The organism is Streptomyces sp. AMJ-169 (genome assembly GCF_055597585.1).
In genome coordinates, this window is sequence record NZ_JBVLTJ010000001.1 from 402,976 (window position 1) to 516,408 (window position 113,433).

Sequence of the window (113,433 nt, forward strand, 5' to 3'; positions counted from 1 at the left end):
GCCACATCCCGGAGCGCGCGAACACCTCACGCTCGTGCGCGAAGTAGATCTCCGGCAGCTCGATGCCCTCCCGGGCGATGTACTGCCAGACGTCCAGCTCGGTCCAGTTGCTCAGCGGGAACACGCGTACGTGCTCACCCGGCGCGTGCCGGCCGTTGTACAGGTTCCACAACTCGGGCCGCTGCCTGCGCGGGTCCCACTGCGAGAACTCGTCGCGCAGCGAGAACACCCGCTCCTTCGCCCGCGCCTTCTCCTCGTCCCGGCGCCCGCCGCCGAAGACCGCGTCGAACTTCTCCGCCTGGATCCTCTCGGTCAGCGGCAGCGTCTGGAGCGGGTTGCGGGTGCCGTCGGGGCGTTCGCGCAGCACTCCCCGGTCGATGTAGTCCTGCACGGACGCGACATGCAGCCGCAGCCCGTGCTTCTCGACCGTCCGGTCGCGGTACTCGATGACCTCGGGGAAGTTGTGCCCGGTGTCCACATGCAGCAGCGTGAACGGCACGGCCGCCGGCGCGAACGCCTTCAGCGCGAGGTGCAGCATGACGATGGAGTCCTTGCCGCCGGAGAAGAGGATCACCGGCTTCTCGAACTCCCCCGCCACCTCACGGAAGATGTGCACCGCCTCCGACTCCAGCGCGTCCAGGTGCGACAGCGCGTACGGGCTGCCGGTGCCCTCCGCGACCTCGGCGATGGCCGTCATACCAGTCCCCTTTCGCTGAGCAGGGCGTACACGGACGCGGCGGACTCCGGGACGCTCTGGTGCTGCGACTCGATCCGCAGATCCGGCGCCTCGGGCGTCTCGTACGGGTCGTCGACACCGGTCAGACCGCTCAGCTCACCGGCCGCCTGCTTGGCGTACAGGCCCTTCACGTCACGCACCGAGCACACGTCGACCGGAGTCGCCACGTGCACCTCCACGTACGTGGTCCCGCCCGCCTGGTGGCGCTTGCGGACGGCGTCCCGGCTGTCCGCGTACGGCGCGATCACCGGGACCAGCGCCAGCACGCCGTTGCGGGCGAGGAGTTCGGCGAGGAAGCCGATGCGCCGCACGTTGGTGTGCCGGTCCTCGCGGCTGAAGCCGAGGCCCGCGGAGATGAACTCCCGGATCTCGTCGCCGTCGAGCACCTCGACGAGGTGGCCCTCCGCCCGCAGCCGGCCCGCCAGCTCGTACGCGATGGTGGTCTTGCCGGCACTCGGCAGACCCGTGAGCCAGACGGTGGCTCCGGTCGTCACGTCGGTCTCCTGATTCGTCTGATGCGGCGTCATCCGTGCAGCCCGCACTCGGTCTTGGCGCGGCCCGCCCAGCGGCCGGCGCGCGCGTCCTCGCCCGCCAGGACCCGGCGGGTGCAGGGGGCGCAGCCGACGGAGGCGTAGCCGTCCATCAGCAACGGGTTGGTGAGGACGCCGTGTTCGACGACGTACGCGTCCACGTCGTCCTGCGTCCAGCGGGCGATGGGGGAGATCTTCACCTTGCGGCGCCTGTCGTCCCAGCCCACCACCGGGGTGTCCGCCCGGGTCGGCGACTCGTCGCGGCGCAGGCCCGTCGCCCACGCCTGATACTTCGTCAGACCGGCTTCCAGCGGCTGGACTTTGCGCAGCTTGCAGCACAAGTCGGGGTCCCGGTCGTGCAGTTGGGGGCCGAACTCGGCGTCCTGCTCGGCCACCGTCTGACGGGGCGTCAAAGTGATGACGTTGACGTCCATCACCGCCTCCACCGCGTCCCGGGTGCCGATCGTCTCGGGGAAGTGGTAGCCGGTGTCGAGGAACACCACGTCCACGCCCTTGCGGACGCGGGAGGCGAGGTGGGCGACCACGGCGTCCTCCATGGAGGAGGTCACGCAGAAGCCCTTGCCGAACGTGTCCACCGCCCACCGGAGGATCTCCAGCGCGGAGGCGTCCTCCAGGTCACGGCCCGCCTGCTCGGCGAGCCGCCGCAACTCCTCGTCGGTGCGCGGTTCCTGAGCCGTCGTCATATCCGGTCCCCTCCGTCGTCGGCCCGCTTCAGCCCCCGGGCGAGCAGCCCGCGGAACTTCAGCTGGAATGCGCGATTGCAGGCCGCGCATTCCCAAGTGCCGTGACCTTCCTCGCCGGGACGCAGGTCCTCGTCACCGCAGTAGGGGCAGTAGAAAGGCGCGGCACGCTCACTCACGACAGCGCCTCCTCCGAAGCCCGCCCCGCCCACGTCGCGAACCGCTCCCCGTCCTCCCGCTCGTCCTGGTAGCGCCGCAGCACCCGCTCGACGTAGTCGGGGAGTTCGTCGGAGGTGACCTTCAGCCCGCGCACCTTGCGGCCGAAGCCGGCCGTCAGGCCCAGCGCCCCGCCGAGGTGCACCTGGAATCCCTCGACCTGCTCGCCCGCCTCGTTCAGCACCAGCTGGCCCTTGAGACCGATGTCCGCGACCTGGATACGGGCGCAGGCGTTGGGGCAGCCGTTGAGGTTGATGGTGACCGGCTCGTCGAACTCCGGGAGCCTGCGCTCCAGTTCGTCGATCAGCGCGGAGCCGCGCGCCTTCGTCTCGACGATCGCGAGCTTGCAGTACTCGATGCCGGTGCACGCCATCGTGCCGCGCCGGAACGGGGACGGCTCGGCGGTCAGGTCGAGCGCGGCCAACGCGGCGACCAGCGAGGCGACTTGGGCCTCCTCGATGTCCAGGACGACCATCTTCTGCTCGACGGTGGTCCGTACCCGCCCCGAGCCGTGCGCCTCGGCGAGGTCGGCGATCTTCGCGAGCGTGGCGCCGTCCACGCGGCCGACGCGCGGGGCGAAACCGACGTAGAACAGGCCGTCCTTCTGCCGGTGCACCCCGACGTGGTCGCGCCAGCGCTGTACGGGCTCGGCGGGCGCGGGGCCGTCGACGAGAGGCCGCTTCAGGTACTCGTCCTCAAGGATCTGCCGGAACTTCTCCGCGCCCCAGTCGGCGACCAGGAACTTCAGCCGGGCCCGGGTGCGCAGCCGGCGGTAGCCGTAGTCGCGGAAGATGCCGATCACGCCGGCCCAGACGTCCGGGACCTCCTCCAGCGGCACCCACGCGCCGAGCCGGACGCCGATCTTGGGGTTCGTGGAGAGGCCGCCGCCGACCCACAGGTCGAAGCCGGGGCCGTGCTCGGGGTGCTCGACGCCGACGAACGCGATGTCGTTGATCTCGTGCACCACGTCGAGCAGCGGCGATCCGGAGACCGCGGACTTGAACTTGCGCGGCAGGTTCGAGAACTCCTTGTTCCCGATGTAGCGGCGCTGGATCTCGTCGATCGCCCAGGTGCCGTCGATGATCTCGTCCTCGGCGATGCCCGCGACGGGCGAGCCGATCACGACCCGGGGGCAGTCGCCGCACGCCTCGGTGGTCGACAGGCCGACCGCCTCCAGGCGGTTCCAGATCTCGGGGACGTCCTCGATGCGGATCCAGTGCAGCTGGATGTTCTGCCGGTCGGTGATGTCGGCGCTGCCGCGCGCGAACTCCTGCGAGATCTCGCCGATCACCCGCAGCTGCTGGGTGCTGAGCCGGCCGCCGTCGACGCGGACGCGCAGCATGAAGTACTTGTCGTCCAGCTCCTCCGGCTCCAGGACGGCCGTCTTGCCGCCGTCGATCCCGGGCTTGCGCTGGGTGTACAGGCCCCACCAGCGCATCCGGCCGCGCAGGTCGTTGGGGTCGATCGAGTCGAAGCCGCGTTTGGAGTAGATCGTCTCGATACGTGTCCGTACGTTGAGACCGTCGTCGTCCTTCTTGAACTGCTCGTTCCCGTTGAGCGGGGTGTGGTGGCCCATCGCCCACTGACCCTCGCCGCGGTGACGGCTCACCTTGCGACGGGGCGCGGCAGGGTTTTGCGGAGGAGTCGTGGCCATGGTGAATAACGTCCTTCAAGACAGAAATCAGGAGGGGCCGGCGCGTAGCGGCGTCGTTGAGGGGCGGTGGTCGGGTGGCGGGCGGGAGGCTCTGACCTCGCGCGTAGCAGCGCATATAAGGAGGGCGCGCCGAAGGGCGGGCGGGAAGTCGGCGGAGGCTGCGGCTCGTCAGCTCGCCGGACAGATGGCGCTGGACATGCGGCAGAGATCGACGTGCCGCCGACTCACCAGGGCAACTCCAGTTCCGGACATGATGAAAGCGTGGCACGGCGTTCTGGACACAGTCCAGCTTCATCCGTCATGCGGACACTCGTGTCTCGCTTCATGAGACAGGGGTGTCGTCGGTCACATGTCCGGCACGGGGCTTGTCCGTGCAGGTCAGGCCGGAACGTCAGGCCGGATGGGCCCCCGGCCAGGGCCCGCCGGCGGCCCCCACCGGCTGCTCCTCGACCTTGGTGTCGAAGAGCTTGAAACCCCGGCGCAGATAGTTGTCCATCGCGTGCTCCCCGTCCAGGCTGCACGTGTGCAGCCACACCCGCCCGGTCGGCTTCACCCCCGGCCACCGCCCCGCCAGATCCCAGGCCCGCGCCACGCCGTACGACAGCAGGTGCCCGCCGATCCGCCGCCCCCGGAACGCCGGCAGCAGCCCGAAGTAGACGATCTCGACGACGCCGCCGTCCTGTGCCTCCAGCTCCAGGTACCCGGCCGGGGTGCCGCGGTCGTACGCGACCCACGTCTCCACGCCCGGCCGCTCCAGATGCGCGCGCCAGCGGTCGTACGGCCAGCCCAGCCGGTCGGTCCAGCGGATGTCGCCGCCGACCGACGCGTACAGGAACCGGCTCAGCTCCGGCGAGGGCACCTCGGCGCGCACCACCCGCACGTCGCCCTCCGGGGCGGCGGCCGGCAGCAGGTCGGTGGGCGAGGTCTGCTCCAGGGACCAGGTGGTCACGGGGATGTTGCTCATGGCGGCCAGGGAATCATCCGGGCGGGGGATCTGTCGATCAGGGGGTGCCGGCAGCGGGCCCCCGCCTGCCGGCAGCGGCCCCCCACCTCATCGCGCGAGGCCCGCTTTCAGGAGGCCGGCGCCCGCCTCGTCACGCCCGCCCGCCTCACCACGCCCGCTTCGCCCCCCGGTCCACCTCCGCCAGCGGCAGCGAGAACAGCACCTGGCCCGACTGGGACCAGACCTCGCCGGTCGCCGACCAGTACGACAGCGACCGGGCGTCCGCGCTCCAGCAGTGGTGGCTGTCGGAGTCCTCGCAGCGGGACGCGGAGGTGCCGTCGGGGTCCTGGCGCCAGAGGGTGCCGTGGGTGTCGTCGGGGCCCGCGGGCTGGGTGAGGTACCAGGCGCCGTCGCGGGAGAGGACGCCGCTCAGTCCGGAGACGCCGGTGCGGTAGGCCTCGGTCGCGGCGACCCGGCCGGCGGTGTCGGCGGCGAGCAGACCGGTGCGGCCGGGCAGCGAGCTGTACGCGTACCGCCACAGCCGCGCCGAACCGCCGTGCAGCCGCCATTCACCGGCGACGAGGCTGTCCGGGGCGGTGCTGCGGTCCAGGGAGATGGCGGCGGGGCGCGGCGAACCGGCGCCCAGCACGTAGGAGCCGACGGCCGGCAGCACGAACCGGGCGCCGTGCGCCGACCAGCCGCTCGCCACCTTGCCGACCGCGTCACCGTCGACGCCGGCCCGCTGGATGCGGTTCAGATCGAAGACGTAGAGCCCGGCCCGGTCCCCGGAACCGGCCGTGACCAGGAGTTTGTCGTGGTACCAGACCATGCCGGTGAGCCGCGAGGAGAGGCCGCGGAAGTCGTTGCCGCCGTCGACGGGGACGGCCAGCAGGACCCAGCTGTACGTCATCCGCTCCGGGTTGTTCGCGTCGACGAACGCGACCCGGGCGAGCCCGCCGTCGTCCGCCGCGCTCCCCGCGCGCGACCAGCCGGACAGCAGGACCTTGTTGGTGCCCCAGATGCCGTCCTCGTCCGCCTCGCCGGAGCCGGTCACGGCGCCGGGGCGCCAGCCGCGGGTGTCGTCGGTGTCCCAGCAGTAGGAGGCCGTCGCGGCGGGCTCGGCCGGGAGCTGCGCGCGCTCGGCCGCCGTGCAGGACGGGCCGTCGCGCAGGGCGCGGTCGCCGCTCGCGAGGACGTCGCTCACTCCGACCGGGCGGCCCATCCCGGCGGCGAGCCGGTTCAGCGTGGCGGCGGGCACGAGCTCCTCCCGCATCCGCAGCGCGGTCGTGACCTCCTGCTGCCGCAGCCCCCCGGGTACGTCGGTGACGGTCGCCTGCGAGGCGCTGACGATGGTGGCGGTGGCGGTGAGGGCGAGAGCGGTACCGGCGAGGAACCCGCGCAGCGCTCTTCCCCGCCTGCGTCGGCGATGACGGCCACGATGCTGCATAACGTCCTCCCGGAGCCGGGCCAACTGCGCCTGTTGGTCCGTACGTTGACCGAGGAGCAGGTGGGGTGACCCGAAGGGGATGCTACGTCAGCGAGGCCGACTTGGGGATGAAGACCCCGCAGCTGAGCGGAAGATGCTCCATCGGAGGCGCAGCAAAAGGGACTTGACGGACTTTTAGGTCACCCTCGACTCCCCGCCCCTTCAAGCCTCCCGGGCCCCCGCCACAGCCGGCGCCACCGAATGCGGCAACAACTCCCGAGGCTCCCGCGGCAGCTGGACGACGACCTCGACGCCCTCCCTGAAGCGGTAGGGCCGGTGCTCCAGGAACCCGCCCAGATACCGCCGTATCCGCGACAGTTCGGCCCGTACGGTCACCGTGCGGCCGGGGTCGCCGAAGACGTCACCGGCGAGCGCGGCGGCGCCCCGGCCGGCCGGGTGCACGGCGAGGAGGTACAGCAACTCCGCGTGCCGCGGGCTCAGTTCGTGCGACCAGGTGCCCGCGTCCGTGCACACGGTCACCGACCAGCGGCGCGGCCGGGCCAGATCCAGCGTGACCCGCGCCGGACCGTCCGCGCAGTCCGCCGCCCCGTCCTCCGGCGCCCGCACCAGCCACCCCCCGGCCAGCGGCTCCAGCACGCACACCCCCAGCGCCGGCAGCCAACTGCTGCCCGCCGAGGCCGACTTGGGCAGCCCGATCCGCTCCTGGTACGGCATCCCGGTGACCGCCGCCGTCCAGCCGTCCCGGTCCACGACCGCCGCCCGCCCGCCGATCCGGGCCAGCACCGGCGCCGCCACCGCGCGCAGCCGCTCCAGCGAACGCGTGTGCGCCTCCCGCAGCCCCGCCTCCGCGAGCTTCGCCACCGACCCCACCCAGGCCGGCGTCGCCGGGTGCAGCGTCTCCACCGGCCCGCTGATGTCGACGACCCCGAGCAGCCGCCCGGTGCGCGGATCGCTGATCGGCGCGCCCGCGCAGGCCAGCGGCGTCAGCGAGCGCACGAAGTGCTCGGCGGCCGACACCTGCACGGGCCGGCGCAGCACGGCCGCCGTCCCCACCCCGTTGGTGCCCGCCACCTTCTCCCGCAGATCGGTCCCGACCCCGAGCCCGAGCCCGTCCACCTTGCGCAGCACCGGCGCCGAGCCCTCCTGCCACAGCACCCGGCCCTCCGCGTCGGCGACGACCATGACGTACCGGGCGGTGTCGGCGACGGTCAGCAGCCCCGTCCGCAGCACCGGCAGCACCTCGCGCAGCGGCGACAGCGCCCGCCGCCGCCGTACCTCGTCCTCGGCCAGCACATCGGCGGACAGGGCGCGTTCGGGGTTGACACCGTCGCGCCTGGCCCGCTGCCAGGACTGCTCGATCACCGCGCGCGGCGCCGCGCCGCCGGGCCGGCCGGCGCGCGTCTCGTTCAGCGGCGGGTTCGCCACGGGGTGCCTCCGGAGGACGACATGAGGAGAAGGAAGAAATGCGGACCGCCGGATGTCAAGCCCCGCCGCAGCGCGGACCCACCCCGTTGCAACCCTCTGCAACCCTGGTGAACACCCCTGCGTTGGTTGAAACTTGAGCCACGCCGCAGCGAAACGGCCTGACCGGCCGCACAGGGCCGCAGGCCGCGGGGGTGGTGCCGTGTCGGCGCGGCATCACCCCCGTGAAAGCGGTTTCTACGATGATGGCACCGGCCGCGCCCGCGTCACCACCGAGCCCAGGTCCAACGTGTGCGGAAGCGTCCCGAACCCGCCGCCCGCCTCCCCGCCCAGCCGCCCCGCACAGAACGCGTCCGCGACCACCTCCGGCGCGAACCGCACCAGCAGCGCCCCCTGGAGCACCAGCGCGAACCGCTCCGCGATCCGCCGCGCCCGCGCCTGCACGCCCCCCAGATCCGCCAGCTCCGTCAGCAGCCCCTTGATCGCCGCGTCCAGCCGGTGATCCACCCCCCGCGCCGCCCCCACCTCCCTCAAGTAGGCGTCCAGCGCCGCCGGATCACTCCGCAGCACCCGTACGACCTCCAGCGCCGCCGCGTTCCCCCCGCCCGCCAGCACCCCGTACAGCGGCGCCGCCCGCACCAGCCGGGGCAGCCCCGACTCCTCGACGTACCCGTTCCCGCCCAGACACCCCGCCGCCTCGGCCACTGCCGCCGGACACCGCGTGGTCACCCGGTACGAGGCCGCCGGCACCGCGATCCGCAGCAGCGCCCGCTCCCGCTCGCCCCCGTCGTCGTACGCCGCCGCCAGCCGCAGCGCGAGCGCCGTCGCCGCCTCCGACTCCAGGGCCAGGTCCGCCAGTACGTTGCGCATCAGCGGCTGGTCGAGCAGCTTTCTCCCGGCCACCGACCGGTACGCGCAGTGATGCACCGCCTGCGCCACCGCCTGCCGCAGCAGCCCCGCCGAGACCGTCACCCCGTCCAGCCGCGCCGCCGCCAGCGTCCCCGCCACCGTGTCCGCCCCGCGCCCCTCGGCGCCGACCCGCACCGCCCACGTCCCGTCGAACTCCACCTCCGCCGTGGCGCCCGAGCGGTCGCCCTGCTTGTCCTTGAGGCGCTGGAGCAGGAAGGGGTTGCGGGAGCCGTCGGGCAGGACGCGGGGGACGAGGAGGCAGGTCAGGCCGTCGGGGGCCTGGGCGAGGGTCAGGAAGGCGTCGGACATCGGGGCGGAGCAGAACCATTTGTGGCCGGTGAGGGTGTAAGTGCCGTGCTGGGGGAGGGGGTCGGCGGTGGTGGTGAGGGCGGGGAGGTCGGTGCCGGCTTGTTTTTCGGTGAAGGCGGTGCCGAGGAGGGCGCCCGGCTTGTGCGGTTGCAACTCCCGTTCGTAGACGGTGGAGGTGAGCCTCGGCTCCCACGCGGCGGCGAGCGCCGGGTCCGTGCGCAGGGCGGGGACGGCCGCGTGGGTCGTCGACACCGGGGCGCAGGAGCCGGCGTCGGCCTGCGCCCACACCAGCAGCCCCGCCGCCCGCCGCACATGCCCGCCGTCCGGCCGCGCCCAGGCCGCCGTCAGCCCGGCGCCGACCGCCTTGCCGAGCAGGCGGTGCCAGGCCGGGTGGAAGACGACCTCGTCGACACGGGTGCCGTACCGGTCAAATGTGCGGAGCACCGGCGGATGGCCGTCCGCCTGCGCTGCCCACTCCCGCACCTGCGCCGATCCGGCGGCCCGGCCCAGCTCGGAGAGTTCGGCGTGCGCGCGTTCGCGGACCGCCGGGGGGAGCTGCCGGGTGACGGCTTCCGTGAGGGCCTGGTCGGTGGCGTACACGTCGTGGCCGGTGAGGGGCGGGGGCTGGTTGGTGACGGTGTGGGTGGTGCCTGGCATGGGGCGAAACTTATCCCTTCGGGGGCGCCGGGAGGTGTTGTGCGGTGTCTCTCCGGGCGGGGCGGGGACGTCGTACCGGAGGGTCGGTCGCGTTTCGCGGGGCTGCCGGGGATGAGCGCAGCCGCTGTCGGCGGATACCTTTAGGGCGTGCAGCCAGCAAGTCAGTCCCCCGAACAGCCCGGGAGCCCGTCGGGGCGTCTCCACCGGGCGCGTGTCCTCTACCGCAACGTCTCCAAGCGCAGGACCGCCTGGCTGCTCCTGAAAGACACCGTCAACTCCTGCGTCGAGTACCGCATTCTGGGCCTCGCCGCCGAAGCGGCCTTCTTCTCGCTGCTGTCCGTGCCGCCGCTGCTGCTCAGCCTCATCGGCCTGCTCGGCTACGTCGACGACTGGACCGGCACCGACACCATCACCAGCCTGGAGACCAACATCCTCGACGCGGCCCGCACGGTGCTGTCGGAGAAGGGTGTCCAGCAGATCGCCCAGCCGATCCTCGACGACGTCATGAAGGGCGGCCGGCCCGACGTCATCTCCATCGGCTTCCTGTTCGCCCTGTGGTCGGGCTCGCGCGCGGTCAACGTCTTCATCGACACCATCACCGTCATGTACGGACTCGACGGGGTGCGCGGCATCGTCAAGACGCGGCTGGTCGCGTTCGCGCTGTTCATCGCGGCGCTGCTGATCGGGTCGGTGGCGCTGCCGCTGATGGTGGCCGGCCCCGACGCGGTCGTCCGCGTCGTCCCCTGGTCGGCGACGCTGGTGCAGGTCCTGTACTGGCCGGTGGTGACCCTCCTGTCGATCGCCTTCCTCACCACCCTGTACCACGTGTCAGTGCCCGTCCGCTCCCCGTGGATCGAGGACGTCCCCGGCGCGCTGGTCGCTCTCGGCATGTGGGTCCTGGGCAGCTTCCTGCTGCGGATCTACCTCCAGCACACCATCGAGGGCGCCACCATCTACGGCTCCCTCGCCGCCGCCGTCGCCGTCCTGCTGTGGATCGGGGTCGCGGCCTTCGCGGTGCTGGTCGGCGCGGCCGTCAACGCCGCGATCGACCGCGTCTGGCCGGCCGCCGCCACCGCCGCCGCCCGCGCGGCGAACGAGCGGTTGCGGCGGGAGGAGGCGGCGGAGTATGTGGCGCGGACGGGGGAGGTGGGGCGGGGGGACGATGATCCTGACGATCCGGATATGCCGTCGGAGTTTCCTGAGCGGTGGTCGAGGTTTTTGCCGCCGGAGGATGTGGGGGGGAGGTTGCGGGGGCAGGGGAAGGGGGGTGGTTCGGGGCCGGGTTCTGGTTCGGGGTCGGGGTCGGGCTCTGGGTTTGGCTCGGGGGAGGGGCCGGGGGCCGGGTCTTCTGGGGGGTCGACCGGGGGTTCGACGTCGTCGGCGTTTTGGGGGACGGGGTCGGCGGGGGATCGGTGAGGTGGGGGGCGGTGTTTTTTAGGGGCGGGGCTGTAGCTGATGTGCTGCACCCGGACGACGGCCCGCCGCGTCCCCTTCGTCGGCGCGCGCGTAAGCGGGGGCTCGCCTTTAGGGGCGCGGGGCTGTAGCTGATGTGCGGCTGCCGCCGCGTGGGCGCGACCAGCCACGACGGCGCCGCACCCGGACGACGACACATCGCAGCCTCCGGCAAACCCGCTTAGCCTGACCCCGTGTACAAGGAACGCCCCTCCCGTCTGCCCGGCGCCTGGGTGTGGACGAGCACCCCGTCCGCGCCGGGTGCCGGCGGCGTCGGGAGTTCCGAGCTGGTCCTGCCCGACGGCTGTATGGACCTCCTCTGGAACGAGGGCCGCCTGTTGGTGGCCGGCCCCGACACCCACGCGTACACCCCCACCGGCCCACCCACCCCCTGGACCGGCATCCGCCTGTACCCCGGCACCGCCCCCGCCCTCCTGGGCGTACCGGCACACGAACTACGAGACCGCAGAGTCGAGTTGGCGGACCTGTGGCCGGCGTCGGAGGTGCGGCGGCTGAGCGCACGCATCGCCGCCGCCCCGAACCCGGCAGCAGCCCTGGAGAACTTGGCCCTGGACCGGGCCCCCACTCCCGACCCCCTGCTCCTGCACCTGGTCACCGCCCTGAACGAGGGCCGCCCGGTATCCCACACGGCCGACGAACTAGGCCTGGGCGCCCGCCAGTTGCACCGCCGCTCCCTGAACGCCTTCGGATACGGCCCCAAAACACTGTCCCGCATCCTGCGACTGCAACGAGCACTGCGGCTGCTGCGCGAGTCGACCCCTCTGGCGACGGCGGCGTCGGAGACGGGTTACGCGGACCAGGCTCATCTCTCCAGAGAGGTAAGGGAGTTGACGGGCTCGACACCGACAGAGCTGCTGCCTCGGCGGGCGTAGAACAGCCCGCTATTCCCCCAACCCCGCGAACAGATCGACCCCGTTCCCATCAGGATCGTGCACCACCGCATACCGCTGCCCCCAGAACGCGTCCCACGGCTTCAGCTCCCCATGACACCCGGCCCCCACCAACTCCTCGTACACGGCATCGACTTCAGCGGCCGTCTCACAACGCAGAGCGATCGAGACCCGCCCACCCCGCTCCGGCGCACTCCAGCCGGGGAAAAAGCCCCGCACACACTCCTCGGTGTCCAACATCAACCGCAGCCCGCCCGGCAACAGGGCTTCGGCATGCGGCTCTTCCTCGACACCCGGAGAAAACCCGAACCCGAGACGGCGATAAAAAGCGACAGCGGCCCGCATGTCACGAACGACCAGGCCGACGGCGTCGAATTGTGGAGTCATGGGGGGAGCGTAGGGAGGGAAAGGGGCGGAGGTCTTGAAGAAAACGGACAGGCGTCGCTGGGCGGGGGAACGGACACGGGGCACCGGGACAGGGCGTCTGAAACCGCTGCGGGACTTCGCCGCCGCCGTGGCAGGGTGACCGGATGCGCTCCGGACGGCTCGACCTCCTCCGCCGGCAGTCTGATCTGACCTGGTCCCTCTTCTCGTACCACCTGGACCGCCTCAAGCCGGACGACTTCCTCTGGGAACCCGCGGCCCGCTGCTGGACCCTCCATCCGGGCGGCGCCGGCGGCTGGAGACCCGACTGGGCGGAGACGGAACCCGATCCGGTGCCCGTCCCCACGATCGGCTGGCTGAGCCGGCATCTCGGCTGGTGGCTAGGGACCGCCACCGACCACCTCCTGGGCCACTCGCCCCGCGACCGCGTCGACGTCCGCTGGCCGGGCCCGGGTGAGGCGGCGGTCGAATGGCTACAGGGGCTGTACGAAGAGTGGACGCGGGCCACAACTTCCCTTACGGAGACTGACCTTGACCGACCCGCGTCCTACCCCTGGCCGGACGGCCCCGACCACACCGTCGCCCACCTCATCGCCTGGGCCAACGCCGAACTCATGAAGAACGTCGCCGAGATCGTCCAACTCCGGCTCATCCGCGCCACTTGACGAAGTCTCAGGAAAAAGTCACCGGCCCATTAGGCGTATCCAACGTGAACGAAAACCCCAACGCCCCCTCGCTGAGGCTGAGTTCGGTGTCCAGGGCGGAGAGGAGCGGCCGGACCGACTCCGGATGCGGGACCGTCGCCGAGAAGGACAGCAGGGGGGTGACCGGTAGACCCGGGGTGGTCGTGGGATGCGGTGAGGTGCCCCAGTCGATGAGGAAGGGGACCAGGCCGGAGCGCTCGGGGGAGCCGTCCGTCAGCTGCCAGGAGAGGAGGGTGCCGTCGGGATGGCGACGGCTCATGAGGCGTACGTCGCCGGGATCGTACCCACGCTCCCGCGCGGAACCGACCGCAGCGTCCAGATCGGCGGCCCCGATCGCCCAGGTCAACGTACGCGCGCCGGCCAGCCGGTCCACCCCGCACGGCCGAGCGCCCAGCGGCTCGGACTGCTCCGGATCCGGCCCAAGAATCTCCAGATAGGCACCCCCGCCCAGCCCGACCAGATAATTACGCGTACCAAGCCCGACATGCACCCCACCCGCCACCGGCGAAATCCCGGTAAGACGGGCGAACTCAGCGACGGTACAACCGAGTTGAGGCGTACCAAAAACAATGTGATCAAGCCGCGAGGGAATGAGATTCATCGCCCCAGAGCGTACGCCCCACCCACCCGACGCCACCGCCCTAACGCAACACCACCCCCACACACGCAACACCCCCGGACGAAACCGGTCACGGAAACCCGCCGCGACCCGAACCGCCCCCCGCCCTGCCCGCCCGGTACGCCTGCACACCGAACCTCCGCCCGCCCACATGCCCATACTCGCCCGCCAGCCCGCCAGCCCGCCAGCCCGCCAGCCCGCCAGCCCGCCAGCCCGCCAGCCCGCCAGCCCGCTCCTCGGCCGCCTGCCGCCCGCCCTCAGTGACCTGCGCAGCCTGACCGCCTCCCCCAGCCGCTGCCGCCGCATGCTCGACCTCGGCGCAGACCCAGTCGCTTGCCGCCCGCCCGCTCACCCCCTCCCCGCACCCCGCACCCCCTCCAGCCCAGCCCCCCACCTCACCCCACCTCCCCCAACACCTCCCCCACAACCCTCCTCCCCAACTCCGCCATAGCCGGATTGCTCGCCCGGTAATAATCGATCCCGCTCACGAACGTCAGCGCCCACCCCCGCCCCCGCGCCCAAGTCGCCTCGTCGGTGAAGCCCGCCGCCTCCCGGAACACCCCCCGCGTCCCGGCGCTCAGCAAGGTCCACGCCGGGACGGCGTCGCAGGCCGGATCCCCGACCCCCGCCGTGCCGAAGTCGATGACGGCCCGCAGCCCCCCACCGGCGACAAGAACGTTGCCCGGGATGAGATCGCCGTGTGCCCACACCGGCGCCCCCTCCCACTCGGGCAGCGCCAGCGCCTCCTCCCAGGCGGCCAGCGCGGCGGGCGCGTCGATGTCGGCGGCGGCCAGGGAGATCCACTCCCGCATGGCGACGTCCCGCGTCCGCAGCGGCACCCCCCGGTGACCGACGGGCGCCCCGGCCGGATCCACCGCCCGCAGCGCCGCCACGAACTCCCCCAACTCCCGTGCGAACCGGCGCCCTTCGGCCCCGGAAGGATGCGCCCCCGCGATCCACCGGCACACCGCCCACGGATACGGATACCCCAGCGCCGGCGCCCCCACGGCCACCGGCTCCGGCACCGCCGCCGGCAGCAGCGGCGCCAGCCTCGGCAGCCAGTCCGCCTCGAACCCGACCTGCCCGGCGGCGGACTCCAGCAGCGGCAGCCGTACGGCCAGCTCCCCGCCCAGCCGGAAGATCGCGTTCTCGGTCCCGGCCGACCGCACCCGTGTCAGCGGCAGCCCCGCCCACTGAGGGAAACCGGTCCCGCAGCAGCCGTCGTACCAGCGCCGCGTCGACCGGGAACTCGTTCTCGTGCATCGTCACCGTCGGACCGTAATCCGCCAGGGCAGGACACGGCACCCGAATTGCCGCGCCCCGCGCAACAACCGGTTACCGCGAAAGTTTCGCCACCCCCCGATCCCGCCGGAAACCCGCATAAGCTCGCCCCCATGGCCCCACGTCTCCTCGTCTACACCCGCACCACCGGCTTCCGGCACGACTCCATCCCGCACTCCGCCGCCGCCCTGCGCACCCTCATGGACGACTGGACGGTCGACCACACCGAGGACCCGGCCGCCCTGGAAACCCCGCCCGGCAGATACGCGGCGATCCTCTTCCTCTCCACCAGCGGTGAAGTCCTGACCCCCAAGGGGCGTGAACTCCTCACCGAACACGTCGAGTCGGGCGGCGCCTTCATCGGGGTGCACGCGGCGGCCACCACCGAGTACGACTGGCCCTACTACGGCGACCTCCTCGGCGCCCGCTTCGCCAGACACCCCGACTTCCAGCCGGGCAAGGCAGTTGTGGAGGACCCGGACCACCCGGCGACCCAACACCTCCCGGCCGTCTGGGACTTCACAGACGAGTGGTACGACTTCCGCACCAACCCCCGAGGATCGGTACGGGTGTTGCTGCGCGCCGACGAGTCGTCGTACGCCGGCGGCGGCATGGGCGAGGACCACCCGCTGGCCTGGACCCGGCAACAGGGCGAGGGCCGCGTCTTCTACACGGCCCTCGGACACGCGGCGGAAGCCTTCGACGACCCCGCCTTCCGCGCCCACCTGCGCGGCGGCATCACCTGGGCCGCACAAGCGAACTGACGCTCAGTCAGCTAAAAAGCCCCCCGAACCAGTCAGACCCTCGCCCGCACCCTCGGCACCCCCGTACTCGCCCGCCGCACCAACCGCGTCGACAACTCCGTACGCGTCCCCTCCGGCTGCTCCCCGTCCATCATCCGCACCAGCAGCCGCAGCGCCGTCGCCGCCATCTCGCCGAGCGGCTGGCGTACGGTCGTCAGGCCGGGGCTGGCCCAGCGGGACTCGGGGAGGTCGTCGAAGCCGACCACGCTGATATCGCCGGGGACGCTCAACTCCCGCTGCGCCAGGGCCTCGTAGACACCCAGCGCCATCCGGTCGGAGCAGACGAACACCGCCGTCGGCGGCTCGGGGAGGTCGAGGAGTTCGGTCATCCGCTGCCGCGCCACGGCCTCCTCGAAGGCGCCGTAGCGCAGATACTCCGGACGCACCGGCAGCCCCGCCGCCGTGAGCGCGGAACGGTAGCCCGCGACGCGGGCGTTGCTGCACAACTTCCGCCGCCTGCCTGCGATCACGGCGATCCGCTCATGCCCCAGCGACAGCAGATGCTCGGTCGCCGTCACCCCGCCCTGCCAGTTCGCCGCGCCCACCGACACCACCCCGGGCGGCGGCTCATGGACGGGGTCGATCATGACGAACGGGATGCGGTGCTGCTCCAGCCACGCGTACTGAGAGTCCGTCAACTCGGCCAGATTGAACAGGACTCCGGCCGAACCGCGGACGGTGAGCTTGTCCAGCCAGCCCCGCTGCGGACGGTCGCCCCGGGCCCGGCCGAGGCCCGCCGAGACGACGACGTCCAAGCCTGCCTCGTGCGCCGCCGCCTCCACCCCGTGCAGCACCGCCCCCGACCAGGAGCTGTCCAGCGAGTGCACCACCAGGTCGACCAGCCGGGGCGGCTTCGAGGCGTCGAAGCGCGGCCGGCGCACATACCCCAGCCGCTCCAGCGCCTCGGTGACCCGCCGCCGGGTCTCGGGGGCCACGTCCTCGCGGCCGTTGACGACCTTGGAGGCGGTCGGCACCGACACCCCCGCCTCGCGCGCCACCACCGCCAGCGTCGGCCCGGCCGGCACGCCCGGACTGCCCGTACGGACCATCGGCTCTTCCCACCTCTCTCCGGCCCGCCATTGGACCGGCGAAAGCTCGACCAGCGCTGTTTCGGGCCGTTTTCGTACGCCACACCCGAACAGAAAGCGCTTGCTATCCTAAAGCCGCCGCAGCGTGCCGTGAAGACACCGGTCACAGCGGTTTCAGCGGCACCCGGAGCTTTCGAAACCCCGAACGGTCCCTACGGCCGCCGCCCGCACGTCAGCCGGAAGTCCCGGAAATCCGCCGTGAACGCCGCGTCCACCAGGTCCCGGGCGTGGATCCCGGCCAGGGTCCCGGTGAAGCGGAGCCGGCCGCCATGATCGTCGGAGAGCTTGCCCACGTCCAGAGCCGGGCCGAGGTACGTCCGTGCCGATTCCCGCAGGTACCAGAACCGCGCCTGCGTCCCGGCGACCGTCACCCCCAGCGTGATCGGCTCCTGTGCGTCGACGTCCACGGTCGCCATGGCGCGCGTCCCCTCGTCGTCGCGCTCGACCAGGCTCAGCACGGTCCGGCCGGCGCCGGTCCACTGCTGGCCGCGCTGTCCCTCGCCCGGCGGCTCGGCCCACGTCAGGTCGAGGCTGACGTACGCCGTCGCGTCGTAGCGCAGCAGGAGGCCGGCCGCCTGGGTGAACGTCGTCGGGCGGGCGGCCACCGTGACCTCCGCCTCGGCGTGGTGTTCCGTGAGGCGCTGCGCCAACAGGCTCTGGGACCAGCGGGATTCGGGGCCCTGGCGGCCTCGGAGTCTGATCCAGCCGGGGCGGGATTCTGTGTCCGCCCAGGAGGGGGAGGGGGGTTCGCGGAGGGTGCTCCAGGGCCAGGAGAGGGGGTTTTGTGCCGGTCGGGGGTCTGTTTCGAGTAGGGGAGTCGGGCTCGGTACCGCCACCTTCTCCGCCGGGTGCCAGCCGCCCTCGCGCAGTCTCGGCCAGCCCTCCTCGTCCCAAGTCAGCGCCTGGATCGCCGTCTCGCGGCCCAGGGTGCAGCGCGGGCCGTGCGGGGTGGGCAGCGGGCGGGCCGTCAGGTGGCTCAAGTACCAGTCGCCGCCCGGGGTTTGTACGAACTCCGCGTGTCCCGCCTTCTGGAGGGGGAGCGCGGGGTCGTCGCGGGAGGTCAGCAGCGGGCGGTCCGACAGCTCGTACGGGCCGGTGAGTTCGCGGCTGCGGGCGGTCAGGACGCCGTGCTCGAAACCGGTGCCGCCCTCCGCGAGGACCAGGTGGTACCAGCCGCCGTGCCGGACCAACTTCGGTCCCTCGACGAGGCGTTCGTGCTGGAGGAGGAGGCGGGGCGCGGCAACTGGCTTGAGGGTGACGGGACTCAGCTCCGTCAGGACTATCCCCGCGAAGCGGTTCCCGTCCGGGCGGGGGTCGTTCTGGAGGTTCAGCAGCCACAGGCGGCCGTCCTCGTGGAACAGCGCCGGGTCGAAACCGTGGCTGGGCACGCGGTGCGGTTCCGACCAGGGGCCGGTGATCTGTGGGGCGGTGGTGACGTACGTGTCCAGGTCGAAGTACGGGGTGCCCACCGAGCGTACGACCGCGTAGACCACCCAGAAGCGTTCCCCGTCCCAGCTCAGTGACGGGGCCCAGATGCCGCCCGAATCGGGTACGCCCGCAAGGGAGTTGCCCGGGGCGGCGGTGGTCACGTGGCCCGCGTACTCCCAGTGCGCCAGGTCCCGGGAGCGGTGGATCGGGATCGTCGGGAACCATTCGAAGGAACTGGTCGCCAGGTAGTACCAGTCGCCGGCGCGGATCAGGGAGGGGTCGGGGGCGAAGCCTCGGATCACCGGGTTGTGGGCGGTCAACTCCACTTCGGGAGCGGCCGGTTCGCGCGCCGCCAACTCCTCGGCGCCAGAGGGCAGTTCCTCGGCACCCAACTCCTTTGCGGCACGCCTCACTTGAGCGCCCCCAGCGTCACACCCGACCGCCAGTACCGCCGCATCGCCACCATCATGATCGCCATCGGGACGATCGACAGCAGCGCCCCCGTCAGGACCAGGCTCGTCAGGTCGACGCCCGACTCCAGCCGTTTTCCTGACCAGTTGTAGAGGCCGATGTTGAGCGTCCAGTTGTTCTCGCCGCGCAGCACGGTCAGCGGGAGGAAGAAGGAGTTCCAGGTGTTGACGAAGGCGAGGAGGAAGACGGTCGCGCCGCCCGTCGTCATCATGCGCAGCACGATGCTGAAGAAGATGCGCAGCTCCCCGGCGCCGTCGAGGCGGGCCGCCTCCAGGAGTTCGAAGGGGACCGTCGACTCGGTGTACACCTTGGCGAGATAGACGCTGAACGGGTTGATCAGGCAGGGGATCAGCATCGCCCAGGGGGTGTCGACCAGGCCGATCTCGGAGAACAGCAGGTACAGCGGGAGCGTCAGCAGCGCGATCGGGATCAGGAAGGAGCCGACGACGCAGGCGAACACCAGGCCGCGGCCCGGGAATTCGAAGCGGGCGAGGCCGTAGCCGGTCGCGAGGGCGACGAGGGTGCCGCCGAGCGAGCCGACGCCCGCGTACAGCAGGGAGTTGGCGGTCCAGCGCAGGAAGATGCCGCCGTCGTAGGTGAACAGCTGATGCAGGTTGTCCCACAGGTGCCAGCCGGAGAACCAGAGGCCGCTCGACTGGTAGAGGCCCGTGCGGTCCTTCGTCGCGGCGACCAGCAGCCACCACACCGGGAACAGGCTGTAGACGCTCGCGAGGACGAGGCCGGTCAGCAGGAAGCGCTGGCCACCGCGCGAACGCGCCCTCGGATCAGGCCTGTTGAGGCGGACCGCCGGTTTCGGGGCGCGGTCTTCGGTCAGGGTCATCAGTCGGCCTCCCTCGATGTCAGCCGGTAGAAGACGAAGGAGGCGAGGCCCAGGAGCAGCGCGAGGAGCACCGAAAGGGCCGCGGCGTAGTGGTAGTTGCCGGCGTTGAACGCCTGGTTGTAGATCACCATGATCGGGGTGAAGCTGTCGTCCACCGTCTGCGGGGTGACGTTCCTGAACAGCGCGGGCTCGTTGAAGATCTGGAGCATCTGGATGATGGACAGCAGCCCGGTCAGCACCAACGCCCCCCGGACGTACGGCACTTTGACGCTGCGGGCGATCCGCAGCTCCGAGGCGCCGTCCAGCCGGGCCGCCTCGAACAGCTCGCGGGGGACCGCTTGCAGCGCCGAGTAGATGATGACCATGTTGTAGCCGATGCCGTGCCAGGTCAGCAGGTTGCCGATGGACGGCCACACCATGGCCGGCGCGAAGAAGTTCCAGTGCAGCCCGAGCGCGTCGCCGAGCGAGGTCAGCGGGCCGACCTCGGGGCTGTAGAGGTTGATCCACACGATCGCCGCGACCACGCCGGGGATCATGTACGGCACCAGCAGCAGGATGCGGAAGCGGCTCGCGGCGCGCGAAGCGAGCGCGTCCAGGAGCAGTGCGAGGACCAGGCTGACCAGCAGCATCAGCGGGATCTGCACGCACGCGAACAGCACGACCCGCAGCACCGAGTCCAGGAACGCCGGATCGGTCAGCCCCTGGCGGTAGTTGGCGAGTCCGGCGAACTCCTCCGTCGAACCGCCGAGGCCGAGCCCCGACTGCCGCTGTCTGTACAGGGATTGGTAGACGGCGTACCCGATGGGCAGCACGTAGAGGAAGACGAAGCCGAGCTGGAAGGGCACCGTGAAGGCGGCGCCCTTCCAGCGCTGGGAGCGGATCATCGGTGCCTCAGCCCTTCACGCTGATGCCGCGCGACTTCAGGTCGTTCACGGTCCACTGCTGCATGTGCGCCAGCAGGTCGGTGACCTTCTGCTCCTTGCTGACGACCTTCGCCCAGCCCGCCTGGAGCTCGGTGAACATGGCCGTCCAGTCCGGGCCGAAGGTCCAGTCGGTGGTGACCGTGCCCAGGCTGTCCGTCACGACCTTCTTGGCCGGCTCGTAGTTCGCCCCCAGCAGCTTCTGCGAAATCGCCTCCGCCGCATAGGAGTTGCTGTCGGCGAGGGCCGGCATCACGCCGTTGCCGGTCTCCGGGCTCGCCATCGTCTTCACCGCGCCCGCGTCCGTCGACATCCACAACGCGGCCTCGGCGGCCTGCTGTTGGTGCTTGCAGCCCCTGGTGACGAGGGTGACGCTGCCGGTGAGGTTGGTGCCCGCCGGGGTCTTGGCGGCCTCGCCGGTGAACGTCGGCCAGGGCGAAAGGGCCCATTTCCCGAAGGACTTGGTGAAGTTCTGCACCATCCCGGCCATCTGCCAGGTGGAGATCTGCCGGGTGGCGGTGCCGCCGTTGTCGTAGTTGCGCTGCACGGCCGCGTAATCGGCGAACGACAGCGTCGAGTTGAGGTCGTCGTCGATGATCGCCTGGATCACCTTCGCCGCCTTCAGCGTGCCCGCGTCCTGGAAGTCGACCTTCCAGGAGTCGCCGTCGATGGCGTACCAGTGCGCGCCCGCCTGCATCGCCAGCACCTCCAGCGTGCTGGGGTCCTCACCGGCGTAGTTGGTGATCTTCACGCCGTGCTTCTTCAGCTCCTTGCCGGCGGCGACGAAGTCGTCCCAGGTCGCGGGCGCCTCGATGCCGTACTTCGCGAAGAGGTCGGCGCGCAGGATCGTGAAGTTGGGCGCCGAACTCGTGGGCACGCCATAGAACTTGCCCTGCACCTGCGCGCTCGCCCAGGAACCGGCGTTGAACTTGCCCCGGCTCGCCTTCACGTACCGCGTGATGTCGGCGAGGGCGCCCTGCGACACCCACGTCGTGACGTACTCCGCCGTGTTCTGCACCAGACAGGGCGCGTTGCCCGCCTTCACCGCGTTCGTCAGCTGCTTCTGCATCGTCAGCTGGTCGGTGACCTTCGTGTACTTCAACTGCACGTCTTTATGGGCGGAGTTGAACGCCTTGACGACCGACTCCTGGCCGTTGGCCCAGCCCCAGTAGGGCAGCGTGACCGGGCCGGACGCCGAGGAGCTGTCGTCCCCGGAGCCGCCGCAGGCGGTGAGCAGACCAGTCAGGGCGAGTCCCGCCACGGCGGTACGGGCGAACCTTCTCCGGGGGCTGATGGCATTCATCTGACCGTGATCCTTCGGGAAGTAGGCGTCTCGAACGAGGAAACGGCGGCTCGGTACTCGGCCGGGAACGGCCCGGGGACCGGCACAAGGCGGCCTGGTCTGCGCGGACGTCGTAGTAACCGGTTGCTGTGTGACCGTAGGCGGCCTGGAACCGCTAATCAAGAGGCGGGCGGGAAAATGTTGCGACGGTCCGGGGGCCGGACGGGGAAACCGTTTCTATGTATTTTTCTACGGGGTCACGCGCTGAGCGGCCCTCACGCCACCCGCGTCAGATCCGCGTACCGCACCTCGTGCAGCAACGGCAGCCCGCCCGCGAGCCGTTCGAGCTCGTCCACCACCACCGCGCCCAGCCGCTCCAGCTCGTTGCCGAGGGAGCCCGCGATGTGCGGGGTGAGGATCACGTTGGGCAGCGAATACAGCGGGGAGCCGACGGGCAGCGGCTCGGGCTCGGTGACGTCGAGCACCGCCTGGAGCCGGCCCGACACCAACTCGTCGGTCAGCGCCCCGTGTTCGACCAGCGCGCCACGCGAGGTGTTGATCAGCGTCCCGCCGTCCCGGATCAGCGCGAGCCGCTCGCGGTCCAGCATGTTCCGGGTCTCGGGGATGTCCGGCGCGTGCAGACTCACGATGTCGCTGCGGCTCAACAGCCCTTCCAGGGACACGAGTTCGGCGCCGAGACCGGCCGCTTCGGCGGGCGTGACGTACGGGTCGTGCAGCAGGACCTCCAGGTCGAAGGGGCGCAGCAGCTCCAGGAGGCGGCGGCCGACGCGGGAGGCGCCGATCACGCCGACACGGCGGCCGAGATTGCCGATCGGGGCCGTCTCGGCGTGCGTCGGGTAGGCGTGGGTGCGGCGGTAGCGCTCGCGCTGGCCGAACGTGTCCTTCCCGGTGAGCAGGATCATCGCGAGCGTGTACTCGGCGACGGGCACCGCGTTCCCGGTGACCGCGCTGGACACGCTCACCCCGCGCTCCCACAGGGCCGCGCCGATCAGCGAGCGGACCGAACCGGCCGCGTGCAGCACCGCGCGCAGCTTCGGGACGACGGCGAGGGCGTCCGCGTCGAGCGGCGGGCAGCCCCAGCCGGTGATCAGTACGTCCGCCCCGGCCAGCGCGTCCTTCGCGGCCGGGTCGGCGAGGTCCGCCACGACCAGCGCGGGGTCGATCTCGGCCGTCCGCCGCAGCCGCGCCAGCAGGGGGTCGGGGAACAACAGGGGGAGGTGCACCGGGTTCATGGCGAACACGGCCCTGGGCAGCTCGGCGCTGGGCATGACTCTCCTAAGGGCGCGGGGGGATGGAAAACGTTTACCGAAAACGTCGTCCACCGTAGATCTGCCGCTGAAGAGAGGTCAATCGGTCGGAGCGGAATCGGTGGGCGGGGTGAGGGTGGCCGGTTCGGTCAATAGCCCATGTCAGAAGGGGGTTTGAGGCCTGGGCGGAGGATTCTGCCGCAGGGCAGGACCGGTGCGGTGGCGGCCGGGAAACCGCCGGCAACCGGTTGTGCGGATCGCGTCGGCGAGGAGCTGCCCGCGCATCCTGTCCGATCTGCAACTACGTTGATTTGATGGGGATTTCGGACCACCCTGGAACGGGTGCAGTCTTTTCGAAAGTCTGCGCATCCCCTTGACGCGCTCCGCCGCTCGGCAGAAGCTCTGGCCACCCGGTCGTAGCAACCGGTTGCTATCCCTCGGTCCGGGCGAGCCGCCCTTGTGCCCAGTCGTGAAAGCGAGGCCGTCATGCCCTCCTTGCCGTCCAGCCGCCGCCGTTTCCTCGCGCTGTCGGCCGGCGGGGCCGCCGCGCTGAGCGGGTGCGCGCTGCGGGTGTCGAACGCGGTCGGCGGCGGAGGCGAGAGCGTGACGATGATGGTCAGCCCCGGTGACATCACCTCCGAGCAGGTGCGGCGGGCCAGGAGCGAGCTGGGCATCTCGATCGAGCTGGTCAAGTTCGACATCACCAAGCTGATCGCCATGCTGACCAGCGGCAGCCCGCCGGACCTGGTGCGCGGCGTGGGCGCCGTGGACGCGGCCTACTTCGCCGCCCGGGACATCGCCGAGAACCTCGACCCGTACTTCGCCCGCAGCACGGTCCTGAAGGCCGCCGACCTCGACCCGGTCAACGACCTGTGGCGCTTCGACGGCCGCACCCAGGGCAAGGGCCCGCGCTACGGCATGGCGAAGGACTTCTCCCAGGACTCCATGTACTGGTACGACACCGCCGCCTTCGACGCGGCGGGCGTCGCCTACCCCTCCGACACCGAACCGGTCACCTACGAGGGCTGGTTGGCGAACGCGCGGCGGCTGGTCCGGCGCAGACAGGGCCAGACGACGGTCTTCGGCGGGAGCTTCAACGGCCTCACCCGGGCGACCCTGCTCGCGACGATGACGGCGGCGGCCGGCGGCAGCCTCTTCACCGACGATTTCGCCCGCGTCGACTTCACCACCCCCGAGGCCCGCAAAGCCCTTGCCTGGTACGTCGATTACGCGCGCGCCAAGGTCGGCCCGAGCCTGGTCCAGCCCGACCCCAACGGCTGGGACGGGCCCACCTACCAGGCCGGGCGGATGGCGATGAGCAACTCCGGCTACTGGCTGGGCGGGATGGTCAACGCCGACGCGAAGCTCGCCCAAGTCTCCCGGCTGGCGCCCGCCCCGGTCTTCGCCGGCGGCCCGCGCGTCAGCGCCTGCCAGGCCGGCACCGGTCTGTGGATGCCGAAGAAGGCGCGCGACAAGGACGCCGCCTGGCGGGTCTTCGAATGGTTCCTCGGCGAGGGCCCGGCCAGGGAACGCGCCGCGAGCGGCTGGGGCATCCCCGCGCTGAAGTCCCTGAGATCCCTGATGCCCCATCAAGAGAACTACCAGCAAAAGGTGTTGAGAGTGCAGGAGACCGAGCTGAAGCGGTTCTCGGTGATCTCCTTCACCCCCTACACCCGCGCGGACGCCATCGACGCCCTCTTCAACCAGGCAGCACCCGCCGCGATGGCCGGCGCTGTCTCCGTCGACACCCTCGCCGGGCAGCTCAACACCGTCATCAACGAACAGCTCAAACGTGGTAAGGAGCAAGTCGGATGACGGTCGGTCAGCTCACGCCCCGGCCCACGCGGACCGAGGCGCCGCCGCCCGTACGCGGCCGGCGGACCTCCGTCGTCGCCCGCCGGCACCGGGCGTTCTACCTCTTCACCGCGCCCTGGATCATCGGCTTCCTGCTGCTGACCGTCGTACCCATGGGGTACGCGCTGTGGCTGAGCCTCACCACCTTCGACGGGCTCTCGCCGCACTGGCGGTTCATCGGGCTCGGCAACTACCGCGAGCTGATGGGCGATCCGGTCACCTGGGACGCGCTCGGGCGGGCCGGGCTGTTCGCGGTGACGTCCGTGCCGCTGTCCATCGCCGCCGGGCTCGGGCTCGCCGTCCTGCTCAACAGGCCGGTCAGGGCACGGGGGTTGTTCCGGACGCTGATCTATCTCCCGGCCGTCGTACCGCCGGTGGGCGCCGGGCTCGCCTTCAAGACGCTGTTCGACCAGAACTTCGGTGCCGCGAACGGGGTGTTGACGTTCTTCGGCGTCGACGCCATCGGCTGGCTCGCCGACCCCTACGCCCGGTACGTGCTGCTGATGACGGTGCTGTGGGCCGCCGGGAACGTCATGATCATCTCGCTGGCGGGGCTCCAGGACGTCCCCCGCGAACTCCATGAGGCCGCCCGCCTCGACGGGGCGGGTGCCTGGCGGACCTTCCGCAGCGTCACCGTCCCGCTGCTCTCGCCCGTCCTGCTCTTCCAGACCGTCACCGGGATGATCGCCTCGGTGCAGACCGTCATGCCGCTGCTGCTGGCGCCGCTCGGCGACACCAGCGGTGTCACCACGGTCCCGCAGTCCAACTACCTGTACATGATGCACGTGTTCGCGCAGTACTTCGCGCTCGGCCGGTACGGCTACGCCTCCGCGCTGCTGTGGGTGCTCTTCGTCCTCATCCTCGCCGTGACGGGACTGCTGTTCAAGGTCACCTCCGGCGCGGTCTTCTACAACGTCGACCCGGAGGCGAAGAAATGACGACGCCGACCGCGCTCGGCGCGCCCCGCCCGCACGCCCGCCGACTCGTCCTCTACAGCGTCCTCGTCGCCCTCACCGGCCTGTTCCTCGGCCCGTTCGGCTGGCTGGTCCTCACCTCCCTGAAAACACAAGGGGAGTTGGCGGCCTCGCCGGTGCACTGGCTGCCCGAGCACTTCCAGTGGCACAACTTCACCGACGCCCTCACCCGCGTCGACTTCCTCGGCTACGCCCGCAACTCCCTTGTCATCTCCCTCATTTACGCCACCCTCGTCACCCTCAGCTCCGCCTGGGTCGGCTTCGGGTTCGCCCGGCTGACCGCGCCGGGGAAGAAGACGCTGTTCGGTGTCCTCATCGGCTCGATGATGCTGCCGCAGATGATCACCCTGCTGCCGACGTACCTCATCTTCGCCAAGACCGGCCTGGTGAACACCTATTGGCCGTGGGTGCTGTGGGGCCTTTCGGGGGCTCCCTATCTCGTCTTCCTCTTCCGGCAGTTCTTCGCCGGGCTGCCCCGCGAGCTGGAGGAGGCGGCGATCGTCGACGGCTGCGGCTACCCCGGCGTCTTCTGGCGGATCTTCCTGCCGCAGTCCTGGCCCGTGCTCTCCGCCAGCTTCATCATCGCGTTCACCTGGACCTGGGGCGACTACATCGCGCCGCAGCTGCTGCTGTCCACCGACCGCACCACGCTGGCCGTCGCCGTGATGACGGCGTACGTCAACGAGGCCGGCACCCCCGTGCCCGAACTCCAGGCCGCCGCCTCGGTGATGTACGTCGTGCCGGTGCTGCTGGTCTTCCTCGTCGCCCAACGGGGGTTCGTGGCGGGGGTGTCGACGTCCGGACTCAAGTGACTCCGCGTTTCTGAAGGCAAGTTGAGCGTCGAAGGCAAGTTCTCGAAGGCAAGTTCTCGCGAGCAAGCTCTCGAAAGCAAGCCGAGCTTTGAAAGCAAGCCCGCCCCACCCGAGCCGCCGCCCCTCACAAGGAGCCCGCATGACCACCCCCCTCTCCCGCCGCACCGCCCTCCAGGCGGCCGGCGCCGCCACCCTCGCCGCCGGCCTGTCCGGAGTCGCGCCCGCAGCGGCGCACGCCTCCGAACCCCCCAAGTCCGCCCCGGAACTGGTCACTTACCCTCGCCCCACGGCCATGCCGACCAACACCAGCTTCAAGGTCCGCGTCCGCACCGCCCCCGACGGCGACTGGCGGACCCTCGACATCTGGCGCCCCCAGCTCGGCGAGATCAACGCGGCGACCGGCTCCGGCAAGGTCTACAACTCCTCCCTGGCCTCCTTCGACTTCCACGGCACGGCCGAGATCGAGGTGACCTACCTCAAGGGCGGCACCACCAAGGCCCGCGTGCGACCGGACTCCTACGGCATCACGCCCCAACTCCTCGGCGACACCCTCCGGTTCACCCTCGACGAACCCCGCAATGTGATCGTCCAGATCAACGACGACGTCTTCGACTGCCTCCACCTCCTCACCGGCCGGGTGAACCCCCACCCGCCCAAGTCCGGTGACCCGAACGTCCTTTACTTCGGCCCCGGCGTGCACACCACCCCCGACGGCACCCTGAAAGTCGCCGAAGGCCAGACCGTCCACCTCGACGGCGGCGCCGTCCTCACCGCCACCGTCCTCTTCCAGAACGTGAGGAACGCCCGCCTGACCGGCCGGGGATTCATCAACTCGACCACCGGGGGAGGGGCGTTGGTCGAGAACAGCGAGAACATCCGCATCGAGGGCGTCACCATGCTGAACCCGAACGGGTACGCGACCCAGCTCGGCAACAGCAGGAACGTCCACATCGACGGCCTGCGCTCGTTCAGCTCCAAGGGCTGGGGCGACGGCATCGACGTCTTCTGTAGCGAGAACGTCGTCATCGACGGCGTCTTCATGCGCAACTCCGATGACTGCATAGCGATTTACGCCCACCGCTGGAACTACTACGGCGACACCCGCAACGTCACCGTCCGCAACTCCACGCTCTGGGCCGACGTCGCCCACCCCATCAACGTCGGCACGCACGGCAACACCGACAGCCCCGAGACGATCGAGAACCTGCTCTTCCAGAACCTCGACATCTGCGACCACCGCGAACCGCAGATGAACTACCAGGGCTGCATCGCCCTCAACCCCGGTGACTCCAACCTGATCCGCAACGTCCGCGCCGAGGACATCCGGATCGAGGACTTCCGCTGGGGCCAGGTCATCTACATGAAGGTCATGTACAACACCAAGTACAACACCTCCGTCGGCCGGGGCATCGAGAACGTCTACATCAAGAACCTCACCTACACCGGCACCCACGCCAAGCCCTCCCTGCTGCTCGGCTACGACGCCGAACACGCCATCAGGAACGTCACGTTCGAGAACCTCGTCATCAACGGGCAGCCCATCGCGGACTCCATGAAGAAGCCGGGCTGGTACTACACCACCGACGTCATGCAGTGGTTCGCCAACGAGCACGTCATCAACCTGAAGTTCCTCACGACCGCCGAAGCGCAGGCGGCCCGGTGAGCCCCATCAGCCGCCGCGGACTGCTCACTTCGTCCGCCGCCCTGTTCCTCGCCACCGGTACGAGCACCCTGACCGCACCACCGGCGAGCGCCAACTCCCGCACACCGCAAGCGGATCAGACGTTCACCCACCCCGGCCTCCTGCACACCGCGGCTGACCTCACCCGTATGCGCACCGCCGTCGAGACGAAGCAATCCCCGCTGTACGAGGGCTACTTGGCCCTGGCCGCCCACCCCCGCTCCCAGAGCACCTACCCGATCCAGAACACCGGCCAGATCACCTCCTGGGGCCGCGGCCCCGCCAACTTCCAGGGCCAGGCCGTCGCCGACTCGGCCGCCGCCTACCAGAACGCCCTCCTCTGGGCCGTCACCGGCGACCGCGCGCACGCCGACAAGGCCCGCGACCTCCTCAACGCCTGGTCCGCCTCGCTCACCACGGTCACGGGAGCCGACGGCCCGCTCGGCGCCGGCCTCCAGGGCTTCAAGTTCGCCAACGCGGCCGAACTCCTGCGCCACACCGGCTACGACGGCTGGACCGCCGCCGACATCGCCCGCTGCGAACGCTCGTTCCTCGACGTCTGGTACCCGGCGGTCTCCGGCTACATGCTGTACGCCAACGGCAACTGGGACCTGACGGCCGCTCAGACCATCCTGGCCATCGGGGTGTTCTGCGAGGAACCCGCCCTCGTCGAGGACGCCCTGCGCTACACGGCGGCAGGCGCCGGCAACGGCAGCGTCGCCCACCGCGTCGTCACGGCGGCCGGCCAGGGCCAGGAGTCCGGCCGCGACCAGGGCCACGAACAGCTCGCCGTCGGCCTCATGGGCGACATCGCCCAAGTCGCCTGGAACCAGGGCGTGGACCTCTGGTCCTTCGACGACGGCCGCATCCTCGCGAACGCCGAGTACGCCGCCCGCTACAACCTCGGCGCCGACGTCCCCTTCACCCCCGACCTCGACCGCACCGGCAAGTACATCAAGCGGACGGTCTCGGCGATCAGCCGAGGCGCCCTGCCCCCGGTCTACGAGATGTACCTCGCGCACCACCCGACTTCCCCCGACCTCAAGGCCGCTGTCCTCAGAAACGGCACCCGTCTCGTCGAGGGCGGCAACGACGACCTCCCTGGCTGGGGCACCTTCACCTACGCCGGTACGACACCCCCCGCCCCGAAACCCCCGGCACCCCCGGCGGGCCTCACGGCGGCGGGGGAGCCCCGAGCGGTCCAACTCGCCTGGCTCCCCTCGGCGTTCGCGACCCGCTACACCGTCCACCGCGCGACCCACCCCGCCGGCCCCTACACCCCGCTCGCGACGGACGTCACCCAACCGTCGTACACCGACACGGCAGTTCGTCCCGGACGCGCGTACCACTACACCGTCACCGCAGCCAACAGCCTGGGAACCAGCGGAAGTTCGGCGGCCGTGAGTGTCAACGCCGGGCTACCGCAGCCTTGGTCGAGCGGGGACGTCGGGGACGTGAAGATCCCGGGAGGCGCCGGGTACGACGGGGAGCGGTTCGTGCTGGAGGCGTCCGGGACGGACGGTACCTTCCACCTCGCCCATGTCCCGCTGCACGGCGACGGATCGGTCACCGCGCGGATCGTGTGGCCGCTCAGCTCCCAGTACTCCAAGATCGGCGTCACCCTGCGCGACTCCGCCCAACTCGGCGCCGCGCACGCCTCGATGCTGATCCAGGGGCTGCCGCTGCACACCTGGAGCGGGGTGTGGACGGTCCGGGCACGGGCGGAAGGAACCGTCTCCGCGACCGGCTCCACCCACGTCCCGCCCACCCAGCAGGAGGCGATCACCACCAAAGCCGCCTTCCCGATCTCCAGCCTCGGCGCGCTCCCCGAGTCGGCGACCCCGCTCGAAGCGCCGTACGTCGAAGGCGCGGGCGACGGCTACCGGCTGCGGGCGCCCTACTGGGTCCGCGTCACCCGCAAGGGCCGCCGCTGCACCGGGGAGATCTCCTCGGACGGCGTCCGCTGGACCCAAGTCGGCGCCACTGACGTCGAGTTGGGCCGGACGATCCGCGCGGGCCTCACCCTCACCTCCTGCCTGGGCGTCGCCGAGGCGTACGCCGAGACCGGCACCGGCGCCTTCGACGACGTCACCGTCACCGACGGCAACGGAACCGTCTGGCGCACCCCGCGCCCCACCCGCACCGCGCTCGACCTCAAGTCCGGTCCACAAGGCCTGACTTGGACGGACCCCGACCTCTCCGCCCGCTACACCGTCCTGCGCGCCCCGCGCCCCCAGGGCCCCTTCAAGGAGATCGCGGCCGGCGTCGGCCCGGTCGGCTTCGGCGCCCGCGTCCGGTACGCCGATCCGACGGCGGCGCCCGGGGCGACGTACCACTACGCCGTCGTCAAGACCAACTCCGGTGGCTGCGGGCCGCGTTCGGAGGCGGTGGCCGCCGTGATGCCGGCCGTGCCCGGAGCAACCGCCCTGCCGGTGAGCCGGGTTCCGGATCCCTGGAGCGCCGGTGACCTCGGGGACGTCGTCGTCGACCCCGCCGCCTACGGCACCCTCGGGGTCGTCGCCGTCCTCACGCCCGGCAGCACCTCGCATGAGAACGGGACGTTCACCGTGCGCGGCGCCGGGACTGACCTCAGTGTCAACAACCAAGGGATGACAGGGCAGTTCGTGCGGCGGACGGTCAGCGGGGACTGTACGGTCACCGCTCGGCTGCTGTCCCGGGAGGGCGCGGGCGCCGACCGGGTCGGGCTGCTCATGGCCAAGTCCCTGAACCCCTTCGACCTCGCCGCCGCACTCGTCGTCACCGGCGGCGCCACCGCGCAGCTCATGCTGCGCCCGACGGTCGCCGGAGCCTCCGCGTTCACCGGTACCCAGACCGTCCGACCCCCCACCCTGCTGCGGCTGAAGCGGACGGGAACCGCCTTCGCCGCGGCCCTCTCCACCGACGACGGCGTCACCTGGACCACCCTCGCCGAGGGCACGGTCCCGCTCTTCGGTGACGCGCCTTACCACGTGGGTCTGGTGGTCTGCTCACGCAGCCAACTCGCCCTCGCCACCGCACGGTTCGCCGAGGTGACCATCACCTCCGAGTAGAGGGAGCCCCACCCCCAATGAGCCGCACACCTTTGAGCCGCACATCTCCGAGCGCCGCGCACCCCCAACAGCCCAGCCGCCGAACCCTGTTGAAGACAGCGGGCGGTCTCACCGCCGCCCTGGCCCTGGGCGGCACCGCCTCCACCGCCACCGCCGCCCCCACCGCCTTCACCCACCCCGGCATGCTCCACAACGCCGGAGACATCAACCGCGCCAAGGTCCGCGTCGCCGCCGGCACCGACCCCTGGCTGGCCGGCTGGAACCGGCTCACCGCCAACTCCCACTCCGCGTCCACCTGGACCAACCGCGCGACGGCGACGATCGTCCGGGGCGGCAGCGGCGAGAACTACGGCCAGCTCTACAACGACATCGCCGCCGCCTACCAGAACGCCCTGCGCTGGAAGGTCGCCGGCACCGAGGCCAACGCCGTGTGCGCCGCGAACATCCTCAACGCCTGGTCGAGGACGCTGACTTCGGTCACCGGCAACGCCGACCGCTTCCTCGCCGCCGGCATCTACGGCTGGGAGTTCGCCAACGCCTGTGAACTCATGCGCGACTACGCGGAGTTCGACCTCGCCGCCGCCCAGCAGATGCTCGCGAACGTGTTCTACCCCCTCAACAACCAGTTCCTGACCGGCCACAACGACGCCTGCATCACCAACTACTGGGCCAACTGGGACCTTTGCGCCATGGGCTCCATCATGGCCATCGGCATCCTCAACGACGACGCCGCCAAGTACGACCAGGCCGTCACCTACTTCAAGTCCGGCGCGGGCAACGGCGCCATCAAGAACGCCGTCCCCTACCTCTACACCGACTCCGACGGCTACGCGCTCGGCCAGTGGCAGGAGTCCGGCCGCGACCAGGGCCACACCGTCATGGGCATGGGCCAGATGGGCGCGATCTGCGAGATGGCCTGGAACCAGGGCGACGACCTGTACTCCTACGACGACCGCCGCTTCTTCAAGGCAGCCCAGTACGTCGCGAAGTACAACCTCGGCCTCGACGTCCCCTTCACCACCTACACCTGGGGCAGCGGCCAGAACTGCGCCCAGCAGACCCAGACGGCCGTCTCCGACAACTCCCGCGGCCAGGCCCGCCCGGTCTGGGCCCAGCTGCACTTCCACTACAACCGCAGGATCGGCCTCGACGACAAGTACATCGCCGCGATCTACGCCGCCGTCGCCCCCGAGGGCGGCGGCGGGGACTACGGCACCACCAGCGGCGGCTTCGACCAGCTGGGCTTCGGCACCCTGATGTACGCCAAATAAGCCCCTGCCGCCCGCCGTACCCCGAACAGCCCCCTAGGGGGCCCGTGCGCCGGAATACCTGGCCGCTTCGTGCTGCTCTGGTATAGACAGGCGCGCGAGCGGCGAAGGGCTGGTGGGCAGATGACGGCTGACCGGACGCAACCCATGGGCACGGACCCGGGGGCCACGCCCCCTAAGGGCACCGACCCCGTGGTCACCACCCCCTACGGCAAGGTACGCGGCCGGCAGGAACGCGGCGTGGCCGTCTTCCGGGGCATCCCCTACGGGGCACCCCCCTTCGGCCCCCGCCGCTTCCGCCCGCCGGCCCCGCCCGACCCCTGGGACGGCGTCCGCGACGCCGGCGCCTTCGGCCCGACGGCCCCGAAACCCCCGTACTCCGAAGCCTTCGCGCACTACCTCAGCGACCCCGACATCCCCGGCGAGGACTGTCTCAACCTCAACGTCTGGACACCCGAGCCGGGGCCGGGGGCGCGGCTGCCGGTCGTCGTGTGGTTCCACGGCGGCGCCCTGACCAGGGGTTCCTCGGCCGTGCCGGTCTACGACGGGCACGCCTTCGCCCGCGACGGGGTCGTCTTCGTCTCCGTCAACCACCGGCTCGGCATCGAGGGCTACGGACTGTTCCCCGACGCTCCCGCCAACCCCGGACTGCGCGACCAGCTCGCCGCCCTGGAGTGGGTGCACCGCGCGGTGGCCGCGTTCGGCGGCGACCCTGACAGGGTCACCCTGATGGGACAGTCCGCCGGCGCCATCAGCATCGGCGCCCTGATCGCCGCCCCGCACGCCCAGGGCCTGTTCCGCCGCGCGATCCTCCAGAGCGGCCCGCCCGAGGCCTTCGAACGCGACAAGGTACGGCGCATGGTGCGCCGCATGGCGACCCGGCTGAGGATCCCCGCCACCGCCGAGGCCTTCGCCGCCGTCGACCGCGACCTGCTGCTGCGCACCCAGGCCGACGTCGGCCGGCTCTCCAGCCCCGTCCTCGGCGGCCCCACCTTCGGCATCGTCGTCGACGGCGACCTCGTCCCCCGCGACCCGCTCGCCGCCCTCACCGAAGGCGCCGCCGCCCCCGGCGCCGAACTCCTGCTCGGCTGGACCCGCGACGAGTACCGCCTCTGGCTCGTCCCCGGCGGTCTCCTCGAACGCGTCGACCGGCTCGGCCCCGTCGCCCTCGCCGGCGCCATGGCCCGCTGCCACTGCGGCAGCGAGGTCCCGCGCGGCTACCGCGCCCTGCACCCCGGCGCCGGGCCCGCCGAGATCGTCGGCCAGATGGTCACCGACCACCTGCTGCGCCGCCCCCTGCACCGCCTCGCCGACGCCCGCCCCGGCACGTCGTACGTGTACGAGTTCGCCTGGCCCTCCGGACGCCCCGGGCTCGGCGCCTGCCACGCCCTCGAACTCGGGTTCGTCTTCGACTCCGGGGACTCGCCGGACGCGGCGCGCCTCGCGGGGGAGGACCCGCCGAGGCAGCTCGCCGCCGAGATGCACGGCGCCTGGACCCGTTTCGTGAAGAGCGGCGACCCCGGCTGGCGGGCCTGGGACGACAGCCACCCCGTACGCGTCTTCGGCGAGGGCCCGACCCGTACCGAACTCGGGCCGCGCGACCAGGAGTTGGCCCTCTGGGACCGGGACCCGGCGGTCCCGCACCAGACCGAGGCACCCCCGGACCCGCTCCCGGCCCGCTCGGTCCGCACGGCCGAACTCCGGTCGGTGGTACGGCGGTTGCGGCGGGCCGGGGGAGTGCGGCGGGAGGGGGACGTCCGGGAGCGGTGAACGCCCGGTAACCGGTTACCGGACACCCGCTGGAGAAACCGGTTACCGGATGCCCCTTGCGGAACCCTTCGGCCCCTTCACCGAGTCCCGCACCACCACATGCGTCCCCAGCAGCAGATGCTCGTTCGGCGACTCCGCCGAGCGCCCCAGCGCGGTCCGCACGGCGACGCGGCCCAGCTCCTCGTACGGGACGTGGACGGTCGTCAGCGCCGGGAACAGGTCGCGGGAGTAGGGGATGTCGTCGTAGCCGGCCAGCGAGATGTCGCCCGGGACGTCCAGGCCCGCCTCGTGCAGCGCGGTCAGGGCGCCCGCCGCGACCATGTCGGTGGCCGCCACGACCGCCGTGAAGTCCAGGCCGCCCGCCAGGGCCTCGCGCATCAGGCGGTGGCCGGAGTCGCGGGTGAAGTCGCCGTGCAGGACCAGCGCCGGGTCGGCCTCCAGGCCCCGCGACTCGTGCGCCGCGAAGAAGCCGCGCTCACGGCCCTGCGCGGTCGTGTGGTCGGGCCGCCCGCCGAGGAACAGCACCCGGCGGTGCCCCTGCGACAGCACATGCGCGACCAGGGCGTGCGCGCCGCTCTCGTTGTCGTACTCGATCACCGTCACCGGCGCCCCCGAGCCCAGCGGCGGCCGGCCGCACAGGACCAGGCGGGAGCCCGCCGAGGCCAGCGCGTCGGCCATCCTGCGGGTGCGCTCGCGGTACTCCGGGGTGTCCGCCGTACCGCCCACGAGGATCACCGCCGCCGCCCGCTGCGCCCGCATCATCTCGACGAACTCGGTCTCCTGCCGTACGTCGCCCTCGGTGCCGCACACCAGGCAGAGGTGCCCGTGCCGGGCCGCCTCGCGCTCCACGCCGTACGCCATCAGCGCGAACGACGGGCCCGTGATGTCCTCCAGCACGAACGCCAGCGTCGGCGTGCCCGCCCCGGCCACCGCCTTGGCGCGCGCGTCGGCGACGTAGTCGAGGTCGCGCACCGCCCGCAGCACCCGCGCCCGGGTCTCCTGGCTCACCGGGTACACCCCGCCGAGCACCCGCGACACCGTCGCCGCCGACACCCCGGCGCGCGCCGCGACGTCCCGGATCGTGCTGCGCGTGGCGTCCCCGCTCTTCCTGGTCATCTTCCGCCCCTCCTCCACCCCGTGAGAACCATGGAAACGCTTTAGGAACCGGTTCCTGCCGGGAGGCTAGCAGCGCGGGGAGGGGGTGAGCAGGGGTCTTCCGTAACGGATTCGGGCGGGGTGGGGGCGCGGGGCGGGGAAATGGGGCGGGGCGTCGGGCGCGGGGCGTGCCCCGGACCGGCCCGCCCGGCGCCTACGACCGCTCCGCCCGGCGCCTACGACGCCCGCGCAAGCGTCCGCATGATCGAGTCGATCGCCTGGGGACCCACCCGGCAGCAGCCCCCGATCAGCCGCGCCCCGGCCGCCCGCCAGCCCTCCACCTGTTCCGGCGCGAACGACGAACTCCCCTTCCAGGAACGGGAGTTAGCGTCCCAGCCCTCGCCGCTGTTGGGGTACACCACCACCGGCTTCCCCGTCACCCGCACCGCCGTCTCCACCGCGCCCGCGACATCTTCCGGCGCGCAGCAGTTCACCCCGACCGCGATCACCTCGTCCACGCCGGCGGCCAGCGCGAACGCCTCCTCCAACGGCTGCCCGGCCCGCGTCCGCCCGCCCTCGACGCTGTACGACAGCCAGGCCGGCACCCCGAGCCCGGGCAGGCAGCCGAGCAGCGCCTCCGCCTCGTCGGTGTCCGGGACCGTCTCCAGGGCCAGCACGTCGGGTCCGGCGGCGGCCAGCACCTCAAGGCGCGGCCGGTGGAACTCCGCCAGCTCGGCGACGCTCAGCCCGTACCGGCCCCGGTACTCGGAGCCGTCCGCGAGCATCGCGCCGTACGGGCCCACCGAGGCGGCCGTGTACAGCGGGTTCACGAACCCGAGGTCCCGCGCCTGCTCGATCGCCTCGCGGGCCAACTCCACGCTCAGCGCGATGAGTTCGGCCGCCCGCTCGCGGCCGATGCCGCGCTTGGCGAACCCCTCGAACGTGGCCTGGTAACTCGCGGTGATCGCCACGTCGGCGCCCGCGAGGAAGTAGGCGAGATGGGCCTGGACGATCGCCTCCGGCGCCTGCGCCAGCAGCCGCGCCGACCACAGCTCGTCGCTCAAGTCGTGCCCGGCGGACTCCAGTTGGTTCGACATCCCGCCGTCCAGGACGACGGCGGAGGCGGCCAGAGCCTCGGCGAGCGGGGGGAACGTGTCGCTGGTCATGCCTTGACGCTAGTCGAAGCACCTGTAGACGGCCGAATGTGTCCGGCGTGTGAACGAATCGCCCACGATGTGGGATGCGGGGATACGATCACGCCCTCCCCGCCGCTCACCCCAACGGAAGCCCACGAGCCGATGACATCCGCCGACACCCCCGAAGCTCCCGCCAAGGCTGCCGCCCCCGCTCCGCCCGCCCGGCGCCGCACCTTCGGCCTGGCCGCCGCCACCGCCCTCGTGATGGGCAACATCATCGGCGGCGGCATCTTCGCGCTGCCCTCCGCCGTCGCCCCCTACGGCACGGTCAGCCTCCTCGCCTTCGTGGTCCTGTCCGTCGCCGCCGTCCTGCTCGCCCTCCTCTTCGGCCGGCTCGCCCGCCGCAGCCCGGTCACCGGCGGCCTCTACGTCTACCCCCGCGACGCCTTCGGCCCGTTCGCCGGGTTCCTGTCGGCGTGGTCGTACTGGACGATGTGCTGGGTCAGCATCGCCGCGCTCGCCGTCGCCGTCGTCGGCTACGTCGACGTACTGATCCCCCTGCACGGCGACCACGCCCTCGAAGGGCTCGTCGCCGTCGCCGCGCTCTGGCTGCCGGCCGCCGCGAACTTCGCGGGCACGCGGTGGGTCGGGACGGTCCAGATCGTGTCCACGGTCCTCAAATTCGTGCCGCTCCTGCTGGTCGCCACCGTCGGTCTGTTCTTCATCGACACCGACAACTTCGGTCCCTTCAACGCCACCGGCGACAGCGTCCCCGGGGCGCTCGCCGCCTCCGCCGCGCTGCTGCTGTACAGCTTCCTCGGGGTGGAGTCGGCGGCCGTCAGCGCGGGCGAGGTCGAGGACCCGGAGCGCAACGTCGGCCGCGCGAGCGTCCTCGGCACGCTGGCCTCCGCGCTCGTCTACCTCCTCGGCACGGTCGCCGTCTTCGGACTCGTCCCGCACGATCAACTCGTCACGTCCGGGGCGCCGTTCGCCGACGCGGTGAACGCGGTCACCGGCGGCCACTGGGGCGGCACCGCCATCGCGCTGGTCGCCGTCGCCTCCATCGTCGGCTGCCTCAACGGCTGGATCCTGCTCGCCGCGCAGATGCCGTACGCCGCCGCGCTCGACGGGCTGTTCCCGAAGCCGTTCGCGAAGGTCGGCAAGGGCGGGGTGCCCGGGTTCGGGGTGTGGGCGGTCGCCGTCCTCGGCACGGCGCTCATCGGCCTCAACTACACGGCGGGGCCCGACACCACGTTCCGAGTCCTCGTCCTCATCACGACGTTCACCGGCTGCGTGCCCTATCTCCTGTCCGCCGCCGCCCAGTTGTACTGGCTGGCACGCGGGACGAGTGAACGGGTCCGCCCCGCCGGGCTGATCCGCGATCTCCTGGTCGCCGCCCTGTCGTTCGCCTTCTCGTTCTGGCTGATCGCCGGCGCCGGCTACGCGGCCGTGTACCAGGGCGTGCTGTTCCTGTTCGCGGGCATCCCGGTGTACGTGTGGCTGCGGGGCCGCCAGGAGGGACCGGAGGCCACGCCGGTTTCCCCGAAGGCCCCCGAGCCCGAGGCCCGCCCCGCCTAGCCTGACCTGGTGACTGACAGCGCTGTCATCGAAGAAGAGGCCCGCGATGTCCTCGGCCGGGGGCGGCTCGCCGTCGAACCCCTTGTCCATAACCCCGGCAACGGCGTCACCGCCGGGGTCTGGCGGGTCGAGCGCGGCGACCGTTCGGCCGTGCTCAAGCTCCTCACCCGCACCAAGCGCACGGACGGCCGCCGGCCCGCCTCGGACGACCCCCGGCACTGGAACTACTGGCGCCGCGAGGCCCATGTGTACGACTCCGGGCTCGCCGCCGTCTGGACGCCGTACGGCATCCGCGCACCCCGCCTGCTGGCCCGCGTCGAGCGCGCGGACGGTGACACCGCGCTCTGGCTGGAGGACGTCCCCGGCGACCCCGCCACCTCCTGGCCGCTCGACCGGCACATCGCGCACGCCCGCCGGCTCGGCCGCGCCCAGGCAGCGGTGGCGCCGGTCGACGAACCCTGGCTCAGCCACCGTTTCCTGCGCCACCACATCTCCGGCGACCTTCCGGGACAGGAACTCCTCGACGACTCCGAAGCCTGGCAACAGCCCCTCGTCCGCGACCACTTCCCGCCCCGGCTGCGCCCCGCCATGCTCCGGCTGCACCACGACCGCGAGTGGTTCCTCGACGTCATGGAGCAACTCCCGCGCGCCTTCTGCCATCTCGACATGTGGCCCGCCAACGTCCGTGCCCACGAACGGGATTCGGTCGTCCTCGACTGGGCGTTCGCCGGGGACGGCGCGCTCGGCGAGGACCTCGGTAACTACCTCCCTGAAGCGGTCTTCGACCTCTTCTTCCCCGCCGCCCGCCTCCCCGTCCTCGCCGCCACCGCCTACGACGCCTACCTCCGCGGCTTACGCGAGAGCGGCTGGCACGGCGACGAACGCCTCGTACGGCTCGGGGTGTGCGCGTCGGCCGTCAAGTACGACTGGCTGACCGGGGCGATGCTGGCGCGGGCGGGGGAGCGGCAGCTGGACTACGGGGGGAGCCGGACGGTGTCGGCGGAACTCCGATACCGGGAGCGGGGGTTGGCGCTGGCGTTCCTGGCGGACTGGGCGCAGGAGGCGCGGGGGCTGGCGGTGGAGGTGGGGTTTTCGGGGGCGCCTAGTGGGGGGTGAGGGGGCCTCCGGCGGGGGGTGCGGGGGCCTCCGGCGGGGGTTGCGGGGGCTCCGGCGCTGTGGCGGGCTTCGCGGCTTAGTGGGGCTGCGGCGGGTTCTCGGCTCGGTCGGCTCGGCGGGGCTGCGGCGGGTTCTCGGCTCGGCGGGGAGCTGCGGCGGGCCCGGTCGGCGCAGCTGGGCCAAGTCGGTGCTGAGCGCCAAGTCGGGGCTGAGCGGCTTAATGTGACGGCGCGTCAATCTGCTTCCGTCGTCCGCTGCTTGCCCCTCCCCGCCGCGTGCCGCCCGCCCCCGCGAGGTCCCCGGCCGGCCTCGCTCTCCCTGCGCCGCAGCGTCGCCGGGACCACAAGTCCGCCCAGCAGGCCGAGCGCCAGGACGTACGGCCACCATCCGAACGCCCCGCTCTCGGCGGCGGTCATGCGGGGGGCTTCGGCGGACGTGCCGCCGTGTGCCTGCGGGGTCTGTCCGGCCGCCGCCGAGGGGGCGTTCTTCGTCTCGGTGAGGACGACGTCGTTGCCGTCGCCGCCCCGGTAGCTGATCCGGTAGACGGTCTCGCCGAGCCGCACGGCGGTGCCCTCGGGGAGATCGTCGAAGGTGCCGGCGACGGGGGTGCGGCCGGTGTTGTCGAGGAGGGTGATCTCGCGGGCGGCGGCGGACAGGGTGGAGCCGGAGCCGGCGGTGGGCCGGTCGCCGGGGTCGATGCTCGCGCCGGAGCCTGCGGTGGGCCGGCCGCCGGGGTTGATGCCCGCGCCGGACCCGGCACCCTTGCTGCCGCTGCCGCTGCCGCTGCCGCTGTCCCCGAGCCCCGACAGATCCAGGCCCCCCGCCAGCCGCACCCGCCCCCCGACCCGCAACGGCCCTTCCCCCGCGACCAGTTGCGCCCGCACCCCCTGCGTATAGTCCCCGCTCACCACCAACTCCCCCGCCACAACCCCCTCGTTGGCCACAGCCCCCCGCACGGCCCCCGCCCCGTCCAGCGTCCCCGCCACCCGCAGCGCCTTCCCCCCGGTGTTGAGCCGCGCCCCCGAACTCACGCTGATCACCCGGCTGTTGGCGAGCGAGGCCCCGTCCGCGAGGGCGAGGGTGCCCTTGGTGACCGTCGTCGTTCCGGTGTACGTCACGAAGGGGCCCGTAAGCGTCGTCGTCGCGGTGCCCGACTGGACGAGGGAGCCGCTGCCGCCGAGCCGGGACAGGGAGATCGGCGTCTTGGTGTTGCGGACGATCAGGGTGCCGTCGTTCAGGACGCGCCGCCGGTCGGTGCCGGTGAGGAGGGAGCCGTCGGCGCTGCCCGAGCCCAGCCGCAGGACGGCGCCGGTGCCGATGGTCGTGGAGCCGTCGTAGTACTGGGCGGCGGCGAAGGTGACGTCGTTGCCGCGCCGCCCGGCGATCACCACGTCACCGGCGCCCGGCGCCGCCAGCGTGTCGTGGTAACGGCCGCCGCCGATCGGGGCGCCCAGGGTGACCGGGCCCGCGTAGTCGAAGGTGAGCCGGGACCGGCGCCCGCTCGCCTCATGGAGGTTGATGTACACGGTGTCCTTGGTCCCCGGCAGGAAGACGCGGCGCGTGGTGCCGTCGCCCCAATGGACGTCCGCGCCCTCGATGTTGGTGCCGCGCTTGTTCAACTGGTGCGGAATCGCCCGCCAGTTGAGACCGGGGTCGCTGAGGGACGGGTCCGTGTCGCCGCCCTGGTCGGTGTAGCCGTACTGGCCGGTGAGGACGACCGAACTGCCGGGCCGGGTATGGACGTTGACGTCGCTGCCGTAGGCCCGTTCGTAGAAGTCCTGGCGCAGGGTGACGGTCTGGTTCAGCGGGGTGTCGATGATCCAGGAGCCCTGGTTGAGAATGGCCCGCGCGTTCGGCAGGGCGACGGGGAACTCGGGGCGGCCGGCGGCCATGCCGGTGCCGTTGTCGATGACGCCGGAGAAGGGGTGGGTGCCCGCGAGATCGAGGGTGCCCCACATCCCGCGCGGCTGCGTGACCAGGCCGGACCCGCTGATCGTACCGATGTTGAAGACCCGGGTCAGCGAGAGCCGCAGGGTGCCGTCGACGCGGACGTTGAGCTGGTTGAGCCGGTAGCCGGGGGTGTCGTAGGGGAAGTGGCCGATCAGGCCGGTGGCGCCGCCGGTGCCGTACTGGAGGGTCGCGCCGCGGGCGACGGTGATCGCGGGCGGGTCGGGGTGGGTGACCGTCGTGTACGGGTGGTTGCCGCCCTGCGTGCGCACCGACTGGCGCTGCCGGTCCGGCGGGAGCGTGAAGTCGCTGTCCCTGGTGAGGACGAGCGTCCCGGCGCCGCGCACGGTGAGCGTGCCCGTGCCGGTGAGGACGCCGTCGTACGTCGTCGTCCCCGCCGGGACGGTGAGCACGCTGTCGCCGGCCAGGGTGACGTCCCGGTCCGTGAGGACCTCGGCGGTGATGTCCCGGGGGCCCGCGGCCGTGGCCGGGGGAGCGGAGACGGCGAGGACGGCCAGGGCGAGGGCGGTCGCGGCTGCGGTGGGGAGGGGGCTGCGCACGCGGGGGAGACGGGGGCGGGCGGCCGGCGATAACAGAAAACCGGGCCGGCCCTCCAGCCCCGGCCCGCCCTCCAACCGGCCCTGTCTCACGGGGTGTTCAAAAGACCCCTTTCCTAAGCGTTTGAGAAAGGGTTTCACCAGTGTCACGTCAGACCCGTTGACCTGCCGGTAACACGCCCTTACCTTTTCGGCGTTCGGAATGTCATGTTCTGTTCGCACCGTCGAACGCGGCAAGGAGATTGCGTGAGATGAGACGTGTATACGCGGTCCTGATAGCCCTCTGTACGGCCCTCGCCGGCGCCCTGGTCACGGCCGGACCCGCGGCGGCGGCCCCCCAGACGCTCGCCAACGGCGTCCAGTTCACCGACACTTCGGGCAATGTGGTCCATGCCCACGGCGGCGGTGTCATCAAAGTCGGCTCCTACTACTACTGGTTCGGCGAGGACCGCAACTCCGACAACACCTTCAAGTCCGTAGACGCCTACCGCTCAACGGACTTGAAGACCTGGGAGTTCAGGAACCGCGTCCTGACCCAGTCGAGCGCGACGGAGCTGGGCACCGCCTTCATCGAGCGCCCGAAGGTCATCTACAACGCCTCCACCGGCAAGTTCGTGATGTGGATGCACAAGGAGAACGGCGTCGACTACGGCGAGGCCCGCGCGGCGGTCGCCGTCTCCGACACGGTCGACGGCGACTACAGCTACCAGGGCAGCTTCCGCCCCCTCGGCCAGTACATGTCCCGTGACATCACGGCGTTCGTGGACACCGACGGCACCGGCTACATGGTGTCGGCGGCCAACGAGAACTACGACCTCCAGATCTACCGGCTGACGGCCGACTACACCGGGATCGACAGCCTCGTCGCCAACCCCTGGGCGGGCGGCCACCGCGAGGCGCCGGCCCTCTTCAAGCGGGGCGGCGTCTATTTCATGCTGACTTCGGGCGCCACCGGCTGGAGCGCCAACCAGCAGCAGTACGCCACCGCCACCAGCCTGGCCGGCCCCTGGTCGGCGATGACCAACGTCGGCGACTCCACCGCGTACGGCTCCCAGACCGCGTACGTCCTTCCCGTGCAAGGGACTTCGGGGACCTCGTACCTCTACATGGGCGACCGCTGGGGCAACTCCTTCGGCGGGACCGTCAACGACTCCCGTTACGTGTGGCTGCCGTTGACCTTCCCCAGCAGCACCTCGATGTCGATGTCCTGGTACCCGGAGATCACGGTCGACGCGGCGGCCGGGACCGTCAGCGGGACCAGCGCCACCTACAACACCCTTGTGGCGCGGCACAGTTCGAAGTGCGCGGACGTCCCCAACCAGTCCCTCCTGACCGGCGTCGCGATCAGCCAGTACACCTGCAACAGCGGCGGCAACCAGAAGTGGTGGTTCAAGGACCTCGGCACCGGCTACTACCAACTCGTCGGCCGCCAGAGCTCGTTGTGCCTCCAGGAGAACGCGAGCAGCGTCACGCAGGAGAACTGCGGCAGCGCGACGACCCAGCAGTGGAGCGTCACCGCCTCCGGCAGCTACTCGCTTATCAAGTCCCGGGCCAGCGGGGAGTGCCTGGACGTGAACGGGGCCTCCGCGGACAACTCGGCGGCGGTCATCACGTACACGTGCAACGGCGGGACCAACCAGCAGTGGACACGCGGCAGTTGAGCCAGCGTCAGCTGAAGGACACTTCATGAGGAGGGGGCCGGTCCGGGAGCGTACCCCCGGCCCGGCCCCCTCCTCATACGCTCACGCCAGCAGGTCGATCGCGTCGATCGCGGTCCCCGCGCTGAGGAACCCGGTCGTCCCCGACCCGCTCACGATGTTGATCCTGAGCGTGTTGTACTGGCTGGTGTCGGTCAGCCACGCGCTCGCCGGGACGCTGTACGTGAACGTGTAATTGTTGCCCCGGTACGAGCCGTTGGTGAGCGACCGGGTGCTCGGCTGGGTCGGCGGCGACGGGATCGCCGACGTCCAGGAGTCGTTGACGACGACCTGCGGCCGGCCGTTCGCGTAAGCCGTCGTCACCCCGATGCGCAGCGTGTGCGCGGCGGCGGCCTGCGCGGCCGTCAGCTTGAAGTACACGATGATCCCGCTGTTGACGTCCTTCCACAGATAGCAGGGGAAGGCGGACGTCTCGCTGCCGCCGCCGATCACCACATTGCCCGTCCAGGCGGCGGCCCGCACGTCCGAGGGGTGCGCGTACGTCATCAGGTCGGCGTTCTTGAACCCAGTCGGCGCCCCGTTCCAGTCCCCGATCCGCCAGATCGCACCGGCATTTGACGGATCGTTGGACGACGGGAGGGCGATGCTGTTGAGGGTGGTCGTCCCGCCCGCGCTCACCGCCACCGACGAGGTGTAGACGGCGAGTTCACCCTTGTACACGGTCAACGTGTACGTCCCCGGCAGGACTCCGGTGATGGAGAAGTAGCCGTCCGAGGAGCGGGCCGAACCCCAGTACTGCGCCGCCGAGTTGGCGAGCCCGACGGTGTACGGGAACGCCGTGTTGCGGCCGGTGATGCCGACGCCCGCGACCCGGCCCCGGCCGCCCGCCGCGACGTACCCGGAGATGCCGAGCGAATCCGCCCACGCCGTCGTGAGGTTGGCGGAGTACAGCGAGGAGGAGGGCGCGCCGCCGTCGGTGAGCGCGATGACGTACGGGCCCTGGAGGCCGTACCGCTCGCTCTCCGTCTGGTTCTGGCCGTAGTACAGGATCTCGTACAGGCCGCCGCCGTCCGCGCTCTGGTGGCGCAGCAGCGAGCGGTAGAACGGGCCGCCGGACGCCTTCTCGTGGTTGCTGCGCACGACCCACAGGCCGACGCCGCCGGCCGTCCAGCCGATGTAGTCGTAGTCGCAGACCCGCAGCTTCGAGTAGTGCTTCGAGCGGGTCTGCCCGTCGGACTTCTGGAACACGTCCGACGCCTCGATGGTGGTCGGCGCGTAAGTGTAGGAATCCGGCTCGTCGTTGAGGAACAGGCCCGCCTTGACGCGCACGATGTAGCGGGTCGCGGAGACCGAGCTGTCGGCCTTGTTGGTCCACAGGTAGACGTTGTTCTCGCCGCTGCGGGCCGCGTAGTAGTGCTTCAGCGTGCCGTACGTGACGGAGATCAGAATCGTCGAACCGGACTGGCCGATCGTCACCGTCGAGGTGCCGAGGCCCGATTCGACGTGCGAGTTCTTGCCGCCGTAGCCCTGGTACTCGGTGCCCTTGTAGACCAGGGACGTCAGGTCGCCGTTGGTCTTGCTGACCTTGAAGACCAGATTCGCGCCGGTGTCGACGACGTAGTTGGAGCCGTCGTCGCTCCAGCCGAACCCCGCGGCCGCCGCCGGGGCGGCGAGCGGTCCGGCGAGTGCGGCGGTACCGGCCGCCGCGGCGGCGCCGAGGACGAACGCGCGGCGGCCGACGGGGAGTTGGGCGGACTCGGACATGGGGGGCCTCCTTCGGGAGGTGCTTACGGGTGCGGGTGCGGGTGCTGCGTGGGCAGAGTGACAGTTGAATCGATTTCGCGAAAGGGCTTTCGTCTCCCTGGAATTGGTAGTCGTAGGAAATGGGAACGGGGTCTAGAAAGCGCTTGCCCGAGGGGGTACGGTCCTGCCGCCGGACCTTGTCATGTGACGGAGGAGCAGCGAGTGAGACGTTTCAACATCGCCCTGCTGGCGGCGGTGACGATGAGCGGCGTACTGGCCGCCGGACCTGCCCAAGCACACGGCGGGCGCGGGCAGTTGGCCCACTGCACCGCGACCGCCTGCCACTTCGACGTCCCGCCGGGCACGTACGACGTGAAGCTCCTCCTCGGCGGCGACGCGGCCTCCGCCACCAGCGTCTCCGGGGAGACCCGGCGTGCCCTGCTCCCGGAGACGCTCGTCGCGGCCGGTGAGCGGGCGGTCCGCAGCTTCACCGTCAACGTCCGTACCCCGGAAGGCGAACCGACCGGACCCGATGGAACCCCCGGACTCGACCTCGCCCTCGGCGGCGCGGCCCCCGCCCTCGCCGGCATCTCGGTGACCCCGGCCCGGCATGCCCGCCAGCTCCTCCTCATCGGTGACTCCACAGTCTGCGACCAGCCCGGCGACCCCTACTCCGGCTGGGGCCAACAGCTGCCCCAGTACCTGCGGAAGGGGATCTCCGTCGCCAACTACGCGGATTCCGGGGAGAGTACGGTCACCTATCTGAGCAACCCTCAACTCTGGGCCACCGTCCAGCCGTTGATCCGCCCCGGCGATCTGGTCCTGATCCAGCTCGCGCACAACGACAAGACGACCGACGAGGCGACGTACCGGGCGAACCTGGAGACCCTCGTGGCGGGCGTACGGGCCCGGCACGGCGAACCGGTCCTCGTCACGCCGATCGTACGGCGCTGGTTCAACGCGGACGGCACGCTGAACAACGGAACCGCCTTGCTGGTCAACGGACTTGGCGTCGACCATCCGGCCGTGATCCGCTCGGTCGCCGCCGCCGAGGGCGTCCCGCTGATCGACCTCACGGCCAAGACCAAGGCGCTGGTGGAGGAGTTGGGGCCGGAGGGGTCCAAGGCGATCTATCTGTACAACGAGAAGCGGGACAACACGCATACGTCGGTGCATGGGGCGACGGTGTATGCGGGGCTGGTGCGGGAGGAGTTGAGGGGGCAGGGGTTGGTGCCGGCGGGGGTGGTGAGGGCGGGGTGAGGGCGTACAGGGTTGACTCGTAAGGGAGTTGCCGCGTACGAGCCGCCCTGCCTCCGTGAACCCAGTTGCCGTCACCCGAAGGACCCCCGCCGATGCACCTCCCCCCGCCCGACCGCACCCTCAGCCCGCTGACCGGATACACCCGCGCCCACTGGGAGGCGGCGGCCGACGCGCTGCTCGCCGCGACGGAGCCGTACGCCAGCGAGGACCGCGCGCTGTACCACTTCCCCGGCGACCGCGAGAGCTGGTCGGGCCGGCTCTCCGACGGTCTTGAAGGGTACGCGCGCACCCTGCTGCTGGCCGCGTTCCGTCGCGACGAGAGCGCGCTCGGGCGGTACGCCGACGGCCTCGCGGCCGGCACGGCGGGGGTGTGGCCGCGTATCGAGGACCGCAGCCAGCCCCTCGTCGAGGCGGCGTCGATCGCCCTCGCCCTGCGCCTGACCCGCCCCCTCCTGTGGGACCGCCTCGACGACAAGGTCCGACAGCGCGCGGCGGCCTGGCTCTCGGACGCCCTGACGGCCCAACCCTGGCCCTGCAACTGGGAGTTGTTCCCGGTCACGGTCGGCGGCTTCCTGGAGTCGGTCGGCCACGAGCCGCGGGCCGCCCGCGCGGCGGTCGAACGGGGCCTCGCGAACATCGAGAAGTGGTACGTCGCCGACGGCTGGTACACCGACGGCGACGGCCGCAAGTTCGACTACTACAACGGCTGGGCCATGCACCTCTACCCGGTCCTGCACGCGTGGCTGGCGGAGGACACCCGCCTTCTGGAGGTCTACGGCACCCGCCTGGAACGCCATCTCGCCGACTACGCCCGCCTGTTCGGCGCCGACGGCGCCCCCCTGCATCAAGGCCGCTCCCTGACCTACCGGTTCGCGACGACGGCCCCCCTCTGGCTCGGCGCCCTCACCGGCCGCACCCCGCTCCCGCCCGGCGAGACCCGCCGCCTAGCCTCGGGCGCCCTCAAGTACTTCCTGGACCGGGGCGCGGTGAACGCCGAAGGCCTCCTGACCCTCGGCTGGCACGGACCCAACTCTCAAGTCCTGCAAGGCTATTCGGGCCCGGCGTCGCCCTACTGGGCCAGCAAGGCATTCCTCGGCCTCCTCCTCCCGCCCGACCACGAGGTCTGGACGGCACCGGAGTCGCCGTCCCCCGCGGAACGCGAAGACGCGACGACCCCGCTGTCCGCCCCCAACTGGCTCCTCCAGTCGACGAGTTCGGACGGCATCGTCCGCCTCCACAACCACGGCAGCGAGGACACCCGCTACGACCCGTACTACACGCGCCTCGCGTACTCCACGGCGACGACCCCGTCCGCCGACGTACCCGACAACAGCATCCTCATCTCCACCGACGCCACCCGCACCGGCATCGAACCCCTGGGCGTGGGCAAGGACTGGGCGGCCTCCCGCCACACCACACCCTCCGGCCTCCGCGTCACGAGCGTCGTCCTGGCCCAAGGGGCGGCGGAGGTAAGGGCGTTCCACATCGACTCACCCCCAGAGAACGCCGAGATCGACATCACGGCCTGGCCCCACCCGCCAGGCCTCCACTCATCCCTCACCCTGCTGCCCCCGACCCCCACCCTCCACATAGCCCTCTCCCGCCTCACCGCCGACCCGAATCCCCCCGAACTGACCGACTTGGTGGCGGTGGAGATCCTCGGCGAGCGGGAGTTCACGGTCCGCTGGACGGGGGGCGCCGAACGGACGGTACGGATCGGGGCGGACGGGGTCGTGGTCGAACCGACCGCGTAGAAACGACCCTTGACCCCGGACGGCCCCCCGATGACAGGGGGCCGAGCCGTCATCTCACGGCTTCAACCGACCCACCCGCAAAGTAGTAGCAGTCGGCGACCCCCCGTTCAGCGGCGTCGAATACGACGGCGTCACCGGAGCGTACGCCCAGGTCAGAGTCCCGTCCTTCAGGACAGCCACGTCGCCCGTCACCCGGGTCGGGACCACCTTGTCCGACCCCTGCGGCTTGCCCGTCCAGTCGATGAGGCGGAAGTGGGTGCCGGTGAAGGTGCCGGTGCAGGTGCCGGAGGCGCACTTGGGGGTGGAGAGGGACTCCCAGGAGACGAGGAGGCGGTCCTTGCCGTAGGGGGCGAGGTGGACGTTGACGTTCTCGGTGCCCGGGGACGTCGTCAGGTAAGTCGCCTTGCCGGGGGCCGAGTTGCGGGTGTTCATGAAGGCCACGGCCACCTGGTGGGTGCTGGTCTTCGGGGTGACCGTCCAGCCCCGGCCGCTGCTGTCGGCCGGGTTCTTCTTCGCGGACGCCGCGCCCCGGGAGGCGAAGGCCGTCGCGTAGCGGCCGGTCGCGGACTTCACCAAGTCCCCCGTGCGGCCGGGGAAGGTGCCGCCGCAGTAGCCCGCCCAGCACTGCTCGCGCTGCACGACCGGAGCGGTGTCGGGGGCGCCGATGCCGGTGGACACGAACAGGCCCGAACGCCAGTCGTCGAAGCAGAGGGAGGTGAAGTCGCCGGTGGGCTCGGCGTGCAGGGCGATGCCCTCGTTGTGGCTGCATCCCCAGCCCCAACCCCCGGCCAGTTTCGCCCCCTTGGGGCTGACGTACGCCAACTTGTCGCCGAAATGGCCGTCCGCGAAACCGCCCGCGCCGTGGACGACGAAATAGGCGCCGTACTTGCTGCCGTTCCACGTGAGTTGGCCGTCCAGCAGCGGGGCGGTGTCATGGCTCGCGGTGCCGGTGAGCTTCGTCGACCAGGTCTGTCTGCCGCCGGTGAAGCGGACGATCGCCGCCGCCGTCTCCTTCCACTTGTTGGTGTCGGCGACCCGGGTCAGCAGCGCGAACCCGTCGTCGTGCGCGACCAGTCCGCCGACCTCCTTCGCCCCCTTGACGACCGTGTCCGCGCCCGAACGCGCCCCGGCCGCCGTCAGCGGGGTCACGTGGACGCCGTCCGCCGCCGGCCAGGCGACCCGCAGCGTGCCGTTCGGGGCCACCGCGGTCGACGTCCGCGTCCACTCCCGCATGTTGTTGTAACCGGCCGACAGATAAGGGAACTTGGCGGACAGGGTGACCGCCGTGCTGGTGGGCGTCAGGTTCGGGGCGACCGTCGCCGCGCCGGCGGTGGCGTACCAGGCCCCGGCCAGGACACCCGCCGCCGCGAGCCCGCCGATCAAGGGCTTGCGGGCGGCGCGGACACGGCGGTGCCGGGCGGGAGGGGTGGTGTGTGGTGCGGTTGTCATGCCGTGTGGTCGCCGCCGACGGGAAAAGGGTTGCCGCCTGATTCCCCCGGTGCCCCACAATCCCTGTATGACCTCACTGATCCGGCACACCACGATCGACTCCCGCGACCCCTACACCCTCGCCACCTTCTGGTCCCAGGTCCTCGACCAGCCCCTGGCCGACGACGACCACCCGGGCCACCCCGAAGCCCTCATCGAGTCCGCCGGCCTGCTCTTCCTCCTCGTCCCCGAGGGCAAGACCGCCAAGAACCGCGTCCACTTCGACCTCCAGCCCCAGGACCGCACCCGCGACGAGGAGATCACCCGCGTCCTCGCCCTCGGCGCCACCCTCATCGCCGACCACCGCAACCCCGACGGCACCGGCTGGGCCGTCCTGACCGACCCCGAGGGCAACGAGTTCTGCGTCGAACGCAGCGCCGCCGAACGCCGGGACTGAGCCGGCCTCCTACGACGCCCCCGGCCAGTTGACCAACGCCACGTGCAGCGCGTCCACCGCCCGCTCCCACGACTCCTGGACATCCCGCGCCGCCCCGAACGCCCCGGCCGCCTCCAGGACGCAGTAACCGTGGAAGGTGCTGCGCAACAGGCGTACGGCGTCGGTGAGATCGGGCTCCTGGAGGCCGTACGCGCGGAGCAGGCCGTAGGTGATCTCGGTGGTGCGGTGGAAGGCGGGGGAGTTCGCGGCCAGGGTCTGGTCGATCCGGATCTGCGTCGCCGCGTACCGGCCGGGGTGGCGCAGGGCGTACGCGCGGTACGCGCCGGCGAACGCCCGCAGCGCGTCCTGGCCCGAGCGGCCCGCGACCGCCGCCGCGATCAGGTCGGTCTGCTCGGCGCCCGCCCGGAACGCGAGCCGGGTGCGCAGCTCCTGGAGGTTCCTGACGTGCGAGTACAGGCTCGCGTCCCGCACGCCGAAGCGCCGGGCCAGCGCGGACAGGGTGACGTTCTCGAAGCCCGCCTCGTCCGCGAGTTCGGCCGCCGCCGCGACCAGCCGCTCCACCGTCACTCCGGCCCGCGCCACCACACCACCTCGTCCCCGGGGAAAAACCCTAGGCTATCCAGGCCGTACGGCGAGAACCGGTCACCGGGGGGAAAGAGCACGCCATGGCGTATGAGACACGGCGCGACAGACACGTACCGGACCCCACCCCCCAACCCCTCTGGCGCCAACGCGACTTCAGCACCTTCTGGCTCGCCCAGACCCTCTCCGTCCTCGGCGACTCCTTCGCCCTCGTCGCCCTCCCCCTCCTCGTCCTCCAACTCACCGGATCCGTCGCGCAGATGGGCCTGCTGACGGCGGTCGGCGGCGCCGCCTCGGTCGTCGCGGCCGTCTTCGCGGGCGCCGTCGTCGACCGCGTCGACCGGCGCAAGCTGCTCATCGGCTGCGACCTCGCCCGCATGGCGCTGTACGGACTCATCCCGCTGGTCTGGCTGGCCGGCCCCCAACTCTGGCTGCTGTACGTGGTGTTGCCGGTCGGCGAGGCCATCGGGATGCTGTTCGCGGTGGGGTACGTCACCGTCGTGCGCGGACTCGTCGGCACCGGACAGCTCACCGAGGCCAACGGGCGGCTCAACGCGACGGCCGCGGCGGCGGGGGTGCTCGGGCCGCTGGGCGCGGGGGTGGTCGCCGCCTGGACGGGGCCCGCGGCGGCGGTCGGCGTCGACGCCGCCAGCTTCGGTGTCTCCGCCGCCTGCCTGGCCGTCGTACGGCTGCGGCCGGTCGGCCAAAGCCACGGCGACAGCCGAGGTGAGCCCGGAGCCGTCCCCCGCACCCCTGCCCGGGCGAACCTCTGGCAGGACCTCCGTACCGGCGTCGGCTTCCTCTGCCGCCACCCCGTCCTGCGCACCCTCACCGCCCTCCTCTTCCTCTTCAGCTTCCTCACCCTCGGCCTCACCGACCTGGTCATCTACCACCTCAAGCACGACCTCGGCCAGGACGACGGCACCGTCGGGACGGTCCTGGCGGCCGGCGGGCTCGGTACGGTCGCCGGGTCGCTGCTCGTCGCCCGGCTGCGCCGCCGGCTGGGGTTCGGTCCGGTGTGGACGGTGTCCGTCGCGGCGGCCGGGGTCGCCGTCGCCGGGCTCGGCTGGGCCCGGCCGGTCCCGCTCGTCGCCGCGCTCGCCGCCCTCTTCCTCGCCTCCGTCGCGATCGCCGGCACCTGCTCGATGTCCCTGCGCCAGGAGGTCACCCCCGAACACCTCCTCGGCCGCGTCACCTCCGCGTTCTGGACCCTCCACTACGCCGCCGCCCCGCTCGGCGCCGCCCTCCTCACCTGGGCCGCCGAACACCACGGCACCACCCCCGTCGGCCTCCTCGCCGGCGCGGCCTGCACCCTCCTCGCCGTGATCGCCCTCGCCACCCCGATCAGGGGACGCCGATAACCAACAGCCGGTAGCCAACAGCCAATGGCCCCAACGCCCCCCGCCCCCACCTCAGTTCACCCGTTCACCCCCATGTAGTGCCGCAGGCTCCACTTCCACACCCCCCGCGCCCCCGCATACGCGGCCACCCCCACCAGCGGCGACACCGCCGCCAGCCAGTACGGCACGATCGTCCCGTGCCCGTGCCCGGTCAGCACCGCCGCCGGGAGATAGGCGACGAACGCGAGCGGCAGCCCGAACGTGAGGAAGCCGCCGACCGTGCGGGGCAGGACGTTCAGGGGGTAGCTGGCGAACGTACCCAGGAGTTCCTCCAGCCAGCGCCCCCAGTAGTCGGCCGCCGGGAAGCGCAGCGCCGCGCTCGCGACCAGCGTGAACAGGGCCGCCTCCCACAGCATCCCGCCCAGCAGGGCCGCGACGAGATAGCCGATACGGCCCGCGTCCCAGTCCAGCCGGCTGCGGCTGAGCGCGCCCGCCATCAGCGCCACCGCGACGGTGAGGTCGCCGATCGCGTTGGTCGGGAAGTACTCCAGCTGCACCTGCCGGTGCACCGGCATCGGACGCAGCAGGTACGCCTCGATCTTCCCCTCCTGCACGAACTGGCCCATGCCGTGCATCCGGCCGAGGAACAGGACGAACAGGCCGTGCGCCAGCATCCGCAGGGCCGGGATCATCAGCACGTCCCGGCTGTCCCAGCCGCCCATCCCGCTGAACCGGGTCAGCAGCACCGTCGCGAACACGATGACCGCCATCTGCCAGATCGCGCCGACCGCGACCATCAGCAGGAACTCGGCCCGATACTCCATCTGCGCACGGAAGTTGAGCCGCGTGATGCGCCATACGATCCGTGCCGCCCGCAATGCGGAGCCCATACCGTCAGCCTCCTTGGGCGACGACCCTGCGGGCGGCACGCGCCCACAGCAGCCGGGTGAACAGGGCCAGGGCGACGACCCAGCCGGCCTGCACGGCGAGCTGGAAGCCGGCGTCGGCGAGCGGGATACGGCCGATGTACAAGGAGAGCGGCACGCTCAGCGTCGCCTGGAACGGCAGATAGGAGCTGAGCGTCACGAACCAGTCGGGGAAGAACCACAGCGGCGCGTACACCCCGGACAGCAGATTCTGCGCGAACACCAGGATCAGCACGGCCGCCCCGTTGCGCAGCGCCCAGAAGCACCACTGGTCGATGACCAGCATGACGTAGTACAGCACCCACTGCCCGAGCAGCATGCTGACCACGAACACCCCTGCCACGGCAGCGGACTTGGGCGGTTCCACCACCCCGGCCGCGAGACAGACCGCGTAGCCCAGCAACGCCCAGGAGAAACCGTACAGTTGCTCCCCGATCGCCCGCAGCGCGTAGTAGCGGCGCGGCGGCATCGGCCGCAGCCACCAGTACACGATCGTCCCGTAGTGCACATGCTGCTGCACGGTGTCGCGGCCCGAGTGCTGGTCCAACTCCCGGATCCGGGAACTGAGCACGGCCAGCACCGCGTACGTCACCGCCTGCGCCCTGTCGAGCCCCGCCGTGCTCCCGGACTGCGCGTACAGGCCCCGCCACAGCGCCGCCACCAGCACGATCTGCACGGCCAGCCGCAGCAGCGCCCCCGTCATGCGCGGCGGGGTGTACAGCTCCCCGAGCGGGGTGACCCGCGCGGCCCGCCACGCGTACGTCACGCCGCTCACCGCCCGTCCCCCGCGTGGACGTAGGCGGCCCGCATGACGTCCTCCAACTCGGCCTCCTCCAGGGCGACATCGGTCACCTCGTACCGCTCGATGACGGCCTTGAGCGCCTGGTGCACGGTCGGGGCGGCCACGCCGTCGGGGCCGAACACCACCTGGGGGCCCTGGTGTTGGACAACCGCTATGCCCGGCAGGGGAGTTATCTCCGTGTGCGGGTCGGACAGGGTGACCTTCACCTGCCATGTCGAGCCGAACGTACGGCGGATCTCGTCCAGCGTGCCGTCCAGGACCAGCCGCCCGTGGTTGATCAGCACCACCCGCTCCGCCAGCCGCTCGACCTCGTTCATGTCGTGGGTCGTCAACAGCACGCTGCGGCCCCGCTGTTCGACCTGGTGCCGCAGGAACTCGCGGACCTGTTCCTTGACGACGACGTCCATGCCGATCGTCGGCTCGTCCAGGAACACCACCGGCGGATCGTGCAGCAGCGCCGCCGCCAGATCGCAGCGCACCCGCTGGCCCAGGGAGAGATGGCGCACCCGGGTGTCCCAGAACGCCGACAGCTCCAGCAGCCGGTCGAACTCCGCGAGCCGCGCCGCGTGTTCGGCCCTGGGCACCTCGAAGATGTCCCGCAGGATCGCGAACGACTCGCGCACCGGCAGGTCCCACCACAGCTGGGTGCGCTGGCCGAAGACCGCGCCGATGTTACGGGCGTTGCGCTCGCGCTCCCGGTAGGGGACCACGCCCGCCACCCGGGCCTCGCCCGAGGTCGGCGTGAGGATGCCGGTCAGCATCTTGATGGTCGTCGACTTGCCCGCGCCGTTCGGGCCCAGCAGCGCGAGGAGTTCGCCCTCGGCGACGTCGAAGGAGACGTCGGTCACCGCGTGTTTCACGGCCCGCTCCGGGTTGACCAGCGAACGCAGCGCGCCCGCGAAGCCCGGCCGTCTGACGGTGGTCTGGAAGGTGCGCGTCAGACCGCGCACTTCGATACTGACGCTCACGCGATGAGCCTCCATACAGAAGACGGACATGAAGGAGGTGGGGGGTGAAGGGGAGAAGGCGGGCGGATGAGGAGATTCCGCATCCGGGAAAGAGCAGCGCCGATCATCGCGCCCCGAGGGCCCTCCCGTCGAAGGGATTTCGAGGGCGCACGCGTGCGGCCGGCCCGGCAGACGCCGGACCGGCCGCGCGGTTCAGGACACCTCGTGGATCAGACGGCCTGCGAGAACACGAACGAGAACTCCGCCGGCACCGCCCGCAGTTCGTACCGCGGCAGCGGACGCGGACCGCACGACTGCGTGCCCAGCCCGTTCATCGCGTGGTCGAGGTGGACCCACACCGTCTCCCCGGGCACCAGGTCGGTCCGGTGCCGGGCCGCGTCCAGCTGCTCGGTCGTCCAGCGCCGCGCGGTGAACCAGAACTCCGGGTCGCCCTCGACGACCAGCCCGCCCACCTCGGCCCGGCGCACGTCCGCCCGCGAGCCGTTCTCCTGCGGGCGCACGTACGGCGTCTGGAGCCCCTCCACCGTCGACTCCCACAGGCCGAGCGCCGATGCCTCGCGGCTGTCGGGGTACGCCTCCAGCGGGCCGCCGCCGAACCAGCGCACGGCGTCCGCCGCGCCCGGCAGTCCGAGGCGCACGCCGAGCCGGGGCAGCGGCACCTTCCACTCGCCCTCGGGCGTCACCGACACCGCCAGCTTCAGCCGCTCCCCGTCCGACGTCCAGCGGAAGACGGTGGCGAGGCCGACCTCGGCGGCGGCCGGCGCGACCCGGGTCCGCACGGTCAGCGCGTCCCCCTCCAGCTCCACGCCGTCGACGCGGTGCCGCATCCGGTGCAGGCCCAACGCCCGCCACCGCTCGCTGTAGTTGACGTCCGAACGCCACTCGGTGCCGTTGTCGTTGTCGGTCGTCGCCCGCCACACGTCGAGCCGAAGTCCCGTCACGGGCACAGAACCGATCGAAGTCAGCTCACCGGTACGGGAGTTGAAGACGGCCGGGCCGAGCGTGATACCGGCCGCCCCGACAGCGGGCGCGGCACTCGCCTTCAGCACAGGCAACTCCCGTGCGGTGACCGGCACTTGTCCCCACGCCACGACATGCCCGCGCGGCGCCCACGTGGTGTCGGCCGCGAGCACCGCCCGTACCGTCCACGCCGTCTCCGCGCCCGCGGGGGCCTCCACCGGCGGCTGCGGCAGCTTCACGTCAGCTGAGGCGCCGGCCGCCAGCGCGGGTACGGAGAGGGAGCCAGACGCGACCTCCTCGCCGTCCACCTGGAACGCCCAGGTGAACTCCAGCGCCGAAAGGTCCGCGAAATCCTGCTTGTTGGTGACGGTGACCGTGCCCGCGTCGCCCGCCAGCGACACCGGCTCGATGACCTTCTTGAACTCCAGGAGGCCGGGGGAGGGGGTGCGGTCGGGGAAGACCAGGCCGTCGCAGACGAAGTTGCCGTCGTGCAGCTCCTCGCCGAAGTCGCCGCCGTAGGCGTAGCCGTACTCCTCGTGGAGGATGCCGTGGTCGATCCACTCCCAGACGAAGCCGCCCTGGAGGCGTTCGTGGGCCTCGAACAGGCGCTGGTAGTCGGCGAGTCCGCCGGGGCCGTTGCCCATCGCGTGGGCGTACTCGCACTGGATGAAGGGGAGTTCGCGGCGCTGGTGCGGGCCGCCGTCGAGGTGTTCGCCGATCTGCTCGGTCTCGCCGTGGAAGGCGTACATGCGGGAGTAGACGTCCGTGTCGCGGCAGGACCAGTCGCCCTCGTAGTGCACGAGCCGGGAGGTGTCGTGGGCGTGGATCCACTCGGCCATCGCGGTCAGGCCGCGGCCGGTGCCGGCCTCGTTGCCCAGGGACCACAGGACGATCGAGGGGTGGTTGCGGTCGCGTTCGACCATGCGGGCGGCGCGGTCGAGGAGGGCCGGGGTCCAGCGGTCGTCGTCGACGGGGTTGTCGCGCCACCGCTGGTCGACGAAGCCGTGCGTCTCCAGGTCGCACTCGTCGATCACCCACAGGCCCAGCTCGTCGCAGAGGTCGAGGAAGGCCGGGTGCGGCGGGTAGTGGGAGGTGCGCACGGCGTTGAGGTTGTGCCGCTTCATCAGCAGCACGTCCTCGCGCATGGTCTCCAGGTCCAGCGCGCGGCCCGTCTCGGGGTGCCACTCGTGCCGGTTGACGCCCTTGAAGAGGATCGCCTTCCCGTTGACCTTGATCAGGCCGTCCTCCAGGGCGACCGTACGGAAGCCGATCCGCAGCGGTACGCGCTCACCGGCGGTCGCGAGGACGGCGTCGTACAGGCGCGGGGTCTCGGCCGTCCACGGTTCGGCCGGCGACGAGGCGGACTCGCCGGTGGCCAGGTCCAGGCCCAGTTCCGGGACCGTCACCCGGCCCGGGACCTCGGAGTCGACGCGCAGGGTGCCCGTGCCGTCGGCGTAGGAGGCGTGGACCGTGAAGTGGCCCACCGCGCCCTCGGGGCGGTGCAGGAGGGTGACGTCGCGGAAGATGCCCGGGAGCCACCACTGGTCCTGGTCCTCCAGGTAGGAGCCGGACGACCACTGGTGGACGCGGACCGCGAGGACGTTCCCGCCCGCCTTCAGCAGCCGGCCCACGGAGAACTCGTGCGCGAGCCGGGAGCCCTTGAAGTCGCCGAGTTCGGTGCCGTTCAGCCAGACGCGGGCGCAGGACTCGACGCCGTCGAAGCGCAGATAGGTGTCGCCGTCGGCCGGCCAGTCGGCGGGGAGGGTGAACAGGCGCAGGTGGTCGCCGGTCGGGTTCTCCGTCGGGACGTGCGGCGGGTCGACCGGGAACGGGTACTGGACGTTCGTGTAGATGGGCGCGCCATGGCCTTGGAGCACCCAGTGGCCGGGGACCGTGACCTCCGCCCACCCCCCGGCGTCGTAACCGGGCGCGGCGAACGTGTCGTCCTCGGCGCCGGCGTCCGGCGCGAGCCGGAAGCGCCAGCTGCCGTTCAGCGACAGGGAGGCGGCGTCCGAGGACGCGTACCAGGCCCGCGGCGGCAGCGCGCCGTGGCCGGGCGAGACATCCTCGACGTAGGCGGAGGTGGTGCGGAAGGACATCGGTCTCCTAGTTCAGCCCTTGATGCCGGTCTGCGCGATCCCCTGCACCAGCCAGCGCTGGAGGAACAGGAAGACGAACACCAGAGGGAGGATCGACACGGCGGTCGCCATGAAGATCAGGTGGTAGTTCACGGTCTGGTTGGTCATGTACGAGGACAGCGCGACCTGCACCGTCCATGAACTGGGATCCTGTCCGATGACCAGGGGCCAGAGGAAGGCGTTCCAGCCGTTGATGAACGTGATGGTGGCCATGGCGGCGAAGAAGTTCAGCGAGTTGGGCACCACGACCCGCCAGTAGGCGCCCCAGTACCCGAGCCCGTCCACCCGCGCCGCCTCCTCCAGCTCCTTGGGGAATCCCAGGAAGTACTGCCGGAACAGGAAACACGTGAAACCGCTGAACAGGCCAGGGATGATCAGCCCCCGGTAGGAGTCCACCCAGCCGAGGGACGAGACCAGGACGAAACTGGGCACGAACGTGACGGCTGTGGGCACCATCAGGGTCGCCAGGACCAGGTAGAACACCTTGTTCGCGTGCTTGAACGGGATCCGGGCGAGGCCGTACCCGGCGAGCGAGCACACCAGCAGGATGCCGGCCGTCGACAGGACCGCGACGACCATGGAGTTCCACAGGGAGCGCGCGAAGTCGACGGTCGTGTCGTCGAACAGCTCGCTGACGTTCCCCCACTGGATGCTGGAGGGGAACCACTTCCAGTTCTCGCCCGTGATCTCCTGGTCCGTCATCAGCGCGTTGCGCACGATCAGGTAGAAGGGGATCAGGAAGAGCAGCGCGGCGATCGAAGTCGCCACGTACAGACCGGTGTTGCCGAGGACGGAGCCCCGCTTCCTGCCGTTCACCTGGCCTCCTCCCCCCGGCCGAAGCCCATGATCTTGCCCTGGACCAGCGTGACGGCGCAGATGAGCAGGGTCAGGACGACCGCCCCGGCGCTGCCCACGCCGTAGTTCTGGTTCTCGCCCAGCGCCATCTTGTACAGCTCCACCAGCGGCGGCTGCCCCCAGGTCGCCTTGGACAGCAGGTTGAAGAACTCGTCGAACGCCTGGTAGGCGGCGATCAGCAGCAGCAGGATCACGGCCGTCGAGGTGGCCCGCAGCTGCGGCAGCGTGATGTACCGGAACGTCTGCCAGCCGGGCTTCGCCCCGTCGATCGCGGCGGCCTCGTACAGCTCCTTGGGGATGTTCTGGAGCGCCGCGATGAACAGGATCATGTAGAAGCCGGACTGGAGCCACAGCCGTACGGTGACGATGACCAGCCAGTACCAGGGCGGGTCGGGGCTCGCGAGCCAGGCGATGTTGTCGACGCCGAACCAGCCGACGACCGTGTTGGCGAGGCCGAAGCGCACGCCGTTGAACAGGGACATCTTCCAGATCAGCGAGGCGGCGACATAGCTGACGGCGGTCGGCAGGAAGAACGCCGAGCGGAAGAACGCCCGCATGAACCGCAGCCGGTTCACCATCAGCGCGAGCCCGAGCGAGACCGCCCAGGTGAGCGGCACGATGAACGCGGCGAACACGGTGAACGTGACCAGCGAGTTACGGAAGTCGACGTCCGTGAGGATCTGCCGGTAGTTGTCGAAGCCGACGAAGTCGCTCGGCGTGACCGTGAACCGTGCCTCGAAGAAGCTGAGCCAGACGCTCCAGCCGATCGGCACGAACACGAAGACGACCAGGCCGATGAGGAACGGACCGGTGAAGAGCCAGAAGTTGGCGGTGGGGCTCGCCGCGAAGCTCCGCCGGACCCGGCGGCCCGCGGGGGCCTTGGCCGGGACGGCGGCTTCGCGCGTGGTGGTGGTCGACATGTGGTGCTCCCGCCGGCCTATCCGAACAGCTTCGTCAGCTCGGCGTCGACCTTCTTCTCGGCGGCGGCCAGCTGCGCCTTCGGGTCGTCGTTCTTGCGGACGGAGTTGGCCATCACGTCGTTGACGGCGGAGATCATCGCCTGCGTCCAGCCGATGTTGTCGAAGTGCCCGAACTCGTTGAAGAGCTTGACGCCCTCGGCCGGCAGCCCCGACTTCAGCTTGGTGGCGCTCTGCGCGAGCGAGGTGCGCGGGGGGATGTGGAAGCCGTAGGAGGTCGCGAAGTCCTCCTGGTACTGCTTCTGGTCGATCCACAGCCACTTGACGTATTCCTTGGCGGCCTCAACGTGTCTGCCCTTGGCGTTGACGAACATCGACCAGCCGCCGTTGTACACGGCCTGCTTGCCGGCCGCGCCGACCTTCGGGAACGGGAAGATGCCGATGTCGTCGCCGAGCGCCTGCTGCATCGCCGGCATCGCCCACATGCCGCACCACTGGATCGCGGTCAGCCCCTGCGTGAACGCCGACGGGTCCCACCAGTCGGCCGGGGCGCCCAGCAGCAGGTCACCGCTGGTGAACAGGCCTCTCAGCTGGGTCAGTCCGGCCGCGACGGCGTCGGTGTTGAACGCGGGCTTGTTGCCGGCCGTCAGCGTGTCCGAGCCCGCCGCCCAGATCAGCGGGGACTGCACCGGCGTCAGGTCGTTGCCGAGGTAGGCGCCCTTGACCTTGCTCGTGGTCAGCTTCTTCGCGACCTCGATGAACTCGTCGAGCGTGGTGGGGACTTCGACCTTCGCCTGCTCGAACAGGGACGGGCGGTAGAAGAAGAACTGCGGGTCGTCGATCATGCGGATGCCGTAGATCTTGCCGTCGACCGTGTGCGAGGTGATGTCGGCCTGGTTGAAGTCGCTCTTCACCGAGCCGATGACATCGGTCAGATCAGCCACCTGACCGCTCTTGACCAGCTGTATCTGCGGGTGGAACTCGAAGACGTCCGGGGCGTTGTCGGTGAGCAGCGCGGCGAACAGCTTCTGCTCGAAGTTGGAGCCGGTGATCCACTGCGTGGAGACGTTCGCCTTGTCGTACGCCTTCGCGTACCGCTTCACGGCGGCCTCGACGCCGTTCTCGCCGTAGGCGTGGAAGTACTGGACGAGGTTCTTGCCCGAACCCGAACCCGAGCCGCCGCCGCGGCCGTTGTTCCCGCCGCACGCGGCCAGCCCCCCGGCCGCGGCCAGCCCCAGCGCGGCCCGCAGGGCGGAGCGGCGGTTGAAGTTGCTCATGCTCGATGCCGACATACGTGACGTCCTTGTCTTCAATGTCTTCAATACGGCTCTGAGGAGCGGGACGCTAACCTTCGGCTAAGCCTTCGGCAAGGGGTTGGACAAAGGCTGTTCGAAGAGTTGTCGATGTTCGGCATCACGAACAAGCGGGAGGGGTAGGGGAGTTGTACGGTCAGCGGGTTTTCAGGGGGGCGCCGCGCTTCGTGCTCTTCTGCCCCACCGACCGCAACGCCCCCTCCAGCGCCAGCGTCGCCGCGCCCAGGCACACCGGGTCGGTCGGGATCGGCGACAGCACGAACCGGGTCGCCGCCAGCGGCCGTTTCAGCGCGTGCCGCGCGACCGCCTCCCGCACCTCCACCAGCAACGGCTCCCCGAGCCGCGCCGCGACCCAGCTGCCGAGGACGACGACCTCGGGGTTGAGGACGTTCACGAGGTCCGCGAGGCCCGCGCCGAGGTAACGGGCCATCTCCCGCACGACCTTGACGGCCTCGGGGTCCCCCGCGGCCAGCGCCCGGCCCAGCGCGTCGATCGTCGCCGACTGGTCGCCGGGGTGCAACAGCGCGCTGTGCGGGATCGACTCCCTGATGTTCCGCATGATTCCGGGCGCGCCGACATACGTCTCCACGCAGCCGTGGTTGCCGCAGTGGCACGGCCGGCCGTCCAGCACGAGCGTGCTGTGCCCCCACTCCCCGGCGCTGCTGCTGACCCCCCGGTGCACGGCCCCGCCCAGGATCAGCCCGGCCCCCACGCCGGTGCCGAGGATGACGACGACGGCGTCCCCGTACCCGCGCGCCGCCCCGAACCACAGCTCGGCGACCGCGCAGGCGCGCAGCGGATTGTCCAAGTACAGCGGATACGCGATGTGTTCGGAGAGCAGCCCGAGCAACGGGACGTCGTGCCAGTCCCAGTTGGGCGCGTACTCGGAGATCCCGGTGGCCCGGTCGACCTGCCCCGGCATGCTCACCCCGACGCCCAGCACCCGGGCCGCGTCCACCCCGGCCTGCGCGACCACCGAACCGGTGGCGGCGGCGATGTGCGCGACCACCTCCTCCGGCCGGCTGCGGCCGGGCCTGATGTCCTCCTCGGCCCGCGCCAGCACGTTCAGCGCCAGGTCGAACAGCTCGACCCGGACGTACGTCTCCGCGATGTCGACGCCGATCAGCGCGCCGCCCTGGGCGTGCACGGCGACCAGGCCGCGCGGCCGGCCGCCGGCCGAGTCCTCGAAGCCGACCTCCGTGATCATCCCCAAGTCGAGGAGTTCACCGACCAGCGTCGCGACCGTGGCCAGGCTCAGCCCGGTCTCGGCGGCCAGCTCCTGCCGGGAGGTGGGGGAGCGGGCGATGATCTGACGCAGCACCTCGTAGCGGTTCGCGGTACGGATGTCGCGTGATGTGCGTTTCACCGGCGGGTGGCCCCCATCCCTCAGCGTCAGCCGCCGGGCGGCGTCGACCGGCGCCGCGCCAGGCTATGGCGGGCCTCCACCATTCGACAAGGGTTTCGAAAGGGGGTTGAGGAAGTCGCCGGGACCACTGGCCGGAAAGCGACCCCCGCCGGCCTCACGCACCGACGACGTCACGGACGAAAACGTTGCGGAACTTCCCCGCCGGGTCCAACTCGCGTGCCAGCGCCCCGAATTCACCGATCCGGGGATAGCGCCCGCGAAGCACCTCCGGCGCGGTCGTGAAGACCTTCCCCCAGTGCGGCCGGGCCCCGAACCCGTCGAGCGCGCTCTCCACGGCGCGCACGGCGGGCAGCGCCGCGTCCGTGTCGGCGGTCCAGGTGAAGTGCGCGGCGACCGCGTCACGGCCGTACGCCGGGGACAGCCACTGCGCGTCGGCGGCCACGGCGCGGATCTCGCAGATCTGGAGCACCGGCGCGACCGTCTCCCGGATGCCGTCCAGCGCGTGCAGCGCGGCGAGGGCGTGCTCCCGGGGAAGCAGGTACTCCGACTGGAGCTCGTCCCCGCTGCTCGGTGTGAACTCCGCCCGGAAATGCGGCAGTCGCTCGTGCCAGGGCCCCGGTACCCCTTGCTGCTCGGTGCAGTTGACGGCCGGCATCCCGGGCACCGGATGCAGCTTCTCCGTGGCGGGCGCGGCCCAGGGGAAACCGCCGTACGGCTGGTCGGTGCGCCGCTTCACCCAGACCTGGCGGAAACCCGGCGCCCGCCAGTCCGTGAAGAGACTCACGCTGTAGGCGGCGCCCGCGACGGCCTCGAAGTCCAGCCCGTCCAGCGGGAGTTCGGTGTACAGGTGCTGCTCGACCTCGTACGCCGGCTCCAGGTCCAGGGTGAGCGCGGTGACGACGCCGAGCGCGCCGAGCGAGGTCACGGCGCCCGGGAAGCGGGGGTCGTCCCGGCCGACGGCGACCGTCTCACCGTCCGCCGTCAGAATCTCCACCTCGCGGACCGCGCACGCGAGCGGGCCGTTGCCGACGCCCGAGCCGTGCGTGCCGGTCGCCACCGAGCCGGCCACCGAAATGTGCGGCAGGGACGCCATGTTGGGCAGCGCGAGGCCGAACGTGTGGATCTCGCGGGCGAGTTCGGCGTAGCGGACACCGCCGCCGACCCGGACGGTCCGGTTCGCGGTGTCGACGTCGATCACGGGCGGCAGCGCGTCCAGCGAGAGCAGGACGCCGTCGGCGCCGGGCTCCGCGACGCGGTTGAAGGAGTGGCCGCTGCCGAGCACCCGTACCTTCTCGCTCGCGGTCACCACCGCGCGCAGCGCCTCCGGCGTCGGCGGCCGGTGCACCTCCTTCGCCGCGAAGGTGATGTTGCCGGCCCAGTTGGTCACGGTCGCTGTCATGCGGGTCCTTCCAGGGTGCGGTCGCCGGAACGCACGGAATGTACCTCGCGGGGGTGACCGGCATGATCACGGGGGAGCCTGTGGGTGTGACGCCGGTTACCCGGACCCGGCCCAGCGGCACCCCGGCACCCCGTCCGCCCGCCTGGGGGCATACCGTGAGGAGTCGTACGTCCGAACCGGGAGGAGAGACGGGATGGGCAGCCGTACCGCGCTGGTCGAGGATCTGATGGAGCGGTTTCCGCACGTTCCGCGGGAAGCCGTCTTCAAAGAGGACCTGTTGCGCGGGGGAGTGGCCTTCGACCCCTCGGCGCTGAGCGACAACGAGGGCGGGGAGGTCAAGCCGAAGTCGTACTTCATCTTCTCGTTCGACCACGGCACCCTGCCCGAGCTGGGCGAGGCCGCGCTGCGCCGGCCGCCGGAGGAGATCATCCTGACCGGGGGGCCCTACGGCCTGCGGCGCACGGTCGTCTCGGTGCGGGTGAACCCCGCCTCGCCCTACCGGGTCGCCGCCGACGAGCACGGGCAGCTCGGGCTGTACCTCGACGGGAAGCGGGTCGCCGACGTCGGCGTGCCGCCGATGCCGGAGTACTACAAGCACAAGCTGTCCAACGGGAAGTCCGTCATGGAGGTCGCCCCGACCATCCAGTGGGGCTACCTGATCTACCTCACGGTCTTCCGGGTCTGCCAGTACTTCGGCGCCAAGGAGGAGTGCCAGTACTGCGACATCAACCACAACTGGCGCCAGCACAAGGCGGCGGGCCGCCCCTACACCGGCGTCAAGGACGTCGAGGAGGTCCTGGAGGCCCTGGAGATCATCGACCGGTACGACACGGCGAAGGCGTCCACCGCCTACACGCTGACCGGCGGCGCGATCACCAAGACCGTCTCCGGCCGCGACGAGGCCGACTTCTACGGCCACTACGCCAAGGCCATCGAGGAGCGCTTCCCCGGCCGCTGGATCGGCAAGGTCGTCGCCCAGGCGCTGCCCAAGGACGACGTCCAGCGGTTCAAGGACTACGGCGTGCAGATCTACCACCCCAACTACGAGGTGTGGGACGAGTACCTGTTCAAGATGTACTGCCCCGGCAAGGAGCGGTACGTCGGCCGTGACGAGTGGCACCGCCGCATCCTGGACTCCGCGGAGGTCTTCGGCGCGCGCAACGTGATCCCCAACTTCGTCGCGGGCGTCGAGATGGCCGAGCCGTTCGGCTTCAAGACGGTCGACGAGGCCATCGAGTCCACCACCGAGGGCCTGCGCTTCTTCATGTCGCACGGCATCACCCCGCGCTTCACCACGTGGTGCCCCGAGCCGACGACCCCGCTCGGCAAGGCCAACCCGGCCGGCGCGCCGCTGGAGTACCACATCCGGCTGCTCCAGGCCTACCGCCAGACGATGGAGGACTACGGCCTGTCCTCGCCGCCCGGCTACGGGGAGCCCGGCGCCGGACGCGCGGTGTTCTCGGTCAGCTCCTTCATGGACAGCCTGCCGGCCCGCGAGGAGCAGGGGGCCGCGAAGACCGTGTGACGGATGGGGCAGGGGTTTGAGTCGACCGGCGGCCGGAGCCGTATGAGAGGCAGCAGTGAAAGCCTCCCGTACGGGTCCGGCCGCTTCGCATGTCACCGACCGCCCGCACGTGTGCTGACCGCCGGTAACCGCTTCGCATACCGCGCTTGTCAGTTGTGTCGATGACGTGAAAAGCTCTGGCCCTGCCGCGAGGTTCCCCCCAACTCCACTGCCGCTATGGTGAGTTGACCTCGCATTCGAATGCAGGAGACCCATGCCCGACCTGCCGACCCCGAAGGACGCCGCGGAGGCCGCGCTGTTCTCCGAGTGCTGGGACGCCGTCCTGTCGTACGCCGACCTGTGCACGGCCGGCTCGACCGCCGCCCATCAGCTGGCCCGCGAGGCGTTCGCGCTCGGGATACGCGAGGCCCGCGCCGCCGAGGACGGCTCCCGCATCGTCGGCCGCCGCTTCGCCCGGCTGCCCCGGATTCCCCTGCTGCTGACCGCCGTGCGCATCACGGCGGCGGGCTGGGAAGCCGCGGGACAGGGCCACAAACTCGACCCCGACCTGCGCCTGTGGCTCAACTCCGACAAGGCCGCCCGCTACACCGGACCGCCGCTGAGCCGCCCCATCGCCCTGCGCGGACTGCGCGACATGCAGGAACCGGACGCCGCCCTGCTGTGGCTCGCCGAGGTGGAGGCGCTCCCGCTGCGCGCCGTCGCCCGCCGCCTCGGCCTCGACCCGCAGGACGCCGCCGAGCAACTCGGCCAGGTCCGGGGCCTGTTCAGGGACCGCTGCCACCGCAACCACCTCGACACCCCGATGGACGCGGAGTGCCGCTCCTACGTCCGCCTCCTCGACGCCGTCAGCCGCTCACCCGTGGCCGACACCCCCGAGGACCTCTCCCGCCACCTCGCGACCTGCGTCGCGTGCGCCGAGGCCGCGGCCTGCCTGCGGATGCACGGCGGCGGACTGCCCGCCGCGCTCGCCGGCGGCGTCATCGGCTGGGGCGGCCTCGCCTACCTGGAGCGCCGCCGCCGCGCCGCCGAGGTACGGCTCGGCGCCGGCCGGCCCGACGCCGACCCGGAGAGCGACGCCGCGAAGGCCGCCGCCGCCAAGGCGCGCGCCCTGCGCGGCGGGCTCCTCGTCGCCGCCGTCCTGGTGTCCGCGCTCGCCCTCGGCGTCTCCCTGATGCCGTTCGGCGGCGACGGCCGCGACGAGAACGCCTCCAGCGGCACGCCCACCGACAGCACGCCCGTCGCGGGATCGCCCGGCTTCCCGAGCCCCGCCGCGTCGGCCCCCGGGGCCCTGGACCCCGGCTCGGCCGCTCCCTCGACGACTTCCGGCGACCCGGCTTCGGACGGCCCCTCCTCCGGCGACCCTTCCGACAAGGAGCCGCAGGGCACCTCGTCGGGCACCGCGAGCACCCCGCCCGCGCCCGGCACGGGTGACGACGACAAGGCGCTGTGCACGGCCACCTACGACCTGGTCAACCAGTGGCCCGACGGCTTCCAGGCCGCGATCACCGTCACGACCGTCGAGAAGCTCACCGACTGGCACGTCTCCTGGTCCTTCCGCGACGGCCAGAAGGTCGACCAGATGTGGGACGCGAGCGTGGCCCAGATGGGTTCGCGGGTCATCGCGACCGCCGCCGACTACAACAAGGCGGTCGCCGCCGGGGGGAGGCTGTCCTTCGGCTTCCTCGCGTCCTGGGAGGGGAAGAACTCGGCGCCGTACGGGTTCACGCTGAACGGGCACTCCTGCGACTGAGGCGGTTGCTTCGGGGGCGCTTTCGCGAGCGGTGCGCGCCGGGGTGTGAGCGGGGGCGTGAGCGGGAGCGTGAGCCGGGGCGTGCCGGGGGTGTGCCGGGGGCAAATTCAGTTACCGGTCGGTATATGTGACGATACCTTCCGTAGCCCTTGAGAACTCAATCACCGGTTCCGCGCTCACCGTTCGCAGCGCAGCGAAGGACACAGGACATGACCACCCCTGTCTCCGCCCGCCTCCTCGTCGCCGACGCCGAGGAGGGCGTACGCGGGATGCTCGCCATGGCCCTGGAGTTCGCCGGATTCCGGGTGACGACCGCGGCCACCGGCCGGCAGGCCCTGGAGCTGATCGCGCGCGGAAGCCCCGACCTGGTCCTCCTCGACGTCCGCCTCCCCGACATCGACGGCTTCCAGGTCTGCCGCATCCTGCGCGCCCGCGGGATGGGCGTCCCCGTCCTCTTCCTCGCCGGCCGCGCGGGCGTCGACGACCTGGTGCGCGGACTCGACCTGGGCGGCGACGACTTCGTCGCGAAACCCTTCGAGCTGCGCGAAGTCGCCGCCCGCGTACGGGCGTTGCTGCGCCGCAGCGGGGTCGGCGAGCGGGCCGGGGCCACCCGGCTGAGCGCGGGTACGGTCGAGATGGACCTGGAGGCGCACGAAGTCCACGTCGCAGGGCGCCCGTTGGACCTCACCGGCACGGAGTTCGCCCTTCTGCGCTGCCTGTTGGAGAACCCCGGCCGGGTCGTCACGCGCGAGCAGATCCAGGAGCGGGTGTGGCATCAGCGGCCGGAGGGCGGGGGGAGCGTGGAGACGTACGTCTACTATCTGCGGCGCAAACTCGGGGATCCTGGACGGACGTTGATCAGGACGGTGCGGGGGGTGGGGTATCGGCTGTGCGCGGAGTGAGTGTGGTGTTTCATCCTCGCGCGTACAGCGCCGGGTTTTATCCCCGTGCGTACAGCGCCGCCACCTCCCCCGCGAAGTCCTCCAGCACCCGCCCCCGCCGCACCGCCCCCGTCGGCGTCAGCTGCCCCGAGGTCTCGGTCAAGTCACCGGGCAGCACGGCGAATCGCCCCACCGCGATCCCCGCCCCGTCCAGCGCCTGCCGCAGCGTCTTGCGCAACTCCCCGTCGTCCAGCAGGAGTTCGTAAGGGGTGCCGGCCCGCCCGTGCTCGCGCCGCCAGTGCGTCAGGGCCTGCGAGTCGAGGGTGAGCAGCGCGCCCGCGTACGGCCGGCCCGCGCCGACGAGGACGGCCTGGGAGATCAACGGGTGCGCGCGCAGCCGCAGTTCGGTGGCCGCCGGGTCGATACGGGTGCCGTCGGCGAGGACGAACGCGTCGCCGCGCCGCCCGGTGACGACCAGCTGACCGTCGTCCTCAAGCCGCCCCAGATCCCCGGTCGCCAGCCACTCCGCCCGCGCCGGCAGCAGCCGCCCGGAGTTCAAGTCCCAGTGCCCGTACAGGACATGGGGCCCGGAGAGCAGGATCTCCCCGTCGCCCGCGATACGTACGGCCGTCCCCGGCAGCGGGGTGCCGGCCGCGCCGAGCCGGGGTCCGGCCGGCGGGGCGAGGGTCGCGATCCCGGTGGACTCGGTGAGGCCGTACGTCTCGTGCACGGGGATGCCGGCGCCCGCGCAGAACGCGGCGAGGCCCCGGCGCAGCACCCCGCCGCCGGTGACGACGTGTCCGACCCGGCCGCCGAGTGCGCTGCGCAGCCGCCGGTACACGCCGGGGTCGTAGAAGGCGCGGGCCGCCTTCAGCGTCGTACCGGGGCCGTCGCCGGTGCCGAGGCGGCGGCGCTGTTCGGCCTCGGCGAAGCGGGCCGCGATGCGTGCCGCGCGGTCGAAGGCGGTGAGGCGTCCGGACTCCCGTTCGCGGGCGTGGGTGAAGAGGGTCTCCAGGAGGGACGGCAGGGCGAAGACGGCGGTGGGGCGGAAGCTCTCCAGGACCGGGAGCAGTTCTTCGGGCGTGAGGCCGGGCGCGTGCGCGGCGGGGACGCGGGCCCGTACGCAGGCGAGCGCCGCGACCTGCCCGAAGACGTGGGCCATCGGCGCGCAGAGCAGCACCGAAGTGTCCTTGCCCGCAGCTGACTTGAGCGCCGGGAAGAGCAGCTCGACAAGGTTGTCGATCTGTGCGAAGAAGTTGCCGTGGGTCAGCGCGCACGCCGTGGGCCGGCCGGCCGTCCCCGAGGTGTGCACCAGCGAGGCCAGCGTCCCGGGCCCGAGCATCCCGCGCCGCACCCGCACCTCCGAGTCGGCGACCCCCGCCCCGAGTTCGGCCAGCCGTTCCAGGTGCCCGCGCCCGGTCACCCACACCCTCACGTCCGCGCCGACGGCGGTGGCCTGCGGCACGGTCTCGGTCACCAGCGCCGCCGCCCCCGAGTCCCGCAGCAGCTCCCGCACCCGCCGGGGCGAGGAGGTCGGATACACCGGCACGGTCACCAACCCCGCCGCCCACGCGGCGAAGTCCAGCAGCGTCCACTCGTACGACGTCCGCGCCAGCACCGCGATCCGGTCGCCCGGCGCCAGCCCCTCCGCGATCAGCCCCTTGGCGAGCGCGGTCACCTCGTCGGCGAACGCGGCGGCCGTGACGTCCCCCCAACTCCCGTCCGCCGTACGCCGCTTGAACACCACGTCGGCCGGCGCGCGGGCCGCGTTGTCGAACGGCAGATCGGCCAGCGAGCCGTACCCCAGCACCGGCACCAGCTCCGCCACCGACACCTCGCGCACCGCCCCGCCGCCGTCCCGCACGATCCTCGGCGCCACGACCGGCGGCTCCAGACCGTCGATGTGCGTGGACGCGAGCGGGTACAGGGAGGACACGGGCGGCTCCGGGGGCGGGTGAAGCGGAGGGAAACGGGGGAAGGGGATCGTACGGGCGCGGTGTGGGGAACTCGTGTGGTTACTCGGGGTATTGGGGGGTGACCGACGCGTCACTTCCATCGGCCGCCGAAACTCCGAGGCGGCTTTGAGGTGGCTTTGATGCGACTCCGATAAACGGGTTCGGCGGGGTGCGCGAAAAGGGGAGAAGCGGGCGCGGAAAAAACCGGTGGAGAACTTTTTCCCGCTCGCTCTACCCTGAGCACGTTCCGTACCGGCGACGAAGGAAACAGGAGGTGGGCCCCGATGACTGTCTCTGTGACGGGTGTGTCCCGCGGCCATCAGGACGTTTGTTCCACCTCTGCGGTCCCCGGCTGACCGAACAGCATCGCCCGCCGTCGCGCGGGTGCCCGGGGCCGCCCTTGTGAAGGGTTTCCCTTGAGTTTCTCGTTCTCCGAAAAGTCTTCCGCCGCCGAGAAGGCTTCCTTCTCCGAGGCGCCCTCCGCCGCCGAGAAGGCTTCGTTCCTTGAGGCGCCCGCCGCCTCCGCGCACCCCCTCGCCCCCTACGGCTGGGACGCCGGCTGGGAAGAGGCCTTCGCGGCGCACGGCCGTGCCGGGCTGCTGCTCGGGCGGGTGCTCCGCGTCGACCGGGGGCAGTGCGACGTCGTCACGGCCGCCGGAGTCGTCCGCGCGGACACCGAGTTCGTCGTGCCCCGCGACCCCATGAAGGTCGTGTGCACCGGCGACTGGGCCGCCGTCGACCCCGAGGGCAGCGACCCCCGCTACGTACGCGCCCTGCTCCCGCGCCGCACCGCGTTCGTACGGTCCACCTCCTCCAAGCGCTCCGAGGGCCAGGTCCTCGCCGCCAACGTCGACCATGCCGTCGTCGCCGTCCCCCTCACGGGTGAACTCGACCTCGGCCGCGTCGAACGCTTCCTCGCGCTGGCCTGGGAGTCCGGGGCGCAACCCGTCGTCGTCCTCACCAAGGCCGACCTCGTGCCCGACCCGGTGACCCTCGCCCACCTCGTGCGCGACGTCGAGGCCGGGGCGCCCGGCGTGCCCGTCCTCGCGCTCAGCGCGCACACCGGCGAGGGCGTGGACACGCTCACCGCGCTGCTCCGCGACGGCACCTCCGTGCTGCTCGGCGGCTCCGGCGCGGGCAAGTCGACGCTGGCCAACTCCCTTGCGGGCGCCGACCTGATGGAGGTCCAGGCCGTGCGTGACGTCGACGGCAAGGGCCGGCACACCACGACCACCCGCAACCTCCTCACCCTCCCCGCCGGCGGCGTCCTCATCGACACCCCGGGCCTGCGCGGCGTCGGCCTCTGGGACGCGGGCGACGGGGTCGGGCAGGTCTTCGCCGAGATCGAGGAACTGGCCCGCGACTGCCGCTTCCACGACTGCGCGCACACCGCCGAACCCGGCTGCGCCGTCATCGCCGCCGTCGACGCCGGACAGCTCCCGCAGCGCCGCCTGGAGAGCTTCCGCAAGCTGGTCCGCGAGAACCAGTGGATCGTCGCCAAGACCGACGCCCGGGCGCGCGCCGAGATCCGCCGCGAGTGGAAGGTGAAGAACACCGCGGGGCGCGCAGCGGCCGCCGCCAAGCGGGGGTGGCGGCACGAGTGAGGGGCGCTTAAGGCATGGGTGAGGGGCGCTGAAGGGGTGCCGTGGCCGAGCGTCTGACGTGAACCCGCCGCACCCCTCCCGGCGCACACCCCCTCCCCATGCAACCCCATGTCCGATTCCCGCCAGCCCCCGCCCGCACCACCGCCCACACTGGACGGTGTGATGGACGAGGACACCAGGTACGAGGCCGTACGCAGCAGGGACGCCCGGTTCGACGGCGTGTTCTTCTTCGCCGTCGAGACGACCGGCATCTACTGCCGCCCCAGCTGCCCGGCCGTACCTCCCAAACGCGGCAACACCCGCTTCTTCCGCACGGCCGCCGCCGCGCAGGGCTCGGGGTTCAGAGCCTGCCGGCGGTGCCGCCCGGACACCGTGCCGGGCTCCGCCGAGTGGGACAACCGCGCGGACGTCGTCGGCCGCGCCATGCGGCTCATCGGCGACGGCGTCGTCGACCGCGAAGGCGTCGCCGGACTCGCCGTACGCCTCGGCTACAGCGCCCGCCAGCTCCAGCGGCAGCTCACCGCCGAACTCGGCGCCGGACCGATCGCCCTGGCCCGCGCCCAGCGCGCCCACACCGCGCGCGTGCTGCTGCGCACCACCGCGCTGCCGGTCACCGAGGTCGCGTTCGCGGCCGGGTTTCCGGAGGCGCGTGAACGACAGTTCTATCATGTCCAACGTGTCCGGGTCGGTCCGTTTCCCAGGAAAGATGCCGTGCGCGCAAGCCTGTTCCTGCCCCCTGATGTGCGTAGCGTGGACGTTACAAACCCAGCGGGATTGACGGGAGTCATCATGCCTAAGAACGTCCGCCGGCTTCCGTGGACCGGACCGAACGGCGAGCCGGAGTACGCGGAACCCGGAGAGGTGGATAACTTCGCCGACCGGGAAGAAGTTCACATGATCAACACGGCGCGCAATGATGCCCGGTACGCGTTGGCCATGGTCGACCGCCCGGACGTTTCACAAGATGATCTCCGCAAGATTGTGCGCAGCTTGGTTGACCACGTGGTGTGTGTTGCGCGAGTGGCAGACTTGCGTGAAGAGCGCTTGAAGGACCCTTCTTACGGTCCGGCGGTTCGAGCTATTGAAGGGGCGTTGCGAAAGGCGCTCCCGACTCGTTGATACAAGGAAGCCCCGCCCATGCGCCACGGGGGCGACGCACGGACGGGGCTGATCTTGCACCCCGCTCTTAGTGCTTACGGGGGTGGGTCTGGGACCGGGTGGCGGCGTTGCGCCACCACCACAGCCCCTTGCAGACGGGCGCTGAGAGGTTGAAGAAGGCCCCGCACTGGGCACACCAGGGCAACCCGTTCTCCGGGTCCGTGGGGCTCTGGGCGGAACAGCGGGGGCACTTCTCCATGGCTTCTACCTCAGGCGCTCAGGTCGAACTCTCCGGCTTTCACGGCGTTCGTGAGGGTGACCCACGAGTCTGCCGTCATGGTGACGATGGTGTCGGGATGCGCGGTGTCCCGCAACGCCACGACGCCGGGAACATTGGTCGCCACCTCCGGGCAGTTGCCCACCTTCTTGTCACGGCAGGCGGCCGTACTGACGAAGTCAAATTCCGGGATCGTGCTCATGGATGGCTATCCCTTCCTTGTCCCGCTGCGGAGATGCGGTCCCCGCGCCGTCTTGCCATCCGTCCCGTTGATATCGGAACGGAAGTTCCGTGAGAGGCCCCGCCCGCGCGGCCCAGCTATGTCGGTTCCTGGAAGTAATGAGAGAACAGCCGCCGTGCTTCTCGCTCCGCTTCCCTTTCGCCGGGGGTGAAGATCTCCCAAGAGTGCTCACGCGGGTGGTCTTTAAGCAGGAAGCACACTTGCCGGCGCGCCGGGTCGGGGTCGTCCGACTCCACCTCGCACGCCGGGCCCACGTAGTACCCGATCGGTCCGCCGGTCGGCCAGCGCACCCACCGATGCAATTCCAGCGCCAGATCAGTCACCCATGCGTAGTGGTCGCCGTCGTGCCACGCCGCCAGCTCGCAGACGGTGAAGCCTTCATGCAGCGGGGGGACTTCGGGCATGGCCGCCCAACATATCCGCATCTTCACAGGTTTTTCCTTTGAAGGGAGAAAGGCCCCGTCCGCCCCGCCTCGGGGGAATGACGCAGCGGACGGGGTCGTCTATGGGGGTTAGCGGCACACCTTGCAGTTCGCCAGGTGTCGGCTGATTGATACTGCTCGCCGTCGGCTCAGGGTTGCCTCCGCGTCGGGACCCAGTTCGATGATTCGGCTGGCCGCATTCATCTTCGTGAGTTTGTAAGCCGCCTGATCCCACCTGGTAGAGAGTCTCTGGAACCGGGGGCAGCGGAAAGGCTTCACGGAGCACCGCCCGCCAGCACGCGCGCCGCCAACAGGACGACGGCGACGACCAGGCACCCGTAACCGAAGCCGATCAACAATCCACGTAACAGCCTCATACGAGCTCCAGCTCCGACGGGTCTGCTTCCCACTCGATCGGGCTGCCAGCCGGTCTGACGAACGCCGTCGTCGTCCTGTGGCGGTACCCGGGGAACGGTCCCCAGAAATTCCAGAGGTCGTCCCACGTCTCGATCACATCCACGAGGACACCCGTGCGCCGGCCGTCCGTGACCGTCTGGCCGATGTGCTCATCGGTCACCATCGAACGCCTCCAGACAGCAGTCAACGCACCCTTTGCCCTTGTGGGGGCACGGGGGCACCGGAGCCGGCGGGAGTTCGAGTTTCCCCGTCACGGGGTCGACGACGCCGCCGTACTCCAGCTTCCAAGCGTCCAGCGACCGGGCCTGTAGGGGCTTCTCGGAGCCGTCGAGGAGCTGGACCAGCACGGGCTCAGCCAGGATGCGCACGCGGACGCCGAAGGGCTTCTTCACGCCGCCCCCACGTGCGCCAGGGTCCGGTGCCGCTTCCACAGAACGGCGACGTCGCTGGCGGCGGACGGGTCGTACCTCGGGTTAGGCTCCCCGATCGTCGTGCGCTTGGCCATACGCGTGCTCCACGAGATCACGTGGCGCTCACATACCTTGCAGCTGTCGATCACCGTCGGCGTCGTGAACTCGCCGGTGGGGTAGGGCTGTTGGGGTCGGGCGCTTGTACTGTTGCCCATCGTCGTCAACCTCCTATCGGGTTGCTGGCCATGCCCCCGGACGTTCCCGCGTCGCGGGGGTTCTCCGTGTTGGCGGTCCCACAGGGCCGTGATGTGGGGTGCCGCTGCGACGGGTGGTCAGTTCTCGCTCTAGGCAACTGTCTTGCTACGCGGAGCGGTACCGTTGTGGTGGGAGGCATTTTTAAGAGCTTTAAGTGCCCGACCCGCCGGACGAACCGATACAGGTGACGACGTTGCAACCAAACGTAGGACTAGAGCGGCTGTACCGTGAGACTGGCTGGACGCTGCGCCAGTTCGCCCAAGAGGTAAACCGCGTCGGGACCGAACGCGGGACACCCACTAAGTACCGGGAACCATCGGTGCATCAGTGGCTCAAGGGCCACATGCCCAGGGAGGCCACGCAACCGCTGATCCTGGAAGCTTTGTCCCGCAGGCTCCGCCGGCCGATCACATACAGCGACGCGGGGTGGACTTCACCGCTGGTGCAGTCGAACGGCCGTCCAAGTACTGTCGAAGGGCTGGTTGACCTAGGGAAAGCAGACATGGACCCGTCACGCCGTAGCGTGATAGGGGCTGGTCTATTTTCCGCTGCGCTTGCTGTCCCTAATTGGCGAGATATCGTGGGGCGCATGGAGGCTGTCCAGACCGGAAAAGCACAGCGAATCGGTATGCCGGAAGTCGACTCTGTTGCCGCCATGACCGACCGGCTGTCAGACTTGGATGATGAATTTGGAGGCCGCTATGCGCGCCCTATGGCTGCTGCTTTCTTAGTCAACATTGTTGCCCCATACTTGAAGGCGGAAGCGTCAAGCGAAGTGCGCAGAGAAATGATTTCTTCTGCGTCGTTCTTGTGTTACCTCACCGGCTGGATGGCCGTAGATGAGGGGCTGCACGGTACCGCTCAGCAGTACTACGTAAAGGGTCTAGAACTTGCTGGCGCAAGTGACGATCACTTGACTTACTGTCATATCCTTCGGGGTATGTCAGTTCAGTCTGTCGATTTGGGACATGGGCCGACAGCAGTGAAGTGGGCTGACGCCGCAAGTGAGGCTTCTCCCACAGCGGCCCCCAGGATGAAAGCCTTCATGGCAGGACAGCAGGCGCACGCTTACGCGCTTGCCGGCGACCGAAACGGTGCGTTTAAAAGGCTTCGGGAAACAGAAAGCGCTATGAGTAAGGCTGAAAGTCGTCACCAAACATTCGGTGGGTACAGTTCGGCCACGCTGGAGTATCACACGGCGCAAGTCAGGTATGCACTGGGAGATGTATCGGGCAGTGTGGACCATCTTGAGCTTCATTTCCGTTTGCGTGATCCGGCTAACGAATCGACGCGAAGCGGGCTGCGATTTGCGTCAATGCTCGCTGAGCGGCAACTGATGCTAGGGCATTTGGATGAAGCTTGCGTCACTTGGGGAAAAGTGGTGGACGGCTACCCTGCCATTCAGTCCGGACAGGTAGATACACACATTGCGGATATGTTCAGGCTCCTTCGTCCGCACCTTAGAAATCACGGAGCGCGGGATCTCTACGACCGTGCGCGGCTAGTCGCCCCTCGCGCCCTCACCGCCTAAAACGCGGAAAGCCCCGTACGAAGCCTCATTGGGCTTCGTACGGGGTGCGTCTCCTACTTGCAGAAGGTTTCCTTGACCGCCGCTACGATCTGCGCGCCCTGGTCGTCGGTGAGCTGGCCGGCCGTGCCGCCGCTGTACCGGGCGTTGGCGTTCTTGGCCATGGTCGCTGCGTCCTTGCCGTCTTGGACGTCGTTGCAGACGCTTCGGGCACGGCTGACGGCCCGCTCTTCCTTGAGGACGAGTTCCGGCTTGATGGCCCGGAGCTTGTCCAAGAGCGCGGTCGTCTGCGCGGCGTCGGGTGAGGGCACGGAAGTTGTCGGTCCCGGTGCGGCCGGCGCGGAGCTGGACGGCGTGCTGTCTGCCTTCGTGCTGCCGTCGTTTCCTCCGCAACCCGCGAGTCCCAGCACGGCGAAGGCCGTGACGGAGACGAAGGCGGACGTGGTGAAGCGGCTACGCATGGTTCCCCCCATGTGTTTGCAATGTATAGGAAAAGTGAGGGTAACTCATGGGTATGACAGAGCCCCCGTCGGCGCCGGCTTCCCAGCGGTCACGGGGGCTCAAGGCGGGGCTACACGTCGGTGCGGTCCACCCAGTTGGGAATGTCCGGCCGCTCCCCGACCGTCACGGCGTATTCCAGAACGGCCGTGAGCTTCCGGGCTTCTTCGTACTCGCCCTGGTCTTCTACCTTGTTGATCAAGAGGTCAAGGGCAGGGAACGTGTCTTCACTGATGCTTCCCGTCTCGAACAGCCGGCTGATCGCCCCGCCGTCCTGATGGGCCCGTAAGACCGTCCGAACCCTGTTGTCTGTCGTCTCAGCCATGGGCTCAGTGTAAGGGGGCGATCACATTCGGCACATGCGAAAAGCCCCGTACCAGCCGCCGGTGAGGCAGTCGGTACGGGGCTTCGGTCAGATGGTCAGAGCCGCGTCCAGTTCCTTGTACTTGCGGCGGACCGTGGCCGGGTGGCGTCCGGCAGCAGCGGCGACCTGTACGGGGTCGACGTGGTGGCGCCACCCCTTCTCAATGATCTCGTCGGCTTCCTTGTTGTTCAGTCGCTCCGGCTCGTGCTCCGGCTGCGGAAGCTCTTCCTGCGTCGGCTCCGGCTCCAGCTCCGGGCTGTCTGCCGAGGAGACGGCGGGCATGGGTGCAGGGGGCGTTCCGGCTTCGGTCAAAGGCATCGGCTTGGGCTCGTTCAGCGCTGCTGCCTCAGCTTCCGCGAGCGCCGCCATGTAGACCGGGCCGACTTCGGCGAGCAGCATGACCAGCGCGGGGGCGATCAGGTGGACGGCGACGCCGACCGGATCCCGCCGCTCGATGCTGAGCCATACGTTCAGGAAGACGGAGGACAGACCGGTTGCCCAGCGGAACGCGGTTGCCCACGACCCCAGTTGTACGACTCCGTGCTTCGCGAGCGTGCTTTCTGCGCTGAGCGCCATGATGAACGCGGCGTCGACAATCAGGCCCAGGACCCAGCCGGACCATGCCCATTCGCTGTGTCTGCCGACGAATGGTGTCGTCGTCATGAGCGAGTAGAAGACCAGGCCGGTGATCAAGAACCACTGTCCGCCTACGAGTACGCGGCGGGTCCGCTGGATCGCTTTCGTGTCCAACTCCAAAGCCCCTTCGGTGAGTTCAGGTATCTCCGAAGACCGGTAAGGGAGTCGGTGACTAGGGGCCCGCGTCGGCCAGGGGTTCGGCCCACGCGTCGGTGTCTTCGTAGAGCGCCGGCGTGTCGGGTACGTCATCGGGGATTTCGTCCATGTTCCCGTTCGAAGGAGACGGGAGCCCTTCGCTGCCGGTCGGGTCCGGGAAGGGCATGTAGATGCTCGGAATCTCGATGCCGGTAAGGACGTTGGCGATGTCGTCCAGTACCTTGCCGTCCCCGCCTGCGTCCGTGAGGGGGCCCTTCGACCCGGGTTCGGGCGTCGTGGCTTGCGGTCCGCTTGGCTGAGTGGCGGTCGGGTTCGGAGCGGCGTGTTTGGGCGTCGTGGATGTCGCCGGCGCCGTCTCGGGGGTGCTGGCCGGCTTCCTGTGCTTTCCGGTGCCCGGGGTCGGTGGAGCCTGTTCGGGCGCCGGGCTGGACGTGGCGTCGTTGTGGGGCTCCGTCGGCGGAGTTGTGGTGTCCGGGGCGGTCACGGTGGGTGTTGTCGGCGTGGGTGCCGTGGCAGGGCTGTGGCTGAACTTCAGGGAGCCAAGTCCGAAGGCAGCAGCGGCAGTTGCCACAAGTGATGTCGGAAAGATAAGTCTGCTGTGCATTGTTGCTTGATGATCCTTTTTTGCGTTCCGCCGTCCGGACACCTTAGGCGGCAATATTTGCTAGCGCTACTTCTTCTTGATGTTCAGCCCCGAAGCCGTAGTTGTCGGGGTGCACCCATTCGCACGCGGTGAACAGGTCTCCGTGCTGGACGAACTGACACGTCTCACCCGACCGTGCCCACTCGACTTGAGTGACGAGAATTCCCGTGTCTTTGCGGCGACCGATGATCCGAAAGCCGTCGTGCGCGGGTGCCTTCGCCGCACTCATGATGCGCGCCACGAGCCGGCCGTGGGCGCCCAGTACGGCGTGCAGCTCCGAGCATGCCTTGACCAGTTCCTCGGTCATGCTCGTTCCCAGAAGGGAACAGGGAATCCATGTGCGGAGAGGGGTGGCGGGTACCCAGACGGTGAGCGCGAGCGTGAACGGTGCGGTGTGCAAATTGAACCCCCGATAGGCGGATCGGCCATTCCATGATGCGTTTTCGGCCGATCACGATCCGTCATGCGTAAGACTCAGGTAAGACCCCTCCCTGAGTCGTACAACCTTGTGAACGTCCCATGCGTCAGGTGTGAACGTTGCAGGTCACAGGCGTGTTCGAACGTCCGTGCGAGTCTGTAACCCTACTCCCTGCGTCTGGCATATGCCAGAGGGTAAGGAAATCTCAATGTTGTTTAGCGCAACAAAAAGAAACCCCTCTCTACTTTGCCAAGTGGAGAGGGGTTGCCTTGTGCTGCCGTTATCGGGGGTTGCTGGCGCAGATCAGATCGACTTCACTCCGGTGCCACCTCATGCCGCGAGGCGCCTTGCCTTCCTCAGTAGGGCCCGGAGCGTCTCGTTGTCGGCGGCGCCCACGTTCTCAACGAGGGGTTCCCCGTACGGGTCTGTGTCACCGTAGATCCGGATCGTCGGAACCGCTGTGACGCCGTTGGCGCGGGCGTCGTACGACGTGGCATCCACGTACTCAGGCTCAGCGTCTGCCGCCCAGCACAGCGGATCGAATCGACGGTACGTGTCGACCGTGGCGGCACTTCCCTGAAGGCCGATCAGGACGGGCAGGATCACGGCGCGATCAACTTCCTTTCTCCGCAAGCGGGTTTCTCGTCGCACCCGGTCAGCGCAAGGCCGGCGAGTACGGCGAACCCCGACGTGGTGGCGAGACGCCTCACGGTGCCGTCTCCTCAACGTCCCGGAAGTTCACGCGCGCCCTCCATGCGTCACGAAGCTGACGGGCGATCAGAGAGAGTGCGGCGCTCTTCTTCGGCCCGTACCCCAGTTGCCCATGCCGGTCAAGATCGTTCCATTCGTCGGCCATGTCGTCCAACACGTCGATAACGGCAGGGTCCATCAGCATGAACTGATTGTCGCTCAACAGGGCTCCATGGGATCTTCGAACCCACTCACGGTGAGTGGGTTCATGATGCGGGGGTCGGTCAGAAGTGGGGGAGTCGTGCACGGCCGGCGTCAAGGGCCGAACGGATCGCATCGCGGCGTTCCTGTTCGGCGCGTCGCCAACCCGCATCCGTTCGACTAGCGGAACCCGCACGATCCGCCCGTGAAGCTTCCTCGGTGAGCCATGCGGCGAGCTGGCGTGCCTGATTCGGGGCCATCACGGCACGGTCCGCCGGAACGGCAAGGCTGATCTTCCCGGGCTCCGACGACTGCACGAAGCCGACGACGCGCCCCCGCTCCGCCTTGAGTTCCGCCTTCGTCTCGGTGGTGACGCGGATCATCTCGTGTTACTCCTTCGGTGTGAGGCCATTCATCGCGCATGTCTGCCACGGTGGTAGACCCATGCCGATGAGGAATTCGTCCAGTGCGTTCACGCGGAGAGCGCCGGTTGCAGGTAGGTGAAATCGTGGGAGTCGACCTGTACGGCAGAAGTGGCCCGGAAGACGACTTGCCCGTATCTGCCGACCCGTGCGTCCCTGTCGGGAACGTGGTACGTCCAGACCCTGAACCTGCATTCGTTCAGGGCCTGTAGCCAGCCGTCGAACCACTGATTGAGTGCGCCCACGGAGTTGAACCCGCAGCGCTCGTACGCGGATATCCCCCGAAGGTACGGATCGGCTCCGGGGCTGGGATGGGTCTCATTGCTGTGATCGGATGCCATGTGCCAGAGCCGCGAAACTGTCGCGTGGTCCAAGCCGGCGCACGTGTACGGGCCGGCCGGGAATCCGTCGTCCAGCGCGTCAGCGTGCCCAACCCGCCAAACCTTCACGCGGTCTTCCCCTTCGTTGTGGGCTTGTAGTGCTGCGTGCTCCGGGCCGGATTCGAACCGGCGTCATTCCGGGCAAGGTCCCAGTGCTCTATCCGCTGAGCTACCGGAGCCGTGTCGTCAGCGGCTGAAGCACCGCATGCGCTTGATGAGCGGCACCGATTCGGCGAAGGAGTGGCGCACGGTGCTGATCACGTCGCCCGCGCGGTTGCGGGTCGTGAACTCGATCTCGTGGGAACCGTGCACGCGCTGAGTGGTGACCGCGTGACCGGTGGGAAGGGTGAAGGTCTGCATGGTGAAGCTCCGTTCTCACGTCTCTGTCTTGCGGTAAGTGAGTCGGTGACCCGGGGCGGAACCGGTCAGTTCCGCCCCGGGGCGAAGGGGGTTACTTGCGTCCGCCGTGGGTGTTGTTCGTGGCGGCGGCGGCTTCCAGAGCCTTCGCGAACGCGGGACGCTCAAGGGCCACGGACGCCACGTAACGCTTCGCGAACGCCTTCCGGCCCTTCGACCGGTGCGCGCGGACGTTGACCGGCGTCATACCCAGGAAGGCGCACAGACCCTCAAGGTCGCCGGAGTCGCCCCAACCGAAGTCGGCAGCGCCCTTGATGCCGAAGGAGTGGACGAGAACAGTGCGCTGAGCCTCGCCCATGGAATCCAGTACGGCGTGCACGCGGACGTGCTTGTCGGCAGATTCCGCGCGTCGGTCGTCGTTCACGTCGCGAAGATCGTCGGCAAGGGCGCCTTCCGTGGCTGTGGAGGCAGCGGCAGCGAGCACACCCATGGCGTCCAGTACGAAGCGGCGAGTCTCCGGGTTACGGGGGAGTGTCACCGTGTCCTCAAGCGACGCAACGAGCGCGGGCAGGGTGGAGGCGAAAGCGGCCGGAGTCATGCGCTGGACGACGACGCCCGCGTACCGCTCAAGCACCCTCAGTGCCTCAAGCGCGGCCCCGTGACCCACCTTGGGCTGAACATCCGCCGGAACGTCGTGGACGGTAAGCGTGTTGGCAAGCGAGCCTTCTGAGTCGTCGTTGACCGTCACCTTGTCCAGCGAGACGGCACCCAGCCACGCCATGTGGGCAGCACGCGCACGGTCCGCGCTGAGCCGGCGACCGACCGGGGGGATCGTCTGGGACAGCTTCTCGGCTTCGTGAGTGTCCCCGTCAGCGGCTTCGACCATGGCTGCGAAGATCTTGACGGCGTCGGGGTCGATTCCGCCGTTGCGCTCTTCCCGGACGGTGTCCTTGAGGGTGTTTTCCATCGTGACGAACATGAAGCGCTCGAACTCTTCGACGCTGTCACCTTCGTAGCGTCCGAGCGCTTCCCACGCGGAGACTCGGGCGACCTGGGTGAACTCGTCGCGGTAGGTGGCGAAGTGGTGTCCGCCGTGGGGCGCCATGCGGCGAGCGGCCTTGCCGGAGAGGTGAGCTATTCGGCTCTCAAGGTGGTTGACGACGTCAGCCACGGCTCCCAGGTCGTTGTTCTGGGCAGCGCAAATGGTGTCGACGGACAGCACTGATTGACTCCCTAAGTCGGTGTGATTCCGGGTGAGGGAGTCGGTGACTTAGGGAGCGACGGAGCGCGTCACGGCCTGTTTCACGGCAAGGTTCGCCCCCGTTTGGGCAGGCGAAGGCGACTAAGTCACCGACTCTTGCCGACGGGGGCTGATCAGGTCCGGTCCGTCGTGCTCCACGAACATAACTTCAACCTACTCACGGTGAGTAGGTTGGAATCCGTGGCGTGGACACACGATGCACACGTGACGCATGCAAGCGGAACTGATGATTCAAAGGCGTGACCGGGGGCCCTCCTTGGGTAGGAGGGGTCGGACAGTTCTGGGCGGCGCCGTTACCTTCGGTTCATAGGGGCGGAGCGCCGGGAGATTCAAGGTACTCACGGTGAGTGGGTTAAATCATTGTTATGCGTGCGTGATTATTTGGGTTAACGGCGTCAGACGTCGGAGCCGTACAGCGAGCCCCACGAGCGACCGCCAACGTCCGCCGTGGCTACGACCGGCACGCCGAAGAGGTCCATGGTCATGCACTTCTCGAACTCGCGCGCCACATCCTGAGCGTCCGACTTCGGGGCGCTGAACACGATCTCGTCGTGGATGGGGAGTTTCATGAACTCCAGAAGCCCCGCGTCCCGCATGTTCAGCATGGCTTGGCCCAGCACGTCACGCGCCGCGCTCTGGCACTGATAGTTCACGACCGCGTACATGCGGTGACGGTCCAGTGGTAGCCGGCGACCCGTGACCGACACGGTAACGAGACCTGTCGACCGTGCTTCCCGCTGCCAACGCGACGACGCACGCTTGATCTCAGGGAACACGCGGTCGTACTCCGCGACAGCCCGCGCAATCTCCGCTTCAGCCGCACCGGTCTGGCGCGCAATCGTCGCGACGCCGCCGCCGTACACCTTGCCGAATCCCGCCGCCTTGAAGACTTTTCGATCACCCTTCGTTGCGCCTTCGCCCTTGATGAGCTGCGCCGTGAACATGTGAATATCGAAGTCGTCCCCGCCGTTGACGAAGCCTGCCGTCATGCGCTTGACGCCAGCCAACGCGGCCAACACGCGCATCTCGATCGCTTGGAAGTCGACGGAGCCGACCACATGCGACGGAGCGTCGCCCACTACAGCGCGCCGGATCATCCAGTCAGAGGACGGGAGATTCTGCGCTGAGAAGTCGCCCGATATGGACATGCGGCCCGTGCGCGCCTGAAGGGTGTTGATACTCGGGTGGATGCGGCCGGCCGGGTCGACGTTCTCGGCGAACTTGTCGGCGTAGGTGCCGCCCCACTTGAGCGCGCGCTTGGCCCGAAGTACAGCCTCGGCCAGGGGATTTGGTGTGCGCGCACCGATACGTTCCCAGTCTCGGTCAAGGTCCGCCAACGACAGCAATACGTTCTTGTCGACCTTGAGCGCGCCGGTATTCGTCCGCTCGGTCAACGTCTCGCCCATGCCCAACAGGGCTTCGGAAACCTGGGCGCCGGAGTTGACCGACCCCACGCCGTACATGGCCGCCAGCGCTTCGTACTTCGCGGCTTCCTCGTGCAGCATCGTGCGAAGCGTCGCCACGTAGTCGAGATCGAGCATGAGCCCTGTACGCTGCATGTACGCGCACATGTACGCAATCTCATGCTCGTACGCCACGAGCCGGCCGCGCACCCCAAGCCGCGCGTGTTCCGCGTCAAGCTTTGGATTCAGCCGCGCCGTGTAGATCCCGTCAAGACCGGCGTACAGGTTGTAAGTGGGGTGCCGAAGGCTGATGCCGGCCCACCCGGTCGCCTTCGTGAACCCCAGCGAGTTGAAGACTGCCGTCAAGTCGCCTTGTGTGTCGGGCGCGTTGGGGTCGACGTAGAACGCGCTGAGCGGCTTCAGCGCGGTACCCGTGCCGCCTTCCTCAGGCTGACGCGGATCAACCAGAATGGCCTTGATCCGGGTATCTGTCGTGCGGGGCGCAAGCGACTCCATGGACACGGACGTATGCGCGTCCAGTACGAGCCAATCGAAGGGCGCATTGTGGATCAGGAAGCGCGGGCAGTGCTTCAGCACCCATTCCGCTGCCTCTTGGAACCTGCCGCCGCGCTCCCAGTGGATCACCCAAGCTTCGTGCTCGGTGCCGAACTGGACGGTCCGAAGGCGGAAGTTCGCCCGGTAGACATCAAGCCCGGTCGTCTCGGTGTCAAGGGCAAGTTCGGGTTTGCTGCGTGCCCAGTGCATGAACTCGCGAAGGTCCGCTTCCGTCTCTGGAACGCGGATCGTGACGACGTCTCCGGCGACGCCGTGTCGGTAGATGATCAATGGGGACTCCCTTCCCAGCTCGTTTGCCAGGAAGGGAGTCGGTGACCTACTCGCCCAGGTCTGCCCGCCGGTCGTCCAACCGCGCCTTCAGCTCGCGGAACGCCACGAACGCCTGATGAGGCACGACCCCGTTGCCAATCCGCTCAAGTTGCTCTTTGTGTGTCAGTCCAGGGACAGCCGTGACCCAACCGGGCTCCAGACCCATAAGCCATTCCGCGAACTCCGGACTGAGCTTCACGCCGCCACGTGGGCCGCGTACAACGGGAACCGGAGCGGCACGGCCACGGATGCACTCCCAGCGGTACACAGCCGGCGCGAACTCGTTCCACCACTCGGCGGGGGAGTGTGGTCCGTCGTCGGGCAAGGCGTCTTCCGGCGTGACGTTCAGCAGGAAGCAGACTTCGTCCTCAAGGGTCGGTCCATGCCCGCCTGCCCGCCGCTTGTCCGGGTGCTGCGCGCTGCCGTTGCTCCCGAGGTTCGCCGTGGGTGTCTTGAACAGCACGTCGGCCCGGTCGCGCGGGAACAAGCGGGCAACAGCCGTGACTAGGTCATCGCCCCCAGCTCCGGCACGCTCACGCTTCGCGAAGTCCGGCCCACGGCTAGCGTCCGACGCCATGGGAGTCGGAAGGAGTGGCAACGCAGAACCATCGACGCCGTACGTGCGGGGCTCCGATATCGGAAGCTCGTATAGCCGTCCACGCTGCGTCATACCCGATTTCGTGAAGCGATGTGAGCACAGCCGACTGTCCCCGATTTCGGATCGCTCCCACGTTCTCCAAGTACACGTATCGCGGTCGAAGAAGCCGTATGCCTTCGGCGATGTCGAACCACACTCCGCTTCGCTCACCCTTGATCCCCTCACGCTTTCCCGCATCGCTGATGTCCTGACAGGGGAACCCTGCCGTGATCGTGTCGACTTCACCTTTGAGGTCTTCCCAGCGTGCGTAGCGCACGTCACCGATGTTCGGCGCGTCCGGGAACCTGTAGGCCATCACCTCGCACGCGGCCCTGTGTACTTCAGCGGCCATGACCACCTTGTCGCCGGTCAGTGCTTCGACCGCCAGACCTAGCCCGCCGTAGCCCGCGCACAATTCCAGAATCGGCATTGCGTGTCTCCCTTGTCGGTCACCCGTAAGGGAGTCGGTGACCAGTCGTCTGGCCTAGGGGGAAACGCAAAAGCCCCGGAACCTACTCATCGTGAGTGGGTTCCGGGGCCCGCGTACTCAGTCTTGGGAGAAGATGCCCGATCCTGAAGGTGGCGCGTCGGCCATTCGGACACCCACGAGTGCGATTCCGCTGCGCGTCTTCTTCTTCGTTACGTTGCGCTCTTCCATGGCGCCGTAGAACGCCTTACGCGACCACACTTCCGATGACTTCAGCCCTTCGGCTTCACACCAGTCGCGGTAAGTGTTGTATGCGTCGGCGCCCGGAAGTACGTGTGTGTCGTCCGCCTCTTCGAGCACGCCGGGAAAGAAGCCGGCGAGCGCATCGGACGTCGCCCTGTATTCCCGCGTCGCACTCGTGATGGACTCGGGGTCACCCAACCCGCTCGCGTACCACTCCACAGCGCCGCGCACGGCCCAAGTCACGATGCCCGCTGCTTCCATGCGAAGCTTCCGGTCAAGGCTGTAATCCCGCTCGTGCGGTGCGAAGTACCGTGTGAAAGGGATCAGTTTGACCCTTCGCCACAGCCCCTCATCCTGAGACTTGAACTTGGGTTTGTGGTTCGTCGCCAACATGATCAAGAACGTCGGCGCGAACGTGAAGAACTCTTGCCGCAGGAATCGCGCGGTGACCCGATCCTTGCCCGTTACGCGCTTCAGGACGGCTTCCGACATGGGCTTGCCCGACTCGCCTTCGGACGCCATGACGAGACGCGAACCCCGTAGTGCCGCAAGATCGTTCGGAATACCCCCGCCGTTGCCCTTATCCTCAAACGTCGCGAAGGGTGTCGTCTTCGTGATCCTGCCGAACACGTCTGCCAGCGTCTCCGTGAACACCGACTTGCCGTTGGCGCCCTTCCCCCACAGCACGGCAAAGCACTGTTCAGACGTGCTTCCGGTGATGCCATAGCCGACCAGCCGGCGGACGTAGTCGACGAGATCTACGTTGCTCGGAAAGATCTCGGTGAGGAACTGTTCCCAGCGGAGCGCTTGAGCGTTCGGGTTGTAGTCGACCGGTAGGGAAACGGTAAGCATGTCTGCGGAGTCGTGCGCGCGAAGGGCTCCCGTGCGAAGGTCGACGACGCCGTTGCGGAAGCTCAGGAGGTGGGGTTTTGCGTCGAGCTCTTCTGCGTCCACGTGGACCGACGGAACTGACCGCAGCTCTTCCAACAGGTTGTTGATCTTGGACGTCATGGTGAAGCCCTTCGCTTCCTTGACGTAGCCGGCCAGCACGAGCGCTGCACCCATGGCATGGATCTCTTGACGCACCCGGATCGCGCTCTTCACCCAGGTCACGCCGTCCCACACGAAGAACCCGAGACCCTGGGCATACTTGATCCGGCCGTTGGTCCACGCCACAAGGGCATAGGCGTTCATGGCGTCCGCGTCTTCGCCGTATGTGCCGACGAGTTCGCCCAGAATGCGCGCCGCTTCCGTGCCTTGGTCGCTGGACACCTGAACGGCGCCGGTCCGGGTCGCCACCTCTGCCTTCCGGTGCTGCGCCTCAACGACTGCACGGTCGACGACGGGCTTCGCGGCCTTCACGGCGGCGTGAAACGCGCCGGCGAAGTGCGTAGCGGTCGACGTCTCTACCGTGTGCTCACGCCAACGTGTCACGTCCGTCTTCGGCCCCAGATCCGGAATCGGCAGCGCGAAGACCTCAACGCCGAACGGCCGTAGCCCCTCAGCCAACGCCCGGTTGAACCGCTGACCTGCGTCGTCGTTGTCTCCGGCTGCAACCACCTGATAGCCCTTCAGCTTTACGGCAAGCTCCGCCAACAGCTCCGGGCTTCCAGCAAGGGCGGCACCCCGTATACATACGGCGTCGTAGCCCAGGGCGGCGGCGGTGAGCCCATCTCCCGGACCTTCGCTGACGACGATCACGCCGTATCCGGCTTCGCCCCGGAACGTGCCGTACTGCGCCCAGCGCTCACCCTCGGGGTTGCTCAAGCTCACCCAGCGCCCCGTGCAGTCGCCGGACAAGTCGCGCCCTTGCGCACCCCGGGCCACACCGTCGAAGTCGTACAGCGGCACCACGAGCCGGGGGAATCGAGCGAACGACTGGGACACGAACGAGGGTGGGAACTGGGCAGGCGCCGCGTAGCGGAGTCCGAGACGTTCCGCGTCGTCAGCGCTGACCCCGAAACGATCCATAGCGTACGCGTTGCACGCCGGATCGGTGCCCGTGGAAAGCAAGGTGCTCAGCCACGTACTCAGCGCTGCGACCGGGGCGGCACCCACCATCTTCGGCTTCTCCTTCGAGACGGTCATGCCTTCCCCGGTCGCGTTGAACAGGTCGGGCCATCCCAGACCAGCGGCCTTCACGACGTCTTCCGTGCCGCAGCCTGCACGGCACGTCATCCGTACCTTCAGGTCGTCGCCACGCCAGATACGCAGTGAGGGATCAGTGTCTCCATGAGCCGGACACAGTGCGAGATACCCCCCGTCGTCTCGTGCCGACACGCGCCGAAACCGGCTCAACAGCTCTCGGAACTCCACAACGGCCCCTTTCAGTGGTGCTTCAGGAACCCGTTAGGGAGTCGGTGACTAGACCTCTTCTCGAAGTCTCCAGGTCCGCGCTTCCCGCCTCCGCAGAACCTTGCGCCACAGTCGTGTGTCACGTTTCGCGTCGAAACAGCCCCTACAGCGGGGACACGTACGGTGGCCGGCCAAGCGGCTGTTGCGCAGCATTCCCGGCATCAGAACGTCTCCGCCCACTGGGCAAGAGTCTTCGCGCCCTTGCTGAGATTGCAGCCGGCACACGCGGGCAGCATGTTCGACATCTTGTCGGCTCCGCCCTTGCTCAGTGGCTGCACATGGTCAAGGTGCGTCGCCCGCGCGTTGCAGTAGGCGCACCGGTACCCCCAGCGGCGCATGATCTCCGTGCGGCTGTACGGCTCGTGCTCCACGCCGTACGACGTCGCCCGACGCTTCTGGCTCAGTTCGTGCCGCTTGTCCACGGGAAGCCGCCGGTAGTATTTCTGGATGTGGCGACGTCTCCGCTTGTCCCGGCACGGCTTGCATGAGCACTTCGGTTCATGCGCCACGGCGCACCCACTGAACGTCAGCGCCACGCCCAACGGCATGCCGTACTGCGTCCACGTAGCGGCACCACTCGGGACGCTCACGTATGGGCCGTTCGATCAAGAGACGGTCGCCGTCGCCTGCCTGCCGCACGTCCCCCGGAGCCGGAGCGCTCCCCGACGTAATGGTCAAGTCCATACCGAACCTACTCACTGTGAGTACCTTGAAATGAAAGAAGCCCCGGCGCGAAGCTCGTTGCTCCGCCCGGGGCGTCTTCACGTCTACCTGTCGTCTTCGTTCTGTTCGCCGGTTACGTTGCTGCGCAGCAACCGCACATGGGTGGCCGCGACATGCTCAGCGCGCAGAGTCTTGCGGGGCTCGAACCCGGAGTCTGTACCCGTAGGCTGAACCTTCAGCATGGGGAACTTGCGCCCCTCAACTCGGACGAAGTAGATCCGGCGAACGATCGCGTCCGACACCCGTACGCCGTTCTCGCGCCGCGCCGCATAGCTGATCAGGTCACCTCGGTACAGCGCTTCGCCGGCATAATCGGTGACCGTGTTGCGTTTAGCCACTCGACCCCCTAGCGGTACACGGGGTCGAAGTCGTCTGCCGAAGGCACACCGAACCGTACACGGCGTTCGCGGAGTACAGCACGGCGTGCTTCCGGAGGGAAAACCCAAAGGGGAGTCCTCACCGTGTCGTCATCCTTGTTGCTCAGCGCGCGCGCCCAGTCGTACGGGGCCGGCTGATCGAGCTTGGTCACTCGGTGCCCGTAGTGTCGGCGTACGCCTTCACGACCTTGATGACCGGCTTCGTGTACGACACGAGCTTGCCGCGCATCGCCCCCTTCTTCGGGGTGTACTCCACAAGCTCAAGCTCAAGGAAGGCGAAGACCGCCCCGCCCTTGCCGATCCGCTCCACGTCGTCTTCGGCTTCGTGGAGCACCTTGAACAGCGTCCATGAACCGGTTTGGAACTTGAACTTTCCAAGCTCCGGGTCGTGTGCCAGGGAGAAGGTGACCGTGATGGACGGATTCGGTGCGTCGAAGTCGTTCGCGGCGGACTTCCGCTCATCGAACAGGCGCGGGCAGCCGCACGGGGTGCCGATCAGCGACTCGTCCTTGTCGTTGGACAGGAAGTCGAATCCGTCGCAGTGATGCTTGAGCTTGCCATTGATCCACTGCTTCATATCCCAATGGATGCCGTCCGGCTCGAGGATCACAGGCACCTTCGCCGCGTCGGTGAAGACGTCGATGAAGTTTTCCGAAGGGGATTCCTCGTTCTCGACCGGGGCCCCGCCGAAGAGCTGGGCCACGACGTCCGCGACGGTCTGTTCCCCCGTGGAGAACCGCCACTCCGACAGTGCCACGGGGACGTTCTGACCCTTCTCGTTCTTCTCGGAGAAGCCGGAGTGCAGCCGGCCAACGGAGTCGTCCGCGTACGTCTCGCGCTTCTTCGGCTTGTTGTCTTCGTCGCCGGCCCAGATCGAACGCTTCGCCATACTCGCTCCCAAGTTCCGGGGGCTTGCTGCCCTCTTCACTTGTGGGTAAGGGAGTCGGTGACCTGGGAAAACGAGAAAGCCCCCCAACGCCGATTAGGGCGCTGAGGGGCTGTCAATCACTTGCTCATGAGGCAGCGTGCGGGTAAGTCCGTGACCTTGTGGAACCTGTACATGGAACAGGGCGCGGCAAAGTGCATCCAAGCGCTACCGAGCAACAGCGTGAGCACGAGCGCGGCGCCAATAACGGCCTTCATGCGCGGGTCTGCTCCTTGCGGCCCAACAGGGCGTTCAGCTTCGTGTGAATCGCAGCGAGCGACGGCATATCGAGCCCCGCGATGTAGGCGGCATTCACCGCATCTGCGCACTCGTTGATCACGTCCACAACCTCATCGGCCTTCAGGTGAAGGCTGTACGGGTGCGTACGCTTCGTGTGTGTGGCGCGCATACTCAGACCCCCTTCGCAGGACTGTCCCCGAACGTGGCGCGAACGTCAGCCTTGCGGCGTTGCCTGTCCACGATGTTCTGCTTCAACGCATCCACGGTTCGGACCACGTCGACACCTGACCTGTCCACACCCGCACACATCTCGTCCACGACGAACGACCCGATACGCATACGCTCGCGGAGCTGCACGCGCACATCCGAATCGTGAAACGGATACCGCCCCGGAGACACGCGCCAGAACCGTTCGCCGCGACTCAACGAGCCCGCCGCTGCGTACCGGTCACGAGCCGCGAAGTCGATTTCCGGGCTATCGGCTTCCCGATCACCTTCCGACTCAGGTCACGGTCCCAGTCGAACGTGTCGCGAAGGTGAAGGAACTGGGCGAACACAGCGTCCCCGGTGTCGACCGGCTTGAACGCCCAGGTCTCATCCGTGATGTGGAGCACCGCAGCGCCGTCGAACTCCGGCATCGGCTCGATCTCGCCCGTCTCGCCGTTCATCACGAAGTCGGCGCGCTCGTACGCCGCAAGCTGAAGAGCGACGTCCGGGTAAGTGTTCTTCCCCGTCTTCCAGTCGCCCATGATCAGGTGCCGCTTACCGGATCGGTCCGGGGTCGGCTTTCCGTCGGCGTCCAGCCACACGTACAGCCACACGTCGAATGATCCCGCGTAGCCGTGGGTGTCGCTCCACGCGACGTCTTCGGCGCGTACGAACTCCGGGTTGACCGCCTCAAGGAATTCGCGGAAGTGGTCCACGTACGGCTGAAGGTCGCTGCGGACACGGCCCACGTACTCACCGCGCATGATCCGTTCGAACAGATCGTGCGCTTCGGAGCCGACGTCAGCACGGACCTTCGTGTACCGGCGGGCTGCGCCGCTGAGGTACTGGACGGCGCCGGCCTTGTCACGATGGGCCATGTCTTGAATGAACTCGATGCTGTCGACGGCGAGTTCAGCCGTCATCTTCGCGTTCCACGGCCCCAAGAAGTTCTGCTTGGGCAGCATGCCGATGATGGACGTTACCCCCGGGTGGATGACGTCCCTGTTCTCGGGGTGCACGTAAAAGCGGCTACCGCCCCGGTAGACCGTTCGGACCTTTCCCATGGTCGCTCCCTTCCTCACTTCTCAGGAAGGGAGTCGGTGACTGTGACGCAGCGACGAAGAGACGCGGAGCCCGGATTACCTATAGAGCCTCTTATGTGAATCCTGAAAGTAAGTCACTCCGTCACACCGTCACCCGTCCCAGGCCAGCGCTGTGTTCCACTGTCCGGACGTGACGAAGCCCCGCCGGCCGCAGTGACCAACGGGGCTGGTGTGGGGTGTTCAGCAGACGGGGGGCCGGTTGCTGTCGCTGCAAATCTTGCCGTCTGGATAGTGCACCCAGACAAGAGGCCAACCGCGAATCATCTTGACGGGCGTCAGCTCGTGGCACCCGGAGCACTCGCGCCGTTCCCGTCTGCCACGCATCACCACAGCGTGGCTACTCCTCAGGCTTCGCGAGCGCGGACACGTCAAGGTCGAACGCCTCTACGGCTTCCCGGATCATCTCGTACAGTTCCGCCTTCACCTTGCGTTGCTGCGCCGTACCCTTGACCTTCGCGAACCGCTTGCCCGCAAGCTCAATGTCCTTGCGGATCTTGGCGACGGCTTCGGTCGTGCGCTCCACGTCAGTCTTGCCCTGCAAGGCCGCGTCCAGCGAGTCAAGTTCGCCTTCGGGAATCTCTTCCTTCGTGGCGTTGATCGCTTCCGTCAGCTCTTCGACGCGCGCCGTGTCACCCAGGTCTTCGGCGGTCTCTAGTTCCTTCGTGAGCTTCAGAACCTTCGCTACACGACGGTTGATGTACATCTGTTCCGAGCGTCCGCGCACAGGGAGTTCCACACCCTTCGCGGCGTACAGATCACGGATCGCCTGTTCCGTCGACAGCTCCGGGTCCGCCTCGACAGCGTCAGCGGCAGCAGGGAAGATCTCCCGCAGAAGCACCATGTCGTGTTCGCTGTCACGGTCGTACCCGCGCAGCCACTCCACGAGAACATCAGATGCCTTGTTCTGCGTCGCCTTGATCAGCGAGGCGTGCGACGCGCGACGGTCAACGTCGTCTTCGTCAATCTCCTTCAAGACGTCCGCGTATACCTTGCTCGCGGCATTACGAGTCGGCTTCATGCGCCAAGTGAGGTCCGGAAGACCTGTCTGAGGGTCCACCATGACCTGACGGATCGTCAGAAGAACCCTTGCCACCTGTTCCCCGGCGGACGTGAGCTTGAGCCCCGCGTCTACACCCTTGCGCATTTCCGTGACGCCGTGTGTGATCAGCGCGGGAACGCCCTCCCACACCATCGGGTCGTCATTCAGGGCAGCTTCCGTGGACGGCTCCGGCTTCGTGGTTGCGGCCTTGAACGCGGCGTCGCGAGCGGAACGCAGCACCGTACGCTTGCCGGCGGGCAGCGCGATGATCAAGGTTTCCGCGTCATCCTTCAGCTTTACGGCCCCCGCGTCGTCGCTACCCGGAGGAATGGCCTTGATATGGTCCACAATGTCGTGAACCTGGGACGTTACGGCGTCCACGTCGACCGGCCCGGACGCGGCGGTCTTCTTCGCTGTCGTCTTCTTTGCTGCGCTCTTCTTCGCGGCAGGGGGCATGGAAGCCTCTCCTTCGGTGCGCGGGTAGGCGTAACTTTCGCCTGTGTCCCGGTTCATGATCGTGATGGCTACGGCTGAGCTGTTCGTGTACGCGGTGGAAACCAAGCCGTCAGCGGCACGCTCCGCCTCTTCCTGCGAGTAGTGAGCCCTACTCGAAGACTTCTCCTGGGTGGCGTACTGGAAGGTCAGTCGCCACGGAAGGCGCGTCCCCCTCTTGGGCATGCTGCCCACCCTTTCTTTCCCTATGCATGTCATGCAGGTGACCGGCTTGCCCGTGAAGCGGAACTTCAGCAAGGCCATGGCCGGCGTGCTGTACTTCGGGAACGGGTGGTCAACCGTCGCGTCCCTGAAGTGCACCTTCCCGCTGTTCACGCTGACGACGTTCATGGTCCCTACCTCACTCTAGGCTGAGCCTAGCGGACGATCGTGCGACATGTGGCCCTTTCACGCGAATAAGTACGGACGCCGCCCGTGGTGCCAGTGGGGCGACTGAACCTACTCACGGTGAGTGGGTTCATTAACCTACTCACGTGAGTAGGTTGAAAGCAACCGGGAACGCAAAAGGCCCCACCCGAACCGGCCCGGAGGTCAGTCGGGTGGGGCTTTGCTCAGCCACGCAGAAGCATCAAGTTGTCGACGATGCGGGCAAGGTCTGTCACCGTGTCACTGTTGGAAACGGTGAGGTCGGTGCGGAACTCGTCCAACTCCGTCTCGCTGTCGTGCGTGCCGGCCTCACCGGCCAGTCCGCCCCCGGGGCGCGTGATCCGGATCAGCTTGAATCCCTTCCGGTGAAGATGCTCGGCTTCGTTCAGGTATCGCACATCGGTCACGACGACGGGGAGGTCAAGGCGCCGTACCGCATCCATGGCCGGCTGCGTGGCCCGAACCCAGAACTCCGGATCGATCTGACGAACCGCCTGTCCGTAGTGCTGAAGGATTCTGCGGGTCTCGGGGAATGTCACCTTCGTGTACTCCCATCCGAAGCGCCGAACGACGTCCGCGAGACGGATCGGGATGCTGCCCGCGTGCCCGATGATCGGATTGACCGCCAGCGCCGCAGCCTTCAGTCGATCTGCGAACGCTACCCTTTGGTATCCGTGCCGGCCGGTCATGATCCCGGCCATGGTGTCCTTGCCTACCTGGGCGTGGCCGATCAGCCCGACATCTCGGTACCGTGCCATTTGTGTGTCCCTTCGCTGCTGTCGGTCAGGAAGGGAGTCGGTGACTAGACCCCGAGAAGCGCGTGAATCGCCCCCATGACTGCTGCCCCGGGGAAGTCGGGCTTGATCGCTGTAGCCGCCGCTACCACACCCGCAGCGAAACCGATGATGGCTTTCCGGTGCGTCTTCGCGAACGCGGTCATGCTGCCCGCGCGTGAAGGCTTGCTGTGCTCACCCATGCCCACCCCCTCTACGCCGTCGCCGTGAAGCCGTACTTCGCCGCGAGCTTCCGCAGCGACTCAAGCCCGACTGATCCGGTCGCCTCGCTGCCCGTGTACCCGACACGTCGGCGGAACGCCGCGTACGCGTCATCAGTGAGCGTGCCCCAAGAGCCGTCTACGTACTTCTTCGGAAGGAGCCCCTCAGCTACCAGGGCATTTTCCACTATCAGGACTTCGTCCCGGTAGGTGGTGTGCCCGGTAGCCGCCGGGATGTCCGCAGCGCGGGCTTTGTTCAGGTGCGCCACGCTCACAGTCGGCTTCGTCGCCGGCGTCGTCTCCGCTACAAGAACCTTCGCGCGCTTCACGATCTCGGGAAGCTGGGCGATGATTGCCGACCCTGGGCAGGAAGGGTGACTTCCCCACGCGGCACCGCCCATGGCGTGGTACCCGAGTCCCCGGCCGTTCGGGGTGAACGTCACTTGAAGCGGCACGCCGTAGGTGCGATGCACCCATGCGAGTACTTCGGCGTTCCGGTCGAGTTGGGCGTCGGTCAGCGTGTTGCCACCGCGCCCCTCGTTCTCGATGGACAGCCACGACGGGTTGCCGCCTGCCTGCGCCCAAGCCCTATCGGTGGTGTCCACCCACTGACGGAGCTCCCCGGACCGGCCGGTGCCGAAGTGGCTGGACGACTTCGCCTTGGCGTTCCGGAACCACGCGTCGGTTCCTTCAAGGGTGCCGTCCATGATGTGGACCACGAGCCCGCGAACGGAAGTCTGCCCGCCCGCCGTGTAGTTGATCGCAATCGGCTTCCATACGGCGCCGCTGAACTTGGCCATGAACTGTTCCTTCGTGCAGAAGCCCCAGCCGGATCGCCGAGGCACGTACTTTCGTGCGTGGGTTAGCTGAGACGCGTGAGCTTCAGGGCGCAGCCGGCACGTAGGACTGTGGCAGCGGCGTTCGATGTGTTCTGAGCCCACTGAAAGGCGAGCGTGCCCGCTGCGGTTGCGGTCGTCAGCGTTCCCTTGATCGTGGTTCCGGTCGTGGCGTTGAACGTCACGACCCCTGCTATGGACGTCACGCCCACGCCGTCGTTGTCGGTCCATATCAGCGAAGCCCCTGTTGGGCCAGCCCATGAGGCACGGAGCCCGCCCCCGCCGTTCGTCCACGCACACGCAAGCTCCACGTCGTAGACGGCATTCGCGGCAACCGGGATCGTCAGATCAGGGTCGGCGGCCGGAGTGATGTTCGATGTGGCCGACGTGTCGGACGACTTCCGCACCGAAGTCACCTGCCCGGCAAGGGGAAGCTGCGCAACCGGTACCCGCGCGTCACTCCCCAGGGAGGCGACACCGCCGGCGGCACCGCGAAGACCAGCAGCGAGGGCACCAACGTCAGCCGCAGCAAGCGTTACTGCGGCGGCGCTGATCCCGTTGATGGACTGAACGACGCCCGCAGATCCCGCCGGCCCGGCTTCGCCTCGTACTCCCGTAGCCCCCGTGGCACCTTGCGCGCCTGCCGCTCCGGGTTCCCCCTTGGCACCTTTCAGTGACTGAAGCCATTCCGCCGCTGTTCCCTCGAAGCCGCTTGACACGGCCACGTCGTACGCGCTGGGGCCGGGAACGGGAACGTAGTTGGGTGCGCTCGGGTCCGTGGGGTCGACGTCGGCTAGGTCAATGACTCCGTCAGAGGTGTCCTTCGGCAGCAGTAGCGCGAAGGTGCGGGACCCGGTCACTCCGGTCAGCGTGACCTTGACCGTCCACGCCCAACCGGTCGGGTTCATGTCGGGGGAGTCGGTAGCGGGCAGCGCGACCCCCACACGGCCGTCTTCGTCTATCAGCTGACCGCGTTCGTCCAGCGTGCACACGACGGGCCCGGCTATGAACAGGTCCGACTCAGGGAAAGTCAGAGTCGGGGGACCGGTGAACGTGATAGTGCCCTTCAGCGGACGCTTCCCCGGGCCCAGGTACGTCGCCGTGACGCGTACGGTCGGGATCAAGTCCGGATTGCTCACGCGTCGCCCCCGATCATGCGGTCAATGTGCTCGCGAAGCTCTCGGTTCTCGGAACGCAGTTCCGCAACCTCAGTACGCAACGCTTCGTTCTCGACCCGCAGCGCGCGAACCTCGGCAAGCAGCTCGTCCACGCGCTTCTCAAGGGCATCGGCACGCTCGCGGTGTGATTCGGCAGCATCTCGCCAACCATCACGCGTTCCCTGCTTCACTTGCCGCCCGAGGAACAGCAGAAACACGACGGCGCCGCCCACAATCTCAGCAGCGCCCACCATCCGTGAAAAGTCCATCGGTCACCCAACCCACGGATCGTTGATATTTCCGGCGCCGCCGTCGCTGGTATTGGTCATGTCCGTCCAACCCCACCCGCCGGTAGTCGCTTCCGGAATGCGCTCAGCCGAAAGTCCCACGCAGTAATGGAAGTTGGAGATGCTATAGGTCCCGTCGTCGTCTCCGACCGGTCTGCGCTGCCAACCCCAGCCGGCCGAAGCCTTGTAGACAAGTTGCCACCAACCCGTTTCACCGTTCACGGTCCCGCTGACACCCGTGAGCCCGTCGTCGCTCGCGGCATTGCGCTTCATGGGCGCGGCGAAGTACGTCATCTGCGCGGTATCCGGCCCTACGAGATAACGGTGTTGCAGCTCGACGGTGTACACGGTCGTGCCGTCTTCGTAGTCCCATCCGAAAGGGATTCCGTGTACCCAGCGCACGACCACAGAGTTGATCGTGCGGCTTGCGCTGCCGTGGAGCCGGACCGTGCGCGACGCGGAGAGACATTCCTTGATGTTGTTGCCGTAGTGCCGGAACGCGGCAAGCCTGAACTCGGCTTCGCGTTTGCCCTGGATGATGTTGTCCGTGATGAAACGGCACTCAACGCGGTCGTACACGAGTCCTGTCACGTTGGCGATACCGCACGACGACCACACGTTCCCCGTGACTCTGCTGCGAGGCGCCGCCGCCCATTCGTTGGTCGGGTACCGGTCGTACTTCGACGTCACGTCCGGTTTCCGTTCCAGCGCGGCCAGCCGGCGCTTCAGCTCGTTCAGCTCGTTCACGAGAGAGGGGCTGAGCGCGTTCGTGTTAATCGCCACTTATGAACAGCTCCTTGTTCGCCAGAGACAGGGACGTGATCTCTGTGCCGTTCTCGTCCACAGTCGTCGTGCGCTGCGTTATGACGAAGTCATCGAGAACAGCGACGTACCCGGCATCGACCTGAACCGCCCCGCTGTCTCCGGGCTGGAAATCGTGCGGGTCCCAATGGCCCGGATAAAGTGTCAGCGTCGGAATGGCGACCGGGGAACGTCCGGCGGCAGCGATAGCGGCGGCTTTGTTCAGCAGCGCCGTCGTGGACTTCACGTCGCTGAACGCCTGAACCATGTGCTTCGTGGGAATGCCAAGCCGGTTGTCCGCCGTACCCATGAGCTTCGTACCGTTCCCGTTGTCAGCGCCTACCGCGTACGCGCGGGTCGCCATGGCCGAAGCGTCGTACGACACCTGTGTCACGTCGCAGTTCACGCGGTGTGTCAGCGCGAAGGGCTCCGGGTTGCCTCCCACAGCCCCTTTGAGAACCCGGTTTCCCACGCGCGTCTCGCCGCGCCAGTAGGTTTCGTACCGGAAGGTGAAGCCGCCCTCATCTTCGGCGAGTTCGGACACGGCTTCGGCGACGATCTTGAGTTCGTACTTCGTCCACGCCCGGGAGCGACTGCGTCCGGTCGTCGTGAGCTGGGACGTGTCGGTTCCGATGCCTCCGTCGGCATTGCACAGCTCGTACCAGTCGGTGAGCAACAACGCCTGGTCCTTGTTGGCGCTGTACCCGTCGTGCAGCACGCGGCCGGCGTAGTAGCTGTGCCAGCCCGACGCGTTCAACGCGAGGGTGCCCACCGAAAGATCCGCCGTTGCCGCCCACAGCAGACCACCCCAAACCGGCTTCTCGTCCCGCGTCACCACGAGAGCCGAGCGCCCTGGAACCAGTGCTGAAGGGTCGGGCATATCGAGCGGAACCGTCACGGACGCCGTGCCGGCGGTGTTGATGCTTTCGCCGTACTGAATCCCGGTGACCGGCAACGTCGCCTCAACGGTGCCGGTTCGGGCTTCTACCTGTAGAACCTCATAGCGAGCCATGGCCGCACCCCCTACCTATATGAAGGGAGTCGGTTACGTGTTGAACGGCGACTTGGAAAGCTGAGCGTTCACATACAGCGTCGCCACCACAGAGTTCGGGTCGGCGCCCAGCTCCAACCCGCCCGTCGTGGTGAAAGCCAACCGGGCCAGACCACCGTTTCTCGCACCAGGGTTGTAGGTCTGTCCGACGCTCGTGTACGTGTGCTGGGTCGGTCGGCTGATCGTCGCCGGCACAGTCCCAACGGACGAGATCAGCCCGGTAGGGGTCCACCCCGGAGAGAAGTCGATGCGACCCGAGAACTCCCAGTAGGACGAAGACTCACGGACGTACAACGTGCCCGTCGTCGTGACGTTGGTCGTCCCGACTTGGAAGTTAAGCAGTGTGACGGTCTGCCACGCACCGAAGTCCTGAGTGAACCATGAACCGTCGTTGCGCCTCACCCAACGCTGGTTGGTGCCGTAGTCGTACAGCGTGAAGCCGACAGGGAAGCCTCCCGCCAGGGGAAGTTGTGCCGCCCAGTCGATCGCGAGATGCCCGTTGGCCAAAGCGCACTGGTCTGCGTACTGCCCTGTCGTCCGACACACGGTCACGGTGAAGGTGGTGGTGGCTTTCGGCACATCGAGAACGGCAAGGGCGACGGAATTGAGGGGGCGCACGGGAACCTGGGGTGCCGCTGCGGGTGTCCCCTGAACGATCTCGATACTCAGCCCGTTCGCTCCCTCGGCGGCAGCAGTAGTGAGCCGTGCGATGATCAGGTCTTTGCGCGGATTGTCGTTCGAGGCGGCAGGCACGCTGACTGTGGCGCCGTCGCTGTACGCCCAGGTCGCGCCGTTCGTCGCGCTCCCTACCAGCACGCTGCCCGCTCCCACGGAGACGGTTCGGTTCGTCTGGTTCGAGTTCGAGAGAAACTGGCTCGTGGAAGCGAAGACGTGCTTGAACGAGCCGCGAGGAAGAAGCAAGTTCTGCCAGCCGGCCAGATCGGAAGCGCCGTAGCCCACGCCGTCCTGGAACCACGCGAACGAGCCCATGTCACACCCACCTATCCGACCACGTCAGCACAGCCGTGGCCGACGTGTATTCGTCTCTGCTGCGCAGCCTCAGCCTGTGCTCCCCAGGACCCAGCTCCGGCCATGTGGAGCCGACAGTTACGAGTCCCGTGATGTCGGCCCCCTGAGTACTGGTGACCGTCCGGGCTGCGGAATCTATGAACATGGCGCCGTCGAAGTTCACGCCGAAGAACAGTCCTGTAGCGTCGTCGAACAGAACCGGAGAAGCCGCGTTCGTGATGGAAATCGTCGGCAACGCCGGAACGCTGCCGTACTCCGTGAAACGGGACACAGGATCGTCCGGTTGCGCCCCCTGGGCGCGAACCTGCCAAGGAACCATGGCCGGCGGGATGAACCCGGTAGGGGCCATCTTCCGCTCGTAGCTGCGGACGGTCGCGGTACGCGCGACATCCCCCACGATGTACGGCGAAGTCGAGAACAGCTCGACGGCCATATTGCACGTGAGGTACGCAAAATTGAGATCGAGCGGAGCGGACCTCTTGCGGACGCGAGCCATGACGTACGCCGTCTGATCGGCAGCGGCACCCGGGAACCGAAACCGGAACGGCGACTCGTTGTATCCCGGCATCAACGCGGACTGAAGGGTGTTGAGTGCACCCGTGAAATCCACCCGGTTCTTCCCGTAAACCTCAAGGTTCAGCGTAACCGTCCGCCCGCTCAGGTAATCCACCCCCGGCCACAGTCCATGTCTCTGTACGAGCGTCAGATCTGAAGACCGCACATCGGGCAAGGACAGAAGCCCGTCCACATCAACGATGGACACGGCGGAGTCGGGCTCACCCATGACAAACCCTCGATACTCGCAAGTCCAGTCGTTCAGCTCCGCCACTTGGGGGCTCCCTTCCTGGCATGAAGAAGCCCCTCGGTCCGTGCTATCGAGAGGCAGGGGAACCCACTCACCGTGAGTGGGTTCAAGAGGGGGTCGTGCGAAGAGCCCATGCCACCTCACGCCCGATCCGCCAGGGGTCGGCGTTCGTCTGAACGTTCACCGTGACCCCGCCGTTGCCCACCCGGGCGTGATTCGGCAGCACCGTGGAACCCGTCGGAAGGTTCACCCATTCCGGGCCGCGCTCGCCGACCCGAGTGAGGCCGGACGCCGGACCGCCCATGGCGCGGATCTTCGGAATCGGGTTCGCCGGAAGTGAGATCGAGAACTTGCCCCAACCAAGCCTGTCCGGGATCGCCCAGTTCAGAAGATCGATTACACCGTTGATCGCCCCCTTGGTCGCCTGAGTCACAGCCGCGCCCAGCGAGGAAGCGAAGCCGCTCAACTTGGAAAGCCCGCTCTTTAGGCCGTCGATGACGTAGCCGCCGACGGATTTTCCTGCCCCGAAAAGCCGTGCGCCGGCTGACAGGATGCGCCCGGGAAGTGAGGAGACGAACTGAACCACGCTGTCCAACGCTTGCCTCGCGAAGTTCTTCACGTTGTTGAACGTCGACTTCGTGGCGCCCCAGATCGAGCCCCAATGCTTGATCAGCAAGCCGGGGCCGGTGAAGTTCAGGAAGAGGTCCCGGAGCCACCCGAAGATCTTCTTCGTCCAGTCCCAGACCCATTGGAAGGTCTTCTTCGTGTACGCGACGATCGTGTCCCAGTTGGCCACGATCAGCACCACGAGCCCGATGATGGCCGCGACGAACAGCACGATCGGCCCGTACGCGATGAGCCACGCTGCCGCCATGATGCCCGCTTGGATCAGCGCTTGGGTGCCCATGAGAACCCACTGACCGACGATGATCGCACCGGACAGAACAGCTCGTGCCGCAGCAGCGATCCACCCGCCGACCGTGGACCATGATGCGGCGACCTGAGTAGCCGCTGACGTCGTGGCACTTGCCGCTGTCGTCGCCCAGCCAAGTACGACTTGCGCCGCAGTGATCGCCTGCCGAACCCCCCACGCGACAAGCGCCGGCAGAATCAGGGCCGTGATCAGCGCGGCAAAGACCGTGAAGGTGGTCGAGTTCCGCGCGATGAACTGACCCGTGGACTGAAAGGCGATGCCGACAGCACCCAGCTTGCCCGCGAAGCTCTCGACGACGGGAATCACGGTGCTACCGAGGAAACCCACCACTCCTTGCTGAAGGCTGCGCGCGAACACCTTGACCTTCGTCGCCGCGTTGTCGTGCATCGTGTCGCCCGCACGTTTCGCCGCGCCGTCGACTTCGCCCAACGCCTCAACAGCGGTATCGAGATTCAGGGAGAACAAGGCGTCTCCCATGTCCTCAGCCTTGGTTCCGAAAAGCTCGATCGCCATGGCATTTCGCGCCACGCCCGGTTCCATGGCGTTGAGCGCCGAAAGGGTCTGACCTAGAGCGTCGTTCGCCGACGCCCCGCCCTTGCCCATCTGAGCAAAGAGCTTGTCCGAGTCAAGCCCGAGCGCCGTCCACGCAGCGCCAATCTTGTCGGACCCCTGTACCGCCTCGATCGAGAATTCCTTCAAGGTGTCTGCCACAAGGTCCGCGTCCCTCGCGCCACCCTGAAGACCCTGCGAGATCAGCCCCATGGCTTCCTTGCCGGAAAGCCCCATGTTGCGGAATTGGGTGCTGTACTCATTGAAGGTGTCCAACAAATCGCCGGACTTGTTGGCGCCTTCCTGAGCGCCCCGAGTGAGAATGTCGAACGCCTCAGCAGCGCTTGACGCCAACCCCGTACGCAGCATCTGCGCGACCGCATTCGACGTCGGCCCGACTTCGTCACCCAGCACTGTGGCGACGTCCATAGCCGATTTCGAGATGTTCGACATTTCGCCGGCGGTCGCTCCGGCCGGAACGAGACCCTGTTGCCAAAGGCTCTTCAGTGCTTCGTTCGCGTCGGCTATCGACTCGCCGTAGCCGGCGGAGTACACAGCCCCTGCCGCTTCACCCAGCTTCTTCGCTTCAGCTGGAGTCGCCCCAAGCTGAGCGGCCAGAACATCAGCCCCGGCATCCTGGTTCAGCGCCTCCCACAGTCCCAGCCCGATACCAGCAGCGATAGCGCCACCCGCGAACTTTGCGAGAGAAGACGCGTGCTCACCGAACGAGCTGATGTTCTCCGACGCTTCGTCCAACGTGGCGTTCAGTTGGTCGGCGTCACCCATGATGGTGATCTGCACCGGTCTAGCCACGGCGCACCCCCTACGTCATAACAGGCGTGCGCCGCTCCCCAGCACCATCGCCACCGCCCCCACGCCCCCGCTGAGCGCGCCGCATTTCCTTGCGCTCGTGCTCAAGGTCCGCTGCCATCTGTTCGACCAACGCGTTGAAATCCCGGAGTTCAAGCGCTTGCACGTCCGCCCACGTCAGCCCCCGGAAATGGCCGATCAGACGTGCGCATGCAACTACGCGTTGGTTCCGGTAGGGTCCGGCTTCGCCTTTCCCTTCAGGTTGATCCGAAGGTTCTCGGCGTCAGCCATCGTGAAGGCGGGGTGCTTCCGTTTCATGACGACATACGCCATGGCCTTGAGCATCGGACCACGCATCGAACCCGCCCTGTTCAGCGCGTCAAGGGGCTGACCCGTGATCTCCTCAATGGCGCAGATCTCGCCGATGGTCAGCGACTCGACCTTGAGGTCAAGCACGTCCGGCATATCGGTAGGCGCGACGAAAGTAGGCTTCTTAGCGGGCATTACGACTCCCCAAATGACTCTGGATCACGGCGTGAATGCGCCGTTCATAAACGTCCGCGACCTGGGCTGACTTGCGCGCCATGGCCCGGAACAGGAATCGGTTCGGGCGGATGTTCCGACGCCGGAAACCGAAATGAATAGCGGCGGCGTACGGAACCCGTGACGCCGAACCCGCTTTGATGACAGCGCCCTTCACGGACGCCGTGACCTTGATGGACCGATCAAGCTTTCCGGGGCGATAGCGCTTACTCGACTTCGCGTCGCGCTTGCCGTCCGGGCTTTCGCGAACAGCCTGAGGCAACAGGACTTCCGCACTCGCCTTGTTGGCAGCGCGGACTTCCTTGTTCAGCTCTCTGTCCCGCAGCGCCCGGACGTTCCGCTGAAGCTCTCTCAGCCCCTCCACGCGAACCGTGTACGCGGACCGTTGAGCCATCAGCCGGCCGAAGTCTCCGGCTCCACGTACGTCACCCTCACAGCGGCAGTGCCGTCGCCCGGATCGAGTACGCGGAACGGGAGGTTGTGAACGGTGACCTCATCGGTAGCCGCTTCGGGAGACTCGCCCGTGAACTGGATCGCCGGAGCTTCGATCGTCAGCGACGAACCCGGAAGGACCCCGGTCAGGGACACCTTCAGCGTGCAGATCTCGCCCTTGACGAACGCGGCGTACAGTCTCTGAGAAGCCGCGTTGAACTCGCCCTCAAGGGTGCCTTCGTACGTCGGAACGGCGTTGCGGATCGGACGCTTCTTCAGCTCGTTGCCGCGAAGGAACCGCCGGTCGACCTTCATTCCCAGGTCGCCGGACAGCTCAAGCTTCGTGGAGTCGAAGGCGACTGTGCTGCCGCCGCGCTTCAGTTCCACGGCCGTCCGCGTCCAGTCGTACGGGTACGCCTCAACCGGGTAGATCGGCGCCATGATCTCAGCGGGAACGCTCGTGTTCGTGACGTCTTGGAAGTCGAATGCCACACTGAGAGTGACCGCGTTCTCGACCTCAGCCGTGAGTGTCCACCCCGTGGCGACACAGCCCAGGTGCTTGTATGCGACCTTGCTGCCGTCCGTACCGGGGCGAACCATCTGCGCAGAGAACGAAGGCGCTTCGGACACGTCCGACGTCTCAAGGACTGTGGTCCGCACGCCCCCCGTGTCGGTGACGGTCACCTTGTCGAACGCGGCGGACAACAGGGAACCGGCTCCGGCGTCCAAGAGGTCAACCTCAAGTTCGCCGTCACCGCCCATGTTGACGATGTTCCGGCGGTCGGCGCGAGCGGTTTGCATACCGGCCCTGAACCCCACGCTTTCGATGAACTCCCGCGCGGTCTTCCATGAGTCCGCGTGTCCCTCGTACCCCTCGAACGCGCGGCCCAGGGCGCCGTACGCGTCTTCCTGGGCGATGCTGATGTGGGCGTCAAGCGCCATGAATGCGCCCCCTCCTACTGGTAGACGCGCCCACGAACCCGGACGCGAAGGGCGAGCGCCGAGTAAGCGCCGTCTGTCGTCTCAGTGGTTTCGACCGTTGCCGACTCCGCGCGCACGTCCAGCAACCCTGGCACCGAAGCGAGATCGCCGTTCAGTGCCAGACACGCGGCCTTCACGCCGTCGCGGATCTCGTACACGGCGCGCTCAGCGTCCATCGGCTTGCCGGGGGAGTTCACCACAGCGTGGATCTCCACATAGCCCGTGACCGTCGTCGGTTTGGCTCCGGCGCGCATGGCGACCGACACAAGGTCGTCGTCAGTGGTCGCACCCAACCACACTTGCTTGCGTCGGGAGTTGTCTCCCGTGTCCGCGAAGGTGCACTGCACGCCGGCGGGAACGTTGGCCCGGAGCCGTTCGAACAGTGCAACCTTCGCGTCGAAGATCAGCGCCACGCCCACCCCTCACATGAAAATGAACGGCAGGCGCACGCGATGCAGGTTCAACTTCGCGTTCACCTCAGGCAGCGACGTCGGGCGCCAGTTGCCGCCCGCTTGGGCAAGCTGGATCGAGCCCACGTCGGTCTGAAGCTGAAGCGCCCTGTCCGGGATGCGTGACACGTGGTCAAGGACGTACTGACGCGCAAGGGTGCGGACACACCACCGGATCGTCTCCGGCGTCGGGTTCTCCACGCTGTCCCAGCGCTGCCCGCAGTACGCTTCGACCGTCTCAACGGCGACGTCGATAGCCTCAGATAGAAGCTCGTTCGAGAACAGTGCCCCGTCGTCCAAACCATCCAGCGTGCGAAGCTCTTCGATCGTTGCGTAAGCCATGAGCCCCCCAGGGTGGAAGGGAACCCACTCACCGTGAGTGGGTTCCCGAGTGCCTAGATGGATCAGCCGGCCGCGCGCACGGTCAGTACCTTCGCGCCCCGGGCGTCCACGAGGAGGCCGTCAGCCCGCTGAAGGAAGCGGAAGACGATCTGATCCGTCTGGAACTTGATGTCAACCGACCGGTCGACGCGCAGCGGACCCGCGAACCGGATGCGGTACTTGCTCAGATCTGCGAAGAGAATCTTGTCTTCCGGCATGCCGTCATCGGTCAACACCGGCTTGCCGTTGAAGCTGTCCGGAATGCCAACCTGAAGGCTGGACTGCCAAAGGTACTGACCGTTCTCATCCTTCAGCTTCCGCATCTGTGCCGCACGCCTGTCGTTGACCACGTACTTCGCGTTCGTCCGGTACGCCGACGGAACCTCGTAGTGCAGATCGATCAGCGCGTCAGACACCGTGTTGTCCGCAGCGGTAGGGGTGAAGGTGGCCGTGGCCGGCGCGGCGTCGGAGAGAATGCCGCGCGGCTCGTTGGTGCCGGAACCGGTGAGGAAGTGTCGCCCCATGGCGTCACCGATCGCCGGACCCGCATCCCCCACGAGGAAGCCGACGAGATCAAGTACCTGATCCGTGGCGAACTCGTAGGACACGGTTGCGCCATGGCCGTACTTGAAGCCGGTCATGCTGCGCTGAATGGTCGACGGGTACGACTCCGGGATGGGCTGCGCCTCACCCACGATTCCGGCGGTAGACCGGCCTGTAATGACCGTGAAGTCGATCGGGTTCGCGTCCGACGTAGTGAAGGTCGACGCACCGCCGCGCATGACCGAAGACCGCTCCACGGCCTGAGCGAGAAGCTGACCGTACAGGGTCCGGGATAGCACGTTCGGGTTATCCGCCTTCGTGCCGCCCGCCCGCGATTCCGGGGCGAACTCAACCGACTCGTTCGGCTTCAGGGAGCGGAGCTGATCAGCGGCAGCGGCAAGCTTGTCCTGGGAGTCTCGCTTCGAGCCGGCACCCCTCAGTCCCTGCATGAGGGCGCTGACGGACTCGTTCGACTGCATGAACTCCACGCCGCGCTTGATCCGGCCGTCGTAGTCGGCGATAGCGCTGAGAAGGTTCTCTTCCTTCTGCCGCGCGTCGGCGTCCATTTCCTTGCCCGCGAACTCGTCGGTCAGCGTGCGCAGTTCGTTGGTCGCCCGCTCGCGCGCCTCAAGGTTTGCGCTCAGGGTAGTCGCGTCCATGACGCTCCTCACTTGGTAAGCGCGCGGAACAGGGCACGCGCGTCAGGGTAGGAAGCCGGCTCAGGCGTGACCGGTCGGGAATCGCGCACTTCATGCGGGGGCGCGAACTCCCCGATACTCAAGACCTGTTCAACAGACCTGAGCGAAGCCTGAGTGGTTGGGTACGCCGGGTTCGTGACCGGCCCCAGCTCCACGACGTCCATGGCCGTGATCTCCCGAACAGGTAGGCCCGTCTCCGCGTCGTCTTCGTCCGCCCTTCGCTGCCCGCCGTCCAGGACGCGGAAAGTGAATGACGAACCCTTGAGGTCACCGCGCTTCAAAAGCTCAGCGACGTCACGGCCCACCGTCGTATCCGGTAGATCGATCTCGTACCAACCGCCTTCGCGGTCTTCGCCCACCCGGAGTGTTCCCGAAGACGTACGGCCCAGAAGCGCCGACGAATCATGGTTGAAGGTGGCGTACACATCGTTCTGCCGCAACGCCGGAGCCCCCGCACCAGGCACGATCCGCTCGCGGAAGCCGCCCAAGTCATGGGACAGCTCGTTGAAGCGGTACGCGTACCCGCGCATAGAAATACGCCCGTCACCAGACGCGCGCTCTTCAAGGGGTCCGGCAGCAACGCGGAGTTCACGCGTCTCCGTCATCAGGTGGTGTCCCATCGTCCGTCGGCTGGTCGTCCGGCTCAGCCGGCGGAGTTGGGGGAGTGGCCGGGGTTGGGTCGGGCATGTCTTCCTCAGCGACATCGCCCAGGTTCAACGGGACCCGGTGCTTCTTGCCCAAGCCGTCCGGCAGCGGGGGAAGATCCTCAGCGGCACGCACTTCGTCAATCGAGTAGATGCCTTGCTGAAGCCCCAAGCTCCAAATTTCCATTCGTTCTCTCGGAGCACCGCGCTTCATCTCGTCAAGATCGAACTTCACGAACCGGAACCGGTCCGCCGTCTCGGCAAAGATCAGCCGGTTGAACCCGGCTTCGATCCGGGCGAGCCACGGCCGGAGACTGAGCATCGTGAACGCGGTGTTCTGTTCAACCAGCCCGGAGCCCCACGAAGTCGAGTTCGTTGCGTCGGAGATCAGGTGAGGGGGAACGCCGAAGATCCGCGCGATCTCGGGAACCTGGAATTGCCTGGTCTGAAGAAACTGAGCTTCGTCGGGGCTCATGGCCACCTTCGAGAACTTCGCACCTTCAGTCAGCAGCGCTACCCGGTGCGCGTTGTCGACACCCGAGTTTGCCGCACGCCACGCCTCACGCGCACGTGCCAAACCCTCTTCGCTCATCGTGCCGGGAACCTCAACCACAGCCCCGGGCATCGCGCCGTTCGCGAAGAACTTCGACCCATACTTCTGCGCGGCAAGGGCAAGTCCGATAGGCTCCCGTGCGTACTGGATCGGGGAGCATCCGACGAAATCACCCGGAAGCATCATCCCTGGAATGTGAAGCACATCGCGCGGTGTGAACCAACCCACCAACACTTCGTTGCCGTCGTCGTCCACGTCGAACGCCTCGAACACCTTTCGTCGAAGACCGTCGACCATGACCATGTGAACCTGAATCCTCGTAGGGTCCAGCACGTCAAGACCGACGATGTTCGGCCCCCGCCAGCGCACAGCGAGGAAGGCGTTGCCCTCAAGCAAGAGCGACAGAACCACCTGAGACAGGATGCTGATGCGGTCCATGCCGCCCGGCTCCGCGTTCGGATGATCCAACCAAGCAGGGCCAGTGATCTCCCGCCGCTCCCCACCCCGCTCGCTGTATGCCAGCAGCGGCAGCGTGGCTATCGTCTCGCTCAGGAGACGCAGACAACTGAAGACCGCAGACACCTGAAGTGCTTCACGCGGCGTGACGCGCTCACCGGAATCCGCTGCGACGCCCCGGTTGTACACCGTCGGGTCGTACGGCTCCCACGCGCGCTCAACCGCTGGCGACTCTTTCCGTCTGAAGAGTGCAGACCAGAAACCCACGGCACTCCCCTCAGAGAAGCAGGGAACCCACTCACCGTGAGTAGGTTCAAATGTCGGCGAACAGGGCGGCATCCTCGGGGAGCCCGGACGTGAACACGCGCCCGCCGTCGCCTTCCCAGGTGGCGACAATCGCCGTGGTGACCACAGTGCCGTTGTCCTCACGCCACATGACCGCCCCGTGGACAGCCAGGATCATGGCAACGGCCAAGTCGATCTTCCGGCGCGACGACGCATGCTCTTTCGTGATCCGCGCGCCCCGCGCGTCCTCACGCAGCACCGCGTTACCGATGTGCCGTGCCAACGCCGGATTGCCGTCATGGCTCAGCCGGCCGTCCCGGCACGCGTCGTACACGGCCTGAGTGGCGGGCACCATACGCGCAAGGGAGTTGGTCGGGAATGCCTCAACCGGGAACCCGGCGGCATCGAGATTGTCTAGCGTCTCTTCCCAGCGGTACGGGTCCGCGACCAAGTTCCGCACCCGGTAGACGTCCAGCGACTCAAAGAGCGCGTCCCGCACGTCCGCCATGGGTACGCGCCAATGCGCGTCGTCTGCCGGCGCCTCCCAGTGCCCCAACACGAACACCTGAAGGTCGCGTATTCGGCAGGCGATCAACGCGGTTGAATCGCCCTTCCAAGATCCGTCGAAGCCAAGAACGACTTCGTCCCCGGGCTCAAGGCCGTCGCTGTCGTCCCCACGCAAGCTGTCCCACAGACCATGCGGCAACCACGTGGACGACCCCCGCACGAACTGACTCAGCCGGTAGATGCGGAAGGAAGCTTCCGTGCTCCGCTGCGCTGCCGCCTTGAAGTCGTCCGGGTTGAGAATGTCGTACGACGGGTTACACGCGCGCCACACATCGGGGTCAAGGTGGTCGACCTGTTCACCCAGCTTCGGACCCCACGACCGATAGAACAACGTCGGGTCGTCGGCCTCGCCGGAGTTGACCCGCTCACCCTGTTCGCAGAGCTGAGCAAAAGGGCCGTCTGGGTCGGGTCCGGCAGTGGAGATGATCAGGAAGAGCGGCTGATTACGTGCCGCAGAACCAAGGGTCAGTGCATCGAACAAGTCTGAGTGCTTGCTGAACGCGTACTCGTCCAGCGACACAGCGGCAGGATTGAGCCCCTGTTGCCTACCCGCGTCCGCGCTCACCACGCGATAGGTGTTGTCCTTGTACCGGATAACGTCTCGCTGAACGCTGCACACGGCTGCGAGCTTCGGCGAAGCGGTCACCATCTGCTTCGCACTGTCGAAAACCATCCGCGCCTGGTTGCGATCATTCGCAGCGGCGATGATCTGACGCTGAGCGTCCGCCCTGTCCGCGATCAAGTGGTACAGCATGACCGCAGCGGCAATCGTGGACTTGCCGTTCTTGCGCGCCACGCACACGACAACCGTGCGATGCTTCCGACGCCAACGGCCGAAGGTATCCTGAGTCAATACGTACGCGTCCACGAGAAGCTGTCGCTGCCACGGCAGAAGCCGGAACTTCTGGCCGGCGAACGAGCCCGTCAGGTAGCAGAACTCTTCGATCCACTTCGCCACCCGGTAGCCCTCGGAGGGCACTTCGGCGTCAGCGGGGATGTGGCGCGCTATCGCGTCGTTGAGTCCAGGCCAACGCGAAGAAGGGGATGCAACCACGCAGCCCCCTCCGTTATGCTCCCGGCATGGCGAAACAAGCAGTCACGAAGTATGTGGTGGTCTACCGAGACGGGACAGAGTCCGAAGTCGAAGCGGGAAGCCACAAGTTCGAGGAACTTGGCGTCCGCTTCAACGGACGCAAGTTCAACCAAGACGCCTTCGTGGCGTTCGTGCCGTACGGCGACCTTCGGATGGTGCGTACGGACGAGACGTAGAAGCACGCGCCGGAGCTTCGAGCCCTCGGGGACCCCCGGGGGCTTCGGTCTGCTCAGAAGTCTTCAGGTCCCGCAGCGACCTTCCGCGCCTCAGCGGCAACCAGCCCCAAGCGCAAGCGGGCTTCCGGTGTGAAGCCAATCGCGTTCTCGATCGAGCGGAGTTCCTTTTCCGTCGACTCCACGAAGCGCAACAGCGGGTGCGCTACGATCTGACCCGTGCTGCCTTTCTGCGTCAGACCGTCACGCGTAACCTCAGCCAAGAGAGCGTCGCGGCGGTCGTGGAGTTCGCAATACCGAGTGATGACGTTGCGGTCCGTCTCGGGGCTGTAGGCGCCCATCCCAGCGGACCACACGTTCCGCCACACGTCCTTGCCCGTCGGCCCTAGGTGAGTCGGCACACGCGGCGCACGCCCCTCGTACACGACCGGAGCCGGCTCAACGTCGGTGGCGCCGTTCGCGTTCCCCGTCTTCAGTTCCGGGTTCTTAGCGCGACTCATGGCACCCCCTAACGGAGCTTCAGACCCCCTTAACGGGTACGTTCTTGGGTGGGATAAACCTGGGTATCCTGAAGTATCCCCAGGTCAGCACAATGGGGCGCGAGCTAAAAACCGGCCTCACACCTAGCGTGCGTTTTCCGAGCTGGGGCCAGGATCGCTGAGAGGTTACGGCCCGAACTTTGGAGCCGCTTCCCCTCCCCGCTCGGTCAGAACGGAGGATTCTTCCGCGCGAAGTCCGAGCGAGTCTTGTCCTTGTGGCACTGCTTGCACAACACCTGAACGTTCTCGTCCACGTCCTCACCGCCCAGCGCCAACGGCTTGATGTGGTCGACGTCCACGCCTGAACCGAGGAAGCCGCCCGAGCACCACGCGCACTGGACAAGGTCACCAGCGCGGATCGTGTCCCGCACCTTGCGACGCAACCGTGCCGCAGCGTTGTTCCCCCGGGCTATCGCAGCACGCCGTTTGCTATGGCTCTTGATGCTGCGCCGCGCGCTGTACTCCGCGTGATGGTGGGCACATCTCCCCATATGGGTAGCCCACCCCCTACAGTCAAGGCAGCGAGTACGCACGTGCACCCCCCCCCTATTCCAAAGTCTGTGCGGACGACTCCGGCAGGATGGGCATCGTCACCACCGGTTACACCAGAGCCGTCCGCCGGCGCTCAACGTCGTGAGAGACGACGGAGTTTGCCGGGAACCGAGGGGCGCGCACTGACCGCCGTTGCTCGCTCGCACCTGTATGCGCGGCGCGATCCCCTCTACCTATATGAAGTGAGTCGGTGACCTGGGGTGGGGGCAGCGCGGTGCCCGGTCGGTGACGGTGCGACGAAGGGACGTGAGTTCTGGAATGCCTATAGAAGCTCTTATGTGAATCCCGGGTTTGAGGCACAGCGTCACAACATCACTTCGCCCAGGTCAGAAGCTTGGACTTTGAGCGCTGGGATGAGGAATAAATTACTAGTTAGTCTAACTAATGATTTGAGGATGCGCGAACTGGGGCCAACCCCGAAGGATCGGCCCCTTCCCGCTGTCCTACTGGCGGCGCAGCTCGTTCGCGCGCTTCTCAATGTCAGCCCGGTCCGCGTCGTCGTGACTGGCCATTAGCTCTTCGTGTCGCGTCTTCACGGATTCGCGCGGCTCCGGGTCTTCACCCGCTCGTACTGCTGCTGTGTTGCTGACGATCTGTTGCACGTTGAAGGCGAGTTGGTCAGCGCCCCTTCGCGCTGCCAGCGCCGGACGTAGCTGTTGCTCGGCGCGCTCGATAGCGTCAAGTTCTTCAGCTCCCTGGGCGAAGAACTCGTTGTTCATGTGCCAGATCACGCGGTCTTCGTTGAGCTTGAAAGTGCGTCCACGCTTCGCTCGTTTGACGCGGATTGTGACACCCGCGTCACGGAGCATGTCGCGACGTCCCTTGTCGTCGGTGTCTCGCCATGCGTCCGCAACGGTCTTTTCCAGTTCGATCACTTCAACGCGTGCCGGTCGCACTTCCCGGGTCTCAAGCTCAGCAAGACGGGCGTCAAGGGCTGTCGCGCGGCGCTTCCATGCCTCTTGCGCGGCCTTACTCTTCTGCTGACCCTGTTCGGCCATATGGGCTTCGTATTCTGCCGTCGTGGCGTTGATCTCCGGCTGAGGGTCGTACCCAGGAATATGCCGGGTTTCCTTCATGCGAATGCCGCCGACGGAACGAAGGAACCGTTCCCGAACGTAGTCTTCGGCCCATTCGAGCTTCACGCTTGCTGGCGCCGGGCACTTCTCGCCGCGCCCCCATGACCCGCATTTGTAGGCGACGGAAATTCCCTTACTGTTCGCCGAGGGGCGCCCGACGGACATGTTTCCCCCGCAGGCATCGCACAGGATCACGCGTGTCAGCATTGCGACACTGTCAGAACGGAACCACTTCGTTCCATCGGCGTTTTCCTCCTTCAGGAGCGTGCCCACAGCGTCGAATTCCTCGCGAGTGAGAATCGGCTCACGAGTAGCCATTACGGGGGCGCCTTCGCTGTCGCGCACGGGGCCGGATTCGGTCATTTTCCAGCCCAACAGGGATTCCGAAGTGAGTAGCTTTTTAAGGGCACCGTGCCGCCATTTGAAGGTTTCCTTTGTGATTTTCTCGCCAACGCTGTTGCCGACCCTGCCGCCCTTTTTGCGACCCTTGATCAGACTCCAATGGTCGCGCGGCGAAGGAATCTTGGCTTCGTTCAGTTCGGCGCAAATGGCGGAAAGTGTCTTGCCTTTCATGAGTTCTTTGATGGCCCGTTCGATGACGGCAACGGCTTTCTTGTCCCGAACAAGCGTTACGCCGCCACCTTCAAGAGGGGCAGGCGTGTACCCGTAAGGCGGCTTGGAGCCGCGCCAACGAAGCGGCATG

General features: G+C 68.6%; 106 protein-coding genes, 1 tRNA gene and 2 pseudogenes (2 of these 109 cut by a window edge). 25 read left to right on the forward strand and 84 right to left on the reverse strand.

Annotated features, from left to right (window positions below):
* The 10 genes and pseudogenes from cysD to ACYUD3_RS01695 form a co-directional block, all read right to left on the reverse strand.
* Nucleotides 1-697, reverse strand: partial view of a sulfate adenylyltransferase subunit CysD gene (cysD, locus tag ACYUD3_RS01650; protein ID WP_470962278.1) — the 5' portion only. Its footprint begins 239 nt before the window's first position; the window shows 697 of its 936 coding nt (coding positions 1-697); the start codon lies at nucleotides 695-697; its stop codon lies off the left edge, out of view.
* Nucleotides 694-1,230 (reverse strand): adenylyl-sulfate kinase, encoded by a 537-nt coding sequence (gene cysC / locus ACYUD3_RS01655; RefSeq protein ID WP_470962281.1) that lies wholly within the window; start codon nucleotides 1,228-1,230, stop codon nucleotides 694-696. Before cysC ends, cysD begins: the two co-directional genes overlap by 4 nt.
* Before the next feature lie 29 nt (nucleotides 1,231-1,259).
* The gene (locus ACYUD3_RS01660; RefSeq protein WP_470962284.1) at nucleotides 1,260-1,970 is read right to left on the reverse strand and encodes a phosphoadenylyl-sulfate reductase; all 711 of its coding nucleotides are present in this window, start codon (nucleotides 1,968-1,970) and stop codon (nucleotides 1,260-1,262) included.
* A complete protein-coding gene (locus tag ACYUD3_RS01665) occupies nucleotides 1,967-2,146 on the reverse strand; it encodes a hypothetical protein (RefSeq protein ID WP_470962287.1) in 180 nt (59 codons plus the stop codon). Before ACYUD3_RS01665 ends, ACYUD3_RS01660 begins: the two co-directional genes overlap by 4 nt.
* On the reverse strand, nucleotides 2,143-3,837 hold the full coding sequence (locus tag ACYUD3_RS01670) for a nitrite/sulfite reductase (protein WP_470962290.1): 1,695 nt from the start codon (nucleotides 3,835-3,837) through the stop codon (nucleotides 2,143-2,145). The genes ACYUD3_RS01665 and ACYUD3_RS01670 overlap by 4 nt, the downstream gene beginning before the upstream one ends.
* 168 nt (nucleotides 3,838-4,005) lie before the next feature.
* Nucleotides 4,006-4,077, reverse strand: a pseudogene (locus ACYUD3_RS01675) (putative leader peptide); the annotation flags it as partial.
* Between the two features lie 151 nt (nucleotides 4,078-4,228).
* Entirely contained in the window at nucleotides 4,229-4,801 is a 573-nt protein-coding gene (locus ACYUD3_RS01680; protein WP_470962293.1) for a GNAT family N-acetyltransferase, read from the reverse strand.
* 145 nt (nucleotides 4,802-4,946) lie between these two features.
* Nucleotides 4,947-6,227: a hypothetical protein gene (locus ACYUD3_RS01685; RefSeq protein ID WP_470962296.1), complete on the reverse strand. Its 1,281-nt coding sequence runs from the start codon at nucleotides 6,225-6,227 to the stop codon at nucleotides 4,947-4,949.
* Between the two features lie 201 nt (nucleotides 6,228-6,428).
* The gene (locus ACYUD3_RS01690; RefSeq protein WP_470962299.1) at nucleotides 6,429-7,652 is read right to left on the reverse strand and encodes a GAF domain-containing protein; all 1,224 of its coding nucleotides are present in this window, start codon (nucleotides 7,650-7,652) and stop codon (nucleotides 6,429-6,431) included.
* Between the two features lie 234 nt (nucleotides 7,653-7,886).
* On the reverse strand, nucleotides 7,887-9,524 hold the full coding sequence (locus ACYUD3_RS01695) for an acyl-CoA dehydrogenase family protein (RefSeq protein ID WP_470962302.1): 1,638 nt from the start codon (nucleotides 9,522-9,524) through the stop codon (nucleotides 7,887-7,889).
* A gap of 147 nt (nucleotides 9,525-9,671) precedes the next feature.
* Here ACYUD3_RS01695 and ACYUD3_RS01700 point away from each other — a divergent pair, with 147 nt between their 5' ends.
* Together ACYUD3_RS01700 and ACYUD3_RS01705 are read left to right on the forward strand one after the other, a co-directional pair.
* Entirely contained in the window at nucleotides 9,672-10,940 is a 1,269-nt protein-coding gene (locus ACYUD3_RS01700) for a YihY/virulence factor BrkB family protein (RefSeq protein ID WP_470962305.1), read from the forward strand.
* Nucleotides 10,941-11,170: 230 nt separating this feature from the next.
* The gene (locus tag ACYUD3_RS01705; RefSeq protein WP_470962308.1) at nucleotides 11,171-11,869 is read left to right on the forward strand and encodes a helix-turn-helix domain-containing protein; all 699 of its coding nucleotides are present in this window, start codon (nucleotides 11,171-11,173) and stop codon (nucleotides 11,867-11,869) included.
* Nucleotides 11,870-11,878: 9 nt separating this feature from the next.
* Here ACYUD3_RS01705 and ACYUD3_RS01710 read toward each other — a convergent pair whose 3' ends face one another.
* Complete coding sequence (locus ACYUD3_RS01710; protein WP_470962311.1) at nucleotides 11,879-12,274, reverse strand: VOC family protein; 396 nt, start codon at nucleotides 12,272-12,274, stop codon at nucleotides 11,879-11,881.
* A 143-nt stretch (nucleotides 12,275-12,417) separates the two neighbouring features.
* On the opposite strand from ACYUD3_RS01710, the gene ACYUD3_RS01715 reads away from it, so the two are divergent.
* A complete protein-coding gene (locus ACYUD3_RS01715; RefSeq protein ID WP_470962314.1) occupies nucleotides 12,418-12,936 on the forward strand; it encodes a DinB family protein in 519 nt (172 codons plus the stop codon).
* Between the two features lie 7 nt (nucleotides 12,937-12,943).
* Here the strand turns inward: ACYUD3_RS01715 and ACYUD3_RS01720 are convergent, their stop codons facing one another.
* Nucleotides 12,944-13,576, reverse strand: coding sequence for a VOC family protein (locus tag ACYUD3_RS01720; protein WP_470962317.1), 633 nt, complete (start codon nucleotides 13,574-13,576; stop codon nucleotides 12,944-12,946).
* Between the two features lie 413 nt (nucleotides 13,577-13,989).
* A complete protein-coding gene (locus ACYUD3_RS01725; protein ID WP_470962320.1) occupies nucleotides 13,990-14,763 on the reverse strand; it encodes an aminoglycoside phosphotransferase family protein in 774 nt (257 codons plus the stop codon).
* A gap of 225 nt (nucleotides 14,764-14,988) precedes the next feature.
* On the opposite strand from ACYUD3_RS01725, the gene ACYUD3_RS01730 reads away from it, so the two are divergent.
* Nucleotides 14,989-15,639 carry a ThuA domain-containing protein gene (locus ACYUD3_RS01730; protein ID WP_470962322.1) on the forward strand — a complete coding sequence of 217 codons (651 nt, stop codon included), beginning with the start codon at nucleotides 14,989-14,991 and terminating at the stop codon, nucleotides 15,637-15,639.
* 32 nt (nucleotides 15,640-15,671) lie between these two features.
* Here the strand turns inward: ACYUD3_RS01730 and ACYUD3_RS01735 are convergent, their stop codons facing one another.
* The 6 genes from ACYUD3_RS01735 to ACYUD3_RS01760 all read right to left on the reverse strand — a co-directional run bounded on the left by ACYUD3_RS01735 (nucleotide 15,672) and on the right by ACYUD3_RS01760 (nucleotide 22,997).
* Nucleotides 15,672-16,727 carry a LacI family DNA-binding transcriptional regulator gene (locus ACYUD3_RS01735; RefSeq protein WP_470962324.1) on the reverse strand — a complete coding sequence of 352 codons (1,056 nt, stop codon included), beginning with the start codon at nucleotides 16,725-16,727 and terminating at the stop codon, nucleotides 15,672-15,674.
* Between the two features lie 191 nt (nucleotides 16,728-16,918).
* Nucleotides 16,919-18,520: a glycoside hydrolase family 43 protein gene (locus tag ACYUD3_RS01740; protein ID WP_470963881.1), complete on the reverse strand. Its 1,602-nt coding sequence runs from the start codon at nucleotides 18,518-18,520 to the stop codon at nucleotides 16,919-16,921.
* Between the two features lie 83 nt (nucleotides 18,521-18,603).
* Entirely contained in the window at nucleotides 18,604-19,506 is a 903-nt protein-coding gene (locus tag ACYUD3_RS01745; RefSeq protein ID WP_470962326.1) for a carbohydrate ABC transporter permease, read from the reverse strand.
* Nucleotides 19,506-20,390, reverse strand: coding sequence for a carbohydrate ABC transporter permease (locus ACYUD3_RS01750; protein ID WP_470962328.1), 885 nt, complete (start codon nucleotides 20,388-20,390; stop codon nucleotides 19,506-19,508). The genes ACYUD3_RS01745 and ACYUD3_RS01750 overlap by 1 nt, the downstream gene beginning before the upstream one ends.
* A gap of 7 nt (nucleotides 20,391-20,397) precedes the next feature.
* Nucleotides 20,398-21,729 (reverse strand): ABC transporter substrate-binding protein, encoded by a 1,332-nt coding sequence (locus ACYUD3_RS01755; RefSeq protein ID WP_470962330.1) that lies wholly within the window; start codon nucleotides 21,727-21,729, stop codon nucleotides 20,398-20,400.
* Between the two features lie 254 nt (nucleotides 21,730-21,983).
* On the reverse strand, nucleotides 21,984-22,997 hold the full coding sequence (locus ACYUD3_RS01760) for a hydroxyacid dehydrogenase (RefSeq protein WP_470962332.1): 1,014 nt from the start codon (nucleotides 22,995-22,997) through the stop codon (nucleotides 21,984-21,986).
* 465 nt (nucleotides 22,998-23,462) lie between these two features.
* Here ACYUD3_RS01760 and ACYUD3_RS01765 point away from each other — a divergent pair, with 465 nt between their 5' ends.
* The 7 genes from ACYUD3_RS01765 (at nucleotide 23,463) to ACYUD3_RS01795 (ending at nucleotide 34,385) form a co-directional block, all read left to right on the forward strand.
* Complete coding sequence (locus tag ACYUD3_RS01765) at nucleotides 23,463-24,791, forward strand: extracellular solute-binding protein (protein WP_470962334.1); 1,329 nt, start codon at nucleotides 23,463-23,465, stop codon at nucleotides 24,789-24,791.
* Entirely contained in the window at nucleotides 24,788-25,768 is a 981-nt protein-coding gene (locus ACYUD3_RS01770) for a carbohydrate ABC transporter permease (protein ID WP_470962337.1), read from the forward strand. Before ACYUD3_RS01765 ends, ACYUD3_RS01770 begins: the two co-directional genes overlap by 4 nt.
* Entirely contained in the window at nucleotides 25,765-26,616 is an 852-nt protein-coding gene (locus tag ACYUD3_RS01775; protein ID WP_470962340.1) for a carbohydrate ABC transporter permease, read from the forward strand. Before ACYUD3_RS01770 ends, ACYUD3_RS01775 begins: the two co-directional genes overlap by 4 nt.
* Before the next feature lie 139 nt (nucleotides 26,617-26,755).
* The gene (locus ACYUD3_RS01780) at nucleotides 26,756-28,279 is read left to right on the forward strand and encodes a glycosyl hydrolase family 28 protein (RefSeq protein ID WP_470962344.1); all 1,524 of its coding nucleotides are present in this window, start codon (nucleotides 26,756-26,758) and stop codon (nucleotides 28,277-28,279) included.
* A complete protein-coding gene (locus ACYUD3_RS01785) occupies nucleotides 28,276-31,347 on the forward strand; it encodes an alginate lyase family protein (RefSeq protein WP_470962347.1) in 3,072 nt (1,023 codons plus the stop codon). The genes ACYUD3_RS01780 and ACYUD3_RS01785 overlap by 4 nt, the downstream gene beginning before the upstream one ends.
* Nucleotides 31,348-31,364: 17 nt before the next feature.
* Nucleotides 31,365-32,618: an alginate lyase family protein gene (locus ACYUD3_RS01790; protein WP_470962350.1), complete on the forward strand. Its 1,254-nt coding sequence runs from the start codon at nucleotides 31,365-31,367 to the stop codon at nucleotides 32,616-32,618.
* A gap of 144 nt (nucleotides 32,619-32,762) precedes the next feature.
* Nucleotides 32,763-34,385 carry a carboxylesterase/lipase family protein gene (locus tag ACYUD3_RS01795; RefSeq protein WP_470962353.1) on the forward strand — a complete coding sequence of 541 codons (1,623 nt, stop codon included), beginning with the start codon at nucleotides 32,763-32,765 and terminating at the stop codon, nucleotides 34,383-34,385.
* Nucleotides 34,386-34,427: 42 nt separating this feature from the next.
* On the opposite strand, the gene ACYUD3_RS01800 is transcribed toward ACYUD3_RS01795, so the two are convergent.
* On the reverse strand, nucleotides 34,428-35,501 hold the full coding sequence (locus ACYUD3_RS01800; RefSeq protein WP_470962356.1) for a LacI family DNA-binding transcriptional regulator: 1,074 nt from the start codon (nucleotides 35,499-35,501) through the stop codon (nucleotides 34,428-34,430).
* 215 nt (nucleotides 35,502-35,716) lie between these two features.
* The gene (gene mmuM, locus ACYUD3_RS01805; protein ID WP_470962359.1) at nucleotides 35,717-36,646 is read right to left on the reverse strand and encodes a homocysteine S-methyltransferase; all 930 of its coding nucleotides are present in this window, start codon (nucleotides 36,644-36,646) and stop codon (nucleotides 35,717-35,719) included.
* A gap of 132 nt (nucleotides 36,647-36,778) precedes the next feature.
* Between mmuM and ACYUD3_RS01810 the strand changes: the two genes are divergently transcribed.
* Together ACYUD3_RS01810 and ACYUD3_RS01815 are read left to right on the forward strand one after the other, a co-directional pair.
* Nucleotides 36,779-38,194, forward strand: a complete 1,416-nt coding sequence (locus ACYUD3_RS01810) for an amino acid permease (RefSeq protein WP_470962362.1) — start codon at nucleotides 36,779-36,781, stop codon at nucleotides 38,192-38,194.
* Between the two features lie 9 nt (nucleotides 38,195-38,203).
* Complete coding sequence (locus ACYUD3_RS01815) at nucleotides 38,204-39,310, forward strand: aminoglycoside phosphotransferase family protein (RefSeq protein WP_470962365.1); 1,107 nt, start codon at nucleotides 38,204-38,206, stop codon at nucleotides 39,308-39,310.
* Nucleotides 39,311-39,543: 233 nt separating this feature from the next.
* On the opposite strand, the gene ACYUD3_RS01820 is transcribed toward ACYUD3_RS01815, so the two are convergent.
* Complete coding sequence (locus ACYUD3_RS01820; RefSeq protein ID WP_470962368.1) at nucleotides 39,544-41,817, reverse strand: autotransporter; 2,274 nt, start codon at nucleotides 41,815-41,817, stop codon at nucleotides 39,544-39,546.
* Nucleotides 41,818-42,065: 248 nt separating this feature from the next.
* Between ACYUD3_RS01820 and ACYUD3_RS01825 the strand changes: the two genes are divergently transcribed.
* Entirely contained in the window at nucleotides 42,066-43,475 is a 1,410-nt protein-coding gene (locus ACYUD3_RS01825; RefSeq protein ID WP_470962371.1) for an RICIN domain-containing protein, read from the forward strand.
* Nucleotides 43,476-43,556: 81 nt separating this feature from the next.
* Here ACYUD3_RS01825 and ACYUD3_RS01830 read toward each other — a convergent pair whose 3' ends face one another.
* Nucleotides 43,557-45,236 carry a rhamnogalacturonan lyase B N-terminal domain-containing protein gene (locus ACYUD3_RS01830; protein ID WP_470962374.1) on the reverse strand — a complete coding sequence of 560 codons (1,680 nt, stop codon included), beginning with the start codon at nucleotides 45,234-45,236 and terminating at the stop codon, nucleotides 43,557-43,559.
* A gap of 201 nt (nucleotides 45,237-45,437) precedes the next feature.
* Between ACYUD3_RS01830 and ACYUD3_RS01835 the strand changes: the two genes are divergently transcribed.
* Nucleotides 45,438-46,475: a rhamnogalacturonan acetylesterase gene (locus ACYUD3_RS01835; RefSeq protein ID WP_470962377.1), complete on the forward strand. Its 1,038-nt coding sequence runs from the start codon at nucleotides 45,438-45,440 to the stop codon at nucleotides 46,473-46,475.
* A gap of 92 nt (nucleotides 46,476-46,567) precedes the next feature.
* A complete protein-coding gene (locus ACYUD3_RS01840) occupies nucleotides 46,568-48,229 on the forward strand; it encodes a DUF2264 domain-containing protein (RefSeq protein ID WP_470962380.1) in 1,662 nt (553 codons plus the stop codon).
* Nucleotides 48,230-48,283: 54 nt separating this feature from the next.
* Here the strand turns inward: ACYUD3_RS01840 and ACYUD3_RS01845 are convergent, their stop codons facing one another.
* The gene (locus tag ACYUD3_RS01845; protein WP_470962383.1) at nucleotides 48,284-49,678 is read right to left on the reverse strand and encodes a hypothetical protein; all 1,395 of its coding nucleotides are present in this window, start codon (nucleotides 49,676-49,678) and stop codon (nucleotides 48,284-48,286) included.
* Between the two features lie 67 nt (nucleotides 49,679-49,745).
* Between ACYUD3_RS01845 and ACYUD3_RS01850 the strand changes: the two genes are divergently transcribed.
* Nucleotides 49,746-50,114: a VOC family protein gene (locus ACYUD3_RS01850; RefSeq protein ID WP_470962386.1), complete on the forward strand. Its 369-nt coding sequence runs from the start codon at nucleotides 49,746-49,748 to the stop codon at nucleotides 50,112-50,114.
* A gap of 9 nt (nucleotides 50,115-50,123) precedes the next feature.
* Here the strand turns inward: ACYUD3_RS01850 and ACYUD3_RS01855 are convergent, their stop codons facing one another.
* Nucleotides 50,124-50,696, reverse strand: coding sequence for a TetR/AcrR family transcriptional regulator (locus tag ACYUD3_RS01855; protein ID WP_470962389.1), 573 nt, complete (start codon nucleotides 50,694-50,696; stop codon nucleotides 50,124-50,126).
* An 83-nt stretch (nucleotides 50,697-50,779) separates the two neighbouring features.
* Here ACYUD3_RS01855 and ACYUD3_RS01860 point away from each other — a divergent pair, with 83 nt between their 5' ends.
* Nucleotides 50,780-52,057 carry an MFS transporter gene (locus ACYUD3_RS01860; RefSeq protein ID WP_470962392.1) on the forward strand — a complete coding sequence of 426 codons (1,278 nt, stop codon included), beginning with the start codon at nucleotides 50,780-50,782 and terminating at the stop codon, nucleotides 52,055-52,057.
* Nucleotides 52,058-52,113: 56 nt separating this feature from the next.
* On the opposite strand, the gene ACYUD3_RS01865 is transcribed toward ACYUD3_RS01860, so the two are convergent.
* The 9 genes from ACYUD3_RS01865 to ACYUD3_RS01905 form a co-directional block, all read right to left on the reverse strand.
* Complete coding sequence (locus ACYUD3_RS01865) at nucleotides 52,114-52,926, reverse strand: ABC transporter permease (RefSeq protein WP_470962395.1); 813 nt, start codon at nucleotides 52,924-52,926, stop codon at nucleotides 52,114-52,116.
* Between the two features lie 4 nt (nucleotides 52,927-52,930).
* The gene (locus ACYUD3_RS01870; RefSeq protein ID WP_470962398.1) at nucleotides 52,931-53,737 is read right to left on the reverse strand and encodes an ABC transporter permease; all 807 of its coding nucleotides are present in this window, start codon (nucleotides 53,735-53,737) and stop codon (nucleotides 52,931-52,933) included.
* Nucleotides 53,734-54,732 (reverse strand): ABC transporter ATP-binding protein, encoded by a 999-nt coding sequence (locus ACYUD3_RS01875; protein ID WP_470962401.1) that lies wholly within the window; start codon nucleotides 54,730-54,732, stop codon nucleotides 53,734-53,736. The genes ACYUD3_RS01870 and ACYUD3_RS01875 overlap by 4 nt, the downstream gene beginning before the upstream one ends.
* 209 nt (nucleotides 54,733-54,941) lie before the next feature.
* Complete coding sequence (locus ACYUD3_RS01880) at nucleotides 54,942-57,791, reverse strand: glycoside hydrolase family 2 TIM barrel-domain containing protein (RefSeq protein WP_470962404.1); 2,850 nt, start codon at nucleotides 57,789-57,791, stop codon at nucleotides 54,942-54,944.
* Nucleotides 57,792-57,803: 12 nt separating this feature from the next.
* Nucleotides 57,804-58,646 carry a carbohydrate ABC transporter permease gene (locus tag ACYUD3_RS01885; protein ID WP_470962407.1) on the reverse strand — a complete coding sequence of 281 codons (843 nt, stop codon included), beginning with the start codon at nucleotides 58,644-58,646 and terminating at the stop codon, nucleotides 57,804-57,806.
* A complete protein-coding gene (locus tag ACYUD3_RS01890; RefSeq protein ID WP_470962410.1) occupies nucleotides 58,643-59,605 on the reverse strand; it encodes a carbohydrate ABC transporter permease in 963 nt (320 codons plus the stop codon). Before ACYUD3_RS01890 ends, ACYUD3_RS01885 begins: the two co-directional genes overlap by 4 nt.
* Before the next feature lie 17 nt (nucleotides 59,606-59,622).
* Nucleotides 59,623-60,894 (reverse strand): ABC transporter substrate-binding protein, encoded by a 1,272-nt coding sequence (locus tag ACYUD3_RS01895; RefSeq protein WP_470962413.1) that lies wholly within the window; start codon nucleotides 60,892-60,894, stop codon nucleotides 59,623-59,625.
* Between the two features lie 157 nt (nucleotides 60,895-61,051).
* Nucleotides 61,052-62,281, reverse strand: a complete 1,230-nt coding sequence (locus ACYUD3_RS01900; RefSeq protein WP_470962416.1) for an ROK family transcriptional regulator — start codon at nucleotides 62,279-62,281, stop codon at nucleotides 61,052-61,054.
* Nucleotides 62,282-62,435: 154 nt separating this feature from the next.
* A complete protein-coding gene (locus ACYUD3_RS01905) occupies nucleotides 62,436-63,680 on the reverse strand; it encodes an FAD-binding protein (protein ID WP_470962419.1) in 1,245 nt (414 codons plus the stop codon).
* 193 nt (nucleotides 63,681-63,873) lie between these two features.
* Between ACYUD3_RS01905 and ACYUD3_RS01910 the strand changes: the two genes are divergently transcribed.
* The 3 genes from ACYUD3_RS01910 (at nucleotide 63,874) to ACYUD3_RS01920 (ending at nucleotide 67,857) form a co-directional block, all read left to right on the forward strand.
* Nucleotides 63,874-65,205, forward strand: coding sequence for a radical SAM protein (locus ACYUD3_RS01910; protein WP_470962422.1), 1,332 nt, complete (start codon nucleotides 63,874-63,876; stop codon nucleotides 65,203-65,205).
* A 253-nt stretch (nucleotides 65,206-65,458) separates the two neighbouring features.
* The gene (locus ACYUD3_RS01915) at nucleotides 65,459-66,955 is read left to right on the forward strand and encodes a cellulose binding domain-containing protein (protein ID WP_470962425.1); all 1,497 of its coding nucleotides are present in this window, start codon (nucleotides 65,459-65,461) and stop codon (nucleotides 66,953-66,955) included.
* Between the two features lie 209 nt (nucleotides 66,956-67,164).
* Nucleotides 67,165-67,857 (forward strand): response regulator transcription factor, encoded by a 693-nt coding sequence (locus ACYUD3_RS01920; protein WP_470962428.1) that lies wholly within the window; start codon nucleotides 67,165-67,167, stop codon nucleotides 67,855-67,857.
* A 37-nt stretch (nucleotides 67,858-67,894) separates the two neighbouring features.
* Here ACYUD3_RS01920 and ACYUD3_RS01925 read toward each other — a convergent pair whose 3' ends face one another.
* Nucleotides 67,895-69,772, reverse strand: coding sequence for an AMP-dependent synthetase/ligase (locus tag ACYUD3_RS01925; protein ID WP_470962431.1), 1,878 nt, complete (start codon nucleotides 69,770-69,772; stop codon nucleotides 67,895-67,897).
* 435 nt (nucleotides 69,773-70,207) lie between these two features.
* Here ACYUD3_RS01925 and rsgA point away from each other — a divergent pair, with 435 nt between their 5' ends.
* Together rsgA and ACYUD3_RS01935 are read left to right on the forward strand one after the other, a co-directional pair.
* Nucleotides 70,208-71,395 carry a ribosome small subunit-dependent GTPase A gene (gene rsgA / locus ACYUD3_RS01930; RefSeq protein ID WP_470962434.1) on the forward strand — a complete coding sequence of 396 codons (1,188 nt, stop codon included), beginning with the start codon at nucleotides 70,208-70,210 and terminating at the stop codon, nucleotides 71,393-71,395.
* A gap of 162 nt (nucleotides 71,396-71,557) precedes the next feature.
* Nucleotides 71,558-72,049, forward strand: a pseudogene (locus ACYUD3_RS01935) (bifunctional transcriptional activator/DNA repair enzyme AdaA); the annotation flags it as partial.
* Nucleotides 72,050-72,762: 713 nt separating this feature from the next.
* Here ACYUD3_RS01935 and ACYUD3_RS01940 read toward each other — a convergent pair.
* The 5 genes from ACYUD3_RS01940 to ACYUD3_RS01960 form a co-directional block, all read right to left on the reverse strand.
* Nucleotides 72,763-72,972 (reverse strand): DUF397 domain-containing protein, encoded by a 210-nt coding sequence (locus tag ACYUD3_RS01940; RefSeq protein ID WP_470962437.1) that lies wholly within the window; start codon nucleotides 72,970-72,972, stop codon nucleotides 72,763-72,765.
* A gap of 116 nt (nucleotides 72,973-73,088) precedes the next feature.
* Complete coding sequence (locus ACYUD3_RS01945) at nucleotides 73,089-73,442, reverse strand: hypothetical protein (RefSeq protein WP_470962439.1); 354 nt, start codon at nucleotides 73,440-73,442, stop codon at nucleotides 73,089-73,091.
* Between the two features lie 364 nt (nucleotides 73,443-73,806).
* Nucleotides 73,807-74,013 carry a hypothetical protein gene (locus ACYUD3_RS01950; protein ID WP_470962442.1) on the reverse strand — a complete coding sequence of 69 codons (207 nt, stop codon included), beginning with the start codon at nucleotides 74,011-74,013 and terminating at the stop codon, nucleotides 73,807-73,809.
* Entirely contained in the window at nucleotides 74,000-74,242 is a 243-nt protein-coding gene (locus ACYUD3_RS01955) for a hypothetical protein (protein ID WP_470962445.1), read from the reverse strand. The genes ACYUD3_RS01950 and ACYUD3_RS01955 overlap by 14 nt, the downstream gene beginning before the upstream one ends.
* Nucleotides 74,239-74,475: a hypothetical protein gene (locus ACYUD3_RS01960; protein WP_470962448.1), complete on the reverse strand. Its 237-nt coding sequence runs from the start codon at nucleotides 74,473-74,475 to the stop codon at nucleotides 74,239-74,241. The genes ACYUD3_RS01955 and ACYUD3_RS01960 overlap by 4 nt, the downstream gene beginning before the upstream one ends.
* A 224-nt stretch (nucleotides 74,476-74,699) precedes the next feature.
* Between ACYUD3_RS01960 and ACYUD3_RS01965 the strand changes: the two genes are divergently transcribed.
* Nucleotides 74,700-76,046, forward strand: a complete 1,347-nt coding sequence (locus ACYUD3_RS01965; RefSeq protein WP_470963884.1) for a tetratricopeptide repeat protein — start codon at nucleotides 74,700-74,702, stop codon at nucleotides 76,044-76,046.
* A 53-nt stretch (nucleotides 76,047-76,099) separates the two neighbouring features.
* Here the strand turns inward: ACYUD3_RS01965 and ACYUD3_RS01970 are convergent, their stop codons facing one another.
* From ACYUD3_RS01970 to ACYUD3_RS02170, 41 genes are all read right to left on the reverse strand, one after another.
* Nucleotides 76,100-76,504: a DUF732 domain-containing protein gene (locus ACYUD3_RS01970; protein WP_470962451.1), complete on the reverse strand. Its 405-nt coding sequence runs from the start codon at nucleotides 76,502-76,504 to the stop codon at nucleotides 76,100-76,102.
* Nucleotides 76,505-76,614: 110 nt separating this feature from the next.
* Nucleotides 76,615-76,866, reverse strand: a complete 252-nt coding sequence (locus tag ACYUD3_RS01975; RefSeq protein WP_470962454.1) for a hypothetical protein — start codon at nucleotides 76,864-76,866, stop codon at nucleotides 76,615-76,617.
* An 87-nt stretch (nucleotides 76,867-76,953) separates the two neighbouring features.
* Entirely contained in the window at nucleotides 76,954-77,655 is a 702-nt protein-coding gene (locus ACYUD3_RS01980; RefSeq protein WP_470962457.1) for a hypothetical protein, read from the reverse strand.
* Nucleotides 77,656-77,713: 58 nt separating this feature from the next.
* On the reverse strand, nucleotides 77,714-78,181 hold the full coding sequence (locus tag ACYUD3_RS01985; protein ID WP_470962460.1) for a hypothetical protein: 468 nt from the start codon (nucleotides 78,179-78,181) through the stop codon (nucleotides 77,714-77,716).
* A 163-nt stretch (nucleotides 78,182-78,344) separates the two neighbouring features.
* Nucleotides 78,345-78,647, reverse strand: a complete 303-nt coding sequence (locus ACYUD3_RS01990; protein WP_470962462.1) for a hypothetical protein — start codon at nucleotides 78,645-78,647, stop codon at nucleotides 78,345-78,347.
* A 441-nt stretch (nucleotides 78,648-79,088) separates the two neighbouring features.
* Nucleotides 79,089-79,364 carry a hypothetical protein gene (locus tag ACYUD3_RS01995; protein ID WP_470962465.1) on the reverse strand — a complete coding sequence of 92 codons (276 nt, stop codon included), beginning with the start codon at nucleotides 79,362-79,364 and terminating at the stop codon, nucleotides 79,089-79,091.
* Nucleotides 79,365-79,464: 100 nt separating this feature from the next.
* Entirely contained in the window at nucleotides 79,465-79,671 is a 207-nt protein-coding gene (locus ACYUD3_RS02000; protein ID WP_470962468.1) for a hypothetical protein, read from the reverse strand.
* A gap of 61 nt (nucleotides 79,672-79,732) precedes the next feature.
* Nucleotides 79,733-80,032: a hypothetical protein gene (locus ACYUD3_RS02005; protein ID WP_470962471.1), complete on the reverse strand. Its 300-nt coding sequence runs from the start codon at nucleotides 80,030-80,032 to the stop codon at nucleotides 79,733-79,735.
* Nucleotides 80,033-80,557: 525 nt separating this feature from the next.
* Nucleotides 80,558-80,630 (reverse strand) — tRNA-OTHER (locus ACYUD3_RS02010).
* A 7-nt stretch (nucleotides 80,631-80,637) separates the two neighbouring features.
* Nucleotides 80,638-80,811, reverse strand: coding sequence for a hypothetical protein (locus ACYUD3_RS02015; RefSeq protein ID WP_470962474.1), 174 nt, complete (start codon nucleotides 80,809-80,811; stop codon nucleotides 80,638-80,640).
* Nucleotides 80,812-80,902: 91 nt separating this feature from the next.
* Nucleotides 80,903-82,030, reverse strand: coding sequence for a hypothetical protein (locus ACYUD3_RS02020; protein WP_470962477.1), 1,128 nt, complete (start codon nucleotides 82,028-82,030; stop codon nucleotides 80,903-80,905).
* Between the two features lie 434 nt (nucleotides 82,031-82,464).
* A complete protein-coding gene (locus ACYUD3_RS02025) occupies nucleotides 82,465-84,318 on the reverse strand; it encodes a DNA polymerase (RefSeq protein ID WP_470962480.1) in 1,854 nt (617 codons plus the stop codon).
* A 46-nt stretch (nucleotides 84,319-84,364) separates the two neighbouring features.
* Nucleotides 84,365-84,820, reverse strand: a complete 456-nt coding sequence (locus tag ACYUD3_RS02030) for a DNA (cytosine-5-)-methyltransferase (RefSeq protein WP_470962483.1) — start codon at nucleotides 84,818-84,820, stop codon at nucleotides 84,365-84,367.
* Nucleotides 84,821-84,917: 97 nt separating this feature from the next.
* On the reverse strand, nucleotides 84,918-85,424 hold the full coding sequence (locus ACYUD3_RS02035; RefSeq protein WP_470962486.1) for a DNA cytosine methyltransferase: 507 nt from the start codon (nucleotides 85,422-85,424) through the stop codon (nucleotides 84,918-84,920).
* A 117-nt stretch (nucleotides 85,425-85,541) separates the two neighbouring features.
* Complete coding sequence (locus ACYUD3_RS02040) at nucleotides 85,542-87,806, reverse strand: phage/plasmid primase, P4 family (protein WP_470962489.1); 2,265 nt, start codon at nucleotides 87,804-87,806, stop codon at nucleotides 85,542-85,544.
* 374 nt (nucleotides 87,807-88,180) lie between these two features.
* The gene (locus ACYUD3_RS02045) at nucleotides 88,181-88,441 is read right to left on the reverse strand and encodes an HNH endonuclease (RefSeq protein WP_470962492.1); all 261 of its coding nucleotides are present in this window, start codon (nucleotides 88,439-88,441) and stop codon (nucleotides 88,181-88,183) included.
* A 345-nt stretch (nucleotides 88,442-88,786) separates the two neighbouring features.
* Nucleotides 88,787-89,080: a hypothetical protein gene (locus tag ACYUD3_RS02050; RefSeq protein WP_470962495.1), complete on the reverse strand. Its 294-nt coding sequence runs from the start codon at nucleotides 89,078-89,080 to the stop codon at nucleotides 88,787-88,789.
* A gap of 187 nt (nucleotides 89,081-89,267) precedes the next feature.
* Complete coding sequence (locus ACYUD3_RS02055; protein WP_470962498.1) at nucleotides 89,268-90,008, reverse strand: recombination directionality factor; 741 nt, start codon at nucleotides 90,006-90,008, stop codon at nucleotides 89,268-89,270.
* A 250-nt stretch (nucleotides 90,009-90,258) separates the two neighbouring features.
* Nucleotides 90,259-90,453 (reverse strand): hypothetical protein, encoded by a 195-nt coding sequence (locus ACYUD3_RS02060; protein ID WP_470962501.1) that lies wholly within the window; start codon nucleotides 90,451-90,453, stop codon nucleotides 90,259-90,261.
* A gap of 2 nt (nucleotides 90,454-90,455) precedes the next feature.
* Nucleotides 90,456-90,647: a hypothetical protein gene (locus ACYUD3_RS02065; RefSeq protein WP_470962503.1), complete on the reverse strand. Its 192-nt coding sequence runs from the start codon at nucleotides 90,645-90,647 to the stop codon at nucleotides 90,456-90,458.
* 59 nt (nucleotides 90,648-90,706) lie between these two features.
* The gene (locus ACYUD3_RS02070) at nucleotides 90,707-91,555 is read right to left on the reverse strand and encodes a hypothetical protein (protein WP_470962506.1); all 849 of its coding nucleotides are present in this window, start codon (nucleotides 91,553-91,555) and stop codon (nucleotides 90,707-90,709) included.
* Between the two features lie 376 nt (nucleotides 91,556-91,931).
* The gene (locus tag ACYUD3_RS02075) at nucleotides 91,932-93,476 is read right to left on the reverse strand and encodes a hypothetical protein (protein WP_470962509.1); all 1,545 of its coding nucleotides are present in this window, start codon (nucleotides 93,474-93,476) and stop codon (nucleotides 91,932-91,934) included.
* Nucleotides 93,477-93,697: 221 nt separating this feature from the next.
* On the reverse strand, nucleotides 93,698-94,270 hold the full coding sequence (locus ACYUD3_RS02080) for a deoxynucleotide monophosphate kinase family protein (RefSeq protein ID WP_470962512.1): 573 nt from the start codon (nucleotides 94,268-94,270) through the stop codon (nucleotides 93,698-93,700).
* Between the two features lie 44 nt (nucleotides 94,271-94,314).
* Nucleotides 94,315-94,488 carry a hypothetical protein gene (locus tag ACYUD3_RS02085; protein ID WP_470962515.1) on the reverse strand — a complete coding sequence of 58 codons (174 nt, stop codon included), beginning with the start codon at nucleotides 94,486-94,488 and terminating at the stop codon, nucleotides 94,315-94,317.
* 11 nt (nucleotides 94,489-94,499) lie between these two features.
* Entirely contained in the window at nucleotides 94,500-95,306 is an 807-nt protein-coding gene (locus ACYUD3_RS02090) for an N-acetylmuramoyl-L-alanine amidase (protein WP_470962518.1), read from the reverse strand.
* 62 nt (nucleotides 95,307-95,368) lie between these two features.
* A complete protein-coding gene (locus tag ACYUD3_RS02095) occupies nucleotides 95,369-96,481 on the reverse strand; it encodes a hypothetical protein (RefSeq protein ID WP_470962521.1) in 1,113 nt (370 codons plus the stop codon).
* Complete coding sequence (locus tag ACYUD3_RS02100; RefSeq protein WP_470962524.1) at nucleotides 96,478-96,768, reverse strand: cell division protein ZapB; 291 nt, start codon at nucleotides 96,766-96,768, stop codon at nucleotides 96,478-96,480. The genes ACYUD3_RS02095 and ACYUD3_RS02100 overlap by 4 nt, the downstream gene beginning before the upstream one ends.
* Before the next feature lie 3 nt (nucleotides 96,769-96,771).
* Complete coding sequence (locus ACYUD3_RS02105) at nucleotides 96,772-97,569, reverse strand: hypothetical protein (protein ID WP_470962527.1); 798 nt, start codon at nucleotides 97,567-97,569, stop codon at nucleotides 96,772-96,774.
* The gene (locus ACYUD3_RS02110; protein WP_470962530.1) at nucleotides 97,559-98,599 is read right to left on the reverse strand and encodes a hypothetical protein; all 1,041 of its coding nucleotides are present in this window, start codon (nucleotides 98,597-98,599) and stop codon (nucleotides 97,559-97,561) included. Before ACYUD3_RS02110 ends, ACYUD3_RS02105 begins: the two co-directional genes overlap by 11 nt.
* Nucleotides 98,600-98,632: 33 nt before the next feature.
* Nucleotides 98,633-99,628 (reverse strand): hypothetical protein, encoded by a 996-nt coding sequence (locus ACYUD3_RS02115; RefSeq protein WP_470962534.1) that lies wholly within the window; start codon nucleotides 99,626-99,628, stop codon nucleotides 98,633-98,635.
* 1 nt (nucleotide 99,629) lies between these two features.
* The gene (locus ACYUD3_RS02120) at nucleotides 99,630-100,496 is read right to left on the reverse strand and encodes a phage distal tail protein (RefSeq protein WP_470962537.1); all 867 of its coding nucleotides are present in this window, start codon (nucleotides 100,494-100,496) and stop codon (nucleotides 99,630-99,632) included.
* Nucleotides 100,497-100,578: 82 nt separating this feature from the next.
* A complete protein-coding gene (locus ACYUD3_RS02125) occupies nucleotides 100,579-102,756 on the reverse strand; it encodes a phage tail tape measure protein (RefSeq protein WP_470962540.1) in 2,178 nt (725 codons plus the stop codon).
* Nucleotides 102,757-102,981: 225 nt separating this feature from the next.
* Nucleotides 102,982-103,269, reverse strand: coding sequence for a hypothetical protein (locus tag ACYUD3_RS02130; protein ID WP_470962543.1), 288 nt, complete (start codon nucleotides 103,267-103,269; stop codon nucleotides 102,982-102,984).
* Nucleotides 103,259-103,672 (reverse strand): hypothetical protein, encoded by a 414-nt coding sequence (locus tag ACYUD3_RS02135; protein ID WP_470962546.1) that lies wholly within the window; start codon nucleotides 103,670-103,672, stop codon nucleotides 103,259-103,261. Before ACYUD3_RS02135 ends, ACYUD3_RS02130 begins: the two co-directional genes overlap by 11 nt.
* A gap of 29 nt (nucleotides 103,673-103,701) precedes the next feature.
* Nucleotides 103,702-104,682: a phage tail tube protein gene (locus ACYUD3_RS02140; RefSeq protein WP_470962549.1), complete on the reverse strand. Its 981-nt coding sequence runs from the start codon at nucleotides 104,680-104,682 to the stop codon at nucleotides 103,702-103,704.
* A gap of 14 nt (nucleotides 104,683-104,696) precedes the next feature.
* Nucleotides 104,697-105,134: a hypothetical protein gene (locus ACYUD3_RS02145; protein WP_470962551.1), complete on the reverse strand. Its 438-nt coding sequence runs from the start codon at nucleotides 105,132-105,134 to the stop codon at nucleotides 104,697-104,699.
* Between the two features lie 9 nt (nucleotides 105,135-105,143).
* Nucleotides 105,144-105,512: a hypothetical protein gene (locus ACYUD3_RS02150; RefSeq protein ID WP_470962554.1), complete on the reverse strand. Its 369-nt coding sequence runs from the start codon at nucleotides 105,510-105,512 to the stop codon at nucleotides 105,144-105,146.
* A gap of 62 nt (nucleotides 105,513-105,574) precedes the next feature.
* Nucleotides 105,575-106,753 (reverse strand): phage major capsid protein, encoded by a 1,179-nt coding sequence (locus tag ACYUD3_RS02155; protein WP_470962557.1) that lies wholly within the window; start codon nucleotides 106,751-106,753, stop codon nucleotides 105,575-105,577.
* An 8-nt stretch (nucleotides 106,754-106,761) separates the two neighbouring features.
* Nucleotides 106,762-107,397 carry an HK97 family phage prohead protease gene (locus ACYUD3_RS02160; RefSeq protein ID WP_470962560.1) on the reverse strand — a complete coding sequence of 212 codons (636 nt, stop codon included), beginning with the start codon at nucleotides 107,395-107,397 and terminating at the stop codon, nucleotides 106,762-106,764.
* On the reverse strand, nucleotides 107,381-108,634 hold the full coding sequence (locus ACYUD3_RS02165) for a phage portal protein (RefSeq protein WP_470962563.1): 1,254 nt from the start codon (nucleotides 108,632-108,634) through the stop codon (nucleotides 107,381-107,383). The genes ACYUD3_RS02160 and ACYUD3_RS02165 overlap by 17 nt, the downstream gene beginning before the upstream one ends.
* A gap of 124 nt (nucleotides 108,635-108,758) precedes the next feature.
* Nucleotides 108,759-110,255 carry a terminase large subunit domain-containing protein gene (locus ACYUD3_RS02170; RefSeq protein WP_470962566.1) on the reverse strand — a complete coding sequence of 499 codons (1,497 nt, stop codon included), beginning with the start codon at nucleotides 110,253-110,255 and terminating at the stop codon, nucleotides 108,759-108,761.
* A 122-nt stretch (nucleotides 110,256-110,377) separates the two neighbouring features.
* On the opposite strand from ACYUD3_RS02170, the gene ACYUD3_RS02175 reads away from it, so the two are divergent.
* On the forward strand, nucleotides 110,378-110,566 hold the full coding sequence (locus tag ACYUD3_RS02175; protein WP_470962569.1) for a hypothetical protein: 189 nt from the start codon (nucleotides 110,378-110,380) through the stop codon (nucleotides 110,564-110,566).
* 53 nt (nucleotides 110,567-110,619) lie between these two features.
* Here the strand turns inward: ACYUD3_RS02175 and ACYUD3_RS02180 are convergent, their stop codons facing one another.
* From ACYUD3_RS02180 to ACYUD3_RS02190, 3 genes are all read right to left on the reverse strand, one after another.
* Nucleotides 110,620-111,063: a phage terminase small subunit P27 family gene (locus ACYUD3_RS02180; protein WP_470962572.1), complete on the reverse strand. Its 444-nt coding sequence runs from the start codon at nucleotides 111,061-111,063 to the stop codon at nucleotides 110,620-110,622.
* A gap of 206 nt (nucleotides 111,064-111,269) precedes the next feature.
* Nucleotides 111,270-111,593, reverse strand: a complete 324-nt coding sequence (locus ACYUD3_RS02185) for an HNH endonuclease (protein WP_470962575.1) — start codon at nucleotides 111,591-111,593, stop codon at nucleotides 111,270-111,272.
* Between the two features lie 504 nt (nucleotides 111,594-112,097).
* Nucleotides 112,098-113,433 carry the 3' portion of a recombinase family protein gene (locus ACYUD3_RS02190; protein ID WP_470963887.1) on the reverse strand. It continues 476 nt past the right edge of the window, so only the last 1,336 of its 1,812 coding nucleotides appear in the window; its start codon lies off the right edge, out of view — the gene reads right to left on this strand; its stop codon occupies nucleotides 112,098-112,100.

What these genes read in the sequence shown, in the direction of transcription:
- ACYUD3_RS02080 (WP_470962512.1), bottom strand. Translation starts at nt 94,270, where the DNA reads ATGGCACGGTACCGAGATGTCGGGCTGATCGGCCACGCCCAGGTAGGC.
- ACYUD3_RS01880 (WP_470962404.1), bottom strand. Translation starts at nt 57,791, where the DNA reads ATGTCCTTCCGCACCACCTCCGCCTACGTCGAGGATGTCTCGCCCGGC.
- ACYUD3_RS01720 (WP_470962317.1), bottom strand. Translation starts at nt 13,576, where the DNA reads ATGAATCTCATTCCCTCGCGGCTTGATCACATTGTTTTTGGTACGCCT.
- ACYUD3_RS01830 (WP_470962374.1), bottom strand. Translation starts at nt 45,236, where the DNA reads ATGTCCGAGTCCGCCCAACTCCCCGTCGGCCGCCGCGCGTTCGTCCTC.
- ACYUD3_RS01960 (WP_470962448.1), bottom strand. Translation starts at nt 74,475, where the DNA reads ATGGGCAACAGTACAAGCGCCCGACCCCAACAGCCCTACCCCACCGGC.
- ACYUD3_RS01750 (WP_470962328.1), bottom strand. Translation starts at nt 20,390, where the DNA reads ATGATCCGCTCCCAGCGCTGGAAGGGCGCCGCCTTCACGGTGCCCTTC.
- ACYUD3_RS02180 (WP_470962572.1), bottom strand. Translation starts at nt 111,063, where the DNA reads ATGAGTCGCGCTAAGAACCCGGAACTGAAGACGGGGAACGCGAACGGC.
- ACYUD3_RS01810 (WP_470962362.1), top strand. Translation starts at nt 36,779, where the DNA reads ATGACATCCGCCGACACCCCCGAAGCTCCCGCCAAGGCTGCCGCCCCC.
- ACYUD3_RS01895 (WP_470962413.1), bottom strand. Translation starts at nt 60,894, where the DNA reads ATGTCGGCATCGAGCATGAGCAACTTCAACCGCCGCTCCGCCCTGCGG.
- ACYUD3_RS02150 (WP_470962554.1), bottom strand. Translation starts at nt 105,512, where the DNA reads ATGGCTTACGCAACGATCGAAGAGCTTCGCACGCTGGATGGTTTGGAC.
- mmuM (WP_470962359.1), bottom strand. Translation starts at nt 36,646, where the DNA reads ATGACCAGCGACACGTTCCCCCCGCTCGCCGAGGCTCTGGCCGCCTCC.
- ACYUD3_RS02090 (WP_470962518.1), bottom strand. Translation starts at nt 95,306, where the DNA reads ATGGCCAAGTTCAGCGGCGCCGTATGGAAGCCGATTGCGATCAACTAC.
- ACYUD3_RS01825 (WP_470962371.1), top strand. Translation starts at nt 42,066, where the DNA reads ATGAGACGTGTATACGCGGTCCTGATAGCCCTCTGTACGGCCCTCGCC.
- ACYUD3_RS01905 (WP_470962419.1), bottom strand. Translation starts at nt 63,680, where the DNA reads ATGACAGCGACCGTGACCAACTGGGCCGGCAACATCACCTTCGCGGCG.
- ACYUD3_RS01850 (WP_470962386.1), top strand. Translation starts at nt 49,746, where the DNA reads ATGACCTCACTGATCCGGCACACCACGATCGACTCCCGCGACCCCTAC.
- ACYUD3_RS01890 (WP_470962410.1), bottom strand. Translation starts at nt 59,605, where the DNA reads ATGTCGACCACCACCACGCGCGAAGCCGCCGTCCCGGCCAAGGCCCCC.
- ACYUD3_RS02155 (WP_470962557.1), bottom strand. Translation starts at nt 106,753, where the DNA reads ATGGACGCGACTACCCTGAGCGCAAACCTTGAGGCGCGCGAGCGGGCG.
- ACYUD3_RS01760 (WP_470962332.1), bottom strand. Translation starts at nt 22,997, where the DNA reads ATGCCCAGCGCCGAGCTGCCCAGGGCCGTGTTCGCCATGAACCCGGTG.
- ACYUD3_RS02140 (WP_470962549.1), bottom strand. Translation starts at nt 104,682, where the DNA reads ATGGCGCTTGACGCCCACATCAGCATCGCCCAGGAAGACGCGTACGGC.
- ACYUD3_RS01670 (WP_470962290.1), bottom strand. Translation starts at nt 3,837, where the DNA reads ATGGCCACGACTCCTCCGCAAAACCCTGCCGCGCCCCGTCGCAAGGTG.
- ACYUD3_RS01735 (WP_470962324.1), bottom strand. Translation starts at nt 16,727, where the DNA reads ATGGTCCGTACGGGCAGTCCGGGCGTGCCGGCCGGGCCGACGCTGGCG.
- ACYUD3_RS01715 (WP_470962314.1), top strand. Translation starts at nt 12,418, where the DNA reads ATGCGCTCCGGACGGCTCGACCTCCTCCGCCGGCAGTCTGATCTGACC.
- ACYUD3_RS02005 (WP_470962471.1), bottom strand. Translation starts at nt 80,032, where the DNA reads ATGATCCGCGTCACCACCGAGACGAAGGCGGAACTCAAGGCGGAGCGG.
- ACYUD3_RS01950 (WP_470962442.1), bottom strand. Translation starts at nt 74,013, where the DNA reads ATGGTGACCGATGAGCACATCGGCCAGACGGTCACGGACGGCCGGCGC.
- ACYUD3_RS01790 (WP_470962350.1), top strand. Translation starts at nt 31,365, where the DNA reads ATGAGCCGCACACCTTTGAGCCGCACATCTCCGAGCGCCGCGCACCCC.
- ACYUD3_RS02060 (WP_470962501.1), bottom strand. Translation starts at nt 90,453, where the DNA reads ATGCGCGCCACACACACGAAGCGTACGCACCCGTACAGCCTTCACCTG.
- ACYUD3_RS01800 (WP_470962356.1), bottom strand. Translation starts at nt 35,501, where the DNA reads ATGACCAGGAAGAGCGGGGACGCCACGCGCAGCACGATCCGGGACGTC.
- ACYUD3_RS01920 (WP_470962428.1), top strand. Translation starts at nt 67,165, where the DNA reads ATGACCACCCCTGTCTCCGCCCGCCTCCTCGTCGCCGACGCCGAGGAG.
- ACYUD3_RS02130 (WP_470962543.1), bottom strand. Translation starts at nt 103,269, where the DNA reads ATGCCCGCTAAGAAGCCTACTTTCGTCGCGCCTACCGATATGCCGGAC.
- ACYUD3_RS02035 (WP_470962486.1), bottom strand. Translation starts at nt 85,424, where the DNA reads ATGCCGATTCTGGAATTGTGCGCGGGCTACGGCGGGCTAGGTCTGGCG.
- ACYUD3_RS01915 (WP_470962425.1), top strand. Translation starts at nt 65,459, where the DNA reads ATGCCCGACCTGCCGACCCCGAAGGACGCCGCGGAGGCCGCGCTGTTC.
- ACYUD3_RS01795 (WP_470962353.1), top strand. Translation starts at nt 32,763, where the DNA reads ATGGGCACGGACCCGGGGGCCACGCCCCCTAAGGGCACCGACCCCGTG.
- ACYUD3_RS01660 (WP_470962284.1), bottom strand. Translation starts at nt 1,970, where the DNA reads ATGACGACGGCTCAGGAACCGCGCACCGACGAGGAGTTGCGGCGGCTC.
- ACYUD3_RS01990 (WP_470962462.1), bottom strand. Translation starts at nt 78,647, where the DNA reads ATGACCGAGGAACTGGTCAAGGCATGCTCGGAGCTGCACGCCGTACTG.
- ACYUD3_RS01860 (WP_470962392.1), top strand. Translation starts at nt 50,780, where the DNA reads ATGGCGTATGAGACACGGCGCGACAGACACGTACCGGACCCCACCCCC.
- ACYUD3_RS01780 (WP_470962344.1), top strand. Translation starts at nt 26,756, where the DNA reads ATGACCACCCCCCTCTCCCGCCGCACCGCCCTCCAGGCGGCCGGCGCC.
- ACYUD3_RS01940 (WP_470962437.1), bottom strand. Translation starts at nt 72,972, where the DNA reads ATGAGCACGATCCCGGAATTTGACTTCGTCAGTACGGCCGCCTGCCGT.
- ACYUD3_RS01710 (WP_470962311.1), bottom strand. Translation starts at nt 12,274, where the DNA reads ATGACTCCACAATTCGACGCCGTCGGCCTGGTCGTTCGTGACATGCGG.
- ACYUD3_RS01765 (WP_470962334.1), top strand. Translation starts at nt 23,463, where the DNA reads ATGCCCTCCTTGCCGTCCAGCCGCCGCCGTTTCCTCGCGCTGTCGGCC.
- ACYUD3_RS01745 (WP_470962326.1), bottom strand. Translation starts at nt 19,506, where the DNA reads ATGACCCTGACCGAAGACCGCGCCCCGAAACCGGCGGTCCGCCTCAAC.
- ACYUD3_RS02085 (WP_470962515.1), bottom strand. Translation starts at nt 94,488, where the DNA reads ATGGGTGAGCACAGCAAGCCTTCACGCGCGGGCAGCATGACCGCGTTC.
- ACYUD3_RS01845 (WP_470962383.1), bottom strand. Translation starts at nt 49,678, where the DNA reads ATGACAACCGCACCACACACCACCCCTCCCGCCCGGCACCGCCGTGTC.
- ACYUD3_RS01730 (WP_470962322.1), top strand. Translation starts at nt 14,989, where the DNA reads ATGGCCCCACGTCTCCTCGTCTACACCCGCACCACCGGCTTCCGGCAC.
- ACYUD3_RS02175 (WP_470962569.1), top strand. Translation starts at nt 110,378, where the DNA reads ATGGCGAAACAAGCAGTCACGAAGTATGTGGTGGTCTACCGAGACGGG.
- ACYUD3_RS02015 (WP_470962474.1), bottom strand. Translation starts at nt 80,811, where the DNA reads ATGCAGACCTTCACCCTTCCCACCGGTCACGCGGTCACCACTCAGCGC.
- ACYUD3_RS01970 (WP_470962451.1), bottom strand. Translation starts at nt 76,504, where the DNA reads ATGCGTAGCCGCTTCACCACGTCCGCCTTCGTCTCCGTCACGGCCTTC.
- ACYUD3_RS01865 (WP_470962395.1), bottom strand. Translation starts at nt 52,926, where the DNA reads ATGGGCTCCGCATTGCGGGCGGCACGGATCGTATGGCGCATCACGCGG.
- ACYUD3_RS01910 (WP_470962422.1), top strand. Translation starts at nt 63,874, where the DNA reads ATGGGCAGCCGTACCGCGCTGGTCGAGGATCTGATGGAGCGGTTTCCG.
- ACYUD3_RS02070 (WP_470962506.1), bottom strand. Translation starts at nt 91,555, where the DNA reads ATGGGAAAGGTCCGAACGGTCTACCGGGGCGGTAGCCGCTTTTACGTG.
- ACYUD3_RS02100 (WP_470962524.1), bottom strand. Translation starts at nt 96,768, where the DNA reads ATGGACTTTTCACGGATGGTGGGCGCTGCTGAGATTGTGGGCGGCGCC.
- ACYUD3_RS01975 (WP_470962454.1), bottom strand. Translation starts at nt 76,866, where the DNA reads ATGGCTGAGACGACAGACAACAGGGTTCGGACGGTCTTACGGGCCCAT.
- ACYUD3_RS02160 (WP_470962560.1), bottom strand. Translation starts at nt 107,397, where the DNA reads ATGACGGAGACGCGTGAACTCCGCGTTGCTGCCGGACCCCTTGAAGAG.
- ACYUD3_RS02185 (WP_470962575.1), bottom strand. Translation starts at nt 111,593, where the DNA reads ATGGGGAGATGTGCCCACCATCACGCGGAGTACAGCGCGCGGCGCAGC.
- ACYUD3_RS02075 (WP_470962509.1), bottom strand. Translation starts at nt 93,476, where the DNA reads ATGAACGTCGTCAGCGTGAACAGCGGGAAGGTGCACTTCAGGGACGCG.
- ACYUD3_RS01680 (WP_470962293.1), bottom strand. Translation starts at nt 4,801, where the DNA reads ATGAGCAACATCCCCGTGACCACCTGGTCCCTGGAGCAGACCTCGCCC.
- ACYUD3_RS02055 (WP_470962498.1), bottom strand. Translation starts at nt 90,008, where the DNA reads ATGGCGAAGCGTTCGATCTGGGCCGGCGACGAAGACAACAAGCCGAAG.
- ACYUD3_RS01840 (WP_470962380.1), top strand. Translation starts at nt 46,568, where the DNA reads ATGCACCTCCCCCCGCCCGACCGCACCCTCAGCCCGCTGACCGGATAC.
- ACYUD3_RS01755 (WP_470962330.1), bottom strand. Translation starts at nt 21,729, where the DNA reads ATGAATGCCATCAGCCCCCGGAGAAGGTTCGCCCGTACCGCCGTGGCG.
- ACYUD3_RS01770 (WP_470962337.1), top strand. Translation starts at nt 24,788, where the DNA reads ATGACGGTCGGTCAGCTCACGCCCCGGCCCACGCGGACCGAGGCGCCG.
- ACYUD3_RS02110 (WP_470962530.1), bottom strand. Translation starts at nt 98,599, where the DNA reads ATGGCTCGCTATGAGGTTCTACAGGTAGAAGCCCGAACCGGCACCGTT.
- ACYUD3_RS01695 (WP_470962302.1), bottom strand. Translation starts at nt 9,524, where the DNA reads ATGCCAGGCACCACCCACACCGTCACCAACCAGCCCCCGCCCCTCACC.
- ACYUD3_RS02115 (WP_470962534.1), bottom strand. Translation starts at nt 99,628, where the DNA reads ATGGGCTCGTTCGCGTGGTTCCAGGACGGCGTGGGCTACGGCGCTTCC.
- ACYUD3_RS01775 (WP_470962340.1), top strand. Translation starts at nt 25,765, where the DNA reads ATGACGACGCCGACCGCGCTCGGCGCGCCCCGCCCGCACGCCCGCCGA.
- ACYUD3_RS01685 (WP_470962296.1), bottom strand. Translation starts at nt 6,227, where the DNA reads ATGCAGCATCGTGGCCGTCATCGCCGACGCAGGCGGGGAAGAGCGCTG.